Below are 105,928 nucleotides of genomic sequence, written 5' to 3'. Positions count from 1 at the left end.
GCGCGTGACCTCTCCCACTGCACATGGCCGCCCCCACCCAAACCGGCCCCCCCCCCACCCCCGTGGGTGTGCTTCACCGCCCCAACTGGCGGGGGCCCCGCGTTATTTCGGGGGGGCCACGGCCTTGCTGACGGGAGCCGGCTAGTTCTCGCCCTCCGGCGCACCGGCGGGACGGCCCGCGGCCCGGCGACGCGGGCGGGCCCGCGGCGGCACCGCGGCCGGAGCCAGATCGTCCAGGTTGAAGCCCGGCTTGTCGGACTGATCCGCGCTGGAGAGCACGAACACCGCACCCTGGCTGTCGGCGGCCGGGGCCGAGGCCGTGCGCGCCACCCGGCGACGGGTAGGACGACGACCGGACTGCGCTTCGGCGGCGGCCACGGCGGCCACCGCCGCGTGAGCCTCGGCGATCGGCGATTCCGTTGCCACAGGCTCGGACTCGGCCACGACGGTGTCCACGGCGGGCGCGGTGCCGTTGGTGGCCGGCGCGGGCTCGACCGCCGCCTCCTCGGTGACGGTCTCGACCTCGGACACCGCGCGCTCGGCCAGGGCGGCCTCGGCGGCGGCGTTCTCGGCCTCGCGGACGATGACGGACTCGGCGGCCTCGACATCGGCCACGCTCGCCGATTCACCCTCGGCCAGCACCGCATTCGCGGCATCGGCGGCGGCGAGGGCGTCCTCGTCCGCCGCGTGCACGGCCTCCTCGGCGGCGTGCGCGGCCATGGCCATGGCGACCGGGTGGGCGCGCTTGGCCGCGGCCTGCTCGGCCTTGACCTCGTGCTTCTCGACCTTCTCCTCGACCACCGGTTCGACGGCCGGAGCCTCGACGGCGGCCGCGCTGCGGTCCTTGCGGCGGCGGCGCGAACCCTCACGACGGCTCACACCCTCGCCGCCGTCCCCGGCCGGAGCCGACGACTCGACGGGATAGTTGTGCACCAGGATGCCGCGGCCGTGGCAGGTCTCGCAGGTGGTGGAGAACGCCTCGACCAGGCCGGTGCCCAGCTTCTTACGGGTCATTTGGACCAGGCCCAGCGAGGTGACCTCGGAGACCTGGTGGCGGGTGCGGTCCCGGCCCAGCGCCTCGGTGAGGCGGCGCAGCACCAGATCCCGGTTCGACTCCAGGACCATGTCGATGAAGTCGACGACGATCATGCCGCCGATATCGCGCAGCCGCATCTGGCGCACGATCTCCTCGGCCGCCTCCAGGTTGTTGCGGGTCACGGTCTCTTCGAGATTCGACCCGCCCGACCCGGTGAACTTGCCGGTGTTGACGTCGATGACGGTCATGGCCTCGGTGCGGTCGATCACCAGGGTGCCGCCGGAGGGCAGCCACACCTTGCGGTCGAGCGCCTTCGCCAGCTGCTCGTCGATGCGCAGGGAACCGAACACGTCCAGGCCGTTGTTCTCGTGGCGCTCGACGCGGGCCAGCATGTCCGGGGCGACCGTGCGGACGTAGTTCTCCACCGTGGTCCAGGCGCGCTCGCCCTCGATGACCAGCTTGGAGAAGTCCTCGTTGAACAGGTCGCGGACCACCTTGACCAGCAGGTCCGGCTCTTCGTACAGGGTCTTGGGCGCGCCCGAGCCGTTCTTGGACTGCTCCTCGATGGTGCGCCAGGTCGCCTGCAGCCGTTCCACATCGCGGGCCAGCTCGGCCTCGGAGACACCCTCCGACGCGGTGCGGATGATGACGCCCGCGTCCTGCGGCACGATGTCGCGCAGGATCTCCTTGAGCCGCTTGCGCTCGGTGTCTGGCAGCTTGCGGGAGATACCGGTCGAGGTACCGCCCGGCACGTACACCAGGAAGCGACCGGCCAGGCTGATCTGCGTGGTCAGGCGGGCGCCCTTGTGGCCCACCGGATCCTTCGAGACCTGCACCAGCACGGTGTCACCGGGCCGCAGCGCCTGCTCGATCTTGCGCTCCTTGCCGCCCAGACCGGCGGCCTCCCAGTTCACCTCACCCGCGTACAGCACGCCGTTGCGGCCGCGGCCGATGTCGACGAACGCCGCCTCCATCGACGGCAGCACGTTCTGCACCTTGCCCAGGTACACATTGCCGACCATGGACGCCGACCCGGTGGAGGTCACGAAGTGCTCGACCAGGATGTTGTCCTCGAGCACCGCGACCTGGGTGGTGGAGGTGGGGTGCTCGGGGAAGTGCTTCTCGCGCACCACCATCACCCGGTCCACCGCTTCGCGGCGGGCCAGGAACTCCGACTCGGTCAGGATGGGCGGACGCCGGCGGCCGGCCTCGCGACCGTCCCGGCGGCGCTGGCGCTTGGCCTCCAGGCGGGTCGAGCCGCTGATGCCCTGCACCTCGTCCACCTGCGCGGCGCGGCGCTTGCTGCGCGGCTCGCGCTCGTGCACAACGGTGTTCGGCGGATCGTCGTCGGCGGCCTCGGGCTCGTTGTCGTCTCCGCCCTTGCGGCGGCGACGGCGACGGCGGCGACGGCTGCTCGAGCCCTCCGGCACGGCCGCGCCCTCGTCCTCGTCCTCGGCGACGTCGGCGGATTCGGCCGACTCGTCGGCCTCGCCCTCGGGCTGCTCGTCGCCCTCGGCCTCATCGGTGTCGTTGTCTCCGTGCTGTTCGCCACGACCGCGACCGCGACCCCGGCGACCCCGGCGGCGACGCCGCGAGGTGCCTTCACCGCGCTGGTCACGGTCCTGGTCGCCGTCCCACTCGCCCTCGTCCTCGGTGTCCTCGGACGCGGCCTCCTCGGTGGCTGCCTTGGCCTCGAGCTCCTGCTCCTCAGCAGCCTGCTCCTCGGCCCGGGCCTTGCGACCGGCGCGCTCGGCGCGGCGCTGGCGGCGGGCGTCCTCGGCGGCCGCGGCGTCCGGCGCCTGGAACAGCGGGGCGGCCACCATGGCGGACGGCTGGTACTGGACCGGCTCCTCGACCTGCGGCTCGGCCTGGAACGGGCTCGCGAACAGGGTGGTCTGCTGGACCGCGGGCGCGGCGGCCGCGGTGTCCTCGACGGCCTCCACCTCCTCGGCGGCGATCTCGTCGGCCGCCCGGTCGTCGTCGGCGGCGATGGCCGCGTCGACGGTGGCCTCGGCGATCGGCTCGGGCCCGGCCGGGGCGGATTCGACCAGCTCGACCTCACGCGGGCCGAAGGCGTCACGGACGGTCTCTGCGACGGTGCGGTCCAGACTCGATTGCGGGCTTCGCGCCTGCGCGCCCATCTCGGTCAGGTGGGCCAGAATACGTTTGCTGGTAGTGCCCAGCAGCTTCGCCAGTGCGTGCACTCGGATCCGTTCCGGCAATTGTTCGGCAGCCGGGGTGATCTGAGCGCCCTCCCCTTCACCGTTGCTCTGCGATGCTTCCAGCGGCTCTTGATCGGCCACGAAATCTCCTCGGGGCCCCCGGGCGCGTTCCTCCGAGGAGCGACGCGGCCGACGCGGGGGCGCTTGTCTTGTCGACCTCACGCCCGGGGGCGCGCGATCGTAAGTCTTCGCGCCGCGTGTCCCGTTATCACCGGTATCTCGTCGTTCGGGCTAACAGTTCACGTGGCGCCTGGTTTGGTTGGCTCAACTCCGTGTCACGAGCGTTCATCCAGCGTGCCTGCCCGGCGGCCGAGTCTTGGAAGCCGTCGGCGGCAGCGATGATCGTCCGTCGCTCCGCGGTGTCAATTCGAAGGTGATCGGCACCTGCCGCAAACGGCCCGCGTCGGTCACTTCCAGAGCCAGTATCCCACACCACGCCGGGGCGTCGTGCCCGCGCGGCCCGGAGCGGGCCTCGCGAGTCTCACGCGGACCGCGCCGCAGCCGACCGGTGTGTGGCGGAGGGCCGCCCGCCCGCGCCTGCCTTCCGGGGCGCAGGGGCGGGCGGCTGCCTCTGCCTTCGGGGTCTCCCCCGGACCTATCGAGTGTGTACGGGGAGCGGTGCCCCGCACGGGTTCAGAGCGCGAATTCCGGGAACCAGAGCGAGATCTCGCGCTTGGCGGACTCGGGCGAGTCGGAGCCGTGCACGAGGTTGTACTGGGTCTCGAGGGCGTAGTCACCGCGGATGCTGCCGGGGACGGCCTTCTCGACCGGATCGGTGCCGCCCGCGATCTGACGGAACGCGGTGATGGCGCGCGGACCCTCGAGCACGGCCGCGACCACCGGGCCGGAGGTGATGAATTCGATGAGCGATCCGAAGAACGGGCGCTCGGCATGCTCGGCGTAGTGCACGGCGGCCAGCTCGGGCGAGACGTTCACGAGCTTCAGCGCCGCGATCTTCAGACCCTTGCGCTCGATCCGGGTGATGATCTCCCCGACGAGGCCGCGGGCCACGCCATCGGGCTTGATGAGTACCAACGTCTGCTCAGTCACGCCGTCACAGTACCGCCTCCCCGAAACTCCATCGCACGGCCGGGAGCCGTCGCCGGCCCGATTCGCGTGCCGGCGGTCAGGATGCGAAGCGATTTCGGACGTACCCGACGAGTTACCCCGAGCGCAACGAAATCAGTTGTCGCCTGGGGCAACGAGAACTCATGCGCCGGACATGCGCTGGCTGGGCAGCTGGCCCGCCTTCATGCGCTTCTGCACATCGGAGCGCAGGAACAGGATGAAGGCCCAGACGGCGACGAAGACCACGCCGATCACCAGGATCGACAGGTGGATGAAGCCGCCGAGCAGCAGGGCCGCCTGCAGGGCCAGGTTGAACGGGATGGCCCAGGGCCGGCGCTGCAGGCCCGCGCCCAGGAACATGACCACGGCCAGGCCGACCACGTAGAGGATGGACCACCAGCGCAGGCCGCCGCCGACCGCGCCGATCACCGGCAGCGCCAGCAGCACGGTGATGGCCTCGAGAACCAGGGTGCCGGCCATGACGCCGCGCAGGCCCTTCCACGGGTCGGTGGCGGGCGGCGGGACGTCGGGCGTGGCGTCGGAGGTCATGCGGGATCCTTTCCGAACAGGCTGCGGGCGGCCCCGGCGGTGACGACCGAGCCGGTGATGACTATGCCCGCACCGGAGACCAGTTCGCCGTCCTCCCCGCCCTCGGCGAGGGCGATGGCGGTTTCGATGGCGTCGGCCAGGTCGTGTGCGACGGCCACGCGTTCGTCGCCGAAGCGCTGCACCGCGAGGTTGGCCAGGTCGTCGACGGGCAGGGCGCGCGGGGAGCCGTTCTCGGTGACGACGATCTCGTCGAAGACCGGTTCCAGGGCGTCGAGGATGCCGCCGGCGTCCTTGTCGCCCAGCACCGCGATCACGCCGACCAGTTTGCGGAAGTCGAATTCGCTGGTCAGCGTGGCCGCCAGGGCCGCGGCACCGTGCGGGTTGTGGGCGGCGTCGATGAAGATCGTGGGCGCACTGCGCATGCGCTCCATCCGGCCGGGGCTGACGGCGGCCGCGAATCCGGCTCGTACGGCGTCGATGTCGAGCTGCCGGGACGCGCCCGCGCCGAAGAACGCCTCGACCGCGGCCAGCGCCAGCACCGCGTTGCGGGCCTGGTGCTCGCCGTGCATGGGCAGGAAGATCTCGTCGTAGACGCCGCCGAGCCCTTGCAACTCCAGCATCTGGCCGCCGATGGCGACGCGACGCGACAGCACCTGGAACTCCGCGCCCTCGCGGGCGACGGCCGCGTCGACCTCGACCGCGCGGCGCAGCAGCACCTCCATGGCCTCGGGTTCCTGCTGGGCGATGACGGCGACGGTGTCGCGCGGGACGAGGTCGTCGGCGGGGGCCTGCTTGATGATCCCGGCCTTCTCCCCCGCGATGGAGGTGAGGTCGGGGCCCAGATAGTCGATGTGATCCAACCCGATCGGGGTGATGACGGCGACCTGGCCGTCGATCACATTGGTGGCGTCCCAGCGACCGCCCATCCCGGTTTCCACCACGGCCACGTCCACCGGCGCTTCGGCGAAGGCCGCGTAGGCCATCGCGGTCAGCACCTCGAACTTCGACATGGCCGGGCCGCCTGCGGCTTTCGACTGCGCATCGATCATCTCCACGTACGGCAGCAGTTCGCGGTAGATCTCGACATAGCGCCCGGGCGTGATGGGCGCGTTGTCGATGGCGATGCGCTCGGTGGCCAGCTGCAGGTGCGGGCTGGTGATGCGCCCGGTGCGCCGGTGCAGCGCGGTGAGCAGCGAGTCGATCATGCGGGTGACCGAGGTCTTGCCGTTGGTACCGGCGACGTGGATGGCCGGATACGACTGCTGCGGCGAGCCCAGCAGGTCCATCAGCGTCGCGATGCGGGTGAGCGACGGCTCGATCTTGGTTTCCGGCCAGCGCTGGTCGAGTTCGGCCTCGACCAGCGCCATCTCGGCCAGGTCCACCGGCGAGGTGCCGCTGCTCAGCGGGGCGCCCTCGGCGTACTGACGCTCCGGTTCGTCGTTCACTGGGCCGCCAGCTTGGCGATCTCGGCGAGGCGGGCGGTGATCCGCTCGACGTCGCCCTCGGCGATCTCCTTGCGCGCCTTGATCTTCGCGACCACGTCCTCGGGGGCCTTGGCCAGGAACGCCTCGTTGCCGAGCTTGCCGGTGGTGCCGGCCAGTTCCTTCTGGGCGGCGGCGAGGTCCTTCTCCAGGCGGCGGCGCTCGGCGTCGAGGTCGACCGTGCCGGAGGTGTCGATCTCGACGGTCACCGTGGCGGTGCTCAGGCGCACCTCGAGCGAGGCGGTGGCGGCGAAGCCGTCACCGGCCGGGGTGAGCTTGGCCAGGTTGGCGATACCGGCCTCCTGGGCGCGCAGGTCGGCGGTGTCGATGCCGTTGAGCTTGGCGGCCACCTTCTGGCTGTCGGCCAGGCCCTGGTCGGAGCGGAAGCGGCGGATCTCGGTGATCAGCTTCTGGGTGTCCGAAACCCGGCGGGCCGCGGCCGTGTCGGCGGTGGCGCCGGAGACGGCCGGCCAGGCGGAGATGACGATGGACTCGCCCTCGGCGCCGTCGGTGAGGGCCTGCCACAGCGTCTCGGTGACGAACGGAACGGCCGGATGCAGCAGGCGCAGCACGGCGTCCAGGACTGCGCCGAGCACCAGGCGGGTGCTCGCCGCGCGCTCCTCGGACTCGGCGAACTGCACCTTCGCCAATTCCAGGTACCAGCTGCAGAATTCGTCCCACGCGAAGTGGTACAGACCCTCGAGGGCCTTGCTGAACTCGTAACGGTCCAGGGCCGCATCGACTTCGGTGACGACCTCGTCGAGGCGGTCCAGGATCCAGCGGTCGGTGTCGGTGAGGCTCTCGCGCGCGGGCAGCTCGCCCGGCTGCGCGCCGTTCATCAGCGCGAACTTGGTGGCGTTGAACAGCTTGGTGATGAAGCTGCGCGAGGCCGTCACGTGCGGGGTGCCGACCGAGAGGTCGCCGCCGGGCTGCGCGCCACGGGCGAGGGTGAATCGGGTGGCGTCGGCGCCGTATTCGTTGATCCAGTCCAGCGGGTCGATGCCGTTGCCGCGCGACTTGGACATCTTCTTGCCGAACTCGTCGCGAATCAGGCCGTGCAGGAACACGTCCTGGAACGGGACCTGCTTCTGGTTCGGGTCCTTGCCGACGGTGAGCACCGGGTCGTCGGAGACGAACATGCCGAACATCATCATCCGGGCGACCCAGAAGAAGAGGATGTCGTAGCCGGTGACCAGCACGCTGGTCGGATAGAACGTGCTCAGCTCGGGCGTCGCGTCCGGCCAGCCCATGGTGGAGAAGGGCCACAGGCCCGAGGAGAACCAGGTATCGAGCACGTCCGGGTCCTGGACGTAGCCCTCGGGGGCCTGCTCGTCGGGTCCGACACAGACGATCTCGCCCTCGGGTCCGTACCAGATCGGGATGCGGTGACCCCACCACAGCTGGCGCGAGATGTTCCAGTCGTGCATGTTGTCGACCCACTCGAACCAGCGCGGTTCCTGGCTGGCGGGGTGGATCTTGACGTCGCCGTTGCGGACCGCGTCACCGGCGGCCTTGGCGATGCCCTCGACCTTCACCCACCACTGCATGGACAGGCGGGGTTCGATGGGTTCGCCGGAGCGCTCGGAGTGGCCGACCTGGTGGATGTAGGGATACTTGCGCCCGACCACGCGGCCCTCGGCCTCGAGCCGCTCGCGGATCTTGAGCCGGGCCTCGAAGCGGTCCATGCCGTCGAATTCGGTTCCGCTGTCGGCGATCTTGCCGGTCTTGTCCATGATGGTGGGCATGGGCAGGTTGTGGCGCAGGCCGAGCTCGAAGTCGTTGGGGTCGTGCGCCGGGGTGATCTTGACCGCGCCGGAACCGAATTCGGGGTCCACGTAGTCGTCGGCGACGATGGGGATCTGGCGGCCGGTGATGGGGTGATAGACGGTGGTACCGATGAGGGCCCGGTACCGCTCGTCGTCCGGATGCACCGCGACGGCCGTGTCACCGAGCATCGTCTCCACCCGGGTGGTGGCCACGATCACGTGCGGCTCATCGTCGTTCAGCGAGCCGTAGCGCAGGGAGACGAGTTCGCCCTCGACCTCCTTGTGGTCCACCTCGAGGTCGGAGATTCCGGTCTGCAGCACCGGCGACCAGTTCACCAGGCGCTCGGCGCGGTAGATGAGGCCCGCGTCGTAGAGGCGCTTGAAGATGGTCTGCACGGCGCGGGAGAGTCCGTCGTCCATGGTGAAGCGGTCGCGGCTCCAGTCCACACCGTCGCCGAGGCGGCGCATCTGGCCCTGGATCTGGCCCCCGGACTCGCGCTTCCAGTCCCAGACCTTGTCGACGAACAGCTCGCGGCCGAAGTCCTCCTTGGTCTTGCCGTCGACGGCGAGCTGCTTCTCCACCACGGTCTGGGTGGCGATGCCGGCGTGGTCCATGCCGGGCAGCCACAGCACCTCGAAGCCCTGCATGCGCTTGCGGCGGGTGAGCAGGTCCATGAGGGTGTGGTCGAGGGCGTGGCCCATGTGCAGGGTGCCGGTGACATTCGGCGGGGGCAACACGATCGAGTAGGCGGGCTTGGCGCTACCCGGGTCGGCGGTGAAGTAACCGGCGGCTACCCAGCGCTCGTACAGGTCGGCCTCGACATCGCTGGGGTTCCAGCTCTTGGGGAGGGCATCGGCACGATTACGCGGGTTCTCAGAGGCTGCGCTGGTCACCGGTCGATTCTAAGGGCTGGGATTATCGCCGAACGACCGGGTTTTTCCTAGGCCCGATTTACCGCCGCAGGGGGCCCGGATGGATAGCCGAAGGGCGAGGCTTCCGACGGATGAGGGACACCGGAAGCCTCGCCCTCGATGGTCAGCCTACCGCCGTTTCGGGCCTCCCTCCCGGATCCAAAGGCAATTCTCAGGTTCTGGCCCAAATTGGCCAGGGTAGACCACATTTCGTTGCATCGACGTTGCGTCCGCCGCATTGTTTTCGCGTCGTGACAAGCACATTGCGAGGTCCCGGCGAAGCGACCGGCGGGTAACCTGTCGAGCATGAATCCGATTGTCTCGCGGGTGATGTCGACGGTCGCCGGGCAGCTGGGAAATCCGCACGGAGTGCTGGGCAAGGGCGTGGCGCGCCTCCTCAATCGCGGTAACCGGCCGATGATCGAGGCCGCGGTGGCGGCAACCGAGGTGGCCGCCGGTGACGCGGCCGCCGATATCGGATTCGGCGGGGGTGTCGGGCTGACCCTGCTCCTGGACCGGATCGGATCCGGCACGGTGACCGGTGTCGAGCTCTCCCCCGACATGCTGGCGCGGGCCCGATCGGAGTTCGCGGCCGACGTCTCGTCCGACCGTCTGCGCCTGGCCGAGGGCTCCCTCACCGAGCTCCCGGTCCCGGACGCCGCCCTGGATGCCGTGATCACCTGCAACACGATCTATTTCGTGCCGGAGCTGGATCGCGCCTGCACCGAGCTGGCGCGTGTCCTCGCCCCCAAGGGCCGCTTGGTGATCGGCATCGGCGACCCGGACGCCATGGCGAAAATGCCTTTCGCCCCATACGGATTCACCCTCCGCCCGGTCGCCGAGGTGAAGGATGCGCTGGAGCGGGCCGGGCTGAGGGCCGATCACCAGTTCCTGCCGCGGAAGCCGATTTCTGGACACTTGCTCATCGCACGCCCGTCCTAGTCGGTGCTCCGACCGCCTGTCGCATTTGCCCGGTCAGGGCATGTGAGCTGAATCACTTTCATCGGCCGGAGTGGCATAAATCACTCGAGCCTTGCCATGGTTACCTGCGGTGATGTGTTCTGGCTACCCGGCTGGATCCAGCCGTCACAGTTCACCGCAGTAATCGATACAGCTCCGCAGGACATCTCTCCCGCCGCCGGAAAGCGAGTCATCATGCGTGTTCGAACCTTTGCTCTTGCCGCGGCCGCCTGTGCGGGGCTCGGTCTGGCCGGATTGGCCGCCGCCGGAACCGCTTCCGCTGCAACCCCGTTCGTGATTCCACAGGTCGGTGCGGCGGGAGTGGAGCTGAATCACAATGAGACGCAGGCCCTGGCCGAGAGCCCGATTCCGGCGCTGATCGACCGGTATGCGCCGCATAATGCCGTGATCGTGGGGCTGCAACCCGATTCGACTCTCATCCAGAACGGCCAGGCCGTGTTCGCGGATATGCCGGCGGTCGTCGGTGAGGCCGCGGACCATCCCGACGGCTCGGTGGATGTGGTGCTGAGCCCGAAGGGTTTGGGCGTGTTCCAGGTCTGGTGAGAGTTTCGACCCACCTTCCTCCGACCCCATATGACAAATGCGCCCCACGCCGAAAGACATGGGGCGCACCGCTTTTGCCGGATCGACCGGACGCGGTCGGGCGGTACGGCAGGGGTCAGGGGACCAGCACGTCCAGGGCGCCACGAACGGCGCGGAAGTGCGCGGGGAGCAGTCCGGCCGGGTCGCCGTCGGCGGTGGCGGGCGCGCCGGGAGCGGTCAGGCGGATCTCCCGGGCCTGGTATTGGACCGCGGCCGGATGGTCGATGCGCTTGCCGGAGGACAGGGTCGGAAGCAGGCGCAGCATCTCCAGCCGGGACATGGCCCCGACCACGGTCAGGTCCAGCAGGCCGTCGTCGATGAGCGCGTCGGGGCAGATGAGCATGCCGCCGCCGTAGGTGCGGGTATTGCCGACGGCGACCATGACCGCGTCCAGTTCCAGGGCGGTGCCGTCCGGATGGTCGGGTGAGCCGGTCAGTTCGATGCGATAGGGCACGGCCAGCTTGCCCGCGAGTTCGAGCAGGGCGGCGACGGTGTAGCGCATCGGGCCGTTGGGCCAGCGGAGAGTGTTGGCGCGCAGGGTGACTCGCGCGTCGAGGCCGGTGCCGGTGACGGTGGCGAACCAGAGGGCGCGGCCCGACTCCTCGGTTTCCACGGTGCCGAGATCGATGGCGCGGGTCCGGCCGCCCACGACCGTGGCCACCGCGGCGTCGGTGTCGTCGGGGACGCCGAGTTCGCGGGCGAGGTCGTTGCCGGTGCCGCCGGGGATCAGGCCGAGGGGGACGCCGGTGCCGACCAGGGCCTGCAGCACCACGCCGACCAGTCCGTCGCCGCCCGCCGCCACCACGGCGTCGGGGCGGGCGTCCGGGTCGGCCAGCGCCTTGCGCACCAGCCGTTCGCTCTCGGCGGCCGACTCGCCGCGGATCTCGGTGACCTGGACGCCGCGGGCGGCGAAGCGGTTGGCCGCCTCCACGGCGACCAGCGCGCCCTTGCCGTGACCGGACAGCGGATTGGTCACCAGGGCGATGGAGCGGATCGTTGTCACGGAATCAGCTTCCCAGGGTTGAGGATTCCGACGGGGTCGACGGCATTCTTCACCGCGCGCAGCACCTGCACGCCCAGATCGCCGATCTCGTCGGTCATCCACGGCCGATGGTCGGCGCCCACCGCGTGGTGGTGGGTGATGGTGCCGCCCGCGGCCACGATGGCGTCGCCCGCGGCCCGCTTGGCGACGGCCCACTGCGCGATCGGGTCCGCGGCCTGCTTGCCGACGACGGTGAAGTACAGCGACGCGCCGGTCGGGTAGGTGTGCGAGATGTGGCACATGACCAGCGCGGGGGTGCCCTGGGCGGTGAGCGAATCGGTCAGCGCCGCGGTCACCTTCGCCTTGAGGTTGGCGAGATCGGCCCAGCTGGTGGCGGTTTCGAGGGTCTCGCAGAGCACGCCCACGTCCAGCAGCGCATCGCGCAGGTAGGGGGCGGCGAAGCGGCCGTGTTCCCATTCCCGGGCGGGGGTTTCACCGAGGGCGGTGCCGCCGGCGGCGGCCAGCAGGGCGGCGGCCTCGGCACTGCGGGCGGCCACGTGCGCGGCGGTGCCCTCGAAGGTGGTGACCGCGAGGCAGCCGCCGACGGGCGCGCCGCCGATGTCCCCGGCGCGGGCCAGGTTCAGGCCGGTCTCGGCCTCGTCGGACAGGCGCATGACGGTGGGGGCGGCGCCGGCCTGGATGACGGTGCGCAGCGCATTGGCGCCGGTGGCGAAGTCGGGGAACGACCAGGCCTGGTAGCCGGTGGTTTCCGGGACCGGGTGCACGCGCAGGGTGACGCCGGTGATGATGCCGAGGGTGCCCTCCGAACCGGAGAACAGTTCGCGCAGGTCGGGTCCGGCGGCCGAGGCAGGCGCCCGCCCGAGGTCGAGATCGCCTGCGGGCGTGGCGATCCGGAGCCGCTGGATCATGTCGTCGAAGCGGCCGTAGCCGGCCGAGGCCTGGCCCGAGGAGCGGGTGGCCGCGAAGCCGCCGATGGTGGCGTATTCGAAGCTCTGCGGGAAGTGGCCGAGCGAAAGGCCTTGGCGGGCAAGCAGTTCCTCGGCCTGAGGACCGGACAGGCCCGCGCCCAGGGTGGCGGTGCCGCTGACCGGATCGACGTCGGTGAGGGTGTCGAGGCGGCGCAGATCGAGGGCGACGACGGCCGGGAAGCGGCCGCGCGCGGGATCCAGGCCGCCGACCACGCTGGTGCCGCCACCGAAGGGCACGACCGCGATGCCCTTGGCGGAGCAGTACTTCAGCAGCGCGAGAACCTGGTCGTGATCGGCGGGGAAGACGACGGCATCGGGCGCGTCCTGCTCGCCGTCGGCGCGGCGGCGCAGCAGGTCGGGCGTGGATTTGCCGCCGGCGTGCAGCAGGCGGTCGCGATGGTCGATCGACAGGTGCTCGGCTCCGACCACCGCGACGAGCCCGGCGTGCTGTTCCGGCGTGAGCGCCGAGGCGCGCAGCGGCACGTCGCCCTCATCGCGACGGGTCACCGGCTCACCGGACACCCCGAAAACCTGTGCGAGCAGTCCCCGAATCTGCTCGGACAGCGGTTTGTGTCCGGACGGGGAGCCCCAGGCGTCCCACACCATACTCGCGCGAACCTGCGGCTCGCCCGGGTTTTCCGTGGACGCGGCAGCTGCTTGTGTGTCGACCATGCGTTACAGTCTGACATAGAATGTCAAGCAGTAACGACAACTACTCTCCGGTGGTGGCAACCATGAGTTCGACCGAACCATCCTCCGCCGTCGATCGGGCCATCCTCGACGCGGCACGCGCCTGTGTGGCCGAATTCGGGGTCCGGCGCACCACCCTGACCGAGGTGGCCCGTCGCGCGGGCGTCAGCCGGCCGACGGTGTACCGCCGCTGGCCCGATACCGGGTCCCTGGTGGCGGACCTGCTGGTGCGGGAACTGCGCGAGATCATCTCCGACACCGCACCCAGCACGGGCAGCGCGCGCGAGCGGCTGGTCGGGGCCATTGTCGGCGGCGGCGCGGTGATGCGCCGGAATCCCCTGTTCGCCAAGATCTTCCGCGCCGACACCGACATCATGCTGACCTACGTGTTCGAGCGGCTGGGCCGCAATCAGCGCGCCCTCATCGACCTGTTCGCCGACGCCATCCGAGAAGGCCAGGCCGACAACTCGATTCGCGCCGGGGATCCCGGGCAGCTGGCCGCCATGCTGCTGCTGATGGCCCAGTCCGCGGTCCAGTCGGCGACCGCCTTCGCGCCGGTTCTGGACGGCGACCACCTCGACACCGAACTCGCCTACGCCCTACACGGCTACCTGACCCCCACCGGCACCTCACCGGGGACCCAGTAGCTCCACATGCTCGACAACCGACAGCGGCACTGATCGAAAGGCCTTCCCATGACTTCGAATACGGCTCGGCCCGACTCGTCGCTCAACGCGGCGCGCCGGCGGCGAGAGCTGTCGGCACTCGGTGACGACGCGACCATCGACGTGCTGGTGATCGGTGGCGGCATCACCGGCGTGGGTGTGGCGCTGGACGCCGCCGCGCGCGGGTTGCGGACGGTACTGGTGGAGAAGCACGACTTCGCGTTCGGCACCAGCCGCTGGAGTTCCAAGCTGGTGCACGGTGGGCTGCGGTATCTGGCCAGCGGCGGGGTCGGGATCGCGCACGAGAGCGCGGTCGAGCGCGACATCCTGCTCACCCGCACCGCGCCGCATCTGACCCGGGCGCTGCCGCAGGTGGTGCCGCTGCTGCCGAATATCGGCGCGGCGCAGAAGCTACTCGTGCGGACCGGCTTCCTGGCCGGGGACGTGCTGCGCCGGGCAGCGGGGACGTCGGCGTCGGTGCTGCCCCGGTCGCGGCGGGTGGCGGCGGCCGAGGCGCTGCGGCTGGCCCCGACGGTGCGCCGGGCCGGGCTGCGAGGCGGGCTGCTGGCCTGGGACGGGCAGCTGGTGGACGATGCGCGGCTGGTGGTGGCCATCGCCCGCACGGCCGCCCGGGAGGGCGCGACGGTACTGACCCGGGTCGAGGCCACGAATGTCATCGGCGGGAAGGCCACGCTGACCGACACACTCACCGGCGAAACACTGGACGTGACAGCGCGTTCCGTCGTGAACGCCACCGGGGTGTGGGCCGATCAGGTGGATCCGAGCATCGAACTGCGGCCCTCGCGCGGCACGCACCTGGTGTTCGACGCCGCCGCGTTCGGCGGTCTCACCGCCTCGCTGACCGTGCCGATTCCGGGCAGCACCAGTCGTTTCATCTTCGCGTTCCCGGCCGCGCACAACCGGGTCTATCTGGGTCTCACCGACGAGGAGGCGCCCGGCCCGGTGCCGGACGTCCCGCACGCCACCGACGGCGAGATCGACTTCCTGCTCGACACCGTGAACACGGTGCTGCGGGAGCCGTTGCGCCGCAGCGATATTCGCGGCAGCTTCGCCGGCCTGCGGCCGCTGCTGCGCACCGGCGACGACAGCACCGCCGACATCTCGCGCGAGCACGCCGTGCTCACCTCCCCCACCGGCGTCATCACCGTGGTGGGCGGCAAGCTCACCACCTACCGGAAGATGGCCGAGGACGCGGTGGATGCCGCGGTGGCGCACGCGCACCTGGCCGCCGCACCGTGCCGCACCCGCAGCCTGCCCCTGGTGGGCGCGGTGTCCGGCGCGGCCCGCGATGCCATCCAGGCCCCGCCGCGCCTGGTCGAGCGCTACGGCAGCGAGGCGACCACCGTGCTCGCGCTGGCCGGCCGGCATCCGAGCCTGACGGCGGAGGTGGCGCCCGGCATGGATGTCACCGCCGCCGAATTCGCTTTCGCCGTCGCCCACGAGGGCGCTCTCGACACGGCCGACCTGCTCGACCGCCGGACCCGCATCGGCCTCGTCGCCGCGGACCGGCAGGCTGCCGAGGCCGCCGCAAAGGCGGCCTTCGAGTAGCGGCTGATCAGCGACACCGGGCGTCGACTGGTCGACCACACCGGACCGCGGCCGGTCCACCGCACCCAGGGCGGTCGGTTCACCACACCGCACAGCGGTTGGTCGACGGCATCGGACGGCGCCTAGTTGGCGACGCCGCAGCCGGAGCCGGTCGGCAGGCCGTTGCCGACCTGGATGTCGACGTACGGGAACACGTCCTGCCCGCCGGGGCGGCGCTGCCAGACCTGCAGGCGGTGCGGTCCTGCGGTGACGGGTGTCCACCGGGTCTGGGCCAGCGAGCCGGAGGGAGTCGCGTAGGCGAAGGGAATCCCGTTGTCGTAGAAGACGACCGGGGTGACCGGGTCGTCGACGATGCCGTCGATGTCGTAGCTGCAGCCGGTGCCGTAGTTGGTGGCCGAGCCGAAGCTGATGCCCGGGTCGATGCCGACCCGGGTCGCGGTCGCGCCGGCGGGCGCGGCCAGTCCGGCGACGGTCGCGAGCGTGGCGCAGCCGATCGCGGCGGCGGTGATGGTCCTGATGATCGTGCCCCTCATGGTTCGGTCCTCATCGGTGGCGCCGGAGCCGGATGCACCGGCACGATGCCTCGATCCTCGCGCCCGGATCCCGGCCAGGGGCGGCATTCCCGCAAACCGGGTGAACGCGTGTCGCCGGGCGTCCCGTCGAATCGGCCGTATGCCCGGGCCGCGGAACGGTCCTATGCTTGGCTGCGATGTTGTGGGCGCCGGGAGAGGGAGGCGCGGATGGGTCGGATTCCGACGACGGTCGGGTTGATACCGGGGGCAGGACTGGTCGCCCGGTTCGGGAATGTGGTCATGTTCCTGCACGGTGAAAGTCCATCCATGGAACGGATTATCGGCGCGGCGGAGACCGCGGCGAGCGCCGCGGATCCCGGTGTGGCGATCGCCCAGCGGCTGGCGGCGACCGTGTTCACCAGCGGTTCCGCGCAGCCGCCGGCCTTCGGGGTGGTCGCGCCGACGGCGGGCGGGATCCTGATCCTGCTGCGCGGCGCGGTGACCGCCGCGGTCGACGGTCCCGAGGGCGCCCGCCTGCTGTCCGGGGAGCGCGCCCTGACCTGGGCCGACGAAATCGTGCGCGATCCGATCCGGCGGCTCACTGTGGTCGCCGACGACGCGGGCAGCGAACTGCCGCACACCGATCTGCGTGCCGGAGTCGTGGCGGGCGGCGGTTTCGTCCTGCACGCCCCGGTCTCGGGACTGACGGCCCCGCGCGCCGGCGAGACCCCGCCGGAGTCACCGCCGGTCGCCGATCTCACCCGCCGGGCCCCGACCCCGACGCCTTCCCCCACGCGCTTCTCGGTACCCATCCCGGCACCGGGCGCGGAACCCGCTGCCGGACAACAGGTTTCCCTGAAACCTCCGGAGCCCGCGCTCGAACCCTTGAATCCCCGCAATGCCGCCACGACTCCGGCTCCGGGCTCACGGCTCGCGGGTGACTCCGGTTCGGACCAGCCTGGGCCGGCGCTCGACAAGCGGGTGCGGATCGAGGCGCAGGCCGACTCCGGACCCGATTCCGGCCCTCCGGCCAGGCGAAAGGATCGCCCCGCCCCGGAGGATCAACCGCCGACGGCGGCGTACAGCCCGGGCGCCGAAGACATCGGCGAGCCCGGAGCCCGCGCCACCGCCGGGCCGCAGCCGCCCGCGACCTCGGCCATGGCCGCGGCGGGCGGGGCGCTCACCAGTACCGAGGGCGCGGTGTATCCGCTGGATCGGCCGTATGTGATCGGACGGGATCCGATGATCGACGAGGCGGTGCGGCGGGCGGTGGCCTCGCCCATCGTAATCGCGCGGGATCGGCACGTGTCGCGGGTGCACGCGCGGGTGTTCGTCGAAAACGGCTTGGTGTACGTGCGGGACGCGGGGACGCCGGGCGGGACGTTCGTGGCGGCTCCCGGTGCGGCGGACTGGGTTCGGGTGGGGCAGCGGCCGACGGAGTTGAAATCCGGGTGGAGCCTGCGCATCGGCGAGCGGGTTCTCACCTATCGCACGGCGCAGGCGGCCCAGTAGGTCGCAGTGCCGACCAGGTGGCTACTGGCGCAGGACATCCCGCGCTTACTGCAGTGCGGACCAATCCCCGCGCTGCAGGGCATTCCGGGCCGCCCCCGGTATCGCTTTCCGGGTGCGGACGGCCTGCCGCGCGGCGGCCACATCGGTGGGGTGATGGCCGAGCACGATCGCCCCGACCGCGCGGTCGCCGGAAATGACCAGCCGCCGATAGGACCGCACGGGTGATTCGTCCACCACGATCACCTCGTCGCGCTGTCCCGGCTCGACCTGCCCGATGCTGAACAGCTCCAGGCCGACTCCCTTGAGGATGGTGGCGGGCGTCTCCGCGGTCAGCACCTGATCGCCGCCGAGCGCGTTCACCGCCGCGGCCTGCGCCTGTTCGGCGGCGATGGGCCACAGGCCGAGCACGCGGTCGCGATGTTCGGCCACGTCTCCGGCCGCGTACACGTGCGGCACGGCGGTGCGCATGCGGTCGTCCACGAGAATGCCCCGCCGGACCGCGATTCCGGCGCGCGCGGCCAGGTCGGTATTGGGGCGGATACCGGTGGCGGTGAGGAATACCTCGCACGGCAGGACCGTCCCGTCCTTCAGGACCACGGACCGGACCGGATCGGAGTCCCGGCCGGGCCCGCGCGGAGTGCCGGGTGCGACCGTCCTGGAATCGGCGGTCAGCGCGGCGGTCTCGGCCCGGTGCCGGACCTCGATCCCGGCCCGGGTGAAGTGGTCCAGCACGATGGCCGACGCCCGCGGATCGAGCTGCTTGCCGAGTAGCCGCGGCCCTCGTTCCAGCACGGTGACCCGTAATCCCAACTGGTGCAGGGCATATGCGGCCTCGAGACCGAGCAGACCGCCGCCGGCGACCACGGCCCGAACGCAGGACCGCTGCTGGGCGTAGGCGCGAATGGTCATGGCGTCCCCCGCCTCGCGGAGCACGAAGCTGCCGGGCCGGTGCAGTCCGGCGATATCGGGCAGGGCGGCGGACGCGCCCGTCGCGAGGATGAGCCGGTCGTAGGGCAGGACGTCGCCGGTGCCGAGGTGGACCCGCTGCGACCGCGGATCCAGGTGGGTGGCAAGGGTATTGAGCCACGGCGTGATGCGGTGGTCCTCGTACCACTGTTCGGGCAGCAGGTGCAGGCCCTGCATGGCGGACCGGCCGGGTATCAGGCGCGAGATGCCCATGCGGTTGTAGAAGTCGTGGGATTCCCGGCCGACCAGGTGGATTTCGCAGTCGGGGTGGCCGCGGCGCAGGAAGTCGGCGGCGGTGACGCCCGCGATGCCGGTGCCGATGACGACCAGGCTCATCAGGGAGCGATCGAAGTGGGCGGGGCGGTCGCCGGTGCCGTGCCCGGGTTCGGGGGTGAGCGAGACCCGGACGCCGCTGCCGTTCACGCGGGCGCAGCAGGCCATCCGGGTATTGTCGGCGAATCCCAACCGCCGCAGTGTGTTCCGCTCATCGGCGGTCGGGTCGCACAGCTGCTCGCCACCCTCGAGGATCGCGACCGGGTCGGCACCGCAGACGCCCATGCGGCAGCCCGACTCCAGGGGCAGGTTCGCCTGCTCGGCGAGATCGAGCAGGCTCACGCCGAGTTCGGCGGCCACGGTCCGGCCGTCGAAGTCCACCGAAGCCGCTGGGGCAGTGGCATTGTCGTCGGTGCGCGGCCGCGGGAAGGGCAACAGGACGGGTTCGGTGCGAGCGCCGGTGCTGAGCGCGTACTGGAGTTCGCTGACCCGGGTGCGGGCCAGGAACAGCAGGGTCGCGGCCAGGACGAAAAAACTGATCGGCCAGCGTAACCAGGCCACGCCGCCGACACCGGTGATGGTGGTGAACGAGCCGAGCAGCACCGGTCCCGCGAACCAATAGAAGCCGTTGAGGGCCACCACCGCGTACACCGCCGACAGCATGGCCGGGCTCACCCCGGTCAGCGCCTCGACGGCGAAGTAGCCACCCACCGCGACCAGCAGAACCAGGCCCAGCGTCAGATACCGTTGCGGCACCGGCACTCCCGGATATCCGGCCAGCACCATGAACCCGAGCACGAATCCGGGCAGCGCGGCGGCGAACAGCTTGCGCGGCGCGCTCCAGCCGCGGTCCGGATCGGCCATATCGGCCTGGTAGGCGGCGCGCGGCTTGAAGTCGAAACAGTTCTTGGCGCAGCCCACGCACGGGCGGCAGTGATTGTTGGCGATGGTGACGAACGGCGTCTGCCCGTAGGCGCGCTGCAGCGGGAACAGCGGGCAGATGCTGCTGCACCAGCCGCTCTTGCCCTTGAACACGACACCGCCGGTGAACGCTGCCAGCAGGACCGCGGACAGCACGAGACCCGTGGCGACGCCGCTGCGGTCCAGGCCCGCGAGGCGCGATCCGGCGATGCCGAAGAACAGGGCGACCGCGATCAGATAGCCGCGCTGCTGCAGCCAGGCCGGCGGCGTGAGCGCGCGGGTGAAGCGGAACAGCCGCGGCAGCTGATTGGTGGCGGCCAGCGGACAGGTGTTGCGCCACAGGCCCGGTGCGATGAGGAACAGTCCGGGCAGCAGCGGCACGACGATCCTGAAGAAGACGAACAGCCCGCCCGCGGGCCGCACGAACAGCGTGACGATGAGCGCCAGGTAGGCGGTGACGCTCAGGAAGCGCGCCGCCTGCCAGACCGGCAGCGGTATCCGGCTCGGCAGTTCGGTGAAGGCGGGGAACAGGTTTCGCTCACCGGTCGGGTCGAGGCCGAGGGTCCGGTTGGCGAGGGCCACCCAGCGTGCGGGCGTCGGCTCGCCGCCGGGCGGGCGGGGTATCGCGCCCGACGGCCCGAGCACGGTCTCGGCGGGGACGGGCTCATCCGGTTCGCCGGTCGGGGCGTGCAGCACCAGGATCTCGCTGCGGCCCAGGCGCACCACGTCACCGGTGACGAGTTCCCGCCGGCCGGTCAGGGCCACGCCATTGACGGTGGTGCCGTTGCGACTGCCCAGGTCGACCACGGACAGGGCCGTCGGGGTGGGCACCAGCCGCAGGTGCTGACGCGAGACCCCGCCGTCGGCCAGCACCTCGTGACTACCGTCGCGCCCGAAGACGATGGGCCCGTCCAGCAGCCGCCGCCGCGCGGGCCGTCCCCATTCCCGGATCTCGATGACCGGCCGCCCCGCCATGTTCCCGCCCCTTCCCCGGCGCAGTCGTCGATCTCGCTGCACTCGTGCATATATCGCCGGAATCCCGGTTCACCATTACCGCCGCGCTGCCTCGAGGTCAGGCGCGCTCCCGGAGCAGTTGCACCCGCAGATAGCGGTACCGCTTGCCGACACGGCGGCAGCCGACAGCCAGGGCCAGTCCGGCCGCGACACCGCCTGCGGCGCACACGATCACGCCGGGCAGGGTGGGTTCGCGGCCGAGCAGCACCCACGCCGCCCCGGCCGCCGCGATCCCGAGCAGTCCCGTGCTGATGGCCAGCCCGACGGTCGCGGCGAAGCGGGCACTGCCGCGCCGCAGCGTGCGGGCGTTCGATTCGGCGTATGCGGCGGCGAACAGCAGGAGCAGCAGGAGTCCGACGGCCGTCGCGGTGGTCGTGGCCCGCTGCCGTGTCCGCACCCCGAACCGATAGGTGGCCGTCTCGGAACCCGCACGGGACAGCGACAATTCACCGGTCAGCCGACCCGCGAGCACGTACTGGTTCACCGGCGCGGACAACTCCCCCGACCCACCCGGCAAAGCGGCACCCTGTCCCCCGGCCCGCACACCCAGCACATCCACCGACAGCCTCGCCTCATCCGCGTCCACCCCGTTGACAGTGATCGGCACCGCCTTGGACAGATCGAGATCCACAGTCCCCGAGGCGGGATCCACCCCGTCGATCCGAATCATTCCCGCAGGCGGCACATTCCGCTCCGGCGCACCCACCCCGAGCACCGCAACCACCCCCGTCACCGCCACCAACAACGCCGCCACCAGCAACGGCACCCGAGGCGACGGCAGCGTGACCACCCGCTGCACCGGCACCAGCTCCGCCCGGTCCACCTCCGCCAGCCGCACCCCGCCACGCTGAATCGGCTCACGCGGCCGTATCCGCTCCAACGGTGCGGAAGCCCCGGGCCCGAACTCTCCGCCCGGTCGCGGACCGCTTCCATACCCGAATCCCGCCGGGCCACTACCGAACCCGTGTCCAGCGGGCATTCCGGCTGCACCCCGTCGCTGGGGCGCAGCGGGCCCGCCGCGCCAGGCGGCTGCCGGCCCGCCTCGGTCAGCTCGCCGTGTCGGTTCCGAGCGAGGGTCGGCGGGTGGCGGCGCAGCGCTACCCTGCCCTGCGCTCGGGCTCGAGGGCGATCCGTGCGGTGTGGCGGCCCCGCGGGAGGTGCGGCGACGCTGTACCCGGGACTTCGACTCGGCGATGGGTGCGTCCGGCGGGATGTGCGGGCGAATCGGTTGTGGCGGAGGTGTTATCGGCCCGGAGCCGCGGTCGTGGGTCACCGCGCCGGGCGCTGGGGGCATCGCACCGGGCGGCGGGGTGTAGAGATCGTGGGAGCCGGGTCTCGGGGGTGGGGTCTGTGGAGTGAAGGGGCCGGGGATGCGCGGGTTGCGGGCGCTGCCGGTGGCGGCGGCCACGATGGTGTCCGCGCCGATGACCGGGATGCCCACGGGGGTGAGCCAATTCGCGCCCCAGAAGTGCGCGGCGGGCTCGGCGATGGCGACGCCGAAGGTTTCGGCGGTGTCGTAGCGGTCGGCGGGGTCGGAGGCCAGGCCGCGCATGACCGCCTCGGCGATGGGCTGAGGGACGAACGGGGCCACCTCGGTCAGGGGGATCGGGTCACCGTAGGCGTGGGCGAACAGCAGGGACAGTGCGTCGGGTCCGGGCGGGAAGGGCAGTACGCCGGAGAGCAGCTGGTAGAGCATGGTGGCCAGGGCGTAGACGTCGGTAGCGGGTGAAAGCCCTTGGCCCCGTACCTGTTCCGGCGCAATGTAGGAGGGCGTGCCGATGATCTCGCCCGCCCGCGTCACCAGTGTGTCCGCGCCGCCGACGATCTTGGCGATCCCGAAATCGGTGAGCTTGAGCGCGCCATTGGCCGCGAACATGAGGTTGGACGGCTTCACATCCCGGTGCAGGATGCCGCTGCGATGCGCGGCGTCGAGCCCGGCCGCGCAGGACAACGCCACCGCCACCGCCGCGGTCGCCTCGAATCCCGCTGTGATGAAACGGTTCTCGACGGTGCCGCCGGGCAGGTACTCCAGCACCAGCAGGCACAGGTCGTCGTGCTCGATGTAGTCGTAGACCGGCACCACGTGCGGGTGGTCGAGCGCCGCCATCATCCGCGCCTCGTCGACGAACCGCCGCCGCACCTGCATATCGTCGGCGAACTGCGGCGGAATCTGCTTGATCGCGACCCGCCGGTGCAAGCCGCGGTGCATGCCGGCCAGCACCACCCCGCAGCCGCCGCGCCCGATCTGCCCGCCGACCTCGTATCCCGGCAGCGCCGCCCGCACCCGGGCCAGCTCGGCGGTGCCGGTATTCCCCACGCTCATCGGCCCGCACCCTCCGGCCGGAAGCCCGGTCCGCCGGGCCCGCTGCGCAGTGTCGGCTCGTCCCCCGGATCCACTGCCTGGACTGCCGGTCCCGGGTCGTCCTTTCCACCGGCGGGATCCCGCCCGATCGTCGTCTCCCCGAGCCCGGCCCCGGATCGCGGCCGCTGCATCCCGCCGGGATATCCGATCGTCGAATCATCCACGCCCGCAGCCGAATACCGCGATTCTTCGCCGTCCGGTCTGCTGACCGACTGTTGCCCGCCCGATACCGTGGCATGTGGACCGGTTCCGGCCTGCGTCTCGGGCAGACTTCCCGAATCCGGTGAATCCGCTGCCGCGATAGCGCTTTCAGCGGTGTCGGGCAGCATGGCCGACGCCAGCGGCCCACCGCCCGGGTATCGGCCGCCCCCGATCCCCGGACGCGCGATCCGGGTCGTCTCGCCGCTCGGGTAACCGCCGGAAATAGGGCCGGAAGCGGGTCCGACCCGCATCGCGCCCGGGGTCCCGGCGGGACCGACCTGCGTTACGGCCTCTCCCGAACCTGATCCGCCGGTCGGGTGATACGACACGAACTCCGTTGCGCCAGAGTCTGATTGAGCACGCACGTCCAGGTCCGGGTAGGTGCCGCCCGGGATTCCCACCGCACCGAGGTCGCGGAAGGTGCCGCCATAGGGCGGATTGGGACCTTCCACGCCGGCATTGGCATCGAGTTCCTTCGCGGCGGCGAGATCTTCGGGGTCGAGGCCGAGATCGTCGGACTGCCGCGGGGTCGGCGAGAGGTAACCGGCCGCGAAGAAGAGGGCAGCGGTGGCGCCCGCCAGGGCGAGCCACAGGGCGGTGCCGGGCACCCACCAGCGCGCCACCGAACCGGTGAACCCGATCATCAAGCCGATGCCGAGGCCGGGCGCGAGCAGGCGGAGGCCGCGCTGCCAGCGATTGGCCGAGAGGCGGTGGCGCGCAACGGTCAGGGCCGCGTCGACAACGGCCAGGACGGTCAGGACCGCGATGATGATGCCGAACAGCCCGTACACCGACGCGAGCGAACCCCGCACATCGACGACGGTGTGCACCGCGGCGAGCGGCTTGCCGTCCGCGCCGATGAGCGTGAGGTCGGAGCCGATGAGCCCGGTCGCCTGCCCGTCCAGCCCGGCCGGATCCAAACGGTAGGTGAGCTTCTCGGTCTTGCCCGCCGCGACCGTCAATTCGACCGTCGTGGAGTACGAATAGAAGTTCAGGCCGAGCACGTGCCCGGCGAGATCGACCCGGCGGACCGACACCGGATTCGCGGTCCCATTGGTCACCTCGACGACGACCTGCGCGACCCGCTTCGGATCCAGGCGCACCGGATTGCCGGCATCGGCACCGGCAATGGCCCGGCCGTCGAGGGTCGCGGTCGCGCTCACCCCGGTGGCGGCGCGGGCGGGTCCGGCCACGAAGACGACCGCCACGACCACGAGGGCGACCATGAGCAGGGCGCCGAGCACGGTCCCGCCGATCGCCCGGTGGCTGCGGGCACGAGCGACGTGCCGCGATTCCCTCTCGGCGCCAACAGGTTCGGTGGGTCGCTCGGCGGCCGGCCGGCCGTCGTCCCATCCGGTATCGAGTTCCCATCGGACGCATCGGTCACTTGCGCACCGGATTTCCGGCAAGCTGGGCGTCTGCACCTGGTTCGGCGCGGGTGTGCGACTGGTCATCGGGGCCTCCGTGCCGGGAGATGGGAAATCAGGCGGTGGCCGTAGAACCACCCGCCTACGAGCAGGAAGAACAGCAGCACCGTCATCGTCGCCGCGCCGCCGCCGACCTGGCTGACCAGCACGATGTCCAAGGGCGCGGCCAGCTTTCGCCCGCACTCGGCGGTCACCTCGTGCTGGCCGATATCGGTGCCGCCGGTGGCGAGGGTGGCCGCGAAGCCGCCATCGGCCCGGGCCGTGGTGTCGGCGGCGGTGGTCCCGCCGATCGACAGCTTCACGTTGGCACCGGGATCACAGCCGGTGCCGCTGGCCTGCACCGGCGCCCCGGGCGCCACCGCGGGCGGCTCCAGGGAGAGCCCGGAGGTCAGCGCGGGAACGGGAGTGGTCGAGTCGGGCGGCTTGGCTTCCGAAGTCGGTGGAACCGCCTCGGTGGTGGTCGGCGCCGGCACGGCGGTCGTCAGCACCGGCGTGGTCGGCACCGGATTGGGTTGCGGCTGCGGCTGATTCCCGCCCGGCGTGGTGCCAGGCGGTACGACGGCCGTGACGCAAGTTCCGCTCGCGGGCTTGACCGAACCATCGGGGCAATACTGCGGCTGCGCGGAGGGGCACACCCCGCTGGAGGGTTTCACCGAACCGTCCGGGCAGTACTGGGGCTGAGCGGACGGACAGACCCCACTCGCGGGTTTCACCGAACCATCCGGGCAATACTGCGGCTGCGCCGACGGACAGACCCCACTCGCGGGTTTCACCGAACCATCCGGGCAATACTGCGGCTGCGCCGACGGACAGACCCCACTCGCAGGCTTGACCGAACCATCCGGACAATACTGCGGCTGCGCCGACGGACACACCCCGCTCGCAGGCTTCACCGAACCATCCGGACAGTACTGCGGCTGCGCCGGCGGGCACACCCCGCTGGGGGGTTTCATCGAACCGTCCGGGCAGTACTGCGGCTGGGTGCAGGCGGTCCAGCCGCAGCCGGTGTCGCCGCCGCTGTCGCACGAGGCGCCGCACTGGCCGCCGGGATTCGTCTTGCCGTTGCCGTGGCCGGGCGGGCCGTCGTGGGTGCCGGTGCAATCGGTGTAGGTGCAGTCGTTGCCAGGTTGCTGGGTGATGACCGGCGGCGGATTCACCGTGCTGGGAGGAACTTTCACCGGTGCGCGCTCCTGCGGCGCCGGGACGGAGACGGTGGTGAGCGGAACGGGTTGGGTGGCACCCGGATTCGCCCATCCGATGCCGGCCGGCAGTGCGAGCGCGATGGCCGCCACGAACAGTAGAACAAGGTGTAGGGTCCGGGGTGAAAGTCTCACCGCGCGGGCCAGTTTCGCATGCCGGTCCCCACCGGCACGCCGAGCAGAATGCGCACATGTCTTCATTCGGCGTGACCTCGCTTGTTCGATGGTAAGGCCATCCACGTGCCCGCTGCCTTGTCTATCGCGGTAGTGATCACCCGCGTTCACACCCGAGACCGACCAGTCCGCTGGCTCGCGCGTTTCGCGCCCTACGATGCGGGTATCGACTGGGACGCCCCGTCGCGCCGGAGAGGACAATCGGGACCATGTATCGTGCCGCGCCGAAGAGCGATATCGACGAGTCCGCGCTGACCGTCACCGCACCGAAGACCGAGGCCGCGGGTGTCAAGGCGGTCACCGTCGCACTGGAGCGCGCCGTCGAGGAGATGGGCGTGGTGCGCACCGCGCGCACGCTGGCCCGGGTGAATCAACGGCACGGGTTCGACTGTCCGGGCTGCGCCTGGCCGGAACCGACCGGTCGGCGTCGCCCTGCGGAGTTCTGCGAGAACGGCGCCAAGGCCGTCGCCGAGGAGGCGACCCTGCGCACCGTCACCCCCGCGTTCTTCGCCCAGCACTCCCTCGAGGACCTGGCCGGCAAGTCCGGCTACTGGCTCGGCCAGCAGGGCCGCCTCACCCACCCCATGGTGCTGCGCGAGGGCGAGGACCACTACTCCCCGATCGGCTGGGACGAGGCCTACCGCCTCATCGCCGACACCCTGCGCGGCCTGGACTCCCCCGACGAGGCCGTCTTCTACACCTCCGGCCGCACCGCCAACGAGACCGCGTTCCTCTACCAGTTGCTGGTCCGCAGCTTCGGCACCAACAACCTGCCCGACTGCTCCAACATGTGCCACGAATCCTCGGGCACCGCGCTGACCGGCTCGATCGGCATCGGCAAGGGCTCGGTCACCATCGACGACTTCTCCCAGGCCGACCTCATCATCGTGGCCGGGCAGAACCCCGGCACCAACCATCCGCGCATGCTGTCCGCGCTCGGCGAGGCCAAGGCGCACGGGGCGACGGTCATCGCGGTCAACCCGCTGCCGGAGACCGGGCTCATCGGCTTCAAGGACCCGCAGACCGTCAAGGGCTTCACCGGCGGCATCACCATCGCCGACGATTTCCTGCAGATCCGCTTGGGCGGCGATATGGCCCTGTTCCAGGGCCTGGCCAAGCTGCTGTTCGAGGCCGAGGACCGCGCGCCCGGCACGGTCGTGGACCGCGCCTTCGTCGATACGCACACCGCGAGCTTCGCCGAATACGAAAAGCAGATGCGCGCGGTCGATCTCGGCATCGTCGAGCAGGCCACCGGCCTCAGCCGCGCAGACCTGGACCGCACCGCGAAGCTGCTGGCCGAATCGAAGGCCACCATCATCTGCTGGGCCATGGGCCTCACCCAGCAGGTGCACGGCGTCGCCACCATCGAGGAGGCCACCAACCTGCTGTTGCTGCGCGGCATGATCGGCAAGCCGGGTGCGGGCGTGTGCCCGGTGCGCGGCCACTCCAATGTCCAGGGCGACCGCACCATGGGCATCTGGGAGAAGATGCCCGACGCCTTCCTCGACGCCCTGGACCGTGAATTCGGCATCACCAGCCCGCGCGAACACGGCTGGGACACCGTCAACGCCATCCGGGCCATGCGCGACGGCCGCGGCACGGTGTTCTTCGGCATGGGCGGCAACTTCGTCTCCGCCACCCCCGACACCGAGGTCACCGAGGCCGCACTGCGCAATTGCGCACTGACCGTGCAGGTGTCGACCAAACTCAACCGCAGCCACGTGGTGCACGGGCGCACCGCCCTGATCCTGCCCACCCTGGGCCGCACGGACGCGGACCTGCAGGACGGTGTGCGCCAGCAGGTTTCGGTCGAGGACTCGATGTCCATGGTGCACCTGTCCACCGGCCGGCTGGACCCGGTGAGCGACCAGCTGCGCAGCGAGGTCGCCATCGTGTGCGAGCTGGCCGAGGCCGTGTTCGGTCCGGGCCACTCCGTGCCATGGGGCGAGTTCCGACGCGACTACGACAAGATCCGCGATGCCATCGCCCGGGTGGTGCCCGGCTGCGCCGATTACAATCGGAAAGTGCGCGGCCGCAACGGCTTCCAGCTCCCACACCCGCCACGCGACGCCCGCGAATTCCGGACCGCCACCGGCAAGGCCAATTTCGCGGTCAACGACCTGCACTGGCTGCCGGTCCCCGAGGGCCGGCTCATCCTGCAGACCCTGCGCAGCCACGACCAGTACAACACCACCATCTACGGCCTCGACGACCGCTACCGCGGCATCCACAACGGGCGGCGCGTGGTGCTGATCCATCCAGAAGACATCACCGCCCTCGGTTTCGCCGAGGACGACCTGGTGGACGTCATCTCCGAGTTCGACGACGGCACCGAGCGCAGCGTCACCGGCTTCCGCCTGGTCGCCTACCCGACCCCGCGCGGAAATGCCGCCGCCTACTACCCCGAGACCAACCCCCTGATCCCGCTGGACCACGTCGCCCGGCGCTCCAATACGCCCGTTTCCAAAGCGGTCACCATCCGCCTGGAACGCCACACCCACACGGTCGCATGAGCAGGGTCACCGCGCGCCGCCGCACCGTGCGCATCTCGCCCAGCGGCACCGTCACCCGGCCCGATACCCTTGCCGTGGAGGAACCGCTCGAAATCCGCACGGGCGGGCAGTCGCTGACGATCACGATGCGCACCCCCGGCGCGGATATCGACCTCGTGCACGGCTTCCTCTACGCCGAGGGCATCATCGACTCGGCCGAGGACATCGTCAGCGCCCGTTACTGCGCCGGTACCGACGAGAACGGGCAGAACACCTACAACGTGCTGGACATTCAGCTCCGGACCCCGGTCCCGGTGCAGCCCAGGCCCTTTCTGACCAACAGTTCGTGCGGATTGTGCGGCAAGACCGCCCTGGACGAGGTGCGCACCCGGATCCGGCACGCCATGCCCGCGAATTCGCCCCGCATCGACGTGCACACCCTCGCCAAGCTGCCCGACGAACTGCGTTCCCGCCAGCAGGTTTTCGACGCCACCGGCGGGCTGCACGCGGCGGGCCTGTTCACCCCCGAGGGTGAGGCGCTGGCGGTGCGCGAGGACATCGGCCGGCACAATGCCGTGGACAAGCTGGTCGGCTGGGCGATCCGCGAGAGTCGGCTCCCCGCACACGATCTCGTCCTCATGGTCAGCGGCCGCGCCTCCTTCGAGCTGGTCCAGAAGGCCATCATGGCGGGCATTCCGGTCATGGGCGCGGTGTCCGCCCCCAGCTCGCTGGCCGTGGATCTCGCCGCCGACGCCGGCCTCACCCTGGTCGGCTTCCTGCGCGGCGAAACCATGAATGTGTACACCGGTGAGGACCGTCTCGCGATGTGATCGCCGCCCGTTCCACAGGGTGAGGCAGCGGGGTTCTTTCGCGCGTTCCGGCTGTTACGCTCCGCAATAGAACACGTTTCAATTCTTGATGGGAGTCATCCATGGCAGCGCAGCCCCGCGATGTGGTCGAGCAGTACGTGAAGCTGGTGGCCACCGGGCCCACGTCGGCGATCGTGGACCTGTACGCCGAGGACGCGGTGGTCGAGGATCCGATCGGGACGCCGGAGCGCCGCGGCCACGAGGCCATCGGCGAGATGTACAAGGCCCTGGAGAACCTCGACCGCGAGACCGAACTGCACACCGTCAAGGTGGCGGGCAACAAGGTGGCGGCGTCCTTCACCCTCGTCACCGTGTCCAACGGGCACCGCATGACCCTCTCGCCCATCGATGTGATGGAGCTGAACGACGAGGGCAAGATCATCAGCATGAAGGCCTACTGGGGTCCGGACGACATGAAGATGGAGCAGATCTGACCCACGGGGTTGTCCCCTCCCGCTCCCCGAATTACGGTGGCAGCACAGTGATTCGGCGAGGGCGGGAGGGCCTGTGCGGATCTCGTTGCGCGGCACCGGTGACGGGGTGCGGGTCAGCATGCGGCTGGAGATCAACCGGCGGCGCTGGATCGCCCTGCTCATCATGCTCGGCGTGCTCACCGCCACGGGGGTGATCACCGGCCTGTGGGCCGTCGTGGCGCCCGAATCGTTCTACACCAGCTTCCCCGGATTCGGCCTGCACTGGGTACGCGCCGACGGTCCGTACAACCATCACCTGGCCAGCGACGTGGGGGCCTTCTTCCTGGCCCTGGGCGCCGTCTCCGGCGCCGCGCTCTATTACCGCGACAGCGTCATCGCCCGCGTCGCCGGGCTGGCGTGGCTTGTCTTCGGCGTGCCGCACTTCATCTACCACGCCTTCCACCGCCCGCCGACACTGAGCGGACTCAACTTCACCCTCGAAGTGCTGGCGGCGCTGGCCATGCCCGCCCTCGGCCTGGCCATTCTGCTCGTCGCCCCGCGCGAGCGTTTCCCGGTCCCCGAGCCCGCCCCCTTCACCTTCAAATTCCCCCGCCGCTGACCCGCCGCGAAATTCTCTTTCCCGGTCCCGATGAAATCGAGGACGTCGCCCCGTCGTAACAGGTGACCCAGCCACACCGATTTCTGAAGTAACGGAGTAAAGGTTCAACGGCGAACCACGGGGGATCAACGACGATCCTCGCGACGGGCGCGATCGGCTCCACCGACCGTCACCGACTCCCTGGCTCTCCGGAAACGGACAGCCCACAGAAGAAACAAGCATGGACTGTCGGTCACCCTCGACGGTCTCTATCCAGCACTCGGTGCCACCAGGTTGTCCGCGCCGTCTACCCTCCACGGTGATCAGCTCGAGCAGGTAATTCCTCCGCGGCCGCGTGGCGAGAGAACGAAACCGGCTCCGCGAGAGGGATTCTCGCGGAGCCGGTTTCTTTGCTTGTGGAGGGGCCTTACGCCGACTTCTCGCGGCGCTCCGGGGTCTGGCGCTTGCGCGGGACGATCGTCGGGAGGACGTTGTCGTTCACGGTGTCGGCATTGACGACCACCTTGGCGACATCGTCGCGGCTGGGGATGTCGTACATGACCGGGAGGAGCACCTCCTCCATGATGGCGCGCAGGCCGCGGGCGCCGGTGCCGCGCAGGATCGCCTGATCCGCAACGGCTTCCAGGGCGTCCTGGGTGAACTCCAGATCCACGCCATCCATTTCGAACAGGCGCACGTACTGCTTCACCAGGGCGTTCTTCGGCTCGGCCAGGATGCGGACCAGCGAGTCCTTGTCCAGGTTGGTGACCGAGGCGACGACGGGGAGGCGGCCGATGAACTCGGGGATCAGACCGAACTTGATCAGATCCTCGGGCATCACGTCGGCGAAGTGGTCGGCGGTGTCGATCTCGGCCTTGGACCGGACCTCCGCGCCGAAACCGATGCCGCGCTTGCCGACTCGATCCTGGACGATCTTCTCCAGACCGGCGAACGCGCCCGCCACGATGAACAGCACATTGGTGGTGTCGATCTGGATGAACTCCTGGTGCGGGTGCTTGCGGCCGCCCTGCGGCGGCACCGACGCCTGCGTGCCCTCCAGGATCTTCAGCAGCGCCTGCTGCACGCCCTCACCGGATACGTCACGGGTGATGGACGGGTTCTCCGACTTGCGGGCGATCTTGTCGACCTCGTCGATGTAGATGATGCCGGTCTCGGCGCGCTTCACGTCGTAGTCGGCGGCCTGGATCAGCTTCAGCAGGATGTTCTCGACATCCTCGCCGACATAGCCGGCCTCGGTGAGCGCGGTGGCGTCCGCGATGGCGAACGGCACGTTCAGCATCTTGGCCAGCGTCTGCGCCAGGTAGGTCTTGCCACAGCCCGTCGGGCCGAGCATGAGGATATTGGACTTGGCCAGCTCGACCGGTTCGCCCCGGGAGTCGCGGCCCTTGTCGCCGGCCTGAATCCGCTTGTAGTGGTTGTAGACCGCCACTGCGAGGGTTCGCTTCGCGGCGTCCTGCCCGATCACGTACTGCTCCAGGAAATCCCGGATTTCCGCGGGTTTGGGCAATTCGTCGAGCTTGACCTCGCTGGATTCGGCGAGCTCTTCCTCGATGATCTCATTGCAGAGGTCGATGCACTCGTCGCAGATGTACACCCCCGGTCCCGCAATGAGCTTCTTGACCTGCTTCTGGCTCTTTCCGCAGAACGAGCACTTCAACAGATCGCCGCCATCACCGATGCGCGCCATCTCCTGGGTCCCTACTTCCTTGTCCGCGTGCAACCGTCTGTCCCCGGCTGCCGGCGAGCTGCCTTCTTCGAGCGTAAGCCGTGACCCCTGAGTTTGCGGATCCGGCAATTCGGCTGTGTGTATCCACGGTGCCCATAACAAGCACCTGTGTTGGATGCAGAGGCAGAGCCGACAACCACGAGCAAAGGTCCCTAGAGTGACCGTACCCGCTTCGGCTGACCGAGGTCGACAACTTGGGCACGTTTCTCGCCGGACATGTGCGTGGACTCACCCCTGCCGGGGTGGCGGGGACGGCCTGGGACACACAGAACCCCGCCACCCGCCCAGCTCACTTCTGGGCGCTGAGCTTGCGGTACTGGAAAACCTGATCGACGATCCCGTACTCCTGCGCCTCGTCGGCGGTCAGGATCTTGTCCCGGTCGGTGTCCTTGCGGATGGTGTCCGCGTCCTTGCCGGTGTGGCGCGCCAGCGTGGTTTCCATGAGGCGACGCATGCGCTCGATCTCGGCGGCCTGGATCTCGAGGTCGGAGACCTGGCCCTGGATGCCGCCCGAGGTGGACGGCTGGTGGATCAGGACGCGGGCGTTGGGCAGCGCGGCACGCTTGCCGGGGGCGCCCGCGGCGAGCAGCACGGCCGCGGCCGAGGCGGCCTGGCCCAGGCAGACGGTGGCGACGTCGGCGCGCACGTACTGCATGGTGTCGTAGATGGCCATCAGCGCGGTGAAGGAACCACCGGGCGAGTTGATGTACATGGTGATGTCGCGGTCCGGATCCATCGACTCGAGCACCAGCAGCTGGGCCATGATGTCGTTGGCCGACACATCGTCAACCTGGTTGCCCAGGAAGATGATCCGCTCCTCGAAGAGCTTGTTGTACGGGTCCGAGACCTTCTGGCCGAAGCTGGTCTGCTCGGTGAACTGCGGCAGGATGTAGCGCGACTGGGGCAGGTTGCCGGCGGCGGCGAAGGTGATCCCCGCGGCCCGCGGATCGATCATGTTGGACATACGCGTCACTCCAAAGTCTGTGTGATGGGCTGCGGAACTATTTGCTGCTGCTGCCGTTCGCCTGGCTCGCGTGGGTGACCACGTGGTCGATGAACCCGTAGTCGAGCGCCTCGGCGGCGGTGAACCAGCGGTCGCGGTCGGCGTCGGCGGTCACCTGCTCGATGGACTTGCCGGTGTGGTGAGCCTGCAGCTCGTTGAGTTCGCGCTTGGTGTAGGCGAACTGCTCGGCCTGGATGGCGATGTCAGCGGCCGAACCACCCAGTCCAGCGGAGGGCTGGTGCATCATGATCCGCGCGTGCGGCAGCGCGTAGCGCTTGCCCTTGGTGCCGGCGGCGAGCAGGAACTGCCCCATGGAGGCGGCCAGGCCCATGCCGACCGTGCGGATGTCGCATTCGGCGAACTGCATGGTGTCGTAGATGGCCATGCCCGCGGTCACCGAACCGCCCGGGGAGTTGATGTAGAGCGAGATGTCCTTGGTCGGGTCCTCGGCCGACAGCAAGAGGATCTGCGCGCACAGCTTGTTGGCGATGTCGTCGTCGACCTGAGTGCCCAGGAAGATGATGCGCTCGCGCAGCAGGCGCTCGTACACCGAATCACTGAGGTTCAGACCAGCAGTCGCGGATGTCATGCGCACCCCTGCCTGATGAATTGTCACGGATACCTGCCCTCTCTCAACGGCTCGGTTAACAAGCCCCTACTGATTCGCTGACACAAACCCTAACGAAGCAGGGCGGCACCGAACTCCCGGTACCGCCCTGCTTCGCTCACAGCGCAAACTTACGTCAACACCTCACGTTCCCGCGTTCGGGGTTCTCGGGGTGTCACCCGAGACCCCGGACACCGGGGCGCCGGCATTTGTTACTTGGCCTCGGCCTCGGAGGCCTCGGTCGCGTCGGCGACGGTGGCGAGCTCCTCGGCGGAAACCTCCTCGGCCTCCGCGGCCGGGTTGCCGAACATCTCGGCGGTGTCCACGACGTTGCCGGCGGTGTCGGTGACGGCAGCCTGGACCACGACACCGGCGAGGGCCTTGCCGCGGCGCACGTCGGCGAAGACCGCGCCCAGCTGACCGGCCTGCTGGATCTGCTGGATGAACTGATCGGGCGACATGCCGTAGCGCTGCGCCTGGAAGATGATCCGCTCGTACAGCTCGTCCTGGCCGACCTGGGTGTTCTCGGCCTCGGCGACGGCGTCCAGCAGCAGCTGGGTCTTGACCGACTTCTCGGCGGCTTCCTTGGTGTCCTTCTTGAACTCCTCGAGGGAGGAGCCCTGGGCCTCGAGGGCCTCGGCCAGCTTGGCCTCGTCGTGGTCGAAGCCGTGGACGGCGTCGTGCTCGACGGCGTCGACCTCGGCCTTGACGACACCCTCGGGCAGCGGGATCTCGACGGTCTCGAGCAGCTGCTCGAGCACCTTGTCGCGGATCTCGCCGGCCTGCTGGACCTTCTTGACGCGCTCGACGCGGGTCTTCAGGTCTTCCTTCAGCTCGTCGATGGTGTCGAATTCGCTTGCCAGCTGGGCGAACTCGTCATCGGCCTCGGGCAGCTCGCGCTCCTTGACCGACTGCACGGTCACGGTGATGACGGATTCCTTGCCGGCGTGCTCACCGGCGACCAGCGTGGAGGTGAAGTCCTTGGACTCGCCCTCCTTCAGGTCGATCAGGGCTTCGTCCAGGCCCTCGATGAGTTGGCCGGAGCCGACCTCGTGGGACAGGCCGGTGGTGGAGGCCTCTTCGACGGTCTCGCCGTCGACGGTGGCGGACAGGTCGATGGAGACGAAGTCGCCGTTCTCGATGGCGCGCTCGACCGACTTCAGGGTGCCGAAGCGCTGACGCAGCGACTGCAGCTGCTCGTCGATGTCCTCATCGGTGATCTCGATCGGGTCGACCGAGACGGCGATGGAGGAGAACTCCGGCAGGGTGATCTCCGGCCGGATGTCGACCTCGGCGGTGAAGGCCAGCTCCTCGCCGTCTTCGATCTTGGTGATCTCGATTTCCGGCTGGCCGATGACCTTGGCCTCGGTGGCGATGACAGCCTCGCTGTAGCGCTTGGGCAGCACATCGTTGACGACCTGCTCCAGCACGGCGCCGCGGCCGATACGGGCCTCGAGAAGCTTGGCCGGCGCCTTGCCCGGACGGAAGCCCGGGATCCGGACCTGCTGCGCGAGAGCCTTGTACGCGCGGTCGAAGTCCGGCTTCAGCTCCTCGAAGGGCACCTCGACATTGATGCGGACCCGAGTCGGGCTCAGCTGCTCGACGGTGCTCTTCACGGACATGCTCCTTGTTCGTAGTTCATGGTTGACGTCTAGGTTCCCCCCGAACGCATCCCGACCAGGTTAGTTGACGGCCCGACGGGCCGTGTAACCGGTCACTGCACGGGGCATCGCGACGCCGGTCGGTCGACCGGTCGCCCTGGTACCCGAGGTTCGGGGGTCTAGCTACCGACCTTGACGGCGTCGGTGACGAAGACCAGCGTTTCGTACGGTTTCATGCCGTGGCCGCCCGCGCCGTAGCCGAGGTCCGGCGGGACGATGAGCAGCCGGCGCGCGCCCTGCTGGACGCCGACCAGGCCCTGGTCCCAGCCCTTGATGACCTTGCCCGCGCCGAGCGGCAGCTCGAAGGGCTCGCCGCGAGTGAAGGAACTGTCGAGGACCTTCTTGTCCGACCATGTAACCAGCGTGTAGTTCATGGTCAGCTGATCCCCGGCCTTGGCGCCCGGGCCGCTGCCGGCGACCAGGTCCTTGACGATGAGCTGCTTGGGCGGGTCGCAGTCGTCCGGGATGGTGATCTTGGGAGCCTGCCCGAAGCCGCCGTCGACCTTGATGTCGTCGGCCGTGCACTCGCGGCCCTTGCTCTGGGTCGTGGTGGCGACGGCCGCGCTGGGCGTGGCCTTGGCCGTGGTGGTCGACTCCGCCTTGTTGTCACTGCTGCTGCCGCATCCCGCGGCCAGCATCGTGGCGGCCGCGACCGCACCGATCACACCGACCTTGCCCACCAAGCGCATTCCCGCTCCTGTCCGTCAGTCCGGATTGCCGCACGGATTGCGACGCCGCGCCGAACCTACACGCCGGGATCGTTGTTCGCCGGGGAGGGCGCGGCCGAGCGGATGCCGAATCGGCGATCCGCGGGCTCAGCGATCGGTGACCAGCAGCGTGTACTGTGCCGCGGCCATGCGGTGGACGAGTTGCTCGGTCGGGGCGGAGACCTGCGCCAGGTAGCGGCCGTCCAGGACGAGGCAGGTGTATTCGCCTTCGCGCGCTGCGGGATTCGAGCCGGGACCCCGCAGGCAGACCGCGTCCGGGACGCCGTCCGGCGGGGTCGTGACGGACACGCCGGCACTGGGCTCGGACAGTCGGTTCAGCGCGTGCCGGGCGGCCACGGCGTCGGGGAAGCGGAGCAGCCGAGCCGAATCCGTGACGGCGATGCTCTCGACCGGGATGCGCGGGTCCGCGCCGGACCTGTTGACCCACAGCTCGGCGAGGACGGGGCCGTAGACGATGCCGCGGGCGCTGCGGTGTCCGCCCCAACCGGCGATGGGTTGCTGCACATCGTGGAAGAGCTCGGGATACGGCCATTTCCCCGGGTCGGCGGGCAGCAGCCGACTCAGCATGCCGCCGGGATCCAGCGGGAGCGCGGACAGTTCCTCGGCCGGTGTCGGCGTGAAGGCGTCCAGCTTCGGCAGTTCGGCGTCGAGGGTGGCCTCGGCCAGCTGCTTCAGGGCCGCCAGATCCGTGGCCGGATGGGTGACGAACAGCGTCACCACGAACGGGCCATGGGCGAGGGTGACCGCCATCGTCGGCACGAAGGTGCGCCAATGACCGTGTGTCGCAAAGTATTCGGAGAAGGGTACGACGACATTGTCGTGGTTGACGTCGAAGTCGCGCCCATCTATCTCGCGGGCCGCGTCGATGGCCGTCATATTGTCCCGCATGCGCAGGACGGTGAGGCGCACCGAACGGGCCGTGCCGATCTCCGGGATGCCGGTCGGATCGTCGGTGCCGCCGATGCTGAATCCGGCCAGCATGCCGTGTGCGGCCAGGGTGGCGCGGGTGGCGTCGGCGAGGATTCCGACGGCGTCCTCCGGGGTGGGTACCGGAATGGCCGCGGTCTGCGTCAGGGCCGGATCGACGGCGCGCGGCGCGATGACGGCGTCCGCCATCCGCACCGATTCCATCAGCCGCCCATAGGCTTCCCCGGCCGCCCCCGGCGCGACGAGCGGCCGCCCGCTGTAGCCGCCGAGATCCAGTGCCCCCACCTGCGGCGTCGCCGCCCGTGGTGCCCCGGCGATCGCGCAGGCACTGACCAGTGCCGCGACCGCCACGAGCGATGCGGCGTGCACACGCCGACGGGTCGAATCGAATCGGTGCATGCCGCCACCGCCTGTCACACAGCTCCCCGCCCGGGTCCCAGCTCTCCGATCACGGTGAGCCCGAACGGCGTTTCGCCCCGGCCCCTCGGATCGCCGGCGAAAACATCCCCCGGACACCTGTTTTCGAGTGTGAGCGCGATCGTGTTGCCCGGCAAGCCCCCTACACTGAGGGGTCCGCACCCGTCGCTGATATCGGCGCAGGTCGAGACGGAAATGTATTTGCGGGCGCTCTCGGCCTACGGGAGCATCTCAGGATGCTGTTGACGATTTCTTGTACACGACCCGAGGGCGCCGACTGGCCGGCCTCCGATCTGGGGTACCTGCTGCACAAGAATCCTTCGCGCATGCAGACTTTCGAGCAGTCCTACGGCATCGCGCACGTGCTCTACCCGGAGGCGGGCGACGACCGGTGCACGGCCGCGCTGCTGCTGGAGATCGATCCGGTACGGCTGGTGCGCGGAAAGTCCAAGAGCACCCTCGAATTCAGCCTGGGGCAGTATGTGAACGATCGCCCGTACGCTGCGTCTTCGCTGGTGTCCGTGGCCATTTCGACGGTGTTCGGCACCGCCTTGCACGGCCGCTGCAAGCAGCGTCCCGAGCTGGCCGAGACCGCGCTCCCGCTGCGCATCGAACTCCCGGCCGTCCCCTGCAAGGGCGGGGCCGAGTACGCCGAGCGGGTCTTCGCGCCCCTGGGCTGGACCGTCGTGGCCACTGCCCTCCCCCTGGATCCGGCCTTCCCGGACTGGGGCGATTCCCATTACCTGCGGCTCGAACTCACCGGAACGCAGCGCCTGTCCGACGCGCTGTCGCACCTCTATGTCCTGCTGCCCGTCCTCGACGGCAGCAAGCACTACTGGCTCGACACCGCCGAAATCGACAAGCTCCTCCGCTTCGGCGAGGGCTGGCTCACCACCCACCCGGACCGCGAGTGGATCACCCGCCGCTATCTGACCCGCCGCCACACTCTGGTCCGCGCCGCGCTCGCCCGCCTCGCCGAGCTGGACGACGCCGATCCGGAGGAACTCGGCGCGATCGAGCACGATTTCGACGACGAGGGGACCGGTGTCGAGAGCACATCCTCCGCACCGAGCCTTGGCGACGAAGTCTCCTCTGCCGCAACGGAGCTCACGGCCACGAGTTCGCTCGCCGGCGAGAATTCGGGCGCCGCGCGTCTGCCCGGTTCGGCGAGCAGAGCCGCCACCATCGGAGCGGGTGCAGTGATATCAGCCCACGCCGCCGACCTCGGCCCGGCCTCCGGTGGGACCGGCGATCCGGTCCCGGCGACCGATCCGCGGGTGGAGGCTTCCTGTTCCGCGGAGGCCGGCGAACGCGGCCCATCGCTGGCGGTATTGCGGCGGGCGGCCGTGCATCGGGCGCTGTTGTCGACCGGGGCGAGCCGGGTGCTCGATCTCGGGTGCGGGCAGGGGGCGTTGCTGCTGGAGCTGGTGGCGGACCGGGCGTTCACGGAGATCGTCGGGATCGATGTGTCGATGCGCGAGTTGAAGATCGCGGCGCGGCGGCTGCGGCGGGTACGGGAGTGGCAGTCGCGGCGGGTGACCGTGCGGCAGGGGGCGCTCACGTATACCGATGCCTCGCTGCAGGGCTATGACGCGGCCGTGCTCATGGAGGTGATCGAGCATGTGGATGCGCCGCGACTGAAGGCCTTGGAGCAGGCGGTGTTCGGGGCGGCGGCGCCGGGCGCGGTCGTCGTGACCACGCCGAACAGCGAATACAACGTGCGCTACGAGGGGCTCGCGGCGGATGCTTTCCGGCATTCGGATCACCGATTCGAGTGGAGCCGGGCAGAATTCGCGGACTGGGCACACCGGGTCGGTGCGACGTACGGGTATGCCGTGCGGTTCGAGCCGATCGGGCCCGAGGATGCGGAAGTGGGGGCGTCGACGCAGATGGCTGTGTTCACCGAACGGGACGGAAAGAACGGCGACGAGAAAGGGGTCGCGTGATGGCAGAGCTGTCGGTTCCGGTGCTGTCGCTGGTCGTGCTGATCGGCAGCAGCGGCTCCGGGAAGTCCACGTTCGCGCACAAGCACTTCCGGTCGACGGCGGTGCTGTCGTCGGACGCCTACCGGGGACTGGTGAGCGATGACGAAGCCGATCAGTCGGTGACGGCCGAGGCGTTCGAGCTGCTGCACCACGTGGCGGGCGTGCGCCTGCGGCGCGGGCTGCGCACCGTCATCGACGCCACCAATGTGCAGCCCAAGGCGCGGCAGGCGCTGGTGGAGCTGGCGCGGGCGCACGATGTCCTGCCGGTGGCGATCGTGCTGGACGTGCCGGAAGCGGTGTGCGTGCAGCGCAATGCGCTGCGGGTGGATCGCGCGGATCTGGGGCCGCACGTGGTGGGGCGTCACCAGCGCGATCTGCGGCGTTCGCTGAAGTTCCTGGAGCGCGAGGGTTTCCGTAAGGTGCACGTGCTGAGGGGCGTCGAGGAGATCGAGGCCGCCACCATCGCGGACGAGCGTCTGTGGAACGACAAGACCGATCTCACCGGGCCTTTCGACGTGATCGGTGATGTGCACGGCTGCCGGAGCGAGCTGGAGACGCTGCTGGGCGAACTCGGCTATGCCATCGCCCGGGACACGGAGGGACGGGCGGTCGACGCGCGCCACCCCGAGGGCCGCACCGCGGTGTTCGTCGGCGACCTGGTCGATCGCGGGCCTGATACGCCCGGCGTGCTGCGGCTGGTGATGGGCATGGCCGGATCGGGAAACGCCCTGTGCGTCACCGGAAACCACGAGTTCAAGCTGGTGCGCGCGCTCGACGGCCGCCGCGTCACGGTGGCGCACGGCCTGGCCGAGTCGCTCGCCCAGTTGGAGGCCGAGGACGCCGAATTCCGCAAGACCGCACAGGAATTCATGCGCGGCCTGGTCAGCCACTATGTGCTCGACGGCGGCAAACTGGTGGTCGCGCACGCCGGGCTGAAGGAGGAGTACCAGGGCCGTACCTCGGGCCGGGTGCGCGAGTTCGCCATGTACGGCGAATCCACCGGCGAGACAGACGAATACGGGCTGCCGGTGCGGTATCCGTGGGCGAACGACTACCGCGGCCGGGCGCTGGTGCTCTACGGCCACACGCCGATGACCGAACTGGTGTGGGTGAACAACACCCTGTGCCTGGATACCGGCGCGGTGTTCGGCGGCCGTCTGACCGCGCTGCGCTACCCGGAGCGGGAACCGGTGTCGGTGCCGGCCGAACAGGTCTGGTTCGAGCCCGTGCGCCCGCTCGCGGCCGCCACCTTCGCCACCGGCGAGGCGGTGGTCCAGCGGGATCCGGGCGTACTCGACCTGGACGACGTGCTGGGCCGGCGGGTGGTGGAGACCCGCCACCTCGGCCGGGTCACCGTGCAGGAGGACGCCGCGAGCGCCGCGCTCGAGGTGATGAGCCGCTTCGCCGTGGACCCGCGCTGGCTGGTGTACCTGCCGCCGACCATGTCGCCGTGCGCCACCTCCACCCTGGACGGCTATCTCGAGCACCCGGCCGAGGCCTTCGAGTACTACCGCTCCGAGGGCGTGGACACCGTGGTGTGCGAGGAGAAGCACATGGGTTCGCGCGCGGTCGTGGTGGTTTCGCGGTCGGCCGAGGCGGCGCGCGTCCGGTTCGGTGTCGAGGACGGCAGCACCGGCGCGGTGTACACCCGCACCGGCCGGCCGTTCTTCGACGATCCCGCGCGCACCGAATCGCTGCTGACCCGGGTGCGGGCGGCGGCCGAAACCGCCGGGCTGTTCGAGGAACTGGGCAGCGACTGGCTGCTGCTGGACGCCGAGCTGCTGCCGTGGTCGGCCAAGGCGCTGGGGCTGCTGCGCAACCAGTACGCCGCGGTCGGCGCGGCGGCCCGGGCCTCGCTCGGCCGGGCCGCCGAGGTGCTGGCGGCCGCGGTCGAACGAGGTTTGGACGCAGGCGATCTCGCCACGCGGACCAGGGTGCGCCGGGCCGACGCCGACGCCTTCACCGACACCTACGGCCGCTACTGCTGGCCCACCGACGGCCTCGACGGCGTGCGCCTGGCCCCGTTCCAGCTGCTGGCCGCCTCCGGCGCGAATTACGCAGGGCGCGACCACAACTGGCACCTGGAGCGCATCGACCGCCTGGTCGCCGCCGACCCGGAGTTCTTCACCCCGACCGGGCGCCGCCTGGTCGACCTCGCCTCCCCGGAGGCCGAGACCGCCGCGACGACGTGGTGGACCGAGCTCACCGCGACCGGCGGCGAGGGCATGGTGGTGAAGCCGCTCGGCTCGCTGGTGGCCGGCACCGGCACCCGCAGCGGCCGGCCGGTGCAGCCGGGCGTGAAATGCCGTGGCCCGGAATACCTCCGGATCATCTACGGCCCGGAGTACCTGCGCCCCGACCAGCTGCACCGCCTGCGCTCCCGCGGCCTCGGCGGCAAGCGCTCCCTGGCGCTGCGCGAGTACGCCCTGGGCCTGGAGGCCCTGGACCGCTTCGTGGCCCGGGAGCCGCTGTGGCGCGTCCACGAGGCGGTGTTCGCGATCCTGGCCCTGGAGACCGAGCCGGTCGACCCTCGGCTGTAACCGACCGGTTCAGCTCGGAGTGTCGGGGCGCACCAGACCGGTGCGGTAGGCGATGACGACGAGCTGGGCCCGGTCGCGCGCATCGAGTTTGGCCATGGCGCGATTGACGTGGGTCTTGGCGGTGAGGGCGGTGATGAAGAGGCGTTCGGCGATCTCGTCGTTGGACAGGCCCAGGGCTACCAGCGTGACCACCTCGCGTTCGCGCGGGGTGAGTGCCGCCAGTGCGGGCGGCGGCTCCCAGCGCACCGGGTCCGGCTGGGCCAGGAAGCGGCCGATCAGCGCCTTGGTCGCGGTGGGCGACAGCAGGGCGTCGCCGGCGACGACCGTACGGATCGCGGCGAGCAGTTCGTCGGCGTTCATCCCCTTGCCGAGAAATCCGCTCGCCCCGGCGTGCAGGGCCTCGACGACATGCTCCTCGTACTCGAAGGTGGTGAGCACCAGCACCTTCACGCCGGCGAGGTCCTCGTCCGCACTGATCAGCCGGGTCGCGGCCAGGCCGTCCAGCTCGGGCATCCGAATGTCCATCAGCACGACGTCGGCCCGGTGGGTGCGGGCGAGTTCGACCGCTTCGCGGCCGGTGGCGGCCTCGCCGACCACCCGCATGTCCGCGGTGGAGTCGATGAGCATGCGGAAGGTGTCGCGCAGGAGCGCCTGGTCGTCGGCCAGCACTACCCGAATCGTCATGACCCGCCCTTTCGGCCGTTGCGATGCGGCAGTTCGGCGTCCACCCGGAAACCACCGTGCGGGGCCGGGCCCGCATCGAGCGTGCCGCCCACGGCCTTCACGCGTTCCCGCATGCCGATCATCCCGTAGCCGGTGCCGGTCTTCGCGTGCAGGCGGCCGTCGTCCTCGACGGTGATCCGCACCCGGTCGGCTCGATAGTCCAGCCGCACCCGCGCGGTCCGCGCCCCGGCGTGCTTGCGGGTATTGGTCAACGCCTCCTGAATGATTCGGTAGGCGGTGAGGTCGGTCAGCGAGGACAGCTCGAACGGCTCTCCGGAACGCTCGACGGTGACGTCCAGCCCGGCGTGCCGGAAGGACTCCACCAGCTCGGTCAGCTCCCCGAGGCCGGGTGAGGGGGCGCGCGGATGCCCCGAATCGTCCTCCGCGCGCAGCACTCCGACGGTCGCGCGGAGATCGTCGAGGGCGGTCCGGCTGGTGTCGCGAATGCGTTCCAGCGCCTCGTAGGCGTGGTCCGGATCGGTGCGCATCAGATGGTGCGCGACACTGGCCTGCGCGTTCACCAGCGTGATGTGGTGGGCGATCACGTCGTGCAGCTCCTGAGCGATCCGCAGGCGTTCCCCGGCGACCCGGCGGGCGGCCTCCGCCTCCCGGTCACGTTCGGCGGTTTCGGCCCGTTCGAGGGCCACCACCAGCAGCTTCCGATGGCTGCGCACCGCATCACCCGCGGCGACGCCGAGCAGGGTCCAGGCGATCTGGGACAGCGCCTGGGGCAGATCCGCCGGACTCGGCTGCGAAATGAGTATGGCCGCCACCAGCGGCACCGCGGCACACACGCCGGCCAGCCAGGCGGTGCGCCGATCCATCCGGTTCGCCACCGTGAAGAGCGCGACCGCGGTGGCCGCGGGCGGCGGAGTGGAGTACGGAATCACCAGGTAGCGAGTGACTTCCACGAGCACGGTGGCGGCGACCACCGGGATCGGCCACCGGCTGCGGACCAGCAGCGGCACACAGGTGAGCGCGAGCCCGCTGACCGCCCGGTCCATCGGGCTGTGCCGCAGATAGGCCATGCTCGCGGCCACCGGGGTGGCGACCAGGAAGCATCCGATCGCGACCGCGAGGTCGGCCGCCCACGGCCGGACTCGCAGCCAGCACCGCAGCCGGGCGATCATCCGCACGTCGTCAAGGTACCTACCCGCCGCACGCATCGGCGTGACCCGGCGCGGTGACGTGGCCACGGTATTCCCGCAGGGTGCGAGCGCTGTTCCAGCCCACCGCCCCGACGACCCGGTCGCCGATGCGGTAGAGCGCGACGAACTTGCCTTCGCGGGGTCTCCCGCGACGATCTCGGTCTGGGCGCCGGCGAGACACCAGCCGTGGATCTGGATCTTGCTGTCGTAGTGGTCGGTCCAGCCGTATGGGGTTGGTGCATAGGGTGTTTCCCGTCCCGGTTCGGCGAGCAGATTGCGGGAGCCGGGCACTACTGCTCCACCCGGATGGCCACGGCCGGGCAGCGCGCGGCGGCATCGAGCACCCGCGGCAGCAGCTCCTCGGCCGGGCGGGGATCGAGCAGGAGGACAGTGCCGTCCTCGTCGCGCTGGCCGAACACCTCCGGTGCGGCCAGCACGCATTGACCGCCGCCGCAGCATCTGTTCTCGTCGATGTGGATCTTCATGGCATATCCCCTCTCCTACCAGGTCACCGGCAGCTCGTGGACGCCGTAGACGACCATCTCGTCGCGCATCGGAACTGCCTCCAGCGGCACCGCGAGCCGTAGCTCCGGGAAGCGTTCGAACAGGGCGGTCAGCGCGATGCGCAGCTCCAGCCGGGCCAGCTGCTGGCCGATGCACTGATGGATACCGAAGCCGAACGCCACGTGCGGCCGGTGGGGGCGCAGCAGGTCCAGGTTTTCCGGATCGTCGGGGAACAGCTCGGGGTCGCGGTTGGCCGCCGGCAGGTGCGCGACCACCGTGCCGCCCGCCGGGATCAGCTGACCGCCCACCTCGACATCCGCCAAAGCCGTTCTGCGGATCCCGAATTGGATGACACTCAGGAAGCGCAGCAGCTCCTCCACCACGGCGTCGGCATGCTCGGGCTCGGCGCGCAGCAGGGCCAGCTGGGCGGGGTCGCGCAGCAGGCACAGGGTGCTCAGGGCGATCATGTTGGCCGTGGTCTCGTGCCCGGCGACCAGCAGCAGCACGCCGATGCCCGCCAGCTCCTCATCGGTGAGGTCCCCGTCCCGGACCAGGGCGCTGAGGATGTCGTCGCCGGGCTCGGTCCGCTTCTGGACGGCGAGGCGGTGGATCAGCTGGTTCAGTTCCAGCTGGGCCTGCGCCACCTCCTCGGCGGGTGCGCCGAGCCGCAGCAGCGTGGCCGAATTGTGCTGGAACTCCGCACGATCGGCGTACGGCACCCCGAGCAGCTCGCAGATGACCAGCGAGGGAATCGGCAGCGCGAAGTCCTGCACGAGGTCGACCGGACCGGTGGCCGCCGCCATGGCGTCCAGGTGATCGGCGACGATCCGCTCCACCGCCGGGGCCAGCTCGCGCATGCGCCGCACGGTGAACCGGCCGGTGAGCATCTTGCGCAGGCGGCTGTGCTCCGGCGCGTCCATGAAGATGAACCAGCCCGGCGGAGGCGGCGGAATCTCTTGCGAGCCACGGTGATTGCCGGTGACACCGCGCCGCCGCGAGCTGAAACGCGGGTCGGACAGCACGGCCCGCACGTCGGCGTATCGCGTGATCAACCAGCCGTCGATGCCGTCCGGCAGGGTGACGTGCGCGACCGGATCCTGCTCGCGCAGTTCCCGGTATTCCGCGGGCGGGCTGAACGGACAGGACCGGACCACGGGCTGGCTCCCGGCGAGCTGTGTATGGGTCATCGACGTCCTTTCCGAACGGTGGCGATCCGCTGTGCGCGGTAACAACCACCCTGCCGCCGGGACCGGGTGGCCGTCGTCGTCCGGACGTGGACTTTTCGGCATACCGCGAACGCGGTATGCCCGGCTACGCGCCGGCGAGGTGCTCGCGTAGGCGGTCGAGGTAGGGGCGCTGGCCCTTGCCGAGCTTCTCGTGGGCGGTGTCCAGGTCGAACCAGGCGGCCCGGTCGATTTCGGGGAATTCGGCGATTCGCCCGGATCGTGGCGGCCACTCCATTTCGAACGTGCCCGGCACCACCTGTTCCGGATCCAGGTCGCCCTCGACGGCCCACACCGTGACCTGCTTCTTGCTGCTTCCGCTGCCGTACTGGACGTCGCCCAGCGGAATCCATTCGCCATCGGGCACGGGCAGGCCGAGTTCTTCGCCGAATTCGCGGCGGGCGGCGTCGCGGGGCTGCTCCTCGGTGGGCTCGTACTCGCCCTTGGGAATGGACCAGGCGGCGGCGTCCTTCTTCGCCCACAACGGTCCGCCCAGGTGCCCGATCAGCACTTCGAGGCCGGTGGTGCGGCGGAACAGCAGGACTCCGGCGCTGAATCTGAGGCTCATGGCAAGGAGTTTGCCGAATCGGCGCGCGGGCGCATACCGCGGGCGCTACTGTGAGCGACACTGCGGCAATCCGGACGTTAAGGATATTTTCCCGATAACGGACGAATATTTCCCGCGCGGTGTCTTGCGCCCGAAACCTGTTCGGCACCATCGAATTCCATTAAGCTCCGGGTTCGGACGGCCCACACCCGTTGACGGATTGGATACCGCATGGAGTTCCGCAACACCTGCGCGACTGCCACCCTGGTGATCGGCGCACTCGTGACCCAGGCCACCGCACTGTCGGTGGCAACCGGCCCGGCGAACGCCGAGCCCGCCGCCCCCGGGCTGGTGTACTCGGCCAAGTTGGTGGACAAGACCGTCATCACCACGCTCAAGGGCGGCACCTTCGAGTTGTCGCAGGCGGCCGAGGATGCGGCGCCGGCGGCCCCCGATTCGGACCCGGCGGCCAAGCCCGCCGACGTGGTGAACGTGAAGGACGCCGACGGCAAGGTGCTGCTCACCCTGCCGCTGAAATTCCATCTGGGACCCATCGATATTCCGGTCAAGTCCGAGGTGCAGAAGGACGGCACCGTGCTGGCCCTCACTCCCGACAAACCGGCCGGGGTATCGGTGTCGCAGCCGCTGGTCGTGAAACCGGTTGCCTCGCAAATGGAGAACGACCGCGCGCTGAGCAGCTTCACCACCCAGTTCAGCCTGGCCACCACCATCGGCACCTTCGTCGGCACCGCCATCGGCGCGACCATCGGCTGCGTCGTCACCCTGGTGGCGGGCTGTCTCCCGGGCCTGACCACCGGCGCCGCGGCGGGCGGCATCATCGGCACCATCGTCGTCGGCGGCCCGACCCTCATCGCCTCGGGCATCGATCTGCTGTCCACCCTGCAGGCCGCCGACGGCACCACCAAGTGGGCGGACAAGACCAAGGCTCCGGCGGCGGTTGCGCAGCCCGCGGAACAGCCTGCGCAACCGACCAACTGACGCAACCGGCCGGAAGCGGCCGCCGGCTCAGACCTGCGGAATCGGTACCCTCCAGACCAGCGTGGTGCCGTACCCGTCCAGACCCGGCCCGAGTTCGAGCGCGCCGGCGAGATCGGTGGCACGTTCGGCGATCTTGCGCAGCCCGCCCCGCCGGGGCGCGTCGCCCACGCCGATACCGTTGTCCGCCACCGAGATTCGCAGTTCCCCCCGGGCCGCGGTGACGTCCACGTCGATGCGGGTGGCCTCGGCGTGGCGCGCCACATTCGACAGTGACTCACGCAGTACGGCCAGCGCCTGCCGCCCGGTCTCCGGCGGTACCCGGGTGTCGAGGGGACCGTCCTGCCGCAGGCTCGGTGTGCAACCGAGGTGACGGACGGCGGTGGACACCAATTCGGTGATCTCGCTGCGCAATCCACCCTGCCCGCCGGTGGTCGGAGGCAGCGCGAAGAGGGTGGCGCGGACGTCCTGGAGAGTGTCGTCCAGGTCGGCCACCACGCGGGCGAGCCGCTCCCCGATCTCGGGCGCCGGGTTCATCCGGAGCGCGCTCTGCAGGGCTTGGCCCGCGGCGCAGATGCGCTGGATCACGGAGTCGTGCAGATCCCGGGCGATGCGATCGCGCTCCTCGAGGACGGCGATCGTGGCCGAGTCCTGCCGGCGGCGTTCGGTGTCGTGCTGCACCTGGTCGTACATGCGCACATTGACGATCTTCACGGCCGCGATGACGGCCAGCGCCTCGATGATCCGTTCGTCCTCGTCGCTGAACGCGCCGCCGCGCTTGTTCGTCAGGTACAGGTCGCCCAGGACCGTGCCGCGATAGCGCAGCGGCACCCCGAGGAAGCTGCGCATGGGCGGATGCCCGTCGGGCCAGCCCTCGAAGGCGGGACTCTTGGTGAGGTCGGCCAGCCGGACCGGATGCTCCCCGGACAACACCGCGCCGAGCACGCCCCGGCCGTGCGGCCAGTGCCCGATCCGGCGAATCGTCTCCTCGTCCATACCGACCGGGACGAACTGCACCAGCTGCCGTTCACCGCTCCCGTTCTCGGGTTCGAGCAAACCCAGTGCGCCGTACTGGGCACCGACCAGCCGGACCGCCGCGGTCACCAGCTGCCGCAGCACCAGATCCACATTCAGGTCCGAGACCACCGTGTACACCGCCTCGACCAGATCGTGTAGCCGTTCTCGCGAGGCCGAAAGTTCACGCAGCTCGTCCGGTACGACACCCCACAGCTCATCGGACATTGGCACAGGCTACCCATCGGCAACCTGAGGACATTCGTCTGTCGGGCCGGGTGTCGCCGAGAAGAACCATGAAATCAGACCTTTCGGACCGAGGGCACAAAGCCGCAGTCACCTTGGGAGCGACTGCGGCACAGGCTTATCCGAGCTTCCCGCGATCGCCCTGCAGCCACCCGGGGGGACAGTCGTCATCACCGGGTGATGGTGGACGCCCGAGATCAGGTCGAGCGGACCTCTTCCGTGGCGCTCGAACGAGTGGTGTTCTGGATGTGGGTCACCGACCCCGGTCTTCAGAACCGGAGCGGATCATTCGAGTGTCAAGGAAGGCGTGCGCCATGACCACGATCCATCTCCACAAGACGACCACCGCGACGCCTGAGCAGTTCCTGGCCGGCCTCACCGACTTCGGGCCGGGCCGGCACGAACTCTTCGGCAACAGTGCGGACAGCTACCTCGAGGTGCATCACGAAGGCCCCCATGACGCTGATGTGACGGAGGGCTCGAGCGGCATCTGGGAACGCCTGCACTACGACTGGAGCGACCCCCATCACGTGGTGATGACGACCACCGACTCCAACCTGTGGGGTGGCGCATCGGGCCACACCTACACCCTCACGCAGCTGCCCACGGGCATGACCGACGTGGACGCCGTCGTGGTCCGCGACGGCAAGAACCTCAGGGGACGGCTGCTCGCGATGGTGCTCGGACTCTTCGGCACCCGCGTCCTGGGAAAGCCGTTCGAGAAGACCATCGAGGCCATCGAAACTCGCAGCGGTGGCGGGAGTGGAAAGAACACGCAGACGCCAGGAAGGTGAACTACCGTTCGAACACCAGCAGCGGTTTGCCCCCGTGTGCGGGAGCTTCGGCCAGATAGACAGCTTCGCTGAACTTTTCGACGAGAATCGGCCGGCCCTCCGGCACCCGCAACGCGCCGCTGCCGGCGAGCTGAAGTGTCCGGTCGATCGTTGCGGCCATCCGATCCTTCGGGGTCTCGGTGAACCAGCGGAACAGCCAGAACCCCCGGACGGTCTTGGTTTCGTAGATCAGCGAGCGCGCAAAGACGGGGATGGTGAGTTTGTCGGGATCGGTTTGGCGGTGCGTGGACAGCGCACCGAAGACGACCAGCTCACCGTGCGGTGCCAGCGCACGTGACACGTCCGCACCCACCTGACCGCTGACACAGTCGATCGCCTTGGACACGCCGTCGTGGCCCGCTATGTCGGCCACCCGTTCGCGCAGGTCCTCGTCCTCCGTACAGATCACCGCGGTGCCGCCCAGCGCGAGGATGTCCTCGACCGCGGATCGGCGGCGGACCACATTGAGAGTCTTGAAGCCGACGTGCACGCCGAGCTGGATGACCGACTGACCCACGGTTGAACCGGCCGCCGTCTGCAAGAGCCATTCACCCGGTCGAACATCGAGTTCATCACCGGTCAGGATCACGGCGGTGAGCGGATTGCTGAGAATCTGGGCGGCCGTGGAATCGCTCATGCCGACGGGAACAGGCAGGACCCGCTCGGCATCGGCAACGACGTACTCCTGCCACGTTCCCCTGACCCCGACCGTAATGACGCGTTGCCCGACGGTCAGACCGTCTGTGCCACTACCGAGTTCGTCGATCACACCAACGGATTCGATTCCGGGCACGGTGGGGAATTCCGGCGCGAATCCGTATCTGCCGCGGACGGTATGCAGGTCGCTGGCATGAACGGGTGCGGCCGCCACCCGGATCCGGACCTCGCCGGGACCAGGCTCCGGAACGGGGCGGGTCCGCAGGCGCAGAACCTCGGACGGCTCGCCCACCGTGTCGGCGACAACAGACTGCATGGTTCTCATCTTCCTGACCCTCCTCCGGTCGGATCCAGGTCCTACAGCGGTTCGACGTGCATATCGTCGCCCCGCCCTGAGACGGCGAAGATTCGAAACAGCGCGGCTCAATCCCAGCCCTACTACCCTCCAATGCTGCCACGCAGGGCTTGTTGGGTCCGTCTCCCTCGAAGCGGCGGATCGGCTCAGGCGGATTGCAGGATCGTCTGGGCGAAGCCGAGTCTGATGCTGCCGATGGCGTGACCGCCGTCGACCACGCGGCGGCCCGCGATCGTGGAGACGGACGGTCCGACTATGTCCCGGTACGGGTTTGCCGAGCTGTCGCCGGTCAGGTAGTGGAACAGGCGGAGATCGAAGGCCGCGTCGGTGTGTTCGCCGCCGGTGCCGGGCAGGCGAGATTCGGCGTCTAGACCCGTAGACCGTTGATCAAGGCCAGCACCGCGGGTTCGGTTTGCGCGCGGGCGGTTTCGGGATCGTCGGCATTGGCGATGAACATGGCGGCCTCGCCGAGGGCGGAGAGGATCATCAGGGCCAGGGGGCGGACATCGAGGTCGGCGCGCAGGATGCCGGCCTGGATACCCGATTCGAGGCCCGCGACGACCAGGCCCAGGCCGTACTTCTCGTCGACCGCGCGCCACTCCTGCCAGCCGAGCACCGACGGCGCGTCGATGAGGGTGATACGGACGCGTTCGGGGTCGACGCAGGAGAGCAGGAAGTTGTGCAGCCCGGCTTCGAGAACGGCCATGGGGTCCGTCGGCGGGGCCTCGGCCATGGTCTCGGCGACCTGCTGGAGGATCTCCTGCTGCACCTGCTCGTAGACGGCCCGGAACAGGTCCTTCTTGTCCTTGAACTGGTGATACAGCGCGCCGCGGGAGCTGCCGGCGCGCTCCACGATCTCGGGGGTGCTGACCGCCGCGTAGCCGCGCTCGGCGAAGAGCTCGCGCGCGGCGGCCATCAGATTCGCGCGGGTCGACTCGGACCGTTCGGCTTGCCTGATCATCGACACCTTTCTGGCTCGGTGCCTGGATCGTAACGCGAAATCATTGAAAACAGGCAGCCTGTTTGTTAGTTTGAAATCACCTTCACCGTCACTGCTCCTAGAGGAGTCATCCAGATGACGCACACCATCTCCCCCGAATCCCGCGCCGCCTGGCGCGACCCCGCCCTCGGCGCCCGCCGCGAGCTCACCCTGCCGCAGGGCACGTTGAACGTCTTCGACAGCGGCAGCGGCGATCCCGTCGTCTTCGTGCACGGACTGCTGGTCAATGCCAACCTGTGGCGCCGGGTCGTTCCCGCGCTGGCCGGCCAATTCCGCTGCGTGGCAATCGATCTGCCCTTCGGTTCGCACACCACCGCCATGCCCGGCGCCGACCTGAGCGCCCCCGGCCTGGCCCAGCTGGTCATCCAGGCCATCGAGAAACTGGACCTCGGCCCGGTCACCCTGGTGGGCAACGACTCCGGCGGCGCGGTGAGCCAGCTGGTCGTGGCCGCCCGCCCGGACCTCGTCGCCCGCCTGGTGCTGACCTCCTGCGACGCCTACGAGAACTTCCCGCCGCCGTTCTTCGACTACGTCGGCCTGGCCGCCCGCACTCCGGGGGCGCTCGCCTCGCTGGCCCTGAGTCTGCGCATCCGCGCCGTTCGCCGTCTGCCCATCGCCTACGGCTGGCTGGCCCGCGGCCCGATCGACCGCGCGGTCAGCGACTCGTACGCCCTGCCGGTCGGCACCAAGGCCATCCGCGAGGACGTCCGCCGTGCCATCGGCGGCCTGGACAGCCAGTACACCCTCGCCGCCGCAAAGACTTTCGCCGATTTCAAGAAGCCGGTGCTACTGGCCTGGTCGGCGGGCGACCGCTTCTTCCCGGACCGCTACGCCGAACGCCTGGCCGCCGAATTCCCCGACGCCCGCATCGAATGGATCCACGATTCGCGCACCTTCTCCCCCGAGGATCAGCCCGAACAGCTGACCAGCGCGATCCGCGTCTTCCTGGACGCGACCCGGGCCGAGACCCGGCACTGATTCCGGTCCCGAGGCGTCAGAAGTCGCTGTCGAATCCGTCGAAGCCGCCGAAATTGCCGTAGTCGCCGAAGTCCTGGCCGCCCAGGTCGGCCCCGGGGTCGTAGCCAGCCTGGTCATAGCCGCCCTGGTCGTAGCCGGCGTCCGAGGCGTTCTGGTCGTAGCCGCCGTCGGCATATCCGCCGTCGGCGGCGTCCAGCCCGGCCTGATAGCCGTCGCCGTAACCGCTTTCGAAGGCGGCCGAGTCGTACCCGACCCCGGACATGCCGCTGAAGAGGGCGTTGAACAGCACCGCCGAGCCGACACCCCAGGCACCGGCGACCAGGGCGGTCTTCCACCACGGCTCGGAGTACCAACCGGCGGGAACGGGACGGCCAGCGACGCGACCGCCCGGGTAATAGTTCGGAGTGGCGGCCGACGGCGTGGGCGAGGCCTCGATGCGCCGCCCGTCGTATTCGATCGCGCGGTCCTCGGTGACCCGGCCGGCACTGCGCTGACCGTCGAGCTCCGGAACGGCCGGACCGGGGTCCATGCCCATGGCCGTCCGCGCGGCCCCCACGTAGTAAAGCCCTTCGAGCGCCGTCTCTTTCGCGAGCCTGGCCTGCGCGGGCGTGGTGGCCTGCTCGATCTGCGAGCCCGCGGCATTGAACCGCTCCCCCGCATCGGCGAGGGCCTGCTTCGACGCGTCGTCGGTGCCGACCAGGTTGTAGACCTGCCCGCCGAGGCGCTCGATCACCCGGCGCGCATCGGCCTTGGCATCGTCGAGCTGAGTGTTGGAACGCGATTGCTGCGCGCGGTTGACCGCCACCACAGCAAGCAGGACAACCACCATGACAATGAGCAGAACGACGACCGTAGCCACGCGACCAGCCTACGCGGCAGAATTCGCCGAACTGTTGCTACTCGCTGTGAGCTTCCCTGAACCTCGAATTATCCAGCCACCGCGGCAAAACGCGAGTTACGGCGACCTGGATCAACCTCCTCTTCGTCTAGCTCCGACACCGCGAACTGACGTTTGCCCGCCGTTTTCGCCGAATACATGGCCCGGTCGGCGCTGCGCAGCAGATCGGAGAAGTCGCACTCCCGTCCGGGCGGACAGAACGCCGTGCCCACACTCGCCGACGCCGGGACCGGACCGGCCGCCGTGGGCACCGGTTCGCACAGTGCGGCCAGCACCCGCATGGCGAGCTCGCCCAGGGTATTGCGGCGGGACGGCAGCGCGACCACGAATTCGTCGCCGCCGTAGCGCGAGATCACGGTGTCGGGCGGGCAGGTCGAGCGCAGCCGCTGGGCAATGGTGACCAGTACCTCGTCGCCGACGGTGTGGCCGTAGGTGTCGTTGATCACCTTGAAGTCGTCCAGATCGATGAGCAGCAGCCCCACCCCGCGCGCCGGATCGGTGGACATCACCCGGACCCGCTCCTGCAGCAGTGAGCGATTGGCCAGATCGGTGAGAGCGTCGTGCGTGGCCTCGTGCCGCAGCCGGGTCTGCAGTGCCGCGATCTCCTGCACCCGCACCGACACCGCCTCCGAGAGACTGCGTTCCTGCTGGGCCAGGGCACGCTGCTGCAGCGCCTCGGCGTAGGCGTCGATGGCCTGGCTGGCGATGAACGACCAGCGGGTGGCGATCAGCGAACCGCGCTGGCCCGGCGAGAGCCCCAGCAGCGCGCGGCTGGCGGGGGCGAGCATGCGGGTGCGGTCGAACGGCGATTCGGCCAGACTGCGGCCGATGCGGCGGGCGGCCTGCACCGGAAACGGTTCGGACCCGGCCAATTCCAGCAGATCGTCGATGATCCGGCCGAAGATGCGCTCGAGTTCATCGGAGGGAACCGCGGGCGCCTGGCCCAGCGCGGAACTGCTCGCGCCGGGATGCACTGCCCGCACCCATTCGCGGATGGTTGCCGCCACGATGGCGGAGGTTCGGGTGTCGAGACGGATGGACATGCGCGCTCACCCGATGCACGAGATGCCAGGACCGGCCGCCGCGCCGGTCACGCCCTTCGGATCGAACTCACTACTACGCGGTCGGCCACACCAGTGGTGCATGCTCACCGCCCCCTTTCCAGATACCCCCGTCCGGACAAAAAGGATCCTAGCAAGCCACCCGACATCGAAAACCCCTGATTCAGAACAGGTTCCCGCTGCCTCGCGAATGGCGATCGGATGTCTCATCGCTGGTGAGGCCCCGGTGTTACACCCAATTTCGGCGGGTTTCCGGCGACTCGCCGAACGACTCGTCCTACAGGCCGCGACATGCGGCAACGGCACCTGATTGGCATTCCAGGAGTGAGGTTCGGTACAGTGCTCAACGCACACAGCATCCAAGGATGCGGTCGCTGCGGGTGTAGTTCAATGGTAGAACCTCAGCCTTCCAAGCTGATGGTGCGGGTTCGATTCCCGTCACCCGCTCTTTCCCGTTCAGCGGGAGCGTCGAGTCCGACGCGCAACGGGGTGTAGCGCAGCTTGGTAGCGCATCCGCTTTGGGAGCGGAGGGTCGCAGGTTCAAATCCTGTCACCCCGACCATCTTTCGATTCGCACCACCACGGATGTCACCGCTCACCGCGGGCAATGGCCATGCGGCGCAGCGCGTTACGCCCCTCGCACCCTTCGTGGTCAGCGCCCCTCGATGCCCGCCGGAATCCGTTCACCGGTGATCGATCCACGATTCTGCTGTCTCCGGACCCGTCCCGGGTGAACGGGCAGCCCTGGCGATCAACCCGTGACGTCGTCCGAACTGGCGGCGAACTCCCCGATCATGCGCCGCGTGATCGGCGGGCGACACTATGGCATCGCACCCGCCGGACATGCCCGAAAATGGGATTCCGGTAACCGGATGTTGTGCCTCCGTTTGCGCTGTGTTATCGATTTACGGTGCTGGTCGACCACAAGATGAACGTTTCCAGCTCGGTGCTGTCCGGCACCGGGACTCGTTCTCGGCTCCTCCCGGCCGCCGGGCTGGGCGTGGCGGTGGTGTTGCTGACCGTCGCGCAGGTATGGGCGTCGGCGCACGGCGTGATGGGCCCGCTCCGCAGCCTGATCGACGACTACTTCGCAAACCCGCAGTCGGCGGCCGTGTCATGGGCCGGACTGGGGCTGGCATGCATCGGGGTGCCCACCCGGGCCCGGGTCGTCAGCCTGGTTGCCGCCGCGGTGCTGGACCTGTTGACCTTGGCCCTGCAAGCGGCCTGCGGCTGGCACATATCGATCGGCACCGGACCGACCCTGGTCCTGACCGCCCTGACCGTGGTCGTGCTCCGCTGGGAGGGCGAGCGTCGCCGAACCGCCCTGCAGGCCATCGCCTTCGGCGTGCTGCTGGTCATGGCCTCCAAGCTCGCCGACACCTGGCTGATGGTCAGCATCGTCGCCGGACCCCGCGTGCTGGATCAGTACGTCCAGCTGGCCGACCAGGCGCTGGGCGAACCGGCGTGGCTGGTCGGCCGCGCGCTCGAGGCGCTGGGCCCGGTGCCCTCGCACGTGCTGCACGTGGTCTACATCCAGCTGCCGGTGGCGGCGGTGGTCGTCGCAGTCTGGCAGCTGCGCCATGTCTCGACGAGCGCGTGGCCGCGGCACCACCTGGTGCGAACCTTCCTGGTGCTGGGCGTGATCGGCCCACTCGGCTATGTGCTCTTCCCCGTCGTCGGCCCGGTCTTCGCCTATGGCCCGCTCGGCCACGGCCTGGAGATCGGTGACTGGCCGCAGGTCTGGCCCGCGCTGACCCCCGATCCGCAGCCGATGCTGTTCGACTCCGAGACCGCCCGCAACTGCATGCCCTCCATGCATACCGCCTGGGCCACAGCCCTGTTCATCCACTCCCGCACCGCGCCGCGCTGGCTGCGCTGGGCCGGCGCCTTCTGGCTGGTGTGCACGCTGCTCGCGACGCTGGGCTTCGGCTACCACTACGGCAGCGATCTGGTGGCGGGCGCGGTGCTGTGCCTGACGGTGGAGTCGGCACTGCGGGATCCGGAGCGCGGCTGGGACATGCCCCGAGCCCGGATCGTGTCGCTCGGCGCGGCGGTGCTCGCCGGTTTATTGCTGTCCTATCGGTTCCTGGCGGCGACCATGGCGGAGTATCCGGTACCCGCGGGGGGCATCGTGCTGGGCGCGCTGGCCGCCGTATCCTTCCTCTTCTACGCGACCTGGTTCGCGCGTCCGGGCAGCCGGTTGGCGCACTGGGGCGGCCGAACCCCGATCGATGGATTTGCCATCGATTAACCAGTCCCCCAATGCAATCCGGACATCCTGCGCACCAGCCGAAAGGGTTACTGTCTCCCTGATGATCACTACGCGGGCGGGGCAACGTAACTTGCTGCGCAATCTGAAGTCGGAGGGCCGCCCGGGCCTGCCCCGCATTCCGATCGTGATCGGAATCCTGGTGTCGGTGGCGATCACGGCGATCTTCTCCGCCATGCACGGTTTCCTCGACCTGCAGGTATACCGGGTCGACACCCGGGGCTGGCTGGAGCACGGCACCCTGTACGGCCCGACCCTGCCGGTGGCGGGCCACACCGACCTGCCCTTCACCTACCCGCCGTCCGCGGCTGTGCTGATGATCCCGCTCGCCATCATGCCGCTGTGGCTGGCCGAGCTCATGGTGACCGCCAGTTCGCTGGCCTGCCTGGGCATCACGATCTGGCTGGTGCTCTCCCGCGTCCGCCCGGACCTGGACCCGCGCACGAAACTGACGCTCAGTGTGACCGCGGTCGTGCTCATGCTGGCCGTCGAACCCGTCCGCACCACACTGTGGTTCGGGCAGATCAACCTCGTTCTCATGGCCGCCGTCGCCCTCGACTGCCTGACCGAGAAGCCCCGCTGGCCGCGGGGCGTCCTGATCGGCGTCGCCGCGGTCACCAAACTGACGCCCGCCGCCTTCGTCCTGTACTTCCTCATCCGGCGCGACTGGAAGGCCGCGGGCACAGCCGCCGCCACCGCGGCGGGCGTGATCGGCGCCGGATTCGTACTGTTCCCAAGGGAATCGCGCGACTACTGGCTGCACGCCATCGCCGATACCAACCGCATCGGCTCCCCCGACTATGTCGGCAACCAGTCCCTCAAGGGCATGGTCTTCCGCCTCGGCCTGTCGAATCCCGCCGCAACCGCAATCTGGCTGGGCCTGGCCGTGGTGGCGGTCTGCGCGGGCGCCGCCCTGATGCACCACCTGGTCGGCCTCGAACGCCACACCGCGGACTCGGCCGGTCCGGCGGGCCCGGTGACCATTCTCTCGGTGACCGCGTTGCTCGTGAATGCGGCGGTCCTGCTGCTGATCTCGCCGGTGTCCTGGACCCATCACTGGGTCTGGGTGGCGCCCGCCCTGATCACGGCCGCCGCCTGGACCACCACGAATCCACGTGTCACCCCGTTCGCGGTGACCAGCGCCTTCGCACTGTTCTTCCTGATCGGCCCGGGCATCGTCCCCAATGGCAAACATCAGGAACTCGCGTGGTCGTGGTGGCAGCACATTCCGGGCGACATCTACATCATCGCCACCGCGGCCCTGCTCGCCGTCGGTGTCGGCCAGCTGCTCAGGCTGCGGGCCCGCGCCGTCGTCGACCGGACGGCGTAGATCTTCAGCGCCATCGTCCCGGAGCCGCAGATGCCCTGTGCGGTCGCGATTTTCAGCGGTCCGTAGCGTGCGGATTCCGGCATGGTTCAGGACCGCAGGGTTGCGGTGGCGATGTCGAGGAATTCGCGGAGGAGCTTGTCGTGATGGTCCGAGGCGACTGCCAGGCAGGTTTCGGCGCTGGGGGCGTCGGTGACCGGGCGGTGGACGAGGTCGGGACGGACGTAGGCGCGGGCGACGCTGCGGGGAACCAGGGCCATGCCGTGGCCGGAGGCGATCAGCTCGAACTTTTCTTCCAGTGAGGCGGTGCGGCGTTTCGGAGTGTCGAGCATTCGCTCGCCGTCGATGTCGGCCAGGGCGAGTTCGCGGCGCGCAGCCAGCGGATGGGTGGCGGGCATGCAGGCGACCCTGGGGTCGTGGCCGACGGGGATGGTGTGCAGTCCGGATTCGTTGAAAGGCTTCCGGAGGTAACCGATCTGGGCTCGGCCGTCCCGTAGCGGCGCATCCGGCTCCCACCAGCGTGCGGGCACGACATCGGTTTCGACCTCCGGGTGTCGTGTCGCGAATTCCCGGATCGCCTCCGAGACGTACAGTCCGGCCGAGAAGGCGACCACCAGGCGTCGCACGCCGTGGTCGGCGTCGCGCACGCGCCGCACCGCCGCGTCGACGGCGGCGAGAATCCCCTGCGCCTCCTCGTAGAGCTGCTGTCCGGCAGCGGTCAGCTCCACGGTGCGGGTGGTCCGCACGAGCAGCGCGCAATCCAATTCCTGCTCGAAAGCCTTGATCTGACGGCTCAGCACGGGCTGGGCGATGTAGAGCTTCTCCGCCGCCCGGCCGAAGTGCCGATGCTCGGCCACCGCGGCGAAGTAGCGGAGCTTGCGCAGATCCAGATCCATACCCGCACGGTATCAATTCGCGCAGAGGGTCTTGGACGCCGCGACGAACCCTCACCAGACTCGAAGCATGATCGTCATCACGTCCCCCACCGGCCAGATCGGCAGCCAGCTGCTGGACCGACTCCTCGAAACATCCACTCGCAGTGAAGAATTGCGTGTCATCGTGCGCGATCCCGGGAAGCTCCCGGAGGCGATCCGCGCCCGTGTCGACATCGTCACCGGATCGCACGGCGATGCCGATGTCGTGGACCGAGCCTTCGCCGGCGCGGACGCGGTCTTCTGGCTGGCCCCGCCCGACCTGTACGCGCCGAGCCTGGACGACGTGTTCACCGGATTCACTCACGCCGCCGCGAAGGCGTTCACCACCCACGGGGTCGGGCACGTCGTCGGCGTCTCGTCGCTCGGACGCGGCACTCCCCTCGCGGGGCGGGCCGGGCACGTGACAGCATCGCTGGCGCTGGACGATCTCATCGCGAGCACGGGCGTGGCCTATCGCGCACTGGCGAACCCGTCGTTCATGGACAACCTACTGTGGCAGGCGGTTTCGATCCGGGACGACGGCGTGTTCACCGGCGCCGAGGCCGCCGACCGCCCGACGCGGATGGTCGCGACCCGCGATATCGCCGCGGCGGCCACCCGCCTGCTGCTCGACCGCTCCTGGACGGGAACCGGCGAGGTCCCGGTACTGGGCCCGCAGGACCTGACACCGAACGAGATGGCGCACACCATGTCCGAGGTACTCGGCCGCCGAATCCGTTACCAGCAGCGATCTCTCGACGACTTCCGTGCCACCCTGACCGCGCGCGGCATCGGCGACCCGATCGCGACCGCCTACGTCGACATGATGCGCGCCAAGAACGACGGCCTCGACGACGCGGTGCCCCGCACCGACGAAACCGCGAGTCCCACAACATTCCGCGAATGGTGCGAACAGATCCTCGCACCAGCGGTCCGCGCATAACCACCCCGAACCGCGCGGATCTCGGCGTGAGCGTACGTCTGCCGGAACGCCCATTCGGATCCAGCCAGGGACGGACGTGCCGCTCGGGTCCGCGACGGGTTCAGCGGGCTTGGCAGGTGGGGCACCAGAACAGGTTTCGGGCCTCCATCACCGCATACACGACGGTGGTGCCACACAGGCGGCACGGGTCGCCGACCCGGCGGTACACATAGGTGCGAGGTCGGTCGGCGGCGTACGACGGGGCGCCGTGGTCGTGTTCGGGGCGCACCACGTGCATCTTTCCCCGCCGGACGCCGACCTTCATCAGCTCCACCAGGTCCGCCCACATCTCGTCCCATTCGGTGCGGCTCAACGACTTTCCCGGACGATGCGGGGAGATGCCGTGCCGGAAGAGGACTTCCGCGCGGTAGACGTTGCCGACTCCGGCCAGGATCTTCTGATCCATGAGCAGCGCGCCGATCGGCCGCTGCGAGCGGCGGATGCGGTCCCAGGCGAGGTCGGGTTCGGCGTCCCGGCGCAGCGGGTCGGGGCCCAGGCGGGAGGTGAGCGCTTCGACCTCGGGGTCGAGCAGGATCTCGCACGCGGCGGGGCCGCGCAGGTCGGTGCCGTGCAGGTCGCCGGTGCGGCCGCCGCCGATCAGGCGCATCCGGACCTCGCCGACCGGATCGTCCATGGGCACAGCGGATTCGGTGAACTTGCCGTACAGCCCCAGATGGATGTGCAGGGTGACGCCCGAATCATAGTGGTGGAGCAGGTGTTTGCCCCATGCCTCGGCGCGGGTCAGCACCCGGCCGTCGATCAGCGCCGCGCCCTCGGCGAATCGCCCCTGTGGGCTGGAGACTCGGACCTGACCGCCGGCGAAGCGCTTGTGGTGCAGCTTCGCCAGGCGATGCAGCGTATGGCCTTCGGGCACAGGTCAGTTCGGGAGGGCCGGGGGGACGCCGGTCTTCTCGTACTCGGCGAGAATGTCGATGCGGCGCTGGTGACGCTCCTCGTTGGACCACGGGGTGGTCATGAAGGCGTCCACGATGGCGAGGGCTTCCTCGGTGCTGTGCATGCGGCCGCCGATGCCGAGCAGTTGGGCGTTGTTGTGCTGGCGGGCGAGCTGGGCGGTCTCCACGCTCCAGCCCAGGGCGCAGCGGGCGCCGGGCACTTTGTTGGCGGCGATCTGCTCGCCATTGCCGGAGCCGCCGAAGACGAAGCCCAGCGAACCCGGCTCGGCGACCACGCGGCGCGCGGCCTCGATGCAGAAGGCCGGGTAGTCGTCGAGGGCGTCGTATTCCAGCGCGCCGCAGTCGACGACATCGTGGCCCTGGCCCTCGAGGTGAGCCTTGACGTGGTTCTTCAGTTCGAAGCCGGCATGGTCGGCACCCAGGTATACGCGCATGGCTGCGATTCTGTCAGCACGCCCGCCCCCGGTCCGCACGGGGCTCTCACCCGGGCAATCCGTCGCGTGAGCGGCCCCGCAGCGACGACCGCGCGTCGATGCCGGTGAAACGTACTATCCAGGCATGACGTCCGACGACAGTTCACAAACGCCGAACGCCTACGGGGGGCAATCCGCTGGCGGCCTACCGGGACCGCCGACCGCCGGAAGCGCTCCGGCCTGGAACCCCGTGACCGGCATGACCGGATGGGATCCGCGGCTGGGCCCGCCGGGATGGGCTCCGCAGCAACCGTATTCGCCGCCCCAGCCGCCGGTGGTGCAGCAGACCCGGGGCCTGTCCCCGTTCGGGATGCCGGCGCGGCACAGCTGGGAGATCCCGCTGCTCGTGCTCGTGATCGTGGCCACCGTGCTGGCGTATCTGTTCGCACTACTGCTGCTGGTGTCCGGCTATGCGGGTCAGCTGGTGCTGGCCCTGGTGTTCGCACCGCTGCTGGTCTACCTGGGCCGCGGTCTGAACTACGCGACCCAGCGGGTGAACGGCGTGAAGATGTCGCCGACCCAGTTCCCCGAGGGCTATCGCATGGTGCAGGAGGCCGCGGCCCGGTTCGGCATGCCGAAGGTGCCCGACGCCTACGTGGTGCTGGGCAACGGCCAGATCAACGCGTTCGCCTCCGGGCACGGCTTCCGACGCTATGTGGTGGTGTACAGCGATCTGTTCGAAATCGGCGGCGCGGCACGCAATCCCGAGGCGCTGGCCTTCATCGTCGGCCACGAGGTCGGGCACATCGCGGCCGGGCACGTCTCGTACTGGCGGCAGCTGGGCATGTTCATGGCGCCGTTCCTGCCGATCCTGGGCAGCTCGCTGATCCGCTCCCAGGAGTACACCGCCGACAATCACGGCTTCTGCAACCGGCCGCAGGGTGCGCCCCCGGCCATGCAGACGCTGGCGGGCGGCAAATACCTGAACAATCTGGTCGGTTTCGACGAGATGGCCGACCGGGCGGCCCAGGAGAAGGGCTTCTTCGTCTGGATCGTGAACGCCATGTCCAGTCATCCGGTACTGACCTGGCGCATGTGGGCGCTGCGCGACCGCAGCCGCCACGGCAAGCTGTTCTGGCGGCCCGACGTACCGCCGCGTCCGGCCGCGGCCCCGCCCTACGGCGGGTACCAGCCGCCGTACCCGGGCGGATACGGCGGTCCGACGCCCGGATACGGCGAGACCGTCACATATCACGAGTACCGTCCGCAATGACGTCACGGCGAGGCCGGGCGACGTCTCCAAATATGTGAGGGCACAACTTATTTCGTGAGGCGAGCGCACCTCCCCGGGTACCGCCGGAATCGGGTTGCTACTCGACCGCGGCACGCGGGCCCGCCGGTGAACGGCTCCCAGCCGTGCACTGAAGACCCGGGGAGGCGGGGCAGCTCAGTCGAAGACGGGATCCTCGGTGCGGGTCCGCTTGAGCTCGAAGAAGTGCGGGTAGGCGGCCAGCGCGACCGCGCCGTCCCACAGCTTGCCCGCCTCCTCACCGCGCGGGATGCGCGAGAGCACCGGCCCGAAGAAAGCGACGTCATTGATGTGGATGGTCGGCGTGCCGACATCCGGGCCGACCTTGTCCATCCCGGCGTGGTGCGAGGCGCGCAGGGCCTCGTCGAAGTCGGTGCCCTTGGCGGCCTCGGCCAGCTCGGCGGGCAGGCCCACCTCGGCCAGCGACTCGGCGATGATCTGGGCGAGCAGGTCCGCGCGGGAGCCGTCCTCGCGCTCGTACTCGGCGCGGCGGTTGTGCAGGCGGGTGCCCATGGCGGTGTAGAGCGGGGCCAGCACCTTGTCGCCGTGCGCCTGGGCCGCCGCGATCGCGACCCGCACCGGGCCCCAACCGGTCGCGAGCAGCTCTTCGTACTGCGGGGGCAGGCCCTCGCGGCCTTCGTTCAGCACGGACAGGCTCATCACGTGGAAGTGCGTCTCGATATCGCGTACCTGCTCGACCTCGAGGATCCAGCGGGAGGTGATCCAGCACCACGGGCACAGCGGGTCGAACCAGAAGTCGACCCGGTCCTTCTTGGTGTCGCTCACAGGGAAGTCCTTTCGCAGTCGATCGACGGCCGAGGGCAGGGCCGTACTCAATGCGCAACAACCCCGATTGTTGCCGATATTTCCGCTCCGCCCGACTCCACCCGGGCTAGGGTCGGACTATCGGCCTCATCGACGGCGGTCCCGACCGTACTAGCAGGGAGGTTTCGGCATGACCACATCCAGGTTCGTCATCGCGGGCGGTGGACTGGCCGCCGCAAAACTCGCGGAAGCCTTGCGGGCCAATGATTTCGATGGTTCGGTCACGCTCGTCAGCGCGGAGGATCATCTGCCGTACGAGCGGCCGCCGCTGTCCAAGGAGCATCTGCTGGGCAAGCAGGCGCTCAGCGACTTCACCGTGGATCCGGCGCAGTGGTATCGCGACCACCATATCGAGATGATGCCCGGCACCACCGTCACCGCGCTGGATCGCGGCACCAAAACCATTGCGCTGCCGGACGGTACGACACTGCCCTACGACAAGCTGGCGCTGGCCACCGGTTCGCGGCCGCGGCTGCTGCGGCTGCCCGGCGCGGACGCCGAGGGGGTGCATGTGCTGCGCACCATCGAGGAGTCCGACGCCCTGCTCGCGATGTTCGGCTCCGCGCGGCGGCTGGCCGTCATCGGCGGGGGGTGGATCGGGCTCGAGGTGACCGCCGCCGCACGCGCCGCCGGCGTGGAAGTGACTGTGCTGGAGGCGGAATCGGTGCCGCTGCAGGCCGCGCTCGGGGCCGAGATGGGCGCGGTGTTCGCCGATCTGCACCGCGCGCACGGGGTGGATCTGCGGCTCGGGGTGAAGGTCGGCGAGATCACCACCGCCGACGGCCGGGCCACCGGGGTGCGGCTCGACGACGGCACCCACATCGAGGCGGACGCGGTGCTGGTCGCGGTGGGTGCGCGGCCCAATATCGAGCTGGCCGCCGATGCCGGGCTGGCGGTCGGCGGCGGCGTCCTGGTCGACGAGAGCCTGGCCACCAGCGACCCGGATATCGTCGCGGTCGGTGACATCGCCGATCAGCAGCATCCGGTGCTGGGGCAGCGAATCCGGGTGGAGCACTGGGCGAATGCGCTCAACCAGCCGGCGGTGGCGGCCCTGACCATGCTGGGCAAGCCCGCCGTGTACGACCGGCTGCCCTACTTCTTTACCGACCAGTACGACCTCGGGATGGAGTACACCGGGTACGTGGCGCGAGAGCAGCAGGCGCGCGTGGTGGTGCGCGGCGACCTCGGTGAGCGCGAGTTCGTGGCGTACTGGCTGGACTCGGGAAACCGGGTGCTGGCCGGGATGAACGTCAACATCTGGGATGTGCAGGACAAGATCAAGAAGCTGATCCTGAGCGGCGCGGCCGTGAACCCCGAGGAGCTGTGACGACCCTCACATAATCCGGAGTACGGAGTACGTCGTCCCGGCGTACTGGGCTCCGACCTCTGGACGAGAGCGCCCGCAAGGGCGCACCGACGAAAGGAGCCGACCGTGAAGTACATCCTGATCAAGACCTACTCCGCCGCCGCCTACTGCGACACCCCGATCACCGAGTGGGCGCCCGAGGAGATCCAGGCCCACATCGATTTCCAGCGCGCCCTCGGCGAGGAGCTGGCCAAGTCCGGCGAACTCGTCGACGCCCAGGGCCTCGCCGACCCGGGCCAGGCGCGCACCGTCACGTCCGACGGCCGTTCCGCGCCGGTGGTCACCGACGGGCCCTTCCCCGAAACCAAGGAGTTCCTGGCCGGGTTCTGGATCGTCGATGTCGACAGCCCGGACCGCGCGCTCGAGATCGCGGCCAAGGCATCTGCCGCGCCCGGCCCCGGCGGCAAGCCGATCGGCGAGTACATCGAGATCCGCCCGATCATGAGCGCCCCCGCCGCCGATCTCTGATGCCGGACACCGCGATCGAGGACCTGCTGCGCGACCTCGCGCCGCAGGTCCTCGGCACCCTCGTCCGCCGCTACGGCGACTTCGACGCCGCCGAGGACGCTCTCCAGGAGGCCCTGCTCGCCGCCGCCACCCAGTGGCCCGCCGACGGCCTGCCCGACAACCCGCGCGGCTGGCTCATCCAGGTCGGCGCGCGGCGTCTCATCGACACCATCCGCGCCGAGTCGGCCCGCCGAAACCGCGAGGCCGCCAACGCCCTCCGCGATCCCGAACGGCTCGGTGCCGCCGCCCCCGATCCGGCCGACGCCGTCATCGCCGAGGATCGCGACGACACGCTGACGCTGTTCTTCCTGTGCTGCCATCCGGCCCTGTCGCCGGCCAGTGCGATCGCGCTGACGCTGCGGGCGGTCGGCGGGCTCACCACCGAGGAGATCGCGCGAGCCTTCCTGCTACCGGAAAGGACCATGGCGCAGCGGATTACGCGGGCCAAGAAGCGACTGGCGGCCGAGGAGCGGCCCTTCGCCATGCCCGCGGGTTCGAACGGGCAACGGGAAGAATGGAATGAGCGGCTCGGCAGTGTGCTGCGGGTGCTCTATCTGATCTACACCGAGGGGCACACCAGCGGCGGCGAGCGACTGCGGCGGGGCGATCTGTCGAGCGAGGCGATTCGGTTGGCACGGGCCCTGTTCCGCGTTCTGCCGGATGATCCGGAGGTCACCGGGTTGCTCGCATTGCTGCTGCTGACCGATGCCCGGCGGGCGGCGCGCACCGGAAGCCGCGGCGAGCTGATTCCGCTCGCCGAACAGGATCGCAGCCTCTGGGATCGCGAAATGATCATCGAGGGCGTACGGCTGGCGACCGCGTCGGTGCGCAGCGGCCTCATCGGCCCGTACCAGATCCAGGCCGCCATCGCCGCCCTGCACGCCCAGGCGCTGCGCCCCGAGGACACCGACTGGCCCCGAATCCTGCTGCTGTACAACGCCCTCGAACGCCAGTCCCCCAACCCGATGGTGACCCTCAATCGCGCGGTCGCCACCGCCATGGTCCACGGCCCCCAGGCGGGCCTGGACCTCACCGACACCCTCACCGACTCGCTCGCGGGTAACCACCGCCTCGACGCCGTCCGCGGCCACCTCCACGAAATGGCCGGCGACCCCGACGAAGCCATCGCCGCCTACACCGCCGCCGCCCGCCACACCACCAGCCTCCCCGAACGCGACTACCTCACCATCCGCGCCGCCTGCCTCCGCCGCCAGTGACGGACCCGTCGTTGTGCGGCCGACGTTTCGCCCCGCGGATTCATTGCGGCGCGGATTGTTCCGCACCATCGCGCCGCGCCCGCGGCATGCGCCCGGGTCCACAGCCGCTCGCTACCCGGCGGTGACATGGCGAGAATGGCTACGGCACTGCATATTCGGATACCGCGGCAGGTCAGGCGGCCGTGGCGCGGAAGGCGGTGGGGCTCTGGCCGCGGTGGCGTTTGAAGGCCGCGGAGAAGCCGAACGGGTCGGCGTAGCCGAGGGATTTGGCGATCTGCGCGATGGTGAGATCGGTGGCGGTGAGGAGTTCCTCGGCCTCGTGCATGCGGGATTCCGTCAGATAGGCCAGCGGCGGCCGGCCCACGACGGCCGTGAAGCGCTTGGCGAAAAGTGAACGGGAGACCCGGGATTCGGCGGCGAGGCCGGCGACGGTCCAGGGTGCACCGGGTGTGGTGTGGATGGCGGTCAGGGCCGGTCCCACGATCGGGTCGGACAGGCCGCGGAACCAGCCCGGGGCGGCGGGTCCGGCCTGGTCGAACCAGGTGCGGAGGGTGCAGACCAGGCTCCAGTCGAGGAGGCGGTCCACCATGGCCTGCGAACCGGCGCTCTGATCGACGGCGGAAGCCGCGGCGGATTCGACCCAGCCGCAGGTGTCGAAGTCGTCGGTGACGACCAGGACGGGCGGGAGCGCATGCAGCAGGCGTTCGTGCCGGCGGGCCGAGGTGCGGTAGGCGCCGACCATCAGGGCGGTGGCATTCGCCTCACTGCCCCAATGGATTCCGGACAGCTCCTCGGCGGTGCACGCGGAATCGCCGGTGAAGCAGGAGATCTCGTATTCGGTGGGCTTCCCGTTCCGGCAATCCTCCGGAGTCTCCAGCCCCGCGGCGTCCTTCGAAGGCTGGAACCCCTCCGACACCAGGTGGAAGGTCTGCGGTCCCCGGACCAGCGCGGTATCGCCGACCGCGAGCGGCCTGCTGCCGCCGTCGGGCGTGCGCAGGGTGCCGCCGCCGCGCAGCACCGTGATCATGGTCAGCGGAGCGTGATCAGCGAAGCGGATGGTCCACGGTGCGGGCAGCACGGCGTGGGTCACGACCGAACCCTCGGCGCGAATACCGCTCAGCAGCTTGCTCATGGGATCCACCCGATCGAGGGTAGACGAATTCCTATCCAGTGGAGCGCTTTGTCTATGGATCGTCCACGCCGAGACGTGTGTACTGGCAACACCGGAACGCAACATCGACGCCGATCCAGGAGGAAATCCCTTGTCGCACAACGATACCCGTCAGCAGACCGCCCTCGTGGTGATCGCTCACCACCGATCCGATTCCCTCACCGCGCATATCGCCCGCCGGACCGTCGCCCGGCTGGAGTCCGCCGGATACCGCGTCGACCTGCTGGATCTGCGGGCCGAGGGTTTCGACCCGCGCATGACCGAGGCCGACCAGCCCGACTGGGGTAACCGCGAGAAGACCTATTCCCCCGAGGTCCACGAGCATATGGACCGCCTCCTGGCCGCCGACGTCGTGGTCGCAGTCTTCCCGGTCTACTGGGCGAGTGTCCCCGCGATACTCAAGGGCTGGATCGATCGGGTGTGGAACTACGGATTCGCCTACGGTCGCAGCAAGCCTCGCCTGGCAGGCAAGCGCATGCTGTGGCTCGGCCTGGGCGGAGTCGCCGCCGGCGATCCGACCGTCGACTTCATGCAGCAGGCGCTGGAGGGCCAGCTCAGTATGGGAATCGCCTACTACTGCGGATTCTCGTATTCCGCCGTCGGCCTGCTCCCCGATGCGGAGGAGCGCCGCCAGCGCCTCGACGCCGACGGGCAGCTCCTCATCGACGCGGCCACCGTCGGCGCGGAACGCGTGGCCCAGTACTCCGAGCTGGAGCGCCGGGCCGACGCCTTCGTCACGAACTTCCTTGCCGCCGAAGCGGTTCCGGCCTAGCCCTGAACGCCGCTCCAGGTATTGCCGGTGATGAGCTCGTAGGCCGCGACGTACTTCTGGCGGGTCACCTCGATCACCTCGGCCGGAATCTCCGGACCCGGGTACTCCTTGTTCCACCCGGTGGAAGTGGACCAGTCGCGCACGAACTGCTTGTCGAACGACTTCTGCGGGCGGCCGGGCTCGTAGTCGTCGGCGGGCCAGAAGCGGGAGGAGTCCGAGGTCAGCACCTCGTCGCCGACCGTGAGAACGTCGCCGTCCCAGCCGAGTTCGATCTTCGTGTCGGCGATGATGACCCCGCGCGCGGCGGCGTGCTCGGCGCCACGGGCATAGATCTCGAGGGTCAGGTCGCGCAGCTGCTCGGCGATCTCCCTGCCCTCCTGGTTCACCACGTCCGCGAAGCTGATGGGCTCGTCGTGCCCGGCGTCTGCCTTGGTGGTGGGGGTGAAGATGGGTTCGGGCAGCTTGTCGCCGTCACGCAGGCCGGGCGGCAGCGCGATACCGGACACGGTGCCGGAGCGCTGGTATTCGGCCAGGCCGCCGCCGGTCAGGTAGCCGCGCGCGATGCACTCCACCTTCAGCATCTTCAGCGGCTTGACCCGCACCCCGCGGCCCGCGAACTCGGCGGGCACGTCGGTGGTGGACAGAATGTGGTTGGGCACGTCGGAGAAGAACCCGAACCACCAGTTGGACAGCTGGGTGAGCAGCGCGCCCTTGTCGGGAATCGGGGTCGGCAGCACCACGTCGTACACCGACACCCGGTCGGATGCGACCAGGATCAGCGAATCGCCGTCCTCGTACAGGTCGCGCACCTTACCGGCGTGGATGTGCTTCAACGGTCCTCCTCGTGCTGGGCGATTGCTGCCGCCGCAGAGCTTACCGACGGGCACCGCCCGCCTCGACGCCCGGTCGAACGCCCGATCGCGGTCGACCTGGAGCAACCGGCCCGCGCGGGCCGGGAACGACCGGCCCGAGCGGGCCCACGCCACGGGTCGGCGGGACGTGGCATTGTGGGGAACGTCGTGTCCGCGCCGGGTCACGAGTGGAGAATTGTTCGGTCCGCTCGATGCCTCGCGCGGGCGCATCGCATCCCGCACCGAGCCCTGGGCAGCGCCGCTCAGCGAGCCGGGTGCACCTGCACGGCAGAAGTTCTCCGAGAGCTAAGGAGCCCCCTTGTCCGCACCGAATCTCACCCGCGAGCAGGCGATCGAACGCGCCGCGACGGTCCAGGTGGAGAACTATCGGGTCGAACTGGACCTGACCGGACAGCCCACCGGTGCCGAAGAGCCGCGCCGTGAGACCTTCCACTCGAAGTCCACCGTGACCTTCACCGCGACCCCGGGTGCGCAGACCTTCATCGACTTCGTGGGCGCGGGTGTGCGCTCCGCCGTGCTCAACGGCGTGGCCCTGGATGTGAGCGGCTACGACGAGGAGCAGGGCCTCACCCTGCCGAACCTGGCCGCGAACAACGAGCTCGTCGTCGAGGCGGACGGCGAGTACTCGAACACCGGTGAGGGCCTGCACCGCTTCGTCGACCCCACCGACAACAAGGTCTACCTGTACTCGCAGTTCGAAACCGCCGACTGCAAGCGCATGTTCGCCTGCTTCGACCAGCCCGACCTCAAGGCCACCTACGACGTGATCGTCACGGCGCCCGAGGACTGGGAGGTCATCTCCAACGGCGCGGTCGCCGACACCCATACCATCGGCGCCGTGGTCCGCCACACCTTCGCGACCACCCCGCGCATGAGCACCTACCTGGTCGCACTCATCGCCGGTCCGTACGCGAAGTGGACCGACACCTACAGCGATTCGCACGGCGAGATCCCGCTCGGCATCTACTGCCGGGCCTCGCTGGCCGAATTCATGGACGCCGAACGGCTTTTCACCGAGACCAAGCAGGGCTTCGGCTTCTACCACACCAATTTCGGTGTGCCCTATGCCTTCGGCAAGTACGACCAGCTGTTCGTGCCCGAATTCAACGCGGGCGCCATGGAGAACGCGGGCGCGGTCACCTTCCTCGAGGACTACGTCTTCCGCTCCAAGGTGACTCGAGCCTCCTACGAGCGCCGCTGCGAGACCGTGCTGCACGAGATGGCGCACATGTGGTTCGGCGACCTGGTCACCATGAGGTGGTGGGACGACCTGTGGCTGAACGAGTCGTTCGCCACCTTCGCCTCGGTGCTGTGCCAGGTCGGCGCGACCGAATACACCAATGCCTGGACCACTTTCGCCAATGTCGAGAAGTCGTGGGCGTACCGGCAGGACCAGCTGCCCTCCACCCACCCGATCGCCGCCGACATCCCGGACCTGGCCGCGGTCGAGGTGAACTTCGACGGCATCACCTACGCCAAGGGCGCTTCCGTGCTCAAGCAGCTGGTGGCCTACGTCGGTGAGGAGCCGTTCCTGGCCGGTCTGCGCGACTACTTCACCGAACACGCGTACAGCAACGCCACCTTCGACGACCTGGTCGGCGCGCTGGAGAAGGCGTCCGGCCGCGACCTGTCCGACTGGGGCGCGCAGTGGCTCAAGACCACCGGCCTGAACATCCTGCGCCCGGACTTCACCGTGGACGAGGACGGCAACTTCGCCTCCTTCGCGGTCGTCCAGCAGGGCGCGGAGCCCGGCGCCGGTGAGCGCCGCGTGCACCGCCTGGCCATCGGCGTCTACGACGACCAGGACGGAAAGCTGGTGCGCACCAAGCGCGTCGAGCTCGACATCGATCCCGCCGAGCGCACCGAGGTGCCCGAGCTGGTCGGCGTCGGCCGCGGCAAGCTGGTGCTGGTCAACGACGACGACCTCACCTACTGCTCGGTCCGCCTGGACGCCGGCTCCCTCGACACCGTGGTGGCGCGCATCGCCGATATCGCCGAGCCGCTGCCTCGCACGCTGGCGTGGTCGGCCGCCTGGGAGATGACCCGGCAGGCCGAGATGAAGGCCCGCGACTTCGTGGCGCTGGTGCAGCGCGGCGTCGGCGCGGAAACCGAGATCGGTGTCGTCCAGCGGCTGCTCATGCAGGCCGCCACCGCGCTCGGCGCCTACGCCGACCCCGAGTGGGCGCGCGCGGAGGGCTGGCCCGCCTACGCCGACCGCCTGCTGGAACTGGCCCGCGCCGCCGGTGCGGGCTCGGACCACCAGCTGGCGTTCGTCAACGCGCTGACCGGCGCGCTGCTCTCGCCGCAGCACATCGAGGTGCTGCGCCGGCTGCACGCCGATGACCCGGAGGGCGTCGGCCTGCCTGGCCTGACCGTCGACACCGACCTGCGCTGGCGCATCACCCAGGCGCTCGCGGCCGCGGGGGTCATCGACGCGGACGGCATCGAAACCCCGCTCATCGACGCGGAACTCACGCGCGACGACACCGCCGCGGGCCGCCGCCAGGCCGCGGCCGCGGCCACCGCCCGCCCGCAGGCGGCGGTCAAGGAATCGGCGTGGAACACCGTCATGGGCGACGACACGGTGCCGAACATCACCGCGCGCGCCATCGTCACCGGTTTCGCCCCGGCGGGCCAGGCCGCGCTGCTGGCCCCGTATGTGGAGCGCTACTTCGCCGAGATCGCGTCGGTGTGGGAGCGGCGCTCCAGCGAGGTCGCCCAGACGGTCGTGGTGGGGCTGTACCCGCACTGGGCCGTCACCGAGGAGGCCGTCGCGGTGGCCGACAAGTTCCTCGCCGGTGACCACCCGCCGGCGCTGCGCCGTCTGGTGGTGGAGGGCAAGGCGGGCATCGAGCGCTCGCTGCGCGCCCGCGCCTTCGATCGCGGCTAGAAAGCGCTGCGCGGCAGCATATTTCGACCGTCTCAGCCCCTCCCGAATCCATTCGGGAGGGGCTGTCGGCTATGCGGGGCCGCCGACTGAAGAGTCGCTGAAGAACCCCGCCGGACCGGGTCCGCAGGGCGCGGAGTCCGACATGATCGGTGCCGCAAGCCATCCCGACCGAATGAGGCCATCCACCATGACATCCTGGACCCGTCACGCCGCCGCCGCTCTCGCCGTCACCGGAATCTGCTCCGCCGCAGTGCTTTCCGGCACCGGGGTGGCGGCCGCCGACGACGATGACTCGCTCACCCGTTCCACCTGCAGCTGGGCCCAGATCGACACCACTCTCAACGACCAGGATCCGGTGCTGGCCCGGCTCATCGACGGCCACCCGGAACTCACCTCCGGGCTCGCCGTGATGTACCAGCTGCCGCCCGAGGCCCGGCCCGAGTCGTTCTTCCGCATCGTGTCCCAGTACCCCGACGTCGAGGACCGCATCGAGCAGATTCGCCACGACCACGCCCCCGGCAGTGAACCCGTGCGCGCCAAGTTCGACCGCGTCGCCGACACCTGCCACCGGCACTAGCCCGGCAGACGCTGCTGTGGGCGGATCCGCTCACAGCAGCGCGGCAGGACTTCCGGCAATCCGCTGCGGCACCGTGAAGGCATGGCAGAGAACAAGACTCCGATGTTCAACTGGCACACCAGGGAACAGCTCTTCGCCCGCCGGGTGCTGGTACTGGACGGACCGCTCGACGACGACAACGGCACGCTGCTCATGACCCAGCTGCTCACGCTGGCGGCCGAGGATCCCGAGGCCGACATCTCACTGTGGATCCACTCGCCCGGCGGGTCCGTGCCCGCCATGCTCGCCATCCGCGACGTCATGCGGCTGGTGCCGGGCACGGTGTCCACACTGGCCCTCGGATTGGCCTGCAGCGCGGGACAATTCCTGCTGTCGGCGGGGACACCCGGGCACCGCTACGCCCTGCCGCACGCCCGCATCCTCATGCACCAGGGTTCGGCGGGCATCGGCGGCAGTGCGGTCGAGGTGGAGGTACAGGCCGACGACCTGCGCTACACCGTGCAGACCGTCCTCGGCCTGATCGCCGCCGACACCGGCCAGCCCTACGATCAGGTCTTCGAGGACTCCCTGCACGACCGCTGGTTCACCGCGACGCAGGCCCGCGAGTACGGCTTCATCGACGGCATCGTGGACTCCTTCCACCAGGTCGTCCCGCAGCGCCAGAAGCTGGGGATCTCGGCATGAGCGGTCAGGCCCGGAGGCGCCGCTCCACCGCCCTGCGCTTGCGCGGTGTAACCACGCAGGGCCCCGCACATGCCGGAAAGGAAACAGCATGAGCAGCTACACGATTCCGAATGTGATCGCCCGCGACCCGCGCGGGGAGCGGATCATGGACGTCTACTCGCATCTGCTCACCGAACGCATCGTCTATCTGGGCACGCCCATCGACTCCGGTGTCGCCAATGCCCTGATCGCCCAGCTCCTCCACCTGGACGCGGAAAGCCCGGGCCAGGACATCAACCTCTACATCAACTGCGAGGGCGGCGACCTGCCGGCCATGCTCGCGGTCTACGACACCATGCAGCACATCCAGTCCCCCGTGGTGACCACCTGCGTCGGCCAGGCGATCGCGGTGGGCGCCGTGCTGCTGGCCGGCGGCGCGAAGGGCCGCCGCAATGTCCTCCCGCACTCTCGAATCGTCCTGCACCAGCCCGCGATTCGAGGTCAGGGCACCATCCCCGACCTGATCCTGCAGGCCGACGAAATCGTCCGCATGCGCGCCCAGATCGAAGCCATCCTCGCCACCCACACCGGCCAGTCCGCGGAAACCCTGCGCCGCGACACCGACCGGGACCGGGTCTTCACCGCGCGAACGGCGCTCGACTACGGCCTGGCCGACCATCTCCTCGGCCCCCGCGCCTGAACGCCGACGAGCATGCGCTGGTGCACGCACAACGCCGAAAAGGCAGGTGCGCCAACGCATGCTCGCGGATCAGGCGGCCAGCAGGACGGGGGAGATCGCCAGCGGCGAGATGGCCGGGTGCCGGGCCGGGGCGGGACGGGCGCGAAGCAGGTCCTCGGCCACCTGCCGTGTGAGCGAACCCAAGCTGGTACCCAGAGCCCCGGCCAAGGCCGCGATCATCTCGCTGGACGGCTCCTTGCGCCCCCGTTCGACCTCGGACAGATACTGCGGCGAAATGCCCGCCCGCCCAGCCGTTTCCGTCAGCTTCTCCCCCCGCTCCAGCCGAAGCGAGCGCAGCTGACCGCCGAGTGCCTCCCGCCACAGCGGCTCGCGCACCGGCGCCGGACGCACTGCACGTCGCGCTACCCCGGCCCCTTCGTCGAGACCACCGGGAATTGCTTGCAAACGCGGATGCTCGGCCATCTCCCGAGCGTAAATTCCCCCACCCCGCCCCCGCGCCCTGATCTGCTCAGGGCGAAATGCCGGTCGGGGCGTGCGGGGTCGGTGTGCGACCTTCACCCCTCGGGGTTTGGGGGCTGAGCCCCCAAACGTCCCTTGGGGTTTCAGGGGCGAAGCCCCCGAGAAGAGCCGAGAGTCGGCTAGACCCGCCCGATGGCGGCGGCCATCACGCGCACGGCCGAGACCAGGCCGTCGATCAGCTCGCCCTGGCGGAAGGAGCTGGTGGCGGCGGTGGCGCCGAGCTGGCAGACGCGGTCGTTGGCGCGTTCGGCGACGTCGCGGCCGGAGCGCACCTCGACGGAGTTGGTGTTCGGGTCCACCGCGATGAGCACCGAGCGGGCGGCCTCGGGGGTGAAGGGGAACAGGGCGTCCACGCCGGCGGCCGAGTCGGAGCCCAGGTCACCGATGTAGATGTTGAAGCGCACCTTGGTGGCGCGGGTGGCGTCGGTGAGCGCATTGTCCATGAGCAGCCGCTCGCGGTCGCTGAACGGCGCTTCCTTGAAGACGTCGCCGGCCTCGTGCACACCGGAGACGCGTCCACTCGTGGTGATCGCGTAACCGTGGGGTAGGTCGGCCTCGTCGACCACAGGCCAATTAGAACTTGCCACTTGCCCGGCCTCCGATCAGCTCCGCGTGGGCGGATTCGATAGCCGCATGGTCACCATGCGAATCAGCAGTGTCGTGGTGGCCGGACCCGGTCACCTCGTCGGTCGCGCTCCACAGCACCGGGGGCTGGGTCCACTTCGCACCGAGTTCGTAGTGTTCCGGCTTCCTGCCGGGCAGCGGCTTGCCGAGGAACGACAATCCGGCGATCACCAGATAGATCGCGACCGGGATGCCGACGTAGATCAGCACTGTCTGGAGAATGCTCACGGCCCAACGGTAGTCGATGCCCGTATGACTACTACGACCGGTAAGGGCTAGTGCGGCCGTGTCGTGACAATCCCCTTTCAGACCAGCCAGGCCGTCGAGTTCGCCGGAAGTTCCCGCCGCGCGTTGATCGCCGTGCTCGCCAGCAGCACCTCACCCGCGGGGAGCAGGATCGGCGCATCGGTGGCATTGAGCACGCACAGCAGACCGCCCTCGCGCCGGAACGCGAGGCAGCCGGGCGGACTCGCGTACCACTCCAGCCCGTACCCCCCGAATTCCGGCCGGACGGCCCGCAATTCGATCGCCATCCGGTACAGCGACAGCATGGAATCCAGCCGCTCCAGCTGCGCCTCCACGGTCAGCGCCGCCCACTCCGGCGGCATGGGCAGCCACGGCATCCCCGTCGTGAACCCGAACGGCGGCGATTCCCCCTCCCACGGCAGCGGCACCCGGCAGCCGTCCCGGCCGCGCTCGGTGTGCCCGGAGCGTGCCCAGGTGGGGTCCTGCAGCGCCCACTCGGGGAGGTCGTCCACATTGGCCAGCCCCAATTCGGCTCCGTTGTAGACGAATACGCTGCCCGGCAGCGCCAGCTCCAGCAGGATCATGGCCCGCGCCCGCGCCTGCCCGACGGGTCCGCCACCGTAGCGGGTGACCTCGCGCTCGATGTCGTGGTTGGACAGCGTCCAGGTGGGCGTCGCGCCGACCCCGGCCACCGCGCGCAGCGAATTGTCCACGGCCGCGCGGATCCGATCCGGCCGGAAGGGCGTCTGGGCGAGCCGGAAATTGAAGGCCAGGTGCAGTTCGTCGGGCCGGACGTATTCGCCGAAGCGGGTGTTGTCGTCGACCCACACCTCGCCGATGGCGACCGCGTGCGGATACTCGTCCATCACCTTTCGGATCCGCCGGTGGATGTCGTGCGCGCCGGGGTTGTTGAAGCGCGGATCGTCGTCCTCGAGGTGGAGCATCCGCGTGTCGACGCGCTCCATATCGGGCAGCCCCGGGGGTTTGGCCATGCCGTGCGCCACGTCGATCCGGAAGCCGTCCACGCCGCGGTCCAGCCAGAACCGCAGGGTCTGTTCGAAATCGGCTGCGACCTCGGGGTTCTCCCAATTCAGGTCGGGTTGTTCAGCGGCGAAGATGTGCAAGTACCACTGCCCCGGTCTACCGTCGGGTTCGATCACCCGGGTCCAGGCCGGACCGCCGAAGATGCTCGGCCAGTTGTTCGGCGGCACAGCGCCGTCCGGCCCGCGGCCATCGCGGAAGAAGTACCGCGCCCGCTCCGGACTCCCCGGCCCCGCCGCCAGCGCCGCCCGGAACCACGGATGCTGATCGCTGGTGTGGTTGGGCACCAGGTCCATGGTCACCCGCATGGCCCGGTCGTGCGCCTCGGCGATGATCTCGTCCAGCGCACCGAGGCCGCCGAACAGCGGATCGATGTCGCGCGGGTCCGACACGTCGTAGCCGCCGTCGGCCATGGGCGAGCGCATCACCGGGCAGATCCACAGCGCGTCCACCCCGAGTAGCTCGAGATAACCCAAACGGTCACGCAGTCCACCCAGATCACCGACGCCGTCACCGCCGGAATCGGCGAAGGAACGCGGGTACACCTGGTAGAACACAGCCGATCGCCACCACGGAGCAGGATCGGCCCCGCCCCCGGCTGCGGCGGAAAAATCAGTCACAGCCGTAATGGTGCCAAAGCACAGTGACTTTCGCGGTCACGTCGAATGGACTTGTCCAGTTTCAGCAAATGATCAGCGGGCAGCTGCGGGCGCCCCGGAAACACTGTGAGGCGCTGGGATTTCTGCGGATCGAACTCAGAAAGGCGAGTTAATCAGCGAATTCGCGGCCATCTCGAAGTAGTCGAGCAGCTGCTGCCGGTGCGCGTCGTCGAGCACCTCCGGCTCGATTTCCGCCACCGCGATGCGCATGGCCCGCAGCCACGCGTCGCGCTCGATCGGCCCGACCTTGAACGGCATGTGCCGCATCCGCAGGCGCGGATGCCCGCGCTCGTCGGAGTAGGTCCGCGGCCCGCCCCAGTACTGCTCCAGGAACATCCGCAGGCGTCGCTCGGCCGGACCCAGGTCCTGCTCCGGATACAGCGGCCGCAACACCTCGTCCTGCGCGACCTCGCGGTAGAACGCCGCGACGATCCGATGGAACGTCTTCTCGCCGCCCACGGCTTGATAGAAGGAGGTTGCAGTCTGCTCGCCGGAAGTCACGTCCCCATTGTGCCCACTCCCGCGACGTCCGGCCCGGGTGCACCCTCGATGCGGCCGATCGACGCCTCCCAGCACACCGTTCGCAGCTCGGAACAGCGTTTCTCGACACCCGGCCGGCCCGCGTGCACGATTGTCACGTCCCGTTCATCCGAATGTGCCCGACAATGTGCGAAATCACCGTGCAATATGCGGCAAGTCATGGTCAACTGGGTGGCAGTCTGCCGAGATACCACACAATCGGACGAATACGAAACCGGGGTATGGCCCATGAAGCAGCGGCACGGCGCCCGACACGAGGCGCGGACCCATCGACAACTCCAGCCCGCCGACGTCCACAATCGTGGGTCGGGGGCTACTCCGCTGCACTTGCTGTCCGAACATTCTCATTCCGAGCATCACCTGGGCGCCCATCCCGAGCCCGCCCATCCGGGCGATCACCGCGAGCACGCGCATCATCCGCCCACCGCAGCACCCGTTCCCGCCTGGGCCAAACGCCGCGTGCTGCTGCTGAACGCCACGTACGAGCCGCTCACCGCCCTGTCCGCGCGTCGCGCCATCGTGCTGCTGATCTGCGACAAGGCCGACACCGTGCACGACAATCCGGAGGGTCCGGTCGTGCATTCCGCCGGCACCTCGGTGGCGCTCCCCTCGGTCATCCGACTACGCAACTACGTGCGCGTCCCCTACCGGGCACGGGTACCCATGACCCGAGCCGCCCTCATGCATCGCGACCGCTACCGCTGCGCCTACTGCGGCGGCAAGGCCGAAACCATCGATCACGTCATTCCGCGCAGCCGCGGCGGCGCCCACTCGTGGGAGAACTGCGTCGCGTCCTGCGCCCCCTGCAATCACCGCAAGGCCGACAAGCTGCTGAGCGAACTGGGCTGGACGCTGCACCATCCGATGGTCGCGCCGAAGGGTCCGCACTGGCGGTTGCTGTCGGCCAGCTCGGAACTGGATCCGATGTGGCTGCAGTACCTCGGCGAGGGCGCGGCCTGACGCGTCACTCCCCCGTGGGCAGCCCGGCTTCGGCGGCCAGTACGCCGAGCGCGCGCAGGAAGGCCGTGCGCTCCTTCGCGGTCAGCCCGGCGGTGAGTTCGTCGTCGAGCTTTCGCGCGGCCTTTTCACATTCCGCCAGGAGCGCGTAGCCGTGCCCGGTGAGCGTCAGCACCTGCCGGCGCCGGTCCCCGGGATCACGCACGCGCTCGATCGCGCCGAGTCGTTCCAGATGATCGGCCAGCGCCACCACCAGGCTCGGCGCGACGCCGAGCCGACCCGCCAATTCCTGCTGTGACGCGGCCTCGCCGTGGCTCAGCGCGGTCATCAGCCCCGCGTGCTTTGGCTTCAGATCGAGGGTTTCGATGCGCGCCGCGAAGCGGTCGGCGACCACCGAACCCACCGTGCCCACCCGGAACGAGACGGTCTTCGGGAGTCCGGTCGGCTTCTTGACATCGTTCACGGGTCAGATGATACTTCCCTCGAACCATTCAGACTCTGAATGATTTAGGGAGTGAAGGAAATGGACGCGTACACCGGAATCGCCATCGCGAACGCGGCGGTCGCCTTGATCTCGGGTGTCTCCAGCGTGGTGGGCATGACACGGCCCGCGATGGCTGTGCCTGACGGTGGCCAGATCAATACGGGCACACTGTTTTTCGCGTATGCGTACGGGGCACGGGCGGTGCCGCTGAGCATCGTGATGCTGATCCTGCTCGCGGTCGGGGCCCGCAGCGGACTGGCGCCGATCCTGATGGTCGCCGGACTCGCCCAGATCGGCGATGCGGTTATCGGTGGGGCACGGCGCAACTGGCCGATGGCGGCCACCTGCGTCGGATTGGCGGCCGTGCACCTGCTGTCCGCCTGGTGGGTGGCCGGTCAGTGAGATCGGCTGCGCCGCAGCGGGATTAGCGGATCAGCTGTATTCGCTGACCAGCAGGGCCCAGGTGCCCGGCTCGAGGGCCTCGAAGACGTGCGGCAGATCGCCGGGATAGCAGATGTAGTCGCCGGGCCCGAGTTCCACCGGATCCTCGGCGAGCCCGACCTTGGCGCGACCGGCGCACAGCACGATGTGCTCGACGACGCCGCGGGAGTGCGGGGCGGAGTCACGGGGGTGGCCGGGTTCGGCGGTGACGCGGTAGACGTCACGGCGAGCCGCGGGCGGGGAGGCCGCGAGCAGGGTGGTCCGGTACTCGGACCGCGCCGAGGCGAGGACCGGGCCCTCGCCCGCGCGGATCACCTGAACCTGCGGGGTCGGAGGATCCAGCAGCCGCGAAAACTGGATGTCGAGGGCGAGGCAGAGCGCCCACAGCGTTTCGATGCTGGGATTGCCGGAGCCCGATTCCAGTTGGGACAGTGTCGATTTGGCGATCCCGGCGCGACGGGCGACCTCGGTCAGCGAGAGTCCGGAGCGAGCCCGCTCCCGGCGCAGAGCGGCGGCGATCGCCTCCTGCGGCGACGCGGGCGCCTGCTGCGGGGATGCCGGCGCCTGCGGGGCAGACTCGGACACCTGCTGGGCAGACACAGGCACCTGCTGGGCAGACACAGGCTCGGAGCGGTCGGACTGCTGGGTCATGGTGGCGTTCACAGTACCGGGATATCGGCACGTCCCTTTGACGAACCTGGCCGGTTGTGTTCATTATAGAAAACATGCGTTCGGCATGGCGAACACTCGATCGGGGTGTGCTCACAGGTATCGCGGCGATCTGCCTGGCAGTCGCCCTGATCGGCGTATCCTACGGCGCTACCGCGGTGACCTCCGGACTGCCCGGCTGGCTGCCGGTACTCATGAGCGTCGCCGTCGTCGCCGGCGGCTCGGAATTCGTCTTCATCGGCATTCTCACCGCCGGCGGCGGGCTGATCGCCGCCGTGCTGGCGGGACTGCTGGTCAACGCCCGGCACCTTCCCTACGGACTGTCCGTGCCCGATGTGGTCGGCACCGGCTGGCGGCGGCTGCTGGGCACCCACGTCATGAACGACGAATCGGTGGCCATGGCCCTGGCCCAGCCGGATCGGGATCGGCGGCACGCCGCCTACTGGGTGTGCGGGCTCTCGGTAGTGGCCGCCTGGCCGATGGGCGCGGCCATCGGTGCCGTTCTAGGTGCGGTGGTGCCGGATCCGAATGCGTTCGGGCTGGACGCCGTTTTCCCGGCCGTGCTGTTCTCGCTGGTGCTGCCCGCACTGCGCGAACCCCTCACCCGTACAGCCGCTCTGGCCGGAGCGGTGGTCGCCGCGGCGACCACGCCGTTCCTGGGCGCGGGGCTGCCGGTGCTCCTCGCACTGACCGCGGTGCTGCTGGTTGTCCGGCGTGCCGGGAAGCCGGATGCCGAGACGACCGGCGATCCGGCCACGCCGACCCGCGGTCCGGTCACGGGCGTCAGCGGCACCGCCCAGTACGCCGGGAGCCACGCCGCAGGCACCGAAACCATTACTGCCACAGCCGGGCCCGTCTGATGCCGGCCGCTGTACGCCGATCGAGCTCGCGGGGCACGGGCCGATGACCAAGACACTATTCCTGGGCGCCATGGCACTGGCCTTCGGAACCTTCGCATTCCGATTCGCCGGGCCGCTGTTGCGGAGCCGGGTCAAGATTTCGCCGCGCACCATCCGGCTGCTGGAGATCGCGTCGGTCGTGCTGCTCACCGCGCTGGCGATCACCACGCTGGTGCCCACGGGCAGCGGCCAATTCGGGTGGGCGCTGCCCGCGGGCGTGCTGGTCGCGGCGGGGCTGGCGTGGAAGCGCGCGCCGCTGCTGGTGGTGATCCTCTCCGCGGCGGTGGTCACGGCGGGGCTGCGGATGCTCGGCGTGCACTGAGGATCGAATCCTCGGCGTCTGCTGAGCAGCGAGTCCTCGGTATCTGCTGAGCAGCGACCTTCGGTGTGCCGAATTCGCTAGCCGCGCAGCAGATCCGCGAGCCGGGCCCAGGAATCCTCGGCGGCCTCGGGCCGGTACCAATCGCGGCCGGGGAAGAGGAAGCCGTGCGGGGCGTTGTCGTAGACCACGATCTCGTGCTGGATATTGGCCCTGCTCAGCGCCTCTTCGAGTTCTTCGCGAGCCTCGGCATCGATCAGCGGATCCTCGCCGCCGAAGAACAACACGACCCGGCCCGTGATGCCGGGGGTGGCTTCGACGGTGGGTTCGGGTGTGGACAGCGGGATATCGGTATTGGTGAGCCAACCCGGGTAGAACGCGGCGGTGGCGGCCAGCGGAAGTTGAGTGGCGGCGTAGTAGGCGACGTGCCCGCCCGCGCTGAAGCCGACCATGTTCAGCGAGACCGCGCCGCGGCCGCGCAATTCGTCGAGACAGGCCGAGACATCGTCGACCACCCCGGGACGGGTCAGGGTGCGCAGCAGTTCCAGGCCACGTTCCCGGTCGACGTGCAATTCCAGCTCGGCGCGCGGCGCGACGCGGTGGAACAGGTCCGGCAGGACGGCGATGACGCCCAGGGACGCCAGGCGGTCGGCGGCCGCTCGCGCCATCGCGTGCTGGCCGTAGATCTCGTGTCCCACAACGACTCCGGGATACTCATCCGGTTCCGCCGGACGGGCCACATAAGCGCTCATCACGGCATCGCCGACCTTCAGGTCGGTCCACTCGGTCACGATTGCGGCATCGCTCATGCCGCCAAGGTAATCGGCGCGGGGCGGGGCGACCAATCGTTGCGGCTATGCCGGCCATCACGATTCCGATGTCCGGCGGACCGGCTGTCGCGTCAGCCACCCACCGCGGGTGCGAAGGCCGGAGCCAGCAGGGCGATGCCCAGCGCCACACCCGCGAGAATGCACCTCAGGATCGTCATGATGATGGCCCCTCCCTGTGGTTGCGTTCGGCCCGACTCGAACCTAGCCGGGCTCGAAAAACCTTACGAGCCAGGATATTCGGTGCCCCGCGCATTGGGGGCGGGTTCAGGCCGGACTCGGTACCGGTAGGGCGCCAGAGCCTCGTGCGGGAGCAACGGCAGGCCCTCAGTGCGCGAGCAACGGCAGGCCCTCAGTGCGCGAGCAACGGCAGGCCCTCAGTGCGCGAGCAACGGCAGGCCCTCAGTGCGCGAGCAACGGCAGAGCCTCAGTGCGCGAGCAACGGCAGAGCCTCAGTGCGCGAGCAACGGCAGAGCCTCAGTGCGCGAGCAACGGCAGAGCCTCAGTGCGCGAGCAACAGCAGAGCCTCAGTGCGGGAGCAACGGCAGGGCAGGGCCGCGACGGCGGGCCACCGAACCGTAGCGGGCGTCCAGGCGCAGCCAGGTACGCGCCGCACGCACCCGCACGATCTCGTCCACGGAGATGCGGCGGGAGTCGGTCTTCTCGCCGCCGTGCGGAATGAAATCCATGGCGGCGAGGGCGAACACCACCCGCATGGGCACCTCGACCTGCTCGCCGCCGCCGGATACGGTCAGCACCGTCTGATCCAGCAGGGCGGCCGGCGGGCCGTGCTGGCTGCCGTGCTCCTGCGCCAATTCGGCTCCGCGCTCGGCCAATTCGACGAGCGTGCGGGCGGGCACATCCTCCACGTGGACGAAGCCCGCCTCCGGCGGCAGCGCCGCGCGCCAGGCGGAGTCCATGGCATAGCCGAGCCCGAACGCGACGCCCGCGTCCGGCCCATGCAGCCCGGCGAGGATGGCGTCCGCGCCGACGGACACATCGTCCATCCCGAGCTCGGCCACCACCGTGCGCACCGCCAGCGCCTCGAATCCGGTGGTCGCCCAGGCGGAGACGTAACGGTCCCCGCGCCGGCGCAGCCGGATGACGGCCGCCGGGTCGAGGCGGACGGCGTGCGTGATGAAGGTGGCCAGGTTCTCGCGTTCCGCGGGATCCGGAACGCGCAGGGTCAGTTGTCCCGACAACGGTCGTGCTCGGTCAGTCGGCCAGCCACTGCGCGAGGTAACCGCGTTCCTCGGCGGTGAGGCGGCGTAGGCGCTGGGTGTCGATGTCGAAGGCTGCCAGCTGGGTGGAGGCGACCACCGCCGGCGGGGAGTCCGGGGCGGCGCCGGCCGCACGCACCTCGTAGCCGACGGTGAAGTCCACCGCGCGCAGCCGGTCGATCCACATGGACACGTCCAGCGGCGAATCCTCGTGGCGGAGTTGGCCCTTGTACTGCACCCGCAGATCGGCCAGCACACAGCCGGACCGCAGCGCAACCGTCGGTCGCTCATCCAGGAACAGCCACGGGATGCGCGCCTCCTCCAGCAGGGTGACCATGCGGGCATGGTTGATGTGCTGGAAGGCGTCCATATCCGACCAGCGCACCTCCACCGTGGTGTGGAAACGATTCGGCTCGGCCGAGACCGGGGACTCCCCCGGACTCGGTGCTGCCGTCTTCGCCTGGCCGTTCAGCGAACCGACACTCGTCAACGCGGTACCTCCGATTGCGCACCCACCCCACTCACCATGCTGCGCACCTGCCGCGCCGCAACCGACAGCGTGGCCAGATCGTGGGTTCCGGACTCGAACAGTTCCGACAGGGCAGAGCGCGCTCGGCCCAGTCGGGACTGGTTCTTGGATTCCCAGTATGCAATCTTCTCCTCGGCCGTCTCCTCCGGGTCACCGCCGGAGAGCACGTCGAGGGTGAGCGAGCGCAGCGAGCCGTACATGTCGTCGCGCAGCGCGAGCCGGGCCAGCGCGTGCCAGCGATCACCGCGTTCCAGGTGGCTGACCGCCTGCAACAGCCAGTCGATCTTGAGGTGATCGTTGAGCGCGTAGTACAGCGCGCCCACTTCCTCACCACTGCGATCGGTGATGTCGGCGATATCGAGCACATCCAGCAGCGGGAACTGGTTCAGCAGGCCGAACACCTCGGTGGCCAGCTCCGAGGGCGCGCCCTGCTCGACGATCGCCTGGGACTGCGCATTGAGACTGTCGATGTGGTGACCGCGCAGCCAGCCCGGCACCTTGGGCGAGAGCGTGCGCACACCCTGCGCGTAGCGATGGATCTCGGCGCCCACCGCGACCGGCTGCGGGCGGTTGTTGAGCAACCAGCGCGAGGCCCGGTCCAGGGTGCGCTTGGTCTCCAGCTCCAGCACGTCTTTCATCCCGGTGGAGATCTCCGCGGCGCGAATACGACCCCACACCGAGTGCAGATCGAAGATCTGGGTCGCCGCGGTGAAGGCGCGGACCGCGTCGGAGGCCGAGGCCCCGATCTCCTCGCCCAGGCGGAAGGCATAGGTGATGCCGCCCAGGTCGACCACCTCGTTCACCAGCATCGTGGCGGTGATCTCCCGGCGCAGGCGATGCCGCTTGATGGCCACACCGAAGCGAGTGCGCAGCGGGGTCGGGAAGTACAGCGGCAACCGTGCGGAGAAGTACGCCATATCGGGCAGGTCGCTGGCCAGCAGGTCGGCCTTGAACGAAAGCTTCACGTGCGCCATGAGATTCGACAGCTCCGGCGAGGTGAGGCCGGCGCCCTCCTCGGCGCGATACTTCATCTGCGCGTCGCTCGGCAGCGCCTCGAGCTCGCGGTCCAGGCCACGGCGTTCCTCGAGATCCTCGATGACGCGCTGGTGCACGTTGAGCATGTGCGGTGCCTCGGCCCGGGACATACCCATAAGGATGTTCTGGGAGACGTTGTCCTGCAGCACGAGTGCGGAGACCTCGTCGGTCATGGAGGCCAGCAGCGGATTGCGCTCGGCCTCGGGCAGCTCGCCGGAGGAGACCACGCCGTCCAGCAGGACCTTGATATTGACCTCGTGGTCGGAGCAGTCCACACCGGCGGAATTGTCCAGCGCGTCGGTGTTCATCTTGCCGTCATGGCGGCAGAACTCGATGCGGCCCAGGGCGGTGACGCCCAGGTTGCCGCCCTCGCCGATCACCTTGACCCGCAGGGCGTTCGCGTTCACCCGGACCGCGTCATTGGACTTGTCGCCCACCTCGGCATTGGTCTCGGTGCTGGCCTTGATGTAGGTGCCGATGCCGCCGTTCCACAGCAGCTGCACGGGGGACTGCAGGATGGCGCGGATCATCTCCGGCGGGGACAGCGAGACGACGTCGGCGGCCAGGCCGAGCACCTCGCGGACCTGGTCGGTGACCGGGATGGCCTTCACCGTGCGGTCGTAGACCCCGCCGCCCTCGCTGATCAGGGACCGGTCGTAGTCGGCCCACGACGAGCGCGGCAGCGCGAACATGCGCTCGCGTTCGACGAAAGACGTTGCGGCATCGGGGTTCGGGTCCAGGAAGATGTGGCGGTGGTCGAAGGCCGCGACCAGCCTGATGTGGCGCGAGAGCAGCATGCCGTTGCCGAACACGTCACCGGACATGTCACCGATGCCGACCACCGTGAAGTCCTGCGACTGGGTGTCGATATCCATCTCGGCGAAGTGCCGCTTCACGCTCTCCCACGCGCCCTTGGCGGTGATGCCCATGGCCTTGTGGTCGTAGCCCACCGAACCGCCGGAGGCGAAGGCGTCGCCGAGCCAGAAACCGTACTGCAGGGCAACATCATTGGCGATATCAGAGAAGGAGGCGGTGCCCTTGTCGGCGGCGACCACCAGGTAGGTGTCGTCGGCGTCGCGGCGCAGCACCCGCTCGGGCGGCAGCACCGCGCCGGTGGCGCGATCGACATTGTCGGTGACGTCGAGCAGGCCGGAAATGAAGGTGCGGTAGCAGGCGATGCCCTCGGCCTGCAGCGCCTGCCGATCGGCGACCGGATCGGCGGTCGCGGCCGGCGGCTGCTTGACCACGAAACCGCCCTTGGCGCCGACCGGCACGATCACCGCGTTCTTCACCGCCTGCGCCTTGACCAAGCCCAGGACCTCGGTACGGAAGTCCTCCAGGCGGTCCGACCAGCGCAGGCCGCCGCGCGCCACCGGGCCGAAGCGCAGGTGCACGCCCTCCACTCGCGGGGAGTAGACGAAGATCTCGAATTGCGGCCTGGGCTTGGGCAATTCGGTGATCTCCTTCGGTTCCACCTTGAACGACAGGTAGTCCCGCACCATGCCGTCGGCGTCGGTGACGTAGTAGTTGGTGCGCAGGGTGGCCTTGATCAGGCCGAGGATGGCGCGCAGGATGCGGTCTGCGTCCATGCTCACCACCTCATCGATGCGGTAGCGGACCGCGGCCTCCAACTCGGTGGCATGGTCGGGGTTGGCCGAGTCCGGATCGAAGAGCGCGGTGAACAGCTCGACGAACATGCTCGCCACCTCCGGATAGGCCAGCAGCACGCGGGTGATGGCGGCCTGGCTGTACTGGAATCCGGCCTGCTGCAGGTACTTCGAGTAGGCGCGCAGGATCGCGACGCCGCGCCAGTGCAGGCCGGCGCGCAGCACCAGCTCATTGAGGCCGTCGGCCTCGGCACGGCCGTACCAGAGCGCCGCGAACGCCTCGGTGAAGCGTTCGCGTAAACCGCGCACCTGGGCGTCGAGCACGTCGAGCCGGCTCGCGGACTCCACCAGCTCGGCGTCCATGTTCCGGTCCAGGGCGCTGCGCAGCAGCTCGGGACGGGCCAGCAGGCCGAAGTCGTAGATCCACTGTTCCGGACCCTGATCGCGCTCGACGTGGTGCGGACGTTCGTCGATCACCTCCACGCCGAGGCTCTGCAGCAGCGGGAGCACCTGGCTCAGTGAGATGCCACCGCCACCACCGATGTAGAGCGTGAAGCGCCAAGAGCCCGGGTCGGAGTCGGACCAGCGGTACAGGTGCTGGTCGATGCCCCCGTCGGGCAGTCGCTGCAGCCGCAGGATGTCGGCCACGGCACGGGTGGGCTCGAAGTCCTCCTTGTAGCTCTCCGGCAGCGACTCGGCGTAGCGCTGCGCCACCGCCGGGTCGAGCACGGTGGAGTTGGCCACCTCGTCGCGCAGGTGGTCGTCCCAGGTACGGCTGGCCTCGGCGAGCAGGTGCTGGATACGCAACCGGTTGGGCTCGCCGGTGTTGGCCACGGTACCCTGATCGGGCAGCCGCACCGTGAAATACACACTGGCAAGATCACTTTCGGACACCCGGGCCGAATAGTCGATGGATGCGCCGCCCAGCTCGCGCATCAGGATGTCCTGCATCTCCAGTCGGACGCGGGTGGTGTAGCGGTCGCGCGGCAGATACACCATGCAGGCCACGAAGCGGCCGTAGCCGTCCATGCGCATGAACAGCCGAACCTGGCGGCGCATGCCTACATTCAGCACCGCGCTGGCGGTGCGGCGCAGTGCCTCGCCTTCGGAGGAGAACAGCTCGGTACGCGGGAAGGCCTGGATGACCTCGAGCATCTCCTGGCCGGAGAAGGAGTCCAGGTCGAAGCCGCTGGACTCGATGATGGAACGCACCCGGCGGTCGATGACGGGGATGTCGAGCACGTTCGCGTGCAGGGCGGTGACGGTGAAGACGCCGATGAACAGGTGCTCGCCCGTGACGGCACCGGAGTCGTCGATCTCGGCCACGCCGACGAAGTACGGGTAGACCGCGCGGTGCACGGTGGCCGGGACGAGGCCCTGGGTCAGCATGAGCAGCGGCTGATCGCCGCTGTTGTCGGGGACCCGGAAGTCGGTGCCGACATTGGGGCGCAGCACGCCGAGGCTGGTCTCCGGCACGATGATGGACTTGGCCTGACCGTCCACGGTGCTGCGCTCGTACCGGGCGTAGCCCAACACGGTGAAGTGGCCGTCGGCCAGCCAGCGCAACAGATTGGCGCAGTCGATGAGATCCGTTGCGGGAAAGGCGGATCTGCCCGCGGTGGCCGCGGTGTCGAGCTCGGCAGCGACCCGCTCCTGCGCCTCGCGCATGGCCTCGGTGTCCTCGATGACCCGGCGCACGTCGGTGAGCACGTCGGGCAGCGCGGTCTCGATCTGCTCGAGCTGGGCGCGGCTGGTGGCGGGGTGCAGCTGCACGTGCATCCAGGACTCGGGCAGGCCCGTGGTGCCATTGGCGTCGACCTCGTGCGGCACCGCCGTCTTCAGGCGGCCCGCGGCGTCTCGGGTCACCTCGAAAATGGGGTGCACGACCTCACTGACGCTGACGCCGATCCGGCTCAGCGAGGAGGTCACGGATTCGACCAGCAGCGGCATGTCATCGGTCACGAGCTGGATGGCGACACCGAGCCCGGCCTCGTCATCCGCATGGTACACACGGACATTCGCGGTGCCGGGGGTGCGCTGGATGCCGAGGTCCAGATGGCAGCGGAAGATGTGGGTGGATGTCGCGGGGATCGCGCAGTCAGCATCGCCGGCGTCGACGTGGCGGAAGTACGCCTCCTCGAGGGGTACGAGATTGCCCCGCAGAGACGCGGGCAAACTCGCAGCCCAGGCCGCGCTGGACAACTCGGACGAGACCGTCATTTCGCCAACTCCTCGGATTCGGTTCCGTAACAAAGTGACGCCGATGCGAGAGTAGCTGGGCGCAAGAACTGCCGGGCTGAATTCCTCTCAATGCCGCGCCGCGTCTCATCATACGGATGAACCGGACGGTTCGGTCGTCGCCGACTTCGTCCGATATCGCCAGGTCGCATACGACAAACCTTGCACCAAAACAGTTTTCACGCACAAGTGCGAATGCGAAACCATTGAGTTCGCTATTCGATAACCGTTCATCTGGCCGGTCACGGCCCGCCATACAGCGGGCCGCGAACCGTCCAGCAAACGTCTTCGGCCCGACGAAACGGTGATCAATCGACCATTCTTCGATGGACCGTACGGAATCCAGCGCTCGGTAGCGGACCGATGACGGACGCGATCCCCCTGCCTCACCCGGTTCGGCGGGTGAGGGCGGCGATGAATTCGGTTGGGGTGGCCCGTTATCCGCGGGTCAGCTTGCGGTGAGTGACGCGGTGCGGGCGCGCCGCTTCCGGACCCAGGCGCTCGATCTTGTTGGCCTCGTAGGCCTCGAAGTTGCCCTCGAACCAGAACCAGGAGGCCGGGTTGTCCTCGGTGCCCTCCCACGCCAGGATGTGGGTACAGGTGCGGTCGAGGAACCAGCGGTCGTGGGAGATGACCACCGAGCAGCCGGCGAAGTTCTCCAGCGCGTTCTCGAGCGAGCTCAGGGTCTCGACATCGAGGTCGTTGGTGGGCTCGTCGAGCAGGATCAGGTTGCCGCCCTGCTTGAGGGTCAGCGCCAGGTTCAGGCGGTTGCGCTCACCACCGGAGAGCACACCGGCCGGCTTCTGCTGATCCGGGCCCTTGAAGCCGAACGCCGAAACGTAAGCGCGGGAAGGCATTTCCTGATTGCCGACCTGGATGAAGTCCAGCCCGTCGGAGACCACCTGCCACACCGTCTTGTTCGGGTCGATGCCGGAGCGGCCCTGGTCGACGTAGCTCAGCTTGACCGTCTCGCCGACCCGCACCTCGCCGCTGTCCGGCTGCTCCAGACCGACGATGGTCTTGAACAGCGTCGACTTACCGACACCGTTCGGGCCGATGACGCCGACAATGCCGTTGCGCGGGAGGGTGAAGGACAGATCCTTGATCAGCTGCCGGTCGCCGAAACCCTTGTCCAGGTGGTCGACCTCGACGACCACATTGCCCAGGCGCGGACCGGCCGGGATCTGGATCTCCTCGAAGTCCAACTTGCGCATCTTCTCGGCCTCGGCGGCCATCTCCTCGTAGCGGCCCAGACGCGCCTTGTTCTTGGCCTGCCGCGCCTTGGCGCCGGAACGGACCCAGGCCAGCTCCTCCTTCAGGCGCTTCTGCAGCTTCTGGTCCTTCCTGCCTTGCACCTCGAGGCGCTCGGCCTTCTTCTCCAGGTAGGTGGAGTAGTTGCCCTCGTAGGGGAAGGTGCGGCCGCGGTCCAGCTCGAGGATCCACTGCGCCACATTGTCGAGGAAGTACCGGTCGTGGGTGACGGCCAGCACCGCGCCCGGGTAGGTGGCGAGGAATTGCTCCAGCCACAGCACCGACTCGGCGTCGAGGTGGTTGGTGGGCTCGTCGAGCAGCAGCAGGTCGGGCTTGCTCAGCAGCAGCTTGCACAGCGCGACGCGACGGCGCTCACCACCGGAGAGGTTGGTGACCGGCTCGTCCGGCGGCGGGCAGCGCAGCGCGTCCATGGCCTGCTCGAGCTGGGAGTCGACATCCCACGCGTCCGCGTGGTCGAGCTCCTCCTGGAGCTTGCCCATCTCCTCCATCAGCTCATCGGAGTAGTCGGTCGCCATGAGCTCGGCGATCTCGTTGAAGCGGTCCAGCTTCACCTTGATCTCGCCGAGGCCCTCCTCGACGTTGCCGCGCACGGTCTTCTCTTCGTTCAGCGGCGGCTCCTGCTGCAGGATGCCGACCGTCGCGCCCGGCGCGAGCCAGGCATCACCGTTGTTCGGCTGGTCCAGTCCCGCCATGATCTTCAGCACACTGGACTTACCCGCGCCGTTCGGGCCGACGACACCGATCTTGGCGCCGGGAAGGAAGTTCAAGGTCACATTGTCGAGCACGACCTTGTCGCCATGCGCCTTTCGCACCTTCACCATCTGGTAAATGAACTCAGCCATATCGGCAAGCCTAACTGTGTGTAGTAGCGGGTTCTCCGGCAGTGTCCGCATCCACGGACAGCCGCTCCACGGGTTCGGTCCGGTCGGTTCGACCGAAGGTTTTGCGCACCACCGGGGCGGTGCAACGACCCAGGTCGGGGCCCAACGCCAGGGCCCGCATCTCGAGGTCGGTGCGCTCCGCGCCATCTCGGGTGGTGTACTCGTTCGAGCGCAGCTGCCCGTACGCGATGATCGGATCACCTCGCTGCAGTGACGCCTCGACTCCTTCGATGATCCCCCGTCGCCAACAGTTTACGGTGAGGTACAGAGTGCCACCGTCCACCCAGTCCCCCGCGCCCTGATCGTAGCGGCGGGCAGTGCTGGCCAACCGGAAACTCAACAGCTGTTCACCGTTCTGCAGCGCGCGCCGCACCGGATGGGTGACGATCCGGCCGATCACCGCGGTGTTCGCCTCGTACATTGCACTCCCCCTTGTCGATTCGAGCCTGTGCCTGCCGTCGACCTCAAGGTTCCCGCGCGGGCGCGGGCAGCGACAGGCCCGAATCGGCGAGTGTGGACAACTCGCGGGGTGTGGATAGGTTCGCAGCGCGCTACAGCGTCGCCAGGTCGGTATTGGCCCCGCACAACACGATTACCGGCCGCTCCCCGGGCGCCGGCACGTACGCACCGCTCTGGATCGCCGCCACCGCCGTCGCACCGGCCGGCTCCACCACGATGCGGAACTCGCGCCACAGATACTCGCGCGCCATCACGATGGCATCGTCGCTGACCAGGATGGACCGCACCGCGTAGCGCTGCGCTACCTCCATGGCGATGTCGCCGATCCGGTTCGCGCCCAGGGAATCCGAGGCCACGCTGGAGACCTCGACATCCACCGGGTGCCCGGCCGCCAGCGCCGAGTGCAAGGTCGGCGCGCCCTGCGGCTCCACCCCGATCACCCGGCCGCGCAGCCCCAGCGCCGCCGCGACACCGGCCACCAGACCGCCGCCACCCACCGCGACCAGCACGGGCGGCCTGCCCCGCACCTGCTCCTCGATCTCGAGCCCGACCACACCCGCCCCCGCCACGATCTCGGGCAGATCGTAGGCGTGCAACTGCATGGCCCCTCGCTCGGCCGCGAGCTGGCGGGCGTACCGGTGCGCCTCGGCGTAAGTCGTTCCGTGCCACAGTACTTCGGCGCCATGCGACCACATGGCCGCCACCTTGGTGTGCGAGGCCGACTCGGGAACCACCACGGTGCACGACATTCCGCGCAACGCGCTGGCCAGCGCCGCCGCGATCCCGGCATTGCCGGCCGAGGCCAGCACCACGTGGGTCTGGTCACCGCGCGCCTGCAACAGCGCGTTGAGACAGCCGCGCACCTTGAAGGTGCCGCCGTGCTGGAGGTGTTCCAGCTTGAGGGTCACCGGGACCGGGCCGCGCGGGCCCAGGATGTCGGTATGGAAGACGGGGGTCTTGCGGGTGTGACCGCGCAGCAGGCGGCGGGCCTGCCGCACATCGGATCGGTAGAGCCGCTTGACTTTCCGGGTCGCCATGGCGACGTCGTTCACTTGCGCACCTCTCCGTCACGCCGGGCTAGCTCGGCGAACATGGCGTTGTACGCCGTCAGGTCCGCGTCGTCGTCGCGTTCGGCCTTGCGATCGAGCCGGTTCGCCAGGCGTTTGTCGCTGCGTGACCACTGGATGAGCAGCGCCAGCATCACCACCACCAGCGGTACTTCACCGCTGGCCCAGGCGAGGCTACCGCCGGTGTGCTGATCGGCGAGCAGATCATGGTTCCAGGACAGGCCCAGACCACGATAGAACCAGCCGCCCATCACGGTATCCATGCTCATCAGCGCGATGCCGAAGAAGGCGTGGAACGGCAGCGAACCGAACACCATGCCCAGCTTGGTGAGCGGCTCCACCGGGCGCGGCTTCGGATCGATGCCGATCACCACCCAGTAGAAGAGGTATCCGCTGAGAAGGAAGTGCACGTTCATCACCAGGTGCGCGCCGTGCGTGCCGACGAACTTGTCGAAGATGCCGCCCAGGTACAGCGCGTAGAAACCGGCCACGAAGAACACCGAGGCCACCACGGGCTGCGTCATGAAGCGCGACACCGGATTGTGCACGGCCGCCAGGATCCACTCGCGCGGTCCGGGCGGTGCGTCCCGACCGGCCGGTTGAATCGCCCGTAGCGCCAGCAGCACCGGGCCGCCCAGCGCGAACAGGATCGGGGCCAGCATGGACAGCATCATGTGCTGGGCCATGTGCACGCTGAACATGGCCGGTGCGTAGCGGCCGACACCGGAACTGGTGGCGATCAGCAGGGTGGCGCAACCCACGAGCCAGGCAATGGTCCGGCCGACCGGCCAGGAGTCGCCACGCTTGCGCAGCCGCAGCACGCCCAGCACGTAGACCACGGCCAATACGAGCGCGAGGGTCCCGAAGACGAGGTCGAAACGCCAGTCGAACAGCAGCCGCTCGATATTCGGCGGGCCGGCCAGGTTGTAGCCGATCTCCACCTCGGTCGGCGTGGGCACCGTGCGCAGGTCCGGCGGCGGGGTGCGGCCCAGGCCCACGGCCAGGCCGACGGTGGCCGCGAAGATCAGCGCCTCGACGCCCGCGAAACGAATGAGCGCGCCGCGATCCTGCGGATCCTTCTCCAGATCCGGGATGGCGCGCTGCCGCTGCAGGAACCCCACGACGCCGAGCAGGATCAGCGCGGCGGCCTTGGCCAGCACCAGCTTGCCGTAGGTGGTGCTGAACAGATCCGACAGCGGCACCCGGACATAGGCGTTGATCACACCGCTGATCGCGATGACCACGAATGAGACGGTCGCCACTTTCGAGAACCGGCGCACGGCGAGCGCGGTGTATTTGCCGTCCCGCAGTGCGTAGGCCAGCACCGCGAACAGGCCGCCCACCCAGAAGCAGGCCGAAACCAGGTGCAGGATCAGGCTGTTGGTGGCCAGATCGTGCGCGCCGCCCGACGAGGAGTGCCCGGTCAGCGCGACCGGCAACAGCGACAGCACCGACAGCCACAGCAGCACCGGCGTCCAGCCCCAGCGCAGCGCCACCCGGCAGCCGATGGCCAGCACCACCACCATGAACACGGTGAATCGCCACGACCCGGCCACATCGACCCTGTCCGCGGCGCGCCACACCTCCTCCGGGCGCAATGAATCCTGCAGCGGTTGCCCGGTGGTGTCCGACAGGGTCAACGGCACCAGCAACGCCGCCGCGACCGCCCATGCCAGCGCCGCGTTCCCGGCGCGCCGCAGCGCCCGATACCCGCCCACGTCGAGCAGCCCACTGGTCTGCGGCGGCACGAAGAACGCGGCGAACAGCAGCGACCCGACGGTCAGCGCAGCCGAGAAATCCGCGACCGCCCGCACTGCCGGCAGCCCGTAGGTGGTCAGCGGTCCCGGATCCGGAATACCCAGCAGGGTCAGCGCCTGCGCCGCCGACAACGCCACGACCAGCGCCGCCACCAGCGCGGTCGCCGCGCCACCCAGTGCCGTGATCGCCGCGAACGTCACCCCCGAACCCGACCGATTCGGCGAAACATCCGATCCTGCGGGCGGGTCCTGCACTGACGACATGGGCCCAGCGTAGTTCGGAGCGCCCGTCCAGACTCCCCTGGGGTTTCCGGTCCTCCGGTCTGCACAACCGCCCCGACGCGCCGAACAGTTGCTACGCGACCCAGCTTTGCTGATCTGGACGCTCGCTATACTTAACGCGCTGGACACCGAGATCGATTTCGGTCAAGGTGTTTGGAGCCCGCATCACCGCCGATGCCCGCACTGCCTCCGTAGCTCAGTTGGATAGAGCAAGGGCCTTCTAATCCCTAGGTCGCAGGTTCGATTCCTGCCGGGGGCGCACAAGGGGTGACTGACCAGCGACAACGCTGGCAGTTACACCAGTACCCGCACCGGGGAACCCGCAAACCGGGACCCATCCCCCCACAAACTCCCCACTAACTCATTCGTCGCTGACCGCGCTGTGCAGCGCGGCGGCCGCGGCCGGATGCACTCGCCCGCGGGCCATGTAGCGGCGCTGAGTCATCGACGGGTCGGCGTGTCCGAGGACGTCGGCGGCGACGCGGGCGGACAGTCCGGCGTCGTCGAGGATCGTCGCGACTGCGCCGCGGAAGCTGTGCGCGGTGATGTCGTCGGGAATGCCGAGCGCCGCGCGCACCCGCTGCCATTGGTCCTGGACGTTGTCCGGGTCCCGCATCGTCCACCGTGTGGAGGGGAACACCAGGTCGTATTCGGGGGGCTCCGCTGGTCGGCGTGTCCGCTTACGTTCCTCGAGTAGCTGCTGGCGCTGGGTGAGCATGACGACCGCGAACTCCGGCAGCGCAATTCGGCCCTTGCGGTTCTTTGGGTCGGCCTCCTGCACCATCCGGGCGAGTCCTTGCCCCGCGACGCGTACGACCTTCCCACTCGTCCGCAACGTCTTGTCATCGAGATCGATGTCGGACCACAACAGGGCGAGTACTTGGCTGCGGCGGAGTCCGGTGGCTGCCAACAGTGTCACCCAATCGGCCAGATCGGTGCTGGCGCAGTAGTCGGCGACGGTGGGCGGGGTGTAGGCCTTGAGCGGTTTGGGTCGCTCGCGTTCCTGCTTGGTGAGTTTTCGCGGGCACGGAAGCGTCGAGATCCGGACGGCGGTGAGGATGAACCGCAGTTCGTCGACGGTGATGTCGCGGGCTCCGCCGGTGCGCCCCTTGGCTTCCAGGTTCTGGGGCAATTCCACCTCGCGCACCGGATTGACCTCCCGCGCGCCGCGGCGGACGGCGTAGCGGAACATGCCCGAAAGCACCGAGCGGGCGCTGGCCATGGATCCGGGGCCTTGCTCGGTGCCGACATCGGTCAGGAATTTCTCGACGGCGCCGGTGGTGACCTCCGCTACGGTCAGATCCCCGAATGCCTTGTTGAACATGACGGCGACGTCGTCATAGCGTTCGAGTGTTCTGGGTGCTCGTTGCAGGGCCACGAGGCGCTCCCGGTACTGCGTCCACAACTTGCGAACCCGCATACTGCCAGTGATCTCGCTGTCGTGGTCGACTTTGACGTCACGGGCGGCGGCCAGGACCGCGTCGGCTGCGCGAGAACCGTTGCGGTCCGGCACTTTCCGTCCTCGTGCATCCAGCCTTTCCGGGGACACCCGGGAGAGTTCGCGCCGTCGGCCGGCAGCGTCGCGGACCTTGACGCGGGCCTCGAAGTGTCCGGGTGCCAGCTCGGTCAACGTCACTTTGCCGGGCACTCCGATCGGTCGCGGTGGGCGTCCCCCGGGCACCTCTACAGCCCTTCGCGTCGGTCGACTTGCCCATCGATGGCAGCGTCCAGCTCGTCGAGATCCCAGAGCAGGTTCTTCCCCACTCGCCGCGGCATCGGCAACCACGGATGTTCGTCACGGTGCCGATTCCAGCGCCGCAGCACCTCCGGATGCCGGTGGATGTGAGCGGCCGCATCGTTGGTGGGTACCCAGCGGCGCATAGGCGTGCGCTCACTCTCATTGGTCGCCGTCACGGCTTCTTCCCTTCTCGAATCTCGTGGTCGACATGGCGCGCATCTGCGTGCGCTGGGGTCTGGGCCTCCGCATGGTGGATTTCGGGCAGATGGACGGGAGCTGGTCCCAGATGACGCCGTCGAGGCTCCGGCCGTTCTGCTTGGGGGTGCGTCCGCCCCATTGTTTGAAGAAGAACGGCACGCCGGCGGTGACGCAGTGATCTCGTAGTGCTCGCACCCACTCCGGAGAGACCGGGCGAGCACCAGGGCCGGACTCACCGCCGACGATCACCCACCCGATTCCGTCGCGCCGGCCGCGCAGTACCGCAGTGAGGTCGACGGGCCCGAGGAGCGGTTCGCAGGACAGGAACCGGACGGCGGCGGGTATGTCGAGCAGATGCCCGGCCCGGATGAGTGTGTCCTGGTTCTCGACCGAGACACCCATCCATAGGTTGGGTGGCCAGGGCAGTCGGTCGGCCAACCGGCGTGCTCGCAGGGAGCGTTTCGTGAGTATCTGGTAGGTGTGCTGGGGTGTCGAGGCGATCACCTCGAACACGTCGCGGATGAACGCTTCGGGCACGTGGGCGTGGAACAGGTCGGACATGGAGTTGACGAACACCAGCTTCGGTGAGCGCCAGCGGTGCGGGATGTCCAGTGCTGCAGGATGAATCGTGACCGCGAATCCGGGCCCGGAGGTACGGGGGTCACCGTCGATCTGATATTTCGGCGCGCCCATTGCCTTGAGCCGCTTGGCCATCGACAGCGCGTAGCAGTTGTCGCAGCCGCTGCTGACGCGGTCGCAGCCGGTGACCGGGTTCCAGGTTGTCTCGGTCCATTCGATACCGGTCATGACGCGGTTTCCTCACCGTTTGCCGGAGTCTGGATGAGTCGCAATCCCGACAGGGCGTCGCGGGTGGTGTCGCTGCCGCCGTAGCGTGCGACGACTCGCGCGACAGTGGAGTGATGGACACCGATTTCGTCTGCGATCTCGCGCGTGGAACGACCCGCGGCATGCAACGCAAGGATCCGCTCGTCGCGCGTGATCGGATCGTCGCTGTCGCGGGCTGTCGCAGGACTGTCGCCTGGTGTCGCGCCCGTCGCGTCTGGCTGTCGCGGCGTCGCATCCTGGTGTCGCGCAGGCAATTCCGGTCCGAGGACATCCCCAGCAAACGCGTCGGGGCCGTCATGGGGGCTTACCGCGTTGACGGGTGCGTCCGCGGCCGGTTCGCTTACCTCTGCGGCCGAAACTCTGCCGGGCGTTGGGTGTGTGGGACTCCCGACCACAACGGGAGGAGTGGGTGCGGTATCGCTGCCGGTGGCGGGGGAACTGGATTCGGAGAGCAGGGCGAAGCCGCAGGCGACCATCAATCCGTCCAGCACCAGGGGGCCGACGGCGGAGCCGACGGTGCCGTAGTCCCAGCTTTGCAGGACGTCGTGGACGTGGCCGTAGGAGATGAGCGCCGAGCCGGCGGCGACGGTGCCGACACCGCCGTAGCGGGCCAGCGACCATGCCAGGCCAACCTTCCACCGTACGCGCGAGAGCGCTTCGACGGCCAGCAACAGCGTGACAGGCCATACGGCGGAACCGATTTGCGGCCACACTCCCGGCGACCAGCCGTGTGGTTTCGATGCCGCGGGCAACCAAGTGTGCAGCCAGTTCATCACGATCGATAGCACCGATCCGAATATGAATCCGGCCCAGGCGACGATCTTGCCGCCGCGGTCTGTCGCATCGGTGTCGCGTGTGCGGCGGCTGTCGCGCGGCTGCTGCGACACGGTGTCGCGGCTGTCGCAGGCGGTGGTCATGATCGCCTCCTCACTCAACGTCGTGAGCGCCTCGCCCGGCCCTGGGCGGGGCGCGGATGGTGTGGTGTCGCGTCCGTGCTGGCTGGTTGCTGAGGATGCGACAGGGTCGACGCGGGGTGTGCCGTGGGGCGCAGCGGCATTGGTGCGCCCCACGATCGACCCGGCGTCGTTGCCGGTCACCTGCCACCGCCGTTCGCGCCGACCGCGGAGGTGTAGACGGCGGTGTAGAGGCGGGCCTTGTCGTTCTCCGGATCCGGGCCGGTGTAGGTGATCGACAGGGTGGCGCCGATGTCGAAACTGGTTGCGCCAGAGGCGTTCATCGCCTGCCCGATGGCCTGCTCCATGCGGCTGGTCGGATACAGATTGCGCGGCCCGTTGGGGGTCTCGATGGTGATGAACAACTGCTGGATGACGTTGCCGTGATCGTCGACGTCGACCTCGCCCGGGGCGCCGCCGTACTTCAGCTTCGGCTGCTCACCGATCCTGCTGATCCGCCCGTACACGGTGGTGCCCGGCGCGCTGTTCTTCCCGAACGCCGACGGGATCTTCGCGGCGGCGGCAGTGAAGCGCTGTCCGAAATTGGTGCTGGTCATGACGGTTCTCTCCTTTTGTGATCAATCAGGGATAAGTGGGGATTGCGAGGTCAGCGGCTGCGGGTGACCTGCCGCTGCTGTTGCGGGCCCGACCGGGGTTGCCGGTAGTGGCGGTCGAGGTAGGGCACCATCTCCAAGTCGGCGAAGCCGTGGCCGGCGTCGAGGTGGTCGGACAGGTCCTTGCCCGCGGCGGCTTGGAGCACGCGGACTTCTCCGACGTGGCCGTGGAGGGTTTCGGCGACCTTGGCGGCGTGGTGGTAGCCGGGGCGGTCGCGGTCGGCGACCACGATCACCCGCCCCGCCCCGTGCAACCATTTCGCGTGCTCGGGAGTCCAGCTGCCGGCGCCCATGGCATTGCAGGTGGCGACCTGCCCGGCGTCCATGGCGCGCCCGACGTCCTTCTCGCCCTCGACCACGTAGATCTCTCGACCGGCCTGCACGCCGTCGAGCAGTTCGGGCAGCCGGTACGGGATCGGCGCGAAACCTGTGGTTTCCCAGCTGGTTCCGGTCCAGTGCGCTTGTGTGAAGGATTTCTTCTCGCCGTGTTCGTGCGGGGTTTTGTGCCGCACGACCACGCCTTCCTCGCCGCCGTCGGCGCGGCGGTACAGGTAGCCGCACACATTTTCCGTCGGGCCGATCGCTTCGCCGAGATCGGGTTTGGACGGGATCGGCAGCCGCGAGTAGTCGATGGCCTTGTCCACCAACGACACTCGCTGCTGATGCGCTTGCTGGGCGCGCGATGGCGGGCGGCGTTGCCCGGGCTGATGCGGCTGGTGGGGGTTGCGTTCGGGTAGTCGGTCCCACATGTCTCGGACGCGGAGCCCGATCTTGTCGAGGACGTCTTTGTCGTCGCAGTGGGCGAAGCAGCGGACGATGGTTTTGCCCTGGGCGGGGTCGTAGCGGACCCCGAGAGAGGGGGTGTGGTGTTGCCCGTCGGCCTCGTGGACCGGGCACAGGAACAATGTCCAGCGTGCCCGGTCCCGGCCCGGACCCATGGTGGCGGTCAGGGCAGCGGTGATCAGCTGCCATGAACGCCCGTGAGCCGGATCGTGATCCATGACCGATCAGCGCTCCCGCTGGTTCCGGCCCCGCGGGCGCACCCGCTGCGGTTCGGTCAGCTCCTTGGCCTGATACAGGCTGCGCCGCTGCACCTCATCCAGCCCGCCGCCCCAACCCTGGGCGAGGTTGTGCTCGACGTTGTCGAGGAACCGGTCCATGGCGTCGGGTCGATCGCGGAAGTCGGTGTACGCATCCGCGAGGTAGCGCCACTGCTCGGCGTACGGGCCTGAGCTCCACCGGCCGTGGATCTCACGGACTTTGCTGAAGCTCTCCCCGACCTCGTTCTCGGTCACTCCGGCCTGATAGGTGCGTGCCTGCAGCGATGCCTGTTCCCGGAAGTCGCTGCGCATGGCTTCCTCGTGCTCGGCTTCGATGGCTCAGCGCTCCCGTCGGATCGGCTGCCGATGGGCGAGGGCCGCGATGGCGGCGCGTTCCTCATCGGCGATGTGGCGGGCCTGGGTCACGCTGCGTCGGCTGACGTCGCTGAGCCCGTAGTCCTCCCAGACGTTGCGGCTGACATCCAGGTCGCGGGCGAAGCGGGCCATCATTTCGGGGTGGTCGTGCCAGTCGGCGTGCGCGGCACGCAGGAACTCCCAGTCCTCGGCGTACGGTCCGGACTGCCACCGACGGTCGTAATCGACGATCCGGTCGGCGATCTCGTAGCGCTGGTCGTCGCTGACCTCGGGCTGCGCCATCCTCAACATCTGCGCCTGGCGGTCATGGAAGTCCGCGCGCATCGCTTCTTCGTGCTCGCTGTGCATGATCACCGCTCCCGCTGGATCGGCGGACGCGGCTTCTCCGGACCGAATCCATTGCCTCGTCCGTGGCGGTATGTCTGGTCGAAGTCGCCGCCCTGGCTGCGTCGCATCTGATCCGTCGCGTCCTGGATCTGCGTGTCCTCCGCCAGGGCTCGCCCGTGCGCGACGGCCTTGGCCTGCTCGGCTTGCCGTTCTGGGCTGCCGTACCGGTCGCGTTCGGGGGTCTGCTGCTTGAGCCGCTCGACCGCTTCGTCGCGTTCACCGCGGAATCGGTCACGCTCGGCGCCGACGGTCTCGAGCTGTTCGCGGGCCTCCCGCAACTCGCGGTTGGCGCGCAACTGGGTGTTCTTCAACGTGTCCAGTTCCGCGCGTACCGATTCCAGCTGCTGCTTGTGGGTGTCGCGGTCGGCGGTGACCGCGTCCAGGCCACGCTGCAACATCAACACCCGACGCTCCAGATCCTCCGAACCTCCACTGCTGGAAGACTTTTCTCGTGATCTGTCCTGCCCGGTGGTCTCCGGGGGCTGGTCGTGGACGGCGCGGGTGGTCTCGGCGCGCCAGGCGTTGACCTCGTCGGTGACGAACGCGTGGCTGCCCTCGGTGGTGAAGAACGGCTCACTGTGACCGCTTTCGGTCCCGGACAACCGCACCGCCTTCGGGGTGCCGAACTGGGCGATCTGCCCCTGCCGCATCGCGGCCCACGCAGCGGCCTCCCGCTCGTTCGGGTGCAACCCGACGTGGTTGTCCACCTTTTCGAGGTCACCGTTGAGGCTGGGGTAGCGGGCAACGATGGCGACCTCGGCGCGGGAGTTCGCGGTGGCGTTGTTGAACTCCCAGGTGATCTGCTCAGCCGACAGCCCGGCCTGCGCAGCAGCCCGGGCGGCCTGCTGTGCGGCAGCGTCCCGTTGCTGCGGGTGCGGCGCCCAGGGGCGGTCGACGGCCTGGCTGCGCCGGATCATCTGGGCGGCATCGGCCTGCGCCATCGAATACCCGCTGCCCAGTTGACGGTCCGGATGGGCCTGACCGTTCCCGTTGTGGGACTGTGTGATCGCGGGCCGGGAGTAGGCGGGGGTGCGGGCGATACCGGTGGCAGCGTGGGCGCGGGCGACCTGGGCGCGGTAGCGGAGCGCGTCCAGGCCGCGCACCTTGCGGGCGTGCTTGAACAGGTTGCCGAGCTTGAAGTCCGGGAACCGGGTGGCCGCAGCCATCCCATCGAGGGCCATACCCTGCTCGATGGGCGTCAGCATCTCCGATTCCAGGACCCGCGCCTCCAGGTCGCCGTGGTGGCGCGTCAGCGATTCCCGGTCACGCACCCGCTGTTCGGCGCTGGTGACCGGATCGATCGCGCGGGCATTGACCGCCGCACAGTGCTGGCGATAGTTGTCGATCGCGCCGGCAGTGGCCCCCAACTCGAGCGTGCGCAGCTGTTCGGCGGTGCGGGTCTGTTCGCGCACCAGCAGGTTGATGCCCTTCTTGATCTGGCGCTTCTCCCGCCAGCCCTTGGTGTGGGAGAGCCGGGCCAGCAGTTGCGCGATCTGGGCGGTGAAGCGTCCGGCTTCGCGGGTGATGTCATCCATTTCGGACATGAGGTGTGAATTCCTTTCGGTGGTAGCGGGTTTGGTCAGTTCAGGGAGGGTTCGAACGGTGTGACCGCGGCGATGGCCTGGTCGAGCAGTTGCTTGCACAGGTCCCACTGCTTGCGGGTGGCGGTGGTGGTCTTGCGCAGGTAGTGGACGGCGTCGCAGTAGGCATCGATGGCGAGGTCGTCGGGCAGGTCCTCGACCGGGCCGGTGAGGTCGTCGCTGTCGTGGGTGAGCGCTCGAAGATGCTCGGGAAGCCGCTGTTCGACCCTCAGCAGGTGGCGGCCCTTGTCGATGTCGGTTCCGGGTCCGAGGACCACGAGGGTCAGCAGCGCCAGCCAGAGCCCCGACAGCACGCCGTCGCTGTGATCGCGGTTGTGCTCGGGCTCGATCAGCTCCCGCTGCGCCGCGCGCCGCCAGCACACGGTCATGTCCGCGGTCGCGGCGGCGACGGTCGCCAGCGTGTGGATCAGATCTTCGGCAGGGTCGAGTTTGTCGGTCATGGGGTTGGTATTCCTTTCCTTCACAAGGGTTTTCGGCTATCGCGTGCGTTCGATCGGGGGACGCTGCTGGCCGAGTTGCTGTTCGCGGCGCTCGGCGGCGGCGTCGGTGAGACTGATGCGGGACGCGGGCCCGTGGGCGTAGGTGATGCCCTTCTCGACGGTTTCCAGGTCGCGGTCCACCGCCCGCAACGCGGTGTGAGTGAGGATGACCGCCTCGCGCGGGTCGGTCGGGGCGCCGAGCTCGTCGACGCGCAGCGACTTCGGGGACTCCGCCAATTCCGCGTACTGGCCGCGGATTCTGGCGACGTCCGCCCGCAGCGCCTGCACTCGGTCGGCGAGCTGGCCGATCTCGTTGTAGAGGTCGCTGGGGATGGGCAGGATCGGTTCGTTGCGGTTCTTGAACATCGGGTTCCGTTCGGTGATAGGGGTTTTCGTCAGGACTGCGCGACGACGGTGGTGGTGTCGGCGGCGGGGCTGGGCACCTGGGTGGTGAGCTCGTCGAAGGCGTGCACCTCGCTGTAGGCGGCCTGCCAGCGCATGCGCTCCAGCAGGTTGAGGGCCTGCCCGGCGCTGGGGTTGTCGCGGCGGCGGTCGAATTCGGAGCGCATGGCTTGCAGCTGGTCGGTCCAGGTGTTGAGCGAGGCGTAGTCAAGGCCCCCGGTGACCGGGTCGGCGGTCCAGGCGTGGCGGACTTGGCGGCGGGCGTGCAGGATTTCGCAGATCAGCCCGGACAGAGACAGGTCGACCAACTCGCTGCGGGTGCCCGAGAGCAGGTCAGGGCGGAACTTGGAGCGCTTGTAGCTCTCGTTGCGTTCGCGCTGTTCGCGCTGTTGCTGGGCCTGGTGGTCGATCAGGCGTCGGGTCGCGGCGAGTTCGGTGCGCTCGGCTTCCGTCATCCGCGACCGGGTGATGGCTTCCGAGACGCGGGTGTCGAGATCGAAATCGTCGATGGCGATGATCGTGGCGACGGTCGCGATCCCGGCGACGACGCCGACGGCGATGCCAAGGCCGATCGCTCCGGAGGTGTTGATATGCAAGGTATTTCCTCTCCTTTGTGGTGAATTGCGGGGTCAGTGGATGCCGCGCTGCTGGGCGCGGGCGGCGCGGCGTTCGGTGAAGGTGGCCAGCGCCAGCGACGGGGAGGGGCGGCGTGCAGCGTTCCAGGCCAGGTAGGCGATCCAGCCCAGCCCGTAGACGACGACGGGGCCGCCGACGTCGGCGGGCTGTCCCCACGCCGCGGTGGTGGCCAGACCGACTACAACGAAGGAACCGGCCGCGCTCGCGCGCCAGATCTGGCCACGGGTATGGGGTTTCGCCGACGGGACCGGTGCCGGGGCGCCCGATTCCACGGGCGCGGCGGTCGCGGGCTGCTCCTGTGTGGGCAGGGGCGGGACCAGCCGCAGGATCGGTTTGGCCGGCGGGCGCTGGACGGTCTCGTCGGCGGGGTCGGTGTCGTAGGCGGTGGGGTCGGCAAGGTAGTCGGCGATCTCGTCGGCCAGCAGGTCGGCGTGGGCGGCGATCTCGTCGCGGTTGATGCCACTGCTGGGCTGCTCGCCGTCGTGGTCGTCGCCGTCGTGGTCGTCTTCGTGGTCGCGGAAGATGCGCATAGTTGTTGTGCTCCAATCTGATTCGCGGGTATAAGCTGCGGTTATGCGGTGGCGGGGGTGGGGTCGTCGCCGGTGCGCGGGGCAGGGGCAGGTGAGGTGCCGGGCAGGCGGGTATGTTCGGATTTGTCGCGCAGCACGACGCGGCCGTAGTCGGCGCGGCCCTGTTTGAAGAACACGAACTCACCGGTGTCGAACCGGCTGACCCGAGCAGGGTCGACCAGCCACTTCTCGCCGACCGAGACTTGGCCTTCGTCGCCGTGGCGCTGGCCTTTGATCAGGTGCCGCGACGGCAGCATGACCGGGACGGATCCGGCGTGTTTGCACAGCTCACCCGCGTTTTCCATGTAGCCCAGCAGGACTCCGCCGGCGCAGGTCTTCAACAGCCGATTCAGCGACCATTCGTCGGAGGCCACCGATTCCGGGGATTGGCCGCAGAACACCATGGCGATCTTTTGGGAGCGGCCCCGCTCGGCGATGTCCTCGATCCCGATGGAACCGTGCTTGGTAGTCAGCGCAGACAGCTCGTCGATAAACAGAATCACGCTGCGCCGCAACGCTTTCGCAGTGCGCCCGGCACGCTGCATCAACAGTCGCAGAGTCATTGCGACCTGGGCGCGGGCGGCGTCCTTGTCCAGGGCGGGCACGGTCATGAACAGCACGTCGAGGTCGTCGAGGTCGACGCCGTCGTCGAAGACCACGCGCCCGTTGGCGTCTTTGAGGTCTTCGAACAGGTTGGTGCACTTGATCAATGCGTCATCGAGTTGCGGGACCTTCTCGGCCTGCATGGCATCGATCTGGCGCACCACATCCGGCGCGTAGTTCCATGCCTTCTTGAGGTTGTCCTCGACCAGCAGATCCAGGAACTCGATGTGGTTGCGGGGCTTGCCGGTCGGGTTGTCCACCACCAAGGCGGCGATGCGGGTTTGCATCGATTCGAAGTGCTGGCCTTCGGCAGTGGTGGCCTCACTGGTCGCGGCCAGCAGTGCCGCGACCATGGCGCGCAGATCCCGTGCCGGGGTCTTGTCCCACGCGTCGAGGGTGTCCATCCCGGGTACCCCCACCAACGCGATGCGTTTCGGGTCTACGCCCCGGGCGATCATGGTCTTGCGGATGCTGAGCCCGAGGTCGTGGTCGTCGACCCCGCCCTTGCAGGAGATCATCGCCAGCAGCGGACGCGAGTGCTTGCCCGCCATGCCCGGCACGCCGGCCCATTTCTGCCAGGCCCGCCACTCGTAGTCGAACAGCGCTTCGGAATACTGCTCGTAGAGAGTGGTTTTACCGCTGCCGGTGGTGCCGAACAGGGCCTGCTGCTTCTTGGCATCGACATAGGGGACCGCCAGCCACGGTTCGTGCCGCTTGGTCAGCGACCGCCACACTCCGGGAGATTTGTAGCTGACGGTCTCGACGAGGGTGCCCAGCACGATGTCGTGGCCACGGTGCAGGGGCGCACCGAGTTTCGCCGCCCGCGCCGCCGCCTGATGCCGGCGGGTGGTGAGGGAGTCCTGGACGCGTTTGGTGCGCCGCAGCGACTTCAACCCGACGGTCTCGGTCTTGACCAGGAAATGCGCCCACCACAGCGACGCGGCGACCATCGTCGCGGGCAGCCCGAGGATCAGCATCATCGACAGTCCGCCCAGCTGCCCGGC

General features: G+C 69.1%; 93 protein-coding genes and 3 tRNA genes (1 of these 96 running past the window's edge). 33 read left to right on the top strand and 63 right to left on the bottom strand.

The features are described 5' to 3' along the window. Positions 1–141: 141 nt before the first annotated feature. The 5 genes from ACFXKA_RS05150 to ACFXKA_RS05130 form a co-directional block, all read right to left on the bottom strand. Positions 142–3,339 carry a translation initiation factor IF-2 N-terminal domain-containing protein gene (locus ACFXKA_RS05150; RefSeq protein ID WP_379426174.1) on the bottom strand — a complete coding sequence of 1,066 codons (3,198 nt, stop codon included), beginning with the start codon at positions 3,337–3,339 and terminating at the stop codon, positions 142–144. Positions 3,340–3,891: 552 nt separating this feature from the next. After that, entirely contained in the window at positions 3,892–4,308 is a 417-nt protein-coding gene (ndk, locus tag ACFXKA_RS05145; RefSeq protein ID WP_354834836.1) for a nucleoside-diphosphate kinase, read from the bottom strand. Positions 4,309–4,467: 159 nt separating this feature from the next. After that, positions 4,468–4,875: a DUF4233 domain-containing protein gene (locus ACFXKA_RS05140; protein WP_354834834.1), complete on the bottom strand. Its 408-nt coding sequence runs from the start codon at positions 4,873–4,875 to the stop codon at positions 4,468–4,470. Continuing rightward, positions 4,872–6,242 carry a folylpolyglutamate synthase/dihydrofolate synthase family protein gene (locus tag ACFXKA_RS05135; RefSeq protein WP_354835326.1) on the bottom strand — a complete coding sequence of 457 codons (1,371 nt, stop codon included), beginning with the start codon at positions 6,240–6,242 and terminating at the stop codon, positions 4,872–4,874. Before ACFXKA_RS05135 ends, ACFXKA_RS05140 begins: the two co-directional genes overlap by 4 nt. Before the next feature lie 74 nt (positions 6,243–6,316). Then, positions 6,317–9,016 (bottom strand): valine--tRNA ligase, encoded by a 2,700-nt coding sequence (locus tag ACFXKA_RS05130; protein WP_379426172.1) that lies wholly within the window; start codon positions 9,014–9,016, stop codon positions 6,317–6,319. A gap of 324 nt (positions 9,017–9,340) precedes the next feature. Here ACFXKA_RS05130 and ACFXKA_RS05125 point away from each other — a divergent pair, with 324 nt between their 5' ends. Beyond that, positions 9,341–9,976 carry a class I SAM-dependent methyltransferase gene (locus tag ACFXKA_RS05125; protein WP_379426170.1) on the top strand — a complete coding sequence of 212 codons (636 nt, stop codon included), beginning with the start codon at positions 9,341–9,343 and terminating at the stop codon, positions 9,974–9,976. 213 nt (positions 9,977–10,189) lie between these two features. Continuing rightward, on the top strand, positions 10,190–10,558 hold the full coding sequence (locus tag ACFXKA_RS05120) for a hypothetical protein (RefSeq protein WP_379426168.1): 369 nt from the start codon (positions 10,190–10,192) through the stop codon (positions 10,556–10,558). A gap of 115 nt (positions 10,559–10,673) precedes the next feature. On the opposite strand, the gene ACFXKA_RS05115 is transcribed toward ACFXKA_RS05120, so the two are convergent. Both ACFXKA_RS05115 and ACFXKA_RS05110 read right to left on the bottom strand, forming a co-directional pair. Then, a complete protein-coding gene (locus ACFXKA_RS05115; protein WP_379426166.1) occupies positions 10,674–11,600 on the bottom strand; it encodes a diacylglycerol/lipid kinase family protein in 927 nt (308 codons plus the stop codon). Continuing rightward, positions 11,597–13,174, bottom strand: a complete 1,578-nt coding sequence (locus ACFXKA_RS05110) for an FAD-binding oxidoreductase (protein ID WP_379426362.1) — start codon at positions 13,172–13,174, stop codon at positions 11,597–11,599. Before ACFXKA_RS05110 ends, ACFXKA_RS05115 begins: the two co-directional genes overlap by 4 nt. 128 nt (positions 13,175–13,302) lie before the next feature. Between ACFXKA_RS05110 and ACFXKA_RS05105 the strand changes: the two genes are divergently transcribed. Together ACFXKA_RS05105 and ACFXKA_RS05100 are read left to right on the top strand one after the other, a co-directional pair. Beyond that, on the top strand, positions 13,303–13,905 hold the full coding sequence (locus ACFXKA_RS05105; protein WP_379426164.1) for a TetR/AcrR family transcriptional regulator: 603 nt from the start codon (positions 13,303–13,305) through the stop codon (positions 13,903–13,905). A gap of 48 nt (positions 13,906–13,953) precedes the next feature. Beyond that, the gene (locus tag ACFXKA_RS05100; RefSeq protein ID WP_379426163.1) at positions 13,954–15,492 is read left to right on the top strand and encodes a glycerol-3-phosphate dehydrogenase/oxidase; all 1,539 of its coding nucleotides are present in this window, start codon (positions 13,954–13,956) and stop codon (positions 15,490–15,492) included. Between the two features lie 122 nt (positions 15,493–15,614). Here the strand turns inward: ACFXKA_RS05100 and ACFXKA_RS05095 are convergent, their stop codons facing one another. Next, the gene (locus tag ACFXKA_RS05095) at positions 15,615–16,025 is read right to left on the bottom strand and encodes a hypothetical protein (protein ID WP_379426161.1); all 411 of its coding nucleotides are present in this window, start codon (positions 16,023–16,025) and stop codon (positions 15,615–15,617) included. A 306-nt stretch (positions 16,026–16,331) separates the two neighbouring features. Between ACFXKA_RS05095 and ACFXKA_RS05090 the strand changes: the two genes are divergently transcribed. Then, positions 16,332–17,516: an FHA domain-containing protein gene (locus ACFXKA_RS05090; protein ID WP_379426160.1), complete on the top strand. Its 1,185-nt coding sequence runs from the start codon at positions 16,332–16,334 to the stop codon at positions 17,514–17,516. 45 nt (positions 17,517–17,561) lie between these two features. Here the strand turns inward: ACFXKA_RS05090 and ACFXKA_RS05085 are convergent, their stop codons facing one another. The 4 genes from ACFXKA_RS05085 to ACFXKA_RS05070 all read right to left on the bottom strand — a co-directional run bounded on the left by ACFXKA_RS05085 (position 17,562) and on the right by ACFXKA_RS05070 (position 25,972). Continuing rightward, entirely contained in the window at positions 17,562–20,651 is a 3,090-nt protein-coding gene (locus ACFXKA_RS05085) for an FAD-dependent oxidoreductase (protein WP_379426159.1), read from the bottom strand. A gap of 97 nt (positions 20,652–20,748) precedes the next feature. Then, the gene (locus tag ACFXKA_RS05080) at positions 20,749–23,013 is read right to left on the bottom strand and encodes a protein kinase (RefSeq protein ID WP_379426157.1); all 2,265 of its coding nucleotides are present in this window, start codon (positions 23,011–23,013) and stop codon (positions 20,749–20,751) included. Then, positions 23,010–24,707, bottom strand: a complete 1,698-nt coding sequence (locus tag ACFXKA_RS05075; protein WP_379426156.1) for a hypothetical protein — start codon at positions 24,705–24,707, stop codon at positions 23,010–23,012. Before ACFXKA_RS05075 ends, ACFXKA_RS05080 begins: the two co-directional genes overlap by 4 nt. Next, complete coding sequence (locus tag ACFXKA_RS05070; RefSeq protein WP_379426154.1) at positions 24,704–25,972, bottom strand: hypothetical protein; 1,269 nt, start codon at positions 25,970–25,972, stop codon at positions 24,704–24,706. Before ACFXKA_RS05070 ends, ACFXKA_RS05075 begins: the two co-directional genes overlap by 4 nt. Before the next feature lie 290 nt (positions 25,973–26,262). Here ACFXKA_RS05070 and ACFXKA_RS05065 point away from each other — a divergent pair, with 290 nt between their 5' ends. The 4 genes from ACFXKA_RS05065 to ACFXKA_RS05050 all read left to right on the top strand — a co-directional run bounded on the left by ACFXKA_RS05065 (position 26,263) and on the right by ACFXKA_RS05050 (position 30,446). Further along, a complete protein-coding gene (locus ACFXKA_RS05065; protein WP_379426153.1) occupies positions 26,263–28,566 on the top strand; it encodes an FdhF/YdeP family oxidoreductase in 2,304 nt (767 codons plus the stop codon). Next, the gene (fdhD, locus tag ACFXKA_RS05060; RefSeq protein ID WP_379426152.1) at positions 28,563–29,375 is read left to right on the top strand and encodes a formate dehydrogenase accessory sulfurtransferase FdhD; all 813 of its coding nucleotides are present in this window, start codon (positions 28,563–28,565) and stop codon (positions 29,373–29,375) included. The genes ACFXKA_RS05065 and fdhD overlap by 4 nt, the downstream gene beginning before the upstream one ends. A 101-nt stretch (positions 29,376–29,476) precedes the next feature. Beyond that, positions 29,477–29,848 (top strand): nuclear transport factor 2 family protein, encoded by a 372-nt coding sequence (locus ACFXKA_RS05055; protein WP_354834787.1) that lies wholly within the window; start codon positions 29,477–29,479, stop codon positions 29,846–29,848. Positions 29,849–29,921: 73 nt separating this feature from the next. Beyond that, positions 29,922–30,446, top strand: a complete 525-nt coding sequence (locus ACFXKA_RS05050; RefSeq protein WP_379426151.1) for a hypothetical protein — start codon at positions 29,922–29,924, stop codon at positions 30,444–30,446. Positions 30,447–30,852: 406 nt separating this feature from the next. Here ACFXKA_RS05050 and clpX read toward each other — a convergent pair whose 3' ends face one another. The 6 genes from clpX to ACFXKA_RS05020 form a co-directional block, all read right to left on the bottom strand. Continuing rightward, positions 30,853–32,133 (bottom strand): ATP-dependent Clp protease ATP-binding subunit ClpX, encoded by a 1,281-nt coding sequence (gene clpX, locus ACFXKA_RS05045; protein WP_354834781.1) that lies wholly within the window; start codon positions 32,131–32,133, stop codon positions 30,853–30,855. 328 nt (positions 32,134–32,461) lie between these two features. Beyond that, positions 32,462–33,136 (bottom strand): ATP-dependent Clp protease proteolytic subunit, encoded by a 675-nt coding sequence (locus ACFXKA_RS05040; RefSeq protein WP_354834779.1) that lies wholly within the window; start codon positions 33,134–33,136, stop codon positions 32,462–32,464. A 37-nt stretch (positions 33,137–33,173) separates the two neighbouring features. Continuing rightward, complete coding sequence (locus ACFXKA_RS05035; RefSeq protein ID WP_379426150.1) at positions 33,174–33,764, bottom strand: ATP-dependent Clp protease proteolytic subunit; 591 nt, start codon at positions 33,762–33,764, stop codon at positions 33,174–33,176. A 230-nt stretch (positions 33,765–33,994) separates the two neighbouring features. Then, a complete protein-coding gene (gene tig / locus ACFXKA_RS05030; RefSeq protein ID WP_379426148.1) occupies positions 33,995–35,398 on the bottom strand; it encodes a trigger factor in 1,404 nt (467 codons plus the stop codon). A 164-nt stretch (positions 35,399–35,562) separates the two neighbouring features. Beyond that, positions 35,563–36,132, bottom strand: a complete 570-nt coding sequence (locus ACFXKA_RS05025) for an FKBP-type peptidyl-prolyl cis-trans isomerase (RefSeq protein WP_354834770.1) — start codon at positions 36,130–36,132, stop codon at positions 35,563–35,565. A 126-nt stretch (positions 36,133–36,258) separates the two neighbouring features. Next, complete coding sequence (locus ACFXKA_RS05020; RefSeq protein WP_379426147.1) at positions 36,259–37,497, bottom strand: hypothetical protein; 1,239 nt, start codon at positions 37,495–37,497, stop codon at positions 36,259–36,261. Between the two features lie 254 nt (positions 37,498–37,751). On the opposite strand from ACFXKA_RS05020, the gene ACFXKA_RS05015 reads away from it, so the two are divergent. Then, positions 37,752–39,461, top strand: coding sequence for a 3' terminal RNA ribose 2'-O-methyltransferase Hen1 (locus tag ACFXKA_RS05015; protein WP_379426145.1), 1,710 nt, complete (start codon positions 37,752–37,754; stop codon positions 39,459–39,461). Continuing rightward, the gene (locus ACFXKA_RS05010) at positions 39,461–42,040 is read left to right on the top strand and encodes a polynucleotide kinase-phosphatase (protein ID WP_379426144.1); all 2,580 of its coding nucleotides are present in this window, start codon (positions 39,461–39,463) and stop codon (positions 42,038–42,040) included. The genes ACFXKA_RS05015 and ACFXKA_RS05010 overlap by 1 nt, the downstream gene beginning before the upstream one ends. Positions 42,041–42,049: 9 nt before the next feature. On the opposite strand, the gene ACFXKA_RS05005 is transcribed toward ACFXKA_RS05010, so the two are convergent. The 5 genes from ACFXKA_RS05005 to ACFXKA_RS04985 form a co-directional block, all read right to left on the bottom strand. After that, positions 42,050–42,724 (bottom strand): response regulator, encoded by a 675-nt coding sequence (locus tag ACFXKA_RS05005; RefSeq protein ID WP_379426142.1) that lies wholly within the window; start codon positions 42,722–42,724, stop codon positions 42,050–42,052. Beyond that, positions 42,721–43,893: a sensor histidine kinase gene (locus tag ACFXKA_RS05000; protein WP_379426361.1), complete on the bottom strand. Its 1,173-nt coding sequence runs from the start codon at positions 43,891–43,893 to the stop codon at positions 42,721–42,723. The genes ACFXKA_RS05005 and ACFXKA_RS05000 overlap by 4 nt, the downstream gene beginning before the upstream one ends. Positions 43,894–44,201: 308 nt before the next feature. Then, positions 44,202–44,396 carry a ferredoxin gene (locus tag ACFXKA_RS04995; RefSeq protein WP_379426140.1) on the bottom strand — a complete coding sequence of 65 codons (195 nt, stop codon included), beginning with the start codon at positions 44,394–44,396 and terminating at the stop codon, positions 44,202–44,204. A 15-nt stretch (positions 44,397–44,411) separates the two neighbouring features. Then, the gene (locus ACFXKA_RS04990; protein WP_379426139.1) at positions 44,412–45,602 is read right to left on the bottom strand and encodes a cytochrome P450; all 1,191 of its coding nucleotides are present in this window, start codon (positions 45,600–45,602) and stop codon (positions 44,412–44,414) included. A gap of 124 nt (positions 45,603–45,726) precedes the next feature. Next, complete coding sequence (locus tag ACFXKA_RS04985) at positions 45,727–46,206, bottom strand: NUDIX domain-containing protein (RefSeq protein WP_354834749.1); 480 nt, start codon at positions 46,204–46,206, stop codon at positions 45,727–45,729. Between the two features lie 210 nt (positions 46,207–46,416). On the opposite strand from ACFXKA_RS04985, the gene ACFXKA_RS04980 reads away from it, so the two are divergent. After that, entirely contained in the window at positions 46,417–47,184 is a 768-nt protein-coding gene (locus ACFXKA_RS04980) for a hypothetical protein (protein WP_354834746.1), read from the top strand. A gap of 27 nt (positions 47,185–47,211) precedes the next feature. Here ACFXKA_RS04980 and ACFXKA_RS04975 read toward each other — a convergent pair whose 3' ends face one another. Continuing rightward, a complete protein-coding gene (locus ACFXKA_RS04975) occupies positions 47,212–48,423 on the bottom strand; it encodes a GAF domain-containing protein (RefSeq protein ID WP_379426138.1) in 1,212 nt (403 codons plus the stop codon). Positions 48,424–48,755: 332 nt separating this feature from the next. Here ACFXKA_RS04975 and ACFXKA_RS04970 point away from each other — a divergent pair, with 332 nt between their 5' ends. After that, the gene (locus tag ACFXKA_RS04970; protein ID WP_379426137.1) at positions 48,756–49,235 is read left to right on the top strand and encodes a hypothetical protein; all 480 of its coding nucleotides are present in this window, start codon (positions 48,756–48,758) and stop codon (positions 49,233–49,235) included. A 1-nt stretch (position 49,236) separates the two neighbouring features. On the opposite strand, the gene ACFXKA_RS04965 is transcribed toward ACFXKA_RS04970, so the two are convergent. Next, on the bottom strand, positions 49,237–50,256 hold the full coding sequence (locus ACFXKA_RS04965; protein ID WP_379426135.1) for a zinc-dependent alcohol dehydrogenase family protein: 1,020 nt from the start codon (positions 50,254–50,256) through the stop codon (positions 49,237–49,239). Positions 50,257–50,653: 397 nt separating this feature from the next. Then, positions 50,654–51,247, bottom strand: coding sequence for a TetR/AcrR family transcriptional regulator (locus ACFXKA_RS04960; protein ID WP_379426134.1), 594 nt, complete (start codon positions 51,245–51,247; stop codon positions 50,654–50,656). A gap of 114 nt (positions 51,248–51,361) precedes the next feature. On the opposite strand from ACFXKA_RS04960, the gene ACFXKA_RS04955 reads away from it, so the two are divergent. Then, positions 51,362–52,264 (top strand): alpha/beta hydrolase, encoded by a 903-nt coding sequence (locus ACFXKA_RS04955; RefSeq protein ID WP_354834731.1) that lies wholly within the window; start codon positions 51,362–51,364, stop codon positions 52,262–52,264. Positions 52,265–52,280: 16 nt separating this feature from the next. Here ACFXKA_RS04955 and ACFXKA_RS04950 read toward each other — a convergent pair whose 3' ends face one another. Next, positions 52,281–53,123 (bottom strand): DUF1542 domain-containing protein, encoded by an 843-nt coding sequence (locus ACFXKA_RS04950; protein WP_379426132.1) that lies wholly within the window; start codon positions 53,121–53,123, stop codon positions 52,281–52,283. Between the two features lie 68 nt (positions 53,124–53,191). Next, entirely contained in the window at positions 53,192–54,205 is a 1,014-nt protein-coding gene (locus ACFXKA_RS04945; protein WP_379426131.1) for a diguanylate cyclase domain-containing protein, read from the bottom strand. A 394-nt stretch (positions 54,206–54,599) separates the two neighbouring features. On the opposite strand from ACFXKA_RS04945, the gene ACFXKA_RS04940 reads away from it, so the two are divergent. The 4 genes from ACFXKA_RS04940 to ACFXKA_RS04925 all read left to right on the top strand — a co-directional run bounded on the left by ACFXKA_RS04940 (position 54,600) and on the right by ACFXKA_RS04925 (position 57,822). Continuing rightward, positions 54,600–54,670: transfer RNA gene (locus tag ACFXKA_RS04940), tRNA-Gly, on the top strand. A 38-nt stretch (positions 54,671–54,708) separates the two neighbouring features. Further along, positions 54,709–54,785: transfer RNA gene (locus tag ACFXKA_RS04935), tRNA-Pro, on the top strand. A gap of 366 nt (positions 54,786–55,151) precedes the next feature. Then, positions 55,152–56,474, top strand: a complete 1,323-nt coding sequence (locus tag ACFXKA_RS04930) for a phosphatase PAP2 family protein (RefSeq protein WP_379426360.1) — start codon at positions 55,152–55,154, stop codon at positions 56,472–56,474. A 61-nt stretch (positions 56,475–56,535) separates the two neighbouring features. Then, complete coding sequence (locus ACFXKA_RS04925) at positions 56,536–57,822, top strand: glycosyltransferase family 87 protein (RefSeq protein ID WP_379426130.1); 1,287 nt, start codon at positions 56,536–56,538, stop codon at positions 57,820–57,822. Positions 57,823–57,908: 86 nt separating this feature from the next. Here the strand turns inward: ACFXKA_RS04925 and ACFXKA_RS04920 are convergent, their stop codons facing one another. Further along, entirely contained in the window at positions 57,909–58,715 is an 807-nt protein-coding gene (locus tag ACFXKA_RS04920) for a LysR family transcriptional regulator (protein ID WP_379426129.1), read from the bottom strand. Positions 58,716–58,782: 67 nt separating this feature from the next. On the opposite strand from ACFXKA_RS04920, the gene ACFXKA_RS04915 reads away from it, so the two are divergent. Next, positions 58,783–59,676: an NAD(P)H-binding protein gene (locus ACFXKA_RS04915; protein WP_379426128.1), complete on the top strand. Its 894-nt coding sequence runs from the start codon at positions 58,783–58,785 to the stop codon at positions 59,674–59,676. 100 nt (positions 59,677–59,776) lie between these two features. On the opposite strand, the gene ACFXKA_RS04910 is transcribed toward ACFXKA_RS04915, so the two are convergent. Both ACFXKA_RS04910 and ACFXKA_RS04905 read right to left on the bottom strand, forming a co-directional pair. Continuing rightward, positions 59,777–60,589 (bottom strand): Fpg/Nei family DNA glycosylase, encoded by an 813-nt coding sequence (locus ACFXKA_RS04910; protein ID WP_379426127.1) that lies wholly within the window; start codon positions 60,587–60,589, stop codon positions 59,777–59,779. A gap of 3 nt (positions 60,590–60,592) precedes the next feature. Next, positions 60,593–61,063, bottom strand: coding sequence for a ribose-5-phosphate isomerase (locus ACFXKA_RS04905; RefSeq protein WP_040860227.1), 471 nt, complete (start codon positions 61,061–61,063; stop codon positions 60,593–60,595). A 238-nt stretch (positions 61,064–61,301) separates the two neighbouring features. On the opposite strand from ACFXKA_RS04905, the gene ACFXKA_RS04900 reads away from it, so the two are divergent. After that, positions 61,302–62,315 (top strand): M48 family metallopeptidase, encoded by a 1,014-nt coding sequence (locus ACFXKA_RS04900; protein ID WP_379426359.1) that lies wholly within the window; start codon positions 61,302–61,304, stop codon positions 62,313–62,315. Between the two features lie 174 nt (positions 62,316–62,489). Here the strand turns inward: ACFXKA_RS04900 and ACFXKA_RS04895 are convergent, their stop codons facing one another. Then, positions 62,490–63,137 (bottom strand): DsbA family protein, encoded by a 648-nt coding sequence (locus ACFXKA_RS04895; RefSeq protein WP_354834712.1) that lies wholly within the window; start codon positions 63,135–63,137, stop codon positions 62,490–62,492. Positions 63,138–63,306: 169 nt separating this feature from the next. On the opposite strand from ACFXKA_RS04895, the gene ACFXKA_RS04890 reads away from it, so the two are divergent. From ACFXKA_RS04890 to ACFXKA_RS04880, 3 genes are all read left to right on the top strand, one after another. Further along, the gene (locus ACFXKA_RS04890; protein WP_379426125.1) at positions 63,307–64,503 is read left to right on the top strand and encodes an NAD(P)/FAD-dependent oxidoreductase; all 1,197 of its coding nucleotides are present in this window, start codon (positions 63,307–63,309) and stop codon (positions 64,501–64,503) included. Between the two features lie 105 nt (positions 64,504–64,608). Next, positions 64,609–65,010: a YciI family protein gene (locus ACFXKA_RS04885; RefSeq protein ID WP_379426124.1), complete on the top strand. Its 402-nt coding sequence runs from the start codon at positions 64,609–64,611 to the stop codon at positions 65,008–65,010. After that, positions 65,010–66,266 carry an RNA polymerase sigma factor gene (locus ACFXKA_RS04880; RefSeq protein WP_379426123.1) on the top strand — a complete coding sequence of 419 codons (1,257 nt, stop codon included), beginning with the start codon at positions 65,010–65,012 and terminating at the stop codon, positions 66,264–66,266. The genes ACFXKA_RS04885 and ACFXKA_RS04880 overlap by 1 nt, the downstream gene beginning before the upstream one ends. Before the next feature lie 172 nt (positions 66,267–66,438). On the opposite strand, the gene ACFXKA_RS04875 is transcribed toward ACFXKA_RS04880, so the two are convergent. After that, positions 66,439–67,398, bottom strand: a complete 960-nt coding sequence (locus ACFXKA_RS04875) for an AraC family transcriptional regulator (protein ID WP_379426122.1) — start codon at positions 67,396–67,398, stop codon at positions 66,439–66,441. Positions 67,399–67,528: 130 nt separating this feature from the next. Here ACFXKA_RS04875 and ACFXKA_RS04870 point away from each other — a divergent pair, with 130 nt between their 5' ends. After that, on the top strand, positions 67,529–68,209 hold the full coding sequence (locus ACFXKA_RS04870) for an NAD(P)H oxidoreductase (protein WP_379426121.1): 681 nt from the start codon (positions 67,529–67,531) through the stop codon (positions 68,207–68,209). Here ACFXKA_RS04870 and ACFXKA_RS04865 read toward each other — a convergent pair. Further along, positions 68,206–69,042, bottom strand: coding sequence for a phosphoribosylaminoimidazolesuccinocarboxamide synthase (locus ACFXKA_RS04865; RefSeq protein ID WP_379426120.1), 837 nt, complete (start codon positions 69,040–69,042; stop codon positions 68,206–68,208). The two genes, ACFXKA_RS04870 and ACFXKA_RS04865, sit on opposite strands and share 4 nt — an antisense overlap. Positions 69,043–69,379: 337 nt before the next feature. Here ACFXKA_RS04865 and pepN point away from each other — a divergent pair, with 337 nt between their 5' ends. From pepN to ACFXKA_RS04845, 4 genes are all read left to right on the top strand, one after another. Beyond that, positions 69,380–71,971: an aminopeptidase N gene (pepN, locus tag ACFXKA_RS04860; RefSeq protein ID WP_379426119.1), complete on the top strand. Its 2,592-nt coding sequence runs from the start codon at positions 69,380–69,382 to the stop codon at positions 71,969–71,971. 187 nt (positions 71,972–72,158) lie between these two features. Next, positions 72,159–72,548, top strand: a complete 390-nt coding sequence (locus ACFXKA_RS04855; protein ID WP_354834689.1) for a hemophore-related protein — start codon at positions 72,159–72,161, stop codon at positions 72,546–72,548. 81 nt (positions 72,549–72,629) lie between these two features. Further along, positions 72,630–73,232 carry an ATP-dependent Clp protease proteolytic subunit gene (locus tag ACFXKA_RS04850; protein ID WP_354834686.1) on the top strand — a complete coding sequence of 201 codons (603 nt, stop codon included), beginning with the start codon at positions 72,630–72,632 and terminating at the stop codon, positions 73,230–73,232. An 88-nt stretch (positions 73,233–73,320) separates the two neighbouring features. Next, positions 73,321–73,911, top strand: coding sequence for an ATP-dependent Clp protease proteolytic subunit (locus tag ACFXKA_RS04845; RefSeq protein WP_354834683.1), 591 nt, complete (start codon positions 73,321–73,323; stop codon positions 73,909–73,911). A 69-nt stretch (positions 73,912–73,980) separates the two neighbouring features. Here the strand turns inward: ACFXKA_RS04845 and ACFXKA_RS04840 are convergent, their stop codons facing one another. From ACFXKA_RS04840 to ACFXKA_RS04820, 5 genes are all read right to left on the bottom strand, one after another. Beyond that, entirely contained in the window at positions 73,981–74,301 is a 321-nt protein-coding gene (locus tag ACFXKA_RS04840; protein ID WP_379426118.1) for a helix-turn-helix domain-containing protein, read from the bottom strand. Between the two features lie 248 nt (positions 74,302–74,549). After that, complete coding sequence (locus ACFXKA_RS04835) at positions 74,550–75,017, bottom strand: DUF5130 domain-containing protein (RefSeq protein ID WP_379426117.1); 468 nt, start codon at positions 75,015–75,017, stop codon at positions 74,550–74,552. Continuing rightward, entirely contained in the window at positions 75,004–75,282 is a 279-nt protein-coding gene (locus ACFXKA_RS04830) for a hypothetical protein (RefSeq protein ID WP_379426116.1), read from the bottom strand. Before ACFXKA_RS04830 ends, ACFXKA_RS04835 begins: the two co-directional genes overlap by 14 nt. A gap of 77 nt (positions 75,283–75,359) precedes the next feature. Continuing rightward, a complete protein-coding gene (locus tag ACFXKA_RS04825) occupies positions 75,360–76,961 on the bottom strand; it encodes a glycoside hydrolase family 13 protein (RefSeq protein ID WP_379426115.1) in 1,602 nt (533 codons plus the stop codon). A gap of 135 nt (positions 76,962–77,096) precedes the next feature. Further along, the gene (locus ACFXKA_RS04820; protein WP_379398967.1) at positions 77,097–77,501 is read right to left on the bottom strand and encodes a globin; all 405 of its coding nucleotides are present in this window, start codon (positions 77,499–77,501) and stop codon (positions 77,097–77,099) included. Positions 77,502–77,768: 267 nt separating this feature from the next. Here ACFXKA_RS04820 and ACFXKA_RS04815 point away from each other — a divergent pair, with 267 nt between their 5' ends. Then, positions 77,769–78,500, top strand: coding sequence for an HNH endonuclease (locus ACFXKA_RS04815; RefSeq protein WP_354834668.1), 732 nt, complete (start codon positions 77,769–77,771; stop codon positions 78,498–78,500). 4 nt (positions 78,501–78,504) lie between these two features. On the opposite strand, the gene ACFXKA_RS04810 is transcribed toward ACFXKA_RS04815, so the two are convergent. Continuing rightward, entirely contained in the window at positions 78,505–78,960 is a 456-nt protein-coding gene (locus tag ACFXKA_RS04810) for a MarR family winged helix-turn-helix transcriptional regulator (RefSeq protein ID WP_379426114.1), read from the bottom strand. 60 nt (positions 78,961–79,020) lie between these two features. Here ACFXKA_RS04810 and ACFXKA_RS04805 point away from each other — a divergent pair, with 60 nt between their 5' ends. Beyond that, positions 79,021–79,383, top strand: a complete 363-nt coding sequence (locus ACFXKA_RS04805) for a hypothetical protein (protein ID WP_379426113.1) — start codon at positions 79,021–79,023, stop codon at positions 79,381–79,383. 30 nt (positions 79,384–79,413) lie between these two features. On the opposite strand, the gene ACFXKA_RS04800 is transcribed toward ACFXKA_RS04805, so the two are convergent. Further along, the gene (locus ACFXKA_RS04800; RefSeq protein ID WP_354835314.1) at positions 79,414–79,941 is read right to left on the bottom strand and encodes an XRE family transcriptional regulator; all 528 of its coding nucleotides are present in this window, start codon (positions 79,939–79,941) and stop codon (positions 79,414–79,416) included. A gap of 206 nt (positions 79,942–80,147) precedes the next feature. Here ACFXKA_RS04800 and ACFXKA_RS04795 point away from each other — a divergent pair, with 206 nt between their 5' ends. Both ACFXKA_RS04795 and ACFXKA_RS04790 read left to right on the top strand, forming a co-directional pair. After that, positions 80,148–80,951: an AzlC family ABC transporter permease gene (locus tag ACFXKA_RS04795; RefSeq protein ID WP_379426112.1), complete on the top strand. Its 804-nt coding sequence runs from the start codon at positions 80,148–80,150 to the stop codon at positions 80,949–80,951. A gap of 43 nt (positions 80,952–80,994) precedes the next feature. Beyond that, complete coding sequence (locus ACFXKA_RS04790) at positions 80,995–81,312, top strand: AzlD domain-containing protein (protein WP_379426111.1); 318 nt, start codon at positions 80,995–80,997, stop codon at positions 81,310–81,312. A 77-nt stretch (positions 81,313–81,389) separates the two neighbouring features. Here the strand turns inward: ACFXKA_RS04790 and ACFXKA_RS04785 are convergent, their stop codons facing one another. The 8 genes from ACFXKA_RS04785 to ACFXKA_RS04750 form a co-directional block, all read right to left on the bottom strand. Then, a complete protein-coding gene (locus ACFXKA_RS04785) occupies positions 81,390–82,118 on the bottom strand; it encodes a dienelactone hydrolase family protein (protein ID WP_379426109.1) in 729 nt (242 codons plus the stop codon). 545 nt (positions 82,119–82,663) lie between these two features. Then, complete coding sequence (locus ACFXKA_RS04780) at positions 82,664–83,338, bottom strand: hypothetical protein (RefSeq protein WP_379426107.1); 675 nt, start codon at positions 83,336–83,338, stop codon at positions 82,664–82,666. Positions 83,339–83,351: 13 nt separating this feature from the next. Next, the gene (locus tag ACFXKA_RS04775; RefSeq protein WP_354835312.1) at positions 83,352–83,747 is read right to left on the bottom strand and encodes a thioesterase family protein; all 396 of its coding nucleotides are present in this window, start codon (positions 83,745–83,747) and stop codon (positions 83,352–83,354) included. Between the two features lie 95 nt (positions 83,748–83,842). After that, complete coding sequence (locus tag ACFXKA_RS04770) at positions 83,843–88,747, bottom strand: NAD-glutamate dehydrogenase (RefSeq protein WP_379426105.1); 4,905 nt, start codon at positions 88,745–88,747, stop codon at positions 83,843–83,845. Positions 88,748–89,202: 455 nt separating this feature from the next. Next, positions 89,203–90,879 carry an energy-dependent translational throttle protein EttA gene (gene ettA / locus ACFXKA_RS04765; RefSeq protein ID WP_379426104.1) on the bottom strand — a complete coding sequence of 559 codons (1,677 nt, stop codon included), beginning with the start codon at positions 90,877–90,879 and terminating at the stop codon, positions 89,203–89,205. A gap of 10 nt (positions 90,880–90,889) precedes the next feature. After that, positions 90,890–91,339: a single-stranded DNA-binding protein gene (locus tag ACFXKA_RS04760; RefSeq protein WP_354834641.1), complete on the bottom strand. Its 450-nt coding sequence runs from the start codon at positions 91,337–91,339 to the stop codon at positions 90,890–90,892. Positions 91,340–91,469: 130 nt separating this feature from the next. Next, positions 91,470–92,414, bottom strand: coding sequence for a threonine/serine dehydratase (locus tag ACFXKA_RS04755; protein ID WP_354835310.1), 945 nt, complete (start codon positions 92,412–92,414; stop codon positions 91,470–91,472). 11 nt (positions 92,415–92,425) lie between these two features. Then, positions 92,426–94,465, bottom strand: a complete 2,040-nt coding sequence (locus ACFXKA_RS04750; protein WP_379426103.1) for a cytochrome c oxidase assembly protein — start codon at positions 94,463–94,465, stop codon at positions 92,426–92,428. Between the two features lie 203 nt (positions 94,466–94,668). Between ACFXKA_RS04750 and ACFXKA_RS04745 the strand changes: the two genes are divergently transcribed. After that, positions 94,669–94,742 (top strand) — tRNA-Arg (locus ACFXKA_RS04745). Positions 94,743–94,844: 102 nt separating this feature from the next. Here ACFXKA_RS04745 and xerC read toward each other — a convergent pair. The 14 genes in view from xerC to ACFXKA_RS04675 are tightly spaced (at most 50 nt apart) and all read right to left on the bottom strand, a layout consistent with a single transcriptional unit that may run on beyond the window. Beyond that, positions 94,845–96,131 (bottom strand): tyrosine recombinase XerC, encoded by a 1,287-nt coding sequence (gene xerC / locus ACFXKA_RS04740; RefSeq protein WP_379426102.1) that lies wholly within the window; start codon positions 96,129–96,131, stop codon positions 94,845–94,847. Positions 96,132–96,166: 35 nt separating this feature from the next. Next, positions 96,167–96,397, bottom strand: coding sequence for a hypothetical protein (locus tag ACFXKA_RS04735; RefSeq protein WP_379426100.1), 231 nt, complete (start codon positions 96,395–96,397; stop codon positions 96,167–96,169). Further along, positions 96,381–97,226 (bottom strand): DUF5131 family protein, encoded by an 846-nt coding sequence (locus tag ACFXKA_RS04730; RefSeq protein ID WP_379426098.1) that lies wholly within the window; start codon positions 97,224–97,226, stop codon positions 96,381–96,383. The genes ACFXKA_RS04735 and ACFXKA_RS04730 overlap by 17 nt, the downstream gene beginning before the upstream one ends. Next, a complete protein-coding gene (locus tag ACFXKA_RS04725) occupies positions 97,223–98,362 on the bottom strand; it encodes a helix-turn-helix domain-containing protein (protein ID WP_379426097.1) in 1,140 nt (379 codons plus the stop codon). The genes ACFXKA_RS04730 and ACFXKA_RS04725 overlap by 4 nt, the downstream gene beginning before the upstream one ends. Then, positions 98,359–98,775 (bottom strand): hypothetical protein, encoded by a 417-nt coding sequence (locus ACFXKA_RS04720; RefSeq protein ID WP_379426095.1) that lies wholly within the window; start codon positions 98,773–98,775, stop codon positions 98,359–98,361. Before ACFXKA_RS04720 ends, ACFXKA_RS04725 begins: the two co-directional genes overlap by 4 nt. 50 nt (positions 98,776–98,825) lie before the next feature. Further along, positions 98,826–99,833, bottom strand: a complete 1,008-nt coding sequence (locus ACFXKA_RS04715; protein WP_379426094.1) for a toprim domain-containing protein — start codon at positions 99,831–99,833, stop codon at positions 98,826–98,828. 6 nt (positions 99,834–99,839) lie between these two features. Beyond that, positions 99,840–100,184 carry a hypothetical protein gene (locus ACFXKA_RS04710; protein WP_379426092.1) on the bottom strand — a complete coding sequence of 115 codons (345 nt, stop codon included), beginning with the start codon at positions 100,182–100,184 and terminating at the stop codon, positions 99,840–99,842. A 27-nt stretch (positions 100,185–100,211) separates the two neighbouring features. Further along, on the bottom strand, positions 100,212–100,595 hold the full coding sequence (locus ACFXKA_RS04705) for a hypothetical protein (RefSeq protein ID WP_379426090.1): 384 nt from the start codon (positions 100,593–100,595) through the stop codon (positions 100,212–100,214). 2 nt (positions 100,596–100,597) lie between these two features. Next, positions 100,598–102,178 (bottom strand): hypothetical protein, encoded by a 1,581-nt coding sequence (locus tag ACFXKA_RS04700; protein WP_379426089.1) that lies wholly within the window; start codon positions 102,176–102,178, stop codon positions 100,598–100,600. A 35-nt stretch (positions 102,179–102,213) separates the two neighbouring features. Beyond that, positions 102,214–102,675, bottom strand: coding sequence for a hypothetical protein (locus ACFXKA_RS04695; protein WP_379426088.1), 462 nt, complete (start codon positions 102,673–102,675; stop codon positions 102,214–102,216). Between the two features lie 36 nt (positions 102,676–102,711). After that, positions 102,712–103,080 (bottom strand): hypothetical protein, encoded by a 369-nt coding sequence (locus ACFXKA_RS04690; protein WP_379426087.1) that lies wholly within the window; start codon positions 103,078–103,080, stop codon positions 102,712–102,714. Between the two features lie 29 nt (positions 103,081–103,109). Continuing rightward, a complete protein-coding gene (locus ACFXKA_RS04685; RefSeq protein ID WP_379426086.1) occupies positions 103,110–103,712 on the bottom strand; it encodes a hypothetical protein in 603 nt (200 codons plus the stop codon). A gap of 33 nt (positions 103,713–103,745) precedes the next feature. After that, a complete protein-coding gene (locus ACFXKA_RS04680; RefSeq protein ID WP_379426084.1) occupies positions 103,746–104,282 on the bottom strand; it encodes a hypothetical protein in 537 nt (178 codons plus the stop codon). A 41-nt stretch (positions 104,283–104,323) separates the two neighbouring features. Then, positions 104,324–105,928, bottom strand: the 3' portion of a protein-coding gene (locus ACFXKA_RS04675) for a hypothetical protein (protein WP_379426083.1). Its footprint extends 414 nt past the window's final position; 1,605 of the gene's 2,019 nt are visible here — the last part of the coding sequence; its start codon lies beyond the right edge, outside the window; it ends in the stop codon at positions 104,324–104,326.

It is taken from the genome of Nocardia sp. NPDC059228 (assembly GCF_042754245.1).
Classification (GTDB): Bacteria; Actinomycetota; Actinomycetes; order Mycobacteriales; family Mycobacteriaceae; genus Nocardia.
This window is presented reverse-complemented; position numbering and strand designations above follow the sequence as displayed.

Excerpts from the sequence above, each read along its gene's own strand:
- ACFXKA_RS04985 (WP_354834749.1), bottom strand. The coding sequence starts at position 46,206 with ATGAGCCTCAGATTCAGCGCCGGAGTCCTGCTGTTCCGCCGCACCACC.
- ACFXKA_RS04755 (WP_354835310.1), bottom strand. The coding sequence starts at position 92,414 with ATGGCGACCCGGAAAGTCAAGCGGCTCTACCGATCCGATGTGCGGCAG.
- ACFXKA_RS04960 (WP_379426134.1), bottom strand. The coding sequence starts at position 51,247 with ATGATCAGGCAAGCCGAACGGTCCGAGTCGACCCGCGCGAATCTGATG.
- ACFXKA_RS04700 (WP_379426089.1), bottom strand. The coding sequence starts at position 102,178 with ATGTCCGAAATGGATGACATCACCCGCGAAGCCGGACGCTTCACCGCC.
- ACFXKA_RS04995 (WP_379426140.1), bottom strand. The coding sequence starts at position 44,396 with ATGAAGATCCACATCGACGAGAACAGATGCTGCGGCGGCGGTCAATGC.
- ACFXKA_RS05000 (WP_379426361.1), bottom strand. The coding sequence starts at position 43,893 with ATGATCGCCCGGCTGCGGTGCTGGCTGCGAGTCCGGCCGTGGGCGGCC.
- ACFXKA_RS05105 (WP_379426164.1), top strand. The coding sequence starts at position 13,303 with ATGAGTTCGACCGAACCATCCTCCGCCGTCGATCGGGCCATCCTCGAC.
- ACFXKA_RS04915 (WP_379426128.1), top strand. The coding sequence starts at position 58,783 with ATGATCGTCATCACGTCCCCCACCGGCCAGATCGGCAGCCAGCTGCTG.
- ACFXKA_RS04715 (WP_379426094.1), bottom strand. The coding sequence starts at position 99,833 with ATGGATCACGATCCGGCTCACGGGCGTTCATGGCAGCTGATCACCGCT.
- ACFXKA_RS05120 (WP_379426168.1), top strand. The coding sequence starts at position 10,190 with ATGCGTGTTCGAACCTTTGCTCTTGCCGCGGCCGCCTGTGCGGGGCTC.
- ACFXKA_RS04805 (WP_379426113.1), top strand. The coding sequence starts at position 79,021 with ATGGACGCGTACACCGGAATCGCCATCGCGAACGCGGCGGTCGCCTTG.
- ACFXKA_RS04680 (WP_379426084.1), bottom strand. The coding sequence starts at position 104,282 with ATGCGCATCTTCCGCGACCACGAAGACGACCACGACGGCGACGACCAC.
- ACFXKA_RS05090 (WP_379426160.1), top strand. The coding sequence starts at position 16,332 with ATGGAACGGATTATCGGCGCGGCGGAGACCGCGGCGAGCGCCGCGGAT.
- ACFXKA_RS04930 (WP_379426360.1), top strand. The coding sequence starts at position 55,152 with ATGAACGTTTCCAGCTCGGTGCTGTCCGGCACCGGGACTCGTTCTCGG.
- ACFXKA_RS04970 (WP_379426137.1), top strand. The coding sequence starts at position 48,756 with ATGACCACGATCCATCTCCACAAGACGACCACCGCGACGCCTGAGCAG.
- ACFXKA_RS04980 (WP_354834746.1), top strand. The coding sequence starts at position 46,417 with ATGGAGTTCCGCAACACCTGCGCGACTGCCACCCTGGTGATCGGCGCA.
- ACFXKA_RS05040 (WP_354834779.1), bottom strand. The coding sequence starts at position 33,136 with ATGTCCAACATGATCGATCCGCGGGCCGCGGGGATCACCTTCGCCGCC.
- fdhD (WP_379426152.1), top strand. The coding sequence starts at position 28,563 with ATGAGCAGGGTCACCGCGCGCCGCCGCACCGTGCGCATCTCGCCCAGC.
- ACFXKA_RS05010 (WP_379426144.1), top strand. The coding sequence starts at position 39,461 with ATGGCAGAGCTGTCGGTTCCGGTGCTGTCGCTGGTCGTGCTGATCGGC.
- ACFXKA_RS05125 (WP_379426170.1), top strand. The coding sequence starts at position 9,341 with ATGAATCCGATTGTCTCGCGGGTGATGTCGACGGTCGCCGGGCAGCTG.
- ACFXKA_RS04795 (WP_379426112.1), top strand. The coding sequence starts at position 80,148 with ATGCGTTCGGCATGGCGAACACTCGATCGGGGTGTGCTCACAGGTATC.
- ACFXKA_RS04875 (WP_379426122.1), bottom strand. The coding sequence starts at position 67,398 with ATGAGCAAGCTGCTGAGCGGTATTCGCGCCGAGGGTTCGGTCGTGACC.
- ACFXKA_RS05015 (WP_379426145.1), top strand. The coding sequence starts at position 37,752 with ATGCTGTTGACGATTTCTTGTACACGACCCGAGGGCGCCGACTGGCCG.
- ACFXKA_RS05110 (WP_379426362.1), bottom strand. The coding sequence starts at position 13,174 with ATGGTGTGGGACGCCTGGGGCTCCCCGTCCGGACACAAACCGCTGTCC.
- ACFXKA_RS04720 (WP_379426095.1), bottom strand. The coding sequence starts at position 98,775 with ATGACCAGCACCAATTTCGGACAGCGCTTCACTGCCGCCGCCGCGAAG.
- ACFXKA_RS04880 (WP_379426123.1), top strand. The coding sequence starts at position 65,010 with ATGCCGGACACCGCGATCGAGGACCTGCTGCGCGACCTCGCGCCGCAG.
- ACFXKA_RS04845 (WP_354834683.1), top strand. The coding sequence starts at position 73,321 with ATGAGCAGCTACACGATTCCGAATGTGATCGCCCGCGACCCGCGCGGG.
- ACFXKA_RS05065 (WP_379426153.1), top strand. The coding sequence starts at position 26,263 with ATGTATCGTGCCGCGCCGAAGAGCGATATCGACGAGTCCGCGCTGACC.
- ACFXKA_RS04925 (WP_379426130.1), top strand. The coding sequence starts at position 56,536 with ATGATCACTACGCGGGCGGGGCAACGTAACTTGCTGCGCAATCTGAAG.
- ACFXKA_RS05080 (WP_379426157.1), bottom strand. The coding sequence starts at position 23,013 with ATGAGCGTGGGGAATACCGGCACCGCCGAGCTGGCCCGGGTGCGGGCG.
- ACFXKA_RS04785 (WP_379426109.1), bottom strand. The coding sequence starts at position 82,118 with ATGAGCGATGCCGCAATCGTGACCGAGTGGACCGACCTGAAGGTCGGC.
- ACFXKA_RS04710 (WP_379426092.1), bottom strand. The coding sequence starts at position 100,184 with ATGCGCAGCGACTTCCGGGAACAGGCATCGCTGCAGGCACGCACCTAT.
- ACFXKA_RS04850 (WP_354834686.1), top strand. The coding sequence starts at position 72,630 with ATGGCAGAGAACAAGACTCCGATGTTCAACTGGCACACCAGGGAACAG.
- ACFXKA_RS04920 (WP_379426129.1), bottom strand. The coding sequence starts at position 58,715 with ATGGATCTGGATCTGCGCAAGCTCCGCTACTTCGCCGCGGTGGCCGAG.
- ACFXKA_RS04945 (WP_379426131.1), bottom strand. The coding sequence starts at position 54,205 with ATGTCCATCCGTCTCGACACCCGAACCTCCGCCATCGTGGCGGCAACC.
- ACFXKA_RS05035 (WP_379426150.1), bottom strand. The coding sequence starts at position 33,764 with ATGACATCCGCGACTGCTGGTCTGAACCTCAGTGATTCGGTGTACGAG.
- ACFXKA_RS05005 (WP_379426142.1), bottom strand. The coding sequence starts at position 42,724 with ATGACGATTCGGGTAGTGCTGGCCGACGACCAGGCGCTCCTGCGCGAC.
- ACFXKA_RS05055 (WP_354834787.1), top strand. The coding sequence starts at position 29,477 with ATGGCAGCGCAGCCCCGCGATGTGGTCGAGCAGTACGTGAAGCTGGTG.
- ACFXKA_RS04750 (WP_379426103.1), bottom strand. The coding sequence starts at position 94,465 with ATGTCGTCAGTGCAGGACCCGCCCGCAGGATCGGATGTTTCGCCGAAT.
- ACFXKA_RS04790 (WP_379426111.1), top strand. The coding sequence starts at position 80,995 with ATGACCAAGACACTATTCCTGGGCGCCATGGCACTGGCCTTCGGAACC.
- ACFXKA_RS04770 (WP_379426105.1), bottom strand. The coding sequence starts at position 88,747 with ATGACGGTCTCGTCCGAGTTGTCCAGCGCGGCCTGGGCTGCGAGTTTG.
- ACFXKA_RS05020 (WP_379426147.1), bottom strand. The coding sequence starts at position 37,497 with ATGCACCGATTCGATTCGACCCGTCGGCGTGTGCACGCCGCATCGCTC.
- ACFXKA_RS04815 (WP_354834668.1), top strand. The coding sequence starts at position 77,769 with ATGAAGCAGCGGCACGGCGCCCGACACGAGGCGCGGACCCATCGACAA.
- ACFXKA_RS05140 (WP_354834834.1), bottom strand. The coding sequence starts at position 4,875 with ATGACCTCCGACGCCACGCCCGACGTCCCGCCGCCCGCCACCGACCCG.
- ACFXKA_RS05095 (WP_379426161.1), bottom strand. The coding sequence starts at position 16,025 with ATGAGGGGCACGATCATCAGGACCATCACCGCCGCCGCGATCGGCTGC.
- ACFXKA_RS04965 (WP_379426135.1), bottom strand. The coding sequence starts at position 50,256 with ATGAGAACCATGCAGTCTGTTGTCGCCGACACGGTGGGCGAGCCGTCC.
- ACFXKA_RS05075 (WP_379426156.1), bottom strand. The coding sequence starts at position 24,707 with ATGACCAGTCGCACACCCGCGCCGAACCAGGTGCAGACGCCCAGCTTG.
- ACFXKA_RS04705 (WP_379426090.1), bottom strand. The coding sequence starts at position 100,595 with ATGCACAGCGAGCACGAAGAAGCGATGCGCGCGGACTTCCATGACCGC.
- ACFXKA_RS05100 (WP_379426163.1), top strand. The coding sequence starts at position 13,954 with ATGACTTCGAATACGGCTCGGCCCGACTCGTCGCTCAACGCGGCGCGC.
- clpX (WP_354834781.1), bottom strand. The coding sequence starts at position 32,133 with ATGGCGCGCATCGGTGATGGCGGCGATCTGTTGAAGTGCTCGTTCTGC.
- ettA (WP_379426104.1), bottom strand. The coding sequence starts at position 90,879 with ATGGCTGAGTTCATTTACCAGATGGTGAAGGTGCGAAAGGCGCATGGC.
- ACFXKA_RS04695 (WP_379426088.1), bottom strand. The coding sequence starts at position 102,675 with ATGACCGACAAACTCGACCCTGCCGAAGATCTGATCCACACGCTGGCG.
- ACFXKA_RS04900 (WP_379426359.1), top strand. The coding sequence starts at position 61,302 with ATGACCGGATGGGATCCGCGGCTGGGCCCGCCGGGATGGGCTCCGCAG.
- ACFXKA_RS04690 (WP_379426087.1), bottom strand. The coding sequence starts at position 103,080 with ATGTTCAAGAACCGCAACGAACCGATCCTGCCCATCCCCAGCGACCTC.
- ACFXKA_RS05025 (WP_354834770.1), bottom strand. The coding sequence starts at position 36,132 with ATGCGCTTGGTGGGCAAGGTCGGTGTGATCGGTGCGGTCGCGGCCGCC.
- ACFXKA_RS05085 (WP_379426159.1), bottom strand. The coding sequence starts at position 20,651 with ATGGCGGGGCGGCCGGTCATCGAGATCCGGGAATGGGGACGGCCCGCG.
- ACFXKA_RS04760 (WP_354834641.1), bottom strand. The coding sequence starts at position 91,339 with ATGTACGAGGCGAACACCGCGGTGATCGGCCGGATCGTCACCCATCCG.
- ACFXKA_RS04955 (WP_354834731.1), top strand. The coding sequence starts at position 51,362 with ATGACGCACACCATCTCCCCCGAATCCCGCGCCGCCTGGCGCGACCCC.
- ACFXKA_RS04990 (WP_379426139.1), bottom strand. The coding sequence starts at position 45,602 with ATGACCCATACACAGCTCGCCGGGAGCCAGCCCGTGGTCCGGTCCTGT.
- ACFXKA_RS04890 (WP_379426125.1), top strand. The coding sequence starts at position 63,307 with ATGACCACATCCAGGTTCGTCATCGCGGGCGGTGGACTGGCCGCCGCA.
- ACFXKA_RS05135 (WP_354835326.1), bottom strand. The coding sequence starts at position 6,242 with ATGGCGCTGGTCGAGGCCGAACTCGACCAGCGCTGGCCGGAAACCAAG.
- ACFXKA_RS04855 (WP_354834689.1), top strand. The coding sequence starts at position 72,159 with ATGACATCCTGGACCCGTCACGCCGCCGCCGCTCTCGCCGTCACCGGA.
- ACFXKA_RS04975 (WP_379426138.1), bottom strand. The coding sequence starts at position 48,423 with ATGTCCGATGAGCTGTGGGGTGTCGTACCGGACGAGCTGCGTGAACTT.
- ACFXKA_RS04730 (WP_379426098.1), bottom strand. The coding sequence starts at position 97,226 with ATGACCGGTATCGAATGGACCGAGACAACCTGGAACCCGGTCACCGGC.
- ACFXKA_RS04905 (WP_040860227.1), bottom strand. The coding sequence starts at position 61,063 with ATGCGCGTATACCTGGGTGCCGACCATGCCGGCTTCGAACTGAAGAAC.